Origin of the sequence: Chitinophaga alhagiae (assembly GCF_003568665.1) — a bacterium.
GTDB classification, from domain to species: Bacteria; Bacteroidota; Bacteroidia; order Chitinophagales; family Chitinophagaceae; genus Chitinophaga; species Chitinophaga alhagiae.
Genome location: NZ_QXMH01000002.1, coordinates 403701 through 519043 on the forward strand (window position 1 = coordinate 403701; position 115343 = coordinate 519043).

The following is a 115343-nucleotide window of genomic DNA, read 5'->3' on the forward strand; positions in this document are numbered from 1 at the left end:
TGTTTGCCTGCGCTGGTGAAACTGAGTGAAGACACGGTGCCACTGGTAGCCTTTCAGGCCACACTAAGCCTGGGCCAGTTCCCTGAAAGCAAAACAGCGGAAGCGCTGGTGGCCGTATTGGAAAAACATGCAAAAGACAGATGGTTCCAGTCTGCCATACTCAGTTCCCCTGCCGGCATCTCCATGCAGTTCCTGACCCGCCTGCAGGCTTCCGGCGCGCTGAACAAAGAGGGCCGTTCAGATAAAGGCGGGTATCTCACCACTTTTGCGCATGCCGTTGCCGCGCGCAACACGGCAGGGGAGGTGAGCCGTTTGTTGGGAATAGCGCTGCAATTGAGTGAAAAATACCAGGTAGCCATTTTGGGCGGTGTAACTACCGGCTTGAAAGCCGGCAAAAGCAAAACCGCTCCCGATGCGGCGTTTGGCCCCGCGCTGGCGGCACTGGAGAAAAGTACGGACGGTAAGGTGAAGGCGGCCGCGGAGAAATTGTCCGCGTCATTGAAAGAAACAGGAAAATAAAACGCCGGCCGTAAAACTGCCGGGAAAAATATTCGCATAAAAAAGGGAAAGTGCAAAAACACTGCATGATGGAAAAACAGCATTATTCGCGCCGTTCGTTTCTGAGCAATACTTTTTCATCCGGTCTGCTACTGCTCACAGGCGGCCTGCTGGCCGCAGGCTGCGGTGGCGGCAAAAAAGAAAATAAAGCGGAAGAAGAGCTGACCTCCTGCCAGGACTATAGTCACCTGATGGAAGAAGACCTGGCGGCGAGGAAGAAACTGGGATATACAGATGCTTCTCCCGATCCCGAAAAATACTGCAGGCTGTGCAACCTCTACAAGCCCCCCAGGGAAGGGGCCAAATGCGGAGGGTGCCTGCTGTTCAAGGGGCCGGTAGAAGCAGAGGGCACCTGTACGTACTGGGCGCCCCAGACCTGACAAATGTACCAATAAATCATACCGTCATGATGAAACGCTTGTCAACACTTGTGGTACTGGCTTTGCTGTGCCAATACCTTCTCTTTGCCGGTAACGGCCCGGGCAACGGGCCAGGGCAGCAGCCTGTACGGGGCACCTACAGCGGCTTGCCGCGCCTCGCTAATGACCGGGCAGACCTGCCCCGCCTGCTGGCCGAGCTGAAAGACATTCACGCCAATACGTACAACTGGCTGATATGGACGCGGGCAACGGATTGGGAAGACCTGCAGGCCTTTCTGCCCATGGCCCGCAAAGCCGGTATCACAGTATGGGTAACGTTGGTGCCGCACTCCGAATCTCCTCCTCATGCAAAATATTTTTCAGAACCCTTCCGGCTCGATTTTGAACGCTGGGCCAAAGAGCTGGCCGCGCTCAGCCTGAAAGAGCCTGCCCTCACCACCTGGAGCATAGATGATTTTGTACACAACCTGCAGGCGTTCACCCCTGAATATGTTGGCAGGTTCATCGCGGCGGCCAGGGCTATTAATCCCAAACTGGCCTTCATTCCCTGCTGTTATTACCGGCAGATCAATGCGGCCTTTTCATCTGCCTACGCGCCTTTCCTCAGCGGTGTGCTGTTCCCCTACCGCGCAGAATCCGTAAAGGCCAGTCTTGCAGACGCCACACAGGTAAAAGCGGAAATAGATACCATCAAACAATTGTTCGGGGCCTCGTTCCCCGTAGTACTGGATATATACGCCACTGCGCACAGCCGCCTGGGCGCGTCTACGCCCGGGTACGTGAAAGAAGTGCTGAAGGCGGGCATGCGGCATGCAGACGGCGTGTTTATCTATTGCCATCAAGACCCCGCAACGCAACAGGAGAAGTACGCCGTGATCAGGGAAGGATTTGCGCGGGGAGAGAAAGGCAAACGCATTCCATAAAGCAACAACAGGAACATACGGCCGGTGAATGGCCTGCGTGCAACAGGAAAGACCAGGAAAATAAACAGACACTCACCTCAAACAAAAGACGCTCAGCCAGGGATTTACTATTCGAAAAACCGTTTAATTATTCGCTTACACGGGTACGCGCCCGAAAACTCAACCAAAAGTATTACATATGATTACGCAAAAACCTTCGTGGTGCATCCCATTACGGATGGGAGGTGTCATGCTCATGCTGTTCCTTTTAACAGCGCCCGGGCAATTATGGGCGCAGCAACAAAAAACGGTAACCGGCACCGTGCGTGAGCAGCCGGGAGGCACGCCCATGCCGGGTGTGCGGGTAATGGTAAAAGGCACCGCCCGGGGCGCCAATACCAACGAGCAGGGAAAATATACCCTTTCCGTGCAGGAGGGGGCCGTGCTGGAATTTTCCTTTATAGGCTACCGCAAAGAGGAACGCCCGGTGGCTGGTAAAACCATTGTAGACGTGAGCCTGGAGAAAGAAGATGTAACGCTGAGCAATGTAGTGGTAATAGGCTATGGCGCTGTAAAGAAACAAGACCTCACCGGTTCCGTGAGCCAGGTAAAAATGAAGGAACTGACCAAAGCCCCGGTTGCTTCCTTTACAGATGCGCTGGCCGGCCGCGTGGCCGGGGTACAGGTATCTTCTAACGACGGCCAGCCCGGCGGCGTGCCCAACATTGTGATACGCGGCGCCAACTCCCTTACGCAAAGCAATGCGCCGCTGTATGTGATAGACGGATTCCCGGTAGAGAACCCTGAAAATGCGGCCATCAACCCGGAGGAGATAGAGTCTATGAATATTCTGAAAGACGCTTCCGCTACCGCCATCTATGGCTCCAGGGCGGCCAACGGCGTAGTGGTGATCGAAACCAAAAGAGGTAAGACCGGTAAACCCGCTATTACATTCAACACATCCTACGGTTTCCAGGAAGTGCCCAAAACCATGGAGATGATGAGCCCGTACGAGTTTATCAAATACCAGTACGAGCGGCGCCCGGATATTACGGCGGAAAAATATTTCACAGATGGTAAAACGCTGGAATCTTACCGCAACACACCGGCCATCAACTGGCAGAACGAAGTGCTGCGCAAAGGCCCCATGAGCATCAGCAACATTGCTATCCGGGGGGGCAGCGATGTTACCCGGTATGCTATCAGCGGATCGTTGTACGATCAGAAAGGGGTAGTGATCAATACTGATTTCAAACGCTACCAGGCACGTTTTACGCTAGACCAGGACATTGGCAAAAAGCTGAAAGTAGGCCTTACCGCCAACTACAGCCGCCTCAAAACGTTCGGGCAGCCCGTGGCGTCCAACCCCGGCTCCAGTTCTATTTCCACGTACCTCTGGTTCAGGGTATGGGCTTACCGCCCGCTTTCGGGAGATGAGGTGAGCCTTACTGATGAAATAGCCGATCCGGAAAACATCACCCCGTCAGACATCCGCATGAACCCCCTGATCACCGTGCAGAACGACTTCACAAGAGACCTGTCTACCGTCTTTTCCGGCAACGCATACCTCAGCTACAGCATTACAGATAACCTGGTACTGCGCCTGAGCGGTATTGCCAACGGGGAGTTCAGGAAGTCAGAACGGTATTACAACAGCAAGACCCCGCAAGGCAGCCCCCTGAACCCCAACAACCTGCGGGGCGTTAACGGCAGCGTGGGCAATTCGGAGATCAATATCTGGAGCAGCGAAAATACGCTCACCTATAACAAGACCTTTAACGAACATCACAGCCTCACGGCCGTAGGTGGTTTTTCCGCACAGGAAACAAGGGTGGCCACCAACGGCTACGCCGCGCAAAACCTGCCTAATGAAAACCTGGGCATCAGCGGCATGGACGAAGGGGTGCCTTACACCGGCACGGCCACGTCCGAAGGCAACACGCTCATGTCTTTTTTTGGCCGTATTAACTATAACTACCGCTCCAGGTACCTGCTTACCGCCACCTTCCGGGGAGACGGCTCATCCAAGTTTGCGCCGGAGCGCCGCTGGGGGTATTTCCCTTCCGCCGCTATTGCCTGGAACATGCAGGAAGAAAGTTTCCTGCAGCCGCTGAAAGCGGTGTCAAACGCCAAGCTCCGCCTCAGCTATGGTATTACGGGCAACAACCGGGTGGGCAACTTTGAATGGTTTGACCGCCTTACGCAAAGCATACAAGGGTATTCTTTCAACAACGGCACGCCTTCTTCCACCATTAACCCGGCCAACATTGCCAATAAAGACCTGCGCTGGGAACGTACGGCGCAGTTGAACCTGGGGTATGACCTGGGCCTGTTCCGCAACCGGATAGAATTTACGGTAGACCTCTACCGCAAAATCACCAACGACCTCCTGCTGCGGGCAGACCTGCCGCCCAGCACCGGTTTTGGTACGGCTTTCAAGAACATTGGCCGCCTGAAGAACGAGGGCATTGAGCTGAGCCTGAACACCGTCAACATTTCGAAAGGTGATTTTACATGGCAAAGCAATTTCAACATCAGCTTCAATAAAAACACCATTCTTGAATTGACGGAAGGGCAGCAGTTCCTGCAAAACGCCGTGTCATTTGAATCACAATTTTCTTCCCCGCTATACCTGTCTGCCATAGGCCAGCCTGCCGGCATGTTTTTCGGGTACCTGTTTGATGGCGTGTACCAGTACGCGGATTTTGACAGCCCGGCGCCGGGTGTATATGTATTGAAAAAAGAACTGCCGGCCAACGGCACAGGCAGAACGGCCATTCAGCCGGGAGATGTCAAGTATAAAGACATCAACGGGGACGGGCTGGTGAACAGTCTTGACATGGTAGTGATGGGCCGCGGGCAGCCTATTCATGCCGGCGGTTTTATGAACAACTTTTCGTACAAGGGCATAACGCTGAGCGCATTTTTGCAATGGTCTTACGGCAACCAGATCTATAACGCCAACCGCCTTACGTTTGAAGGCAACAGCAACGGCCGGCATGAAATGAACCAGTTTGCCAGTTATGTGAACCGCTGGTCGCCGGAAAACCAGACCAATGCAAATTACCGTACCAACGGTCACGGGCCCATAGGGTACCACTCTTCCCGCGTGCTGGAAGATGGGTCTTACCTGCGGTTGAAAACGGTGTCTCTTTCATACAGCCTGCCGGCACGGTACATCCGGAGGCTGAGCATGAGCAACCTGACCTTCAGCATATCCGCGCAGAATTTATTGACCTGGACGAAGTATTCCGGCATGGACCCCGAGGTATCTGCCCGCAACTCCGTGCTCACACCGGGTTTTGACTTCTCCGCCTATCCGCGGGCCCGTACCCTGATGTTTGGACTGAACGCCAATTTCTAAACCATTAAACTGAACCGGCATGAAAAAGTTATGTAGTTTGCTGGCCATAATAGCCGTAACGGCCGGCGCCTGTAAAGATTTCCTGGACGTAAAGCCGTCTGACTTTCTTTCTTCTTCCAATTATTACACTACTCCCGCCGAGCTGGAAACGGCTCTTACCGGGGTGTACAACATACTCTCGCACTCCGCGCTCTACCGGGGCGGCGTGGTTTATCTCAACGGTTTTGAGGGAGATGAGGCTTACATCAACCGTTCCACCCTCATCAACTATCCCTTCACGTTCGATTACACGGCCACCAATCCCACCATCGAAAATTTCTGGTTTGCCTGCTACACCGGCATTAACCGGGCCAATACGCTGTTGCAGAACGTAGATAAAAATACGGCGCTGGACCAGGCCCTCCGGGACAAGGTGCGTGGGCAGGCCCTTTTCCTGAGAGGCTATTACCTGTTTTTGCTGGCGCAGAACTTTGGCGGGGTGCCCATTTTCGTAGCGCCAACCGCCTCTGTGGAAAGTACGGACGCCAAACGGGCCACGCTCAAGGAAACCTATGACCAGGTGCTGGCAGACATGGAAAAGGCCGAGCCGCTGGTAGAAGAGGTTACCATTGCCAAAAGCAGCAGGGTCAACAAATCTGCCGTAAGAGGCCTGCTGGCGCGGGTGTGCCTGAATATGGCAGGGCAGCCGCTGAATGATCAAAGCAAATATGAAGCCGCCAGGAAGTGGGCAAAGATGGTGATAGACGATGGTTCCCACTCGCTGAACCCTTCCTATGCGGACATATTCATCAAAATAGCACGGGACGAGTATGATATTAGGGAATGCATCTGGGAGGCCGAGTTTTGGGGCAACGGGATGGACGCGTACTCCATGGCGGGCAATAACGCACGCATCAACGGGCCGGCTTCCTCCAATCCCAATACCGGTACCTGCCCGGCGTACATCAACATTACCGGCAAATTCTATAATGCTTTTGAAGCGGGAGACCTGCGCAAGCCGTGGAGCATTCCCAACTTCAAATACCTGGCCACCGGCCCCCGCGGTGCCAAAACCTACGAAGCGCCGCCTACGCCTACCAACGTTTACCTGGTAAACACCGGCAAGTACCGGCGGGAATATGAAACGCTGACGCCGCAGAACATCAACAGCAGCCCGCAGAACTGGCCGCTGCTTCGTTTTGCCGACGTGCTGCTGATGTATGCCGAAGCGGTGAACGCCATCAGCGGCCCTACTGCGGAGGCGGTAGGCGCCGTTAACCTGGTGCGGCGCAGGGCCTGGTCCAAGGGGATCAAGGCAGTGACCATTACCAGTGGCGGCGCGGGTTACACCAGCGCGCCCACGGTGAGCTTCAGCGCGGGCAGTGATGCGCAGGCTACCGCCGTGATCGCGGCCGGGAAAGTGACCGGTATCACCTTTGCGCCGGATGCGGTGGTAGGGGCTTTGACGGGCAGCTATACATCGGCGCCCGCCATTACCTTCAGCGGCGGGGGAGGCAGCGGCGCCGCGGCTACCGCTGCTATTTACACCGAGGCAGATGCGGATGTGCCCGCCGCGGCCACAGCTACCAAAGAAAGTTTTTTGCAGTTCATTCAACAGGAGCGGCTGAGAGAGCTGAATACGGAAGGGCTGCGGAAGCACGACCTTATCCGCTGGGGCATATTTGTGCCCGCCATGCATGAAGTGGCTAACATGATACAGCAAGACGTAGGCGCCCCGTCTTACCTGCAGCGCTTCCTGAGCGTAGCGGAACGGCACAACCTCTGGCCCATTCCAGCAAAGGAAATGACGTTGAACAGGCAAATGGTGCAAAACCCGGGATGGGAATAAACCAGTTGCTCACGCTTAAAAAAATTATGTATGAAACTCAGTCATCTTGTTATTCTCGGCGGCTTACTGCTGCATATGGCCTGCAAAAAAGACCTTGACCTCAATGGCGGCACGCCTGACTTTGAGGTAGTATCAACTACCGGCACTTTTAAACGCGGTGAGCCGGTAGTGTTCAAATTTGCGGGGAATGCGGATAATATTTCCTTTTACTCCGGTGAGCCGCAGAAAGATTATGCTTTCCGCAGCGGCAGAACAGAAGCGGCTACCGGCGGCCTGCTGGCCTTCACGTCTGCCGTAACAGGCGGCGCGCAGGCAGGCCAGTTCTCCGTACTGGCCTCTTCAGACTTCAGTGGTAACTATACAGACCTTACCGCGGTAAAAGCCGCTACGTGGACGGATATTACCGCCCGTTTCAAGCTCGGCTCCACCGCCACCTTTGCCGCTTCAGGCAACAAAGACGTAACAGACCTGCTGGCAGCCGGAAAGCCCCTGTACGTGGCCTTCCGGTACATCACCCAACCGCAGCAGCAAAACGGCGCGGCCCGTACCTGGATGGTGCAGGGATATGCTTTCCAGGGCATTACCGCGCTGGGCAATTTAACAGGCGCCGATATGTTTACAGGCGCTTTCCGGCTGGTCACCTCCAACCCGGCCACCGCACCCGCCCGCTCTGCCGTAAGCACCAGCCGCCTCACCCTGCTGGCTAACGAGTTCACGGCAGATAACGACCCGCTTACAGAAAACTGGGCCATCAGCGCGCCGGTAACCTGGGAGCAGCTAAACCTGGGGCCTGACAGGCCCGTGGGCATCAAAGGCGGTACGGCCGCGCGGCTGGAGAGTTATGCGCACACCTACGCAAACCCTGGTACCTACAAGGCTACCTTTGTAGCATCTAACGTGAATATAGACCAGCGCAGCGAAGTAGTGAGGGAAGTAACAGTTACGGTCCAGTAGCAATAATAGCAGGTGCATGCCTGCCCGTTTAACCTGGCTGTATACCAGCTGAAAAGGGCTGGCCATAGTTTGGCCAGCCCTTTTTACAGCAACAGGTGATGTGTTAGAATGTTTGGTAAATGAAGTTGTAATAAGGGAATGTTCCCCCGGTAATGCCGTTCTGGTAAATGGAAGTGATCTGGAACTTTACGATGGTAGTGCCGCTTTTCAGCAACAGTGTTCTGCCGCTTACGGGTTCTACCGTATGGCCTATCCAGTGGTAGATATACCAGCCCTTGCCGTTGGCATAGGCCGCCACGGGGCCGGGTGCGGGGCCGGTTACCTGGTCCATGCCAATGATATTGGGTACGCCGCTGGGGTGCGTACCGGGGTTGGTGGCCGTAGCCCAGTCTGCCGCAGTTACCGAAGCAAAGCTCTTGTTGATGAATTTCAGGGAATCGGCGGAAGTGATGTCGCCGGTGGCAACGCCGGTCATTTTTATTTCGTACGTGGCGGGCGTACCGGCGTTGTTTTCGGAAAAGCGCCAGTAAAAGTTGCCGTCTGCCGGTTGCCCGCTGCCGGGGCTATAGGCCTGTTTGAAATTTTTTACGGTATATACGTTGCCGTTCCGGTATACTTTGCCGCCGGCCACTACGCCGGGGCCGGTAATGTCCGAACTGTCCCCGTCGGCAATAATAACGGACAGGCGGGCGCTGTTGTCTCTCAACAGGGGGCTTTCAGGGGATGCAACGTCGTGTTGCTTGGAGCAGGCTGCCAGCAGCAGGGTGGCCAGCGCAAATGCGGATAGTGTTTTTGTGATATGTTTCATAAAAAACGGGTTAAATAAATGAAGGGTTATATACCTGTTGCGGTAATATTTTCAGGATCATTCTGTAATAGTGATTTTTGCCGATCCGCTCACCGGCACATATACTTTTTGTGGTTTGCTCCATGACCAGAACCCCATAAAATCAGTGGTGCGCAGGTTAATGAACATGCCGTCTGCCTCATAACCGTCCAGCTGGTACACGCCGGCGGGAAAGCTGGCAGGTACGCGGTAGGTGGCCGTGGTGGCGGTAAAGCTCACCAGCTCAAGAGTGCCTATTTCCCGCTCCGCCCATTCCGGCGTATAGCCGTACACCCGCGCTTCTTTCATTTCAAGAAAGCCGGTACCGGTAAACGTAATGGTATTGCCGCGCTTTACGGTAAGGGGCGTGTTCAGCGGGTCTGCCTCCGGCCTTTTATCGCTGGGGTACAGTATCGCAAAGCGGTATTCTTCGGAAATAAAACTTTGTGTGCCGCTGGTTATTTTGATGCGGTAGGCGCCCTGTTTTACATCGTCCGTATCCGGCACCTTGATCTCCATGATATTTCCTTTGTACGGGTTGGTACTGAAGCTGAGAGAAAGGTCTTTTTCCCTGCCGCTGCTGTCAATAATGTAAAATTTGGTAAGGGCCGCGTCCCGCGCCAGGTAGAGAATGCCATTGTCAGTAGACACCTCTATGGTACCGCCTTTCGTTGTTGACAGGTTGATATTCCGCACTATGATGGGAGGCTGGTTGACCGCTACTTTCAGGAAGTAGGTTTTGGCAGAGCCGTTTTGCGCTTTTACGGTAAAGCTGGTACCGGTTTTGAAATCTACCGCGGTGCCCGGCGCAGGGGTTACTTCCGCGTTTTCCGAAATGGTAATGGCCGGTGTAACGGTGGCAGGCATAGGGATGTAGGACGGCCAGTACACAATGATACTGTCTCCGCTGATGGCGCCGTTAATTGTTTCCGCCGCAGTTGTTTCAATGCTGAAACTTTGGATGCTGTTGTAAGGGAAAGGGGCCGTTTCCGTTTCTTTTTTACAGGCAACGGTCATCGCCAGCAGGCATAGTACTACGAATGTTTTATGGTTGAGCATATTATCTTGAATTACTGAAGTTTGGTAATACGGATGGGATACTGCATGGTAGCAGATTTCCCGTAAACATATACCCGCACTTTATACAGGCCCGCAGCGGGCAGTGCGGTAACTATCGGGGGGTAAGGCTCGTTGAATTTTGCGATGGAAATATTCAGCTTGGTAAGGTCATTGTTGGTAGAAAGACCAACGGCCAGCGGGGGATATTCCTTGCCCGCTTCATCTACCAGCACCACCTCCATCAGGTCATGGTTTTCATGAAATCCCGTGCCTCTGACGGTAAAGCTGATGCTGGAAAAACCCGGCTTCATGTCAAGCGTGTACTCACTGATGTCTGTTGCGCTGGCGCTCAGCTCTTCCAGTGTAACAGGGGGCTGCTGTACTTCTAATTTCAGTGTGTAGGTACGGGTTTTCCCGTTGGCTGCCGTAACGATATATTTTATAGGCTCCTTTTTCCGGAATACGCTCAGGAGGTCTTCAATGAGTGTGCCGCTGGCAGGCTGTATGGTAGCGCCCGCGGTTACTTTTATTTCAGGCTCCAGCGTTACCAGCTGCCGGTAAACGGGCAGGTATACGGTGATGGTGCTGTCTTTTTCATTGATCGCCCCCTGAATGGGATCTCCCTGCACGTTCACGATCTTGTATTCCAGTATCTGCGCCGGGTATTCTTCCGGCGGTGCTACAATTTCTGTTTTGGTACAGGCTGAAAAAGCGAGGGCCGATGCACAACAGGCTATGGCGGCTGCAAGTCGTAGATATTGTTTCATTGTTTTATTGGCTGACTTATTTGATATCAAGGTTTTTACTGCCATCCATCTGTATGGCGTAGGAGAAGGTGACAAAGCCGGGCTTGTCATCGCGGGTGGGATTGGCCGGCCCGTTTTTGTACAGGCTTTCTATGATCACTTTGGCGTAGTGCCCTTTGTGTGTTTTGACAATCATCACCCTTGGCATGGAATACACAATGTGCGCTTTCTTGGGATTGCCGGGAAAGAGGCTGCCATAAAAATCATAGTGCCCCCAGCCGTCAAATTCGCTCTGGAAATGGTCTAGCGCAATATCCCTGGTGAGGAAACGGTTGTCTTCCACGGGTACTGTTTTTACCGCGTCAAACGCGGATTGCCAGAGAGGTTGGGGAATGGGCAGGGTGTGCGGTTTGAAGTTGAGCGTATCATAATACTGCGCGTCAAACTTCCTGTCTACCACCAGGTAGAGCAGGGCCTTACCCGGGCCGCCAAAGGCGGGGGAGCCGGCGGCGGCGCCGTTGTTGGGATATACGCTGCTGTTGTAAATACCATAGAACACAATGTCCCAGTTGCCGGTTTGCCGCTGTGAGGCGGGTACTACGCGGTTTTCTTCAAGGCTGTAGTAAAGGGATACGGCATCACCTGCAGAAGTGGCGTTGGTATCCGCCACCAGGTTTACAATACGGTACACGCCCGTTTTAACGCTGTTGCCGTTGCCCGGCTCCGGTTCCGGGGCGGGATCATTGTCTTTTGAACAGGCGGCCAGCAGCACTGCTCCGCAAACCAGCAGCCAGGCCCTGCGCCATTCTTTTTGCATATACATCATTGTTAATTGGTTTTTAGATCGCGGCTGCCGTTCTCCTGCACAAAGTATTTGAACGTGAGGTAAGGGGCGGGCCAGAAAAGATCGGTCACTACCGGCGGGTTGCCTTTATAAATGTTCAGCAACGCCAGTTTGGCAAAGCGGCCGTTGGCTGTTTTTACAATAAATGTTCTGTTTTTGACGGGCACGGCAATGTGGTTGTTCAGGGAGTAGAAATACCAGCCATAACCGCTGCCGCTGTCCCAGCCCACACCGGCCACGCCTTTTTGCTCAAATTCTTCGTCTGATGGAGCGGTATGCACCTGGTCATACGGTGCTTCCACTATCAATATTCTGCCCACGCCGGGCCCGCCATAACCGGGCGTACCGGCTACGCTGCCGTTGTTGGTCACTACGTAGGAATTGTATTCTTTGGTGAAGGCTAGGTCCCAGTCTGTATTCTTCAGGTACTGTGCGGAGTCTGCCGCCGTTTTGATAATGCGGGTTTGCCGGGTGCTGAAGCTGAAGGTAACGCCATAAAAAGGCCGCTTTTCTTTACCGTCAACACCGGTGCCCATGGAGGCCAGCGTATCTCCCGGCATATCTGAAATAGTGGTACTTTTAGTATCCTGCGGGGCGGGCGGCGCATCGTCTTTACTGCAGGCCGCAAAAGTAGCGGCACTTAAAAGATATATGAATGCACGTTTTATCATGGTGCAAAGTTGCGCACATGAGTCAACCAGTTAGGGAAAAGAAGCTACCTGTGAGGGAATTTTCAAACAGGAATTTTCCGTTTGGGTAAACAGAATTTCCGGAATAGGCAAATGACATTTGTATGACAGTAGTAATTTTGAGCTGCAAATTAAAACAGATCACTTATGAACAAACATTTTGTAGCCATTAACTACATTCAATGCAATGCGGATTACCAGGAAAGGTTTGAGCAATTGTTTGCGAGCCGCGCCGGGGCCATAGATAAAATGCCGGGTTTTGTGAACATGCATGTGCTGCGCCCGGCAAAGCAGGGAGATGCCTACCTGATTGTCAGCTATTGGGAAAACGAACAGTCCTTTAAAGACTGGACCCGCTCGGAGGCTTTTATGGCCGGGCACAAGCGCGGGTTTGAAGATATAGCGAAAGCCAAGGCGGAGGGAAAACCTGCACCCATGAGCAGTGATTTCAAAATATACCAGATAATCAGCGAATGATGGAAACAACTACCAGGCAAAAAGTAGTCAAATGGCTCAAAAAACTGGGCTTTTGGGGATTCATATTCTTCCTGGTGAAAGGGCTGTTGTGGCTGGCCGCCATTTACTGGCTGGCAAAATAATATCCGGAACGGTAAGGCGATATTCGCTTTACCGTTTCATAATGCCCGGCGCAAAGCCGAAATGTTTTTTGAACGCCCTGGTGAAATGGGCGGTGTGTTTGTAACCCGAGAGGTAAGCTACTTCTGATACGTTTTTTCCCTGTGCCAGCAATTCCCGCGCGTGCGTCATTTTTATTCCCTGCAGGTACCCGTATACGGTAGTGCCGAACACCAGCTTGAAATGGCTTTTCAGGTACGCGTCGTTAGTGCCTACCTGGTGGGCCAGGTCTATGAGCGTACAGGGGCTGTTCATGTTGCTGATAATAATATCGCGTGCCAGGTACATGCGTTCCACATCTCCTTTTTTTAAAGTACGCGCGTTGGCATCCTGCCGTATGCCCAGTATCTGCTCATATTGTTTTAGCTGGATGGCCAGCAGCTCCATGGTTTTAGCCTTGAGGTAGAGCTGCTTGTAACGGCCGTCTAGCGGGCAGTTCAGCATGTCGTATAAAATAGTGCTGATGCCGGCCTGCAAAGGAAGGTGATCTTTGCTGAGAGAGGCCGGCGCATTGTGGGCCATGCTCTGGTGGAACATGGCATACAAGGGGTGCTCCTCCGGCAGAAAGTTGAGCGTCAGCTCCGGGCTGATGCCCAGCTCAAAGGTTTCCAGCGGCTCATTGGCATGCCAGTTCAGGTGTATTTCCTGCTGCGGGAAAAACAGGTAATTGTATTGCTGCTTTTCGAATGATACCAGCATTTTATGCCCTGCGTCTATATGGTAGCTCTTGTTGCCGCTGATGGTATAGCTTAATTGCAGGAAAGGCTGCTGGTTGGCGATCACCACCTTGCCGTCCTGGCTGGAACGTACATTGTAGTAACCCATGTGTATGCCTTCCGGGCTGGATACTTCATATAAATACCCCTGGTGCCCCTGTGAGGCGAGCGTCTTTTTCTTTTCTCTAAGACTGCTCCATCCGTGAATATCAAATGCACAGGATTCGTATAGCCGGGCTTGATCTGGTGGGAGTGCAGACAAGGGTAATGAAGTTTTAGCGATTAATGCAACAATATTAAATGATTTAACCTGTTAACGATACTGCCGGGCGTATTGTAAAAATAGTGTCACGCTGCAAACCCTTTGTCATGCTGCATTTGACAGTACTTTTTTTCCGTATATGGTAAATAATTTTCCCTCATCGATCATTGGAAGGGCATGTGGCGGCGGTATTTTTTCTCCATTTCTGGTAACTGATTTTCCCGGGCAGCACTGTTTATTGCCGCAATTTTGTAGCCGCATGAAAATAGTGACACGTATCTCTCTATACCTGCTTGGCCTTTTTGCCGTGCATGCCGCACAGGCGCAACATGTGCTGAGGGGTGTGGTGCAAAGCAGGGGGGCGGGCGTGGCGGCTGCTACCGTAACGGCGTACAATGGGCAGTACCGCCATACGGTGCAAACCAGTTTGTCTGGACATTTTGTGATGCGCCTGCCTGCCGGCAGTTTCACCGTAACAGTCAGCTGCATCGGTTTTGCTGCCGCAGACAGCAGCGTACATATCGGCCAGTCCCCGCCGCCCCTGCTTTCTATAGAGCTGCGGGCAGTAGAACAGGGCCTTGCCGGAATAACGGTAACGGGCACACGTTACGCTAAGGAAGATGACCTGGTAGACATTAAGAAAATAGCCAGCCCGGTAGCCGTCATAGATAAAAAGCAGATCAGCGCCATGGGCAGCAGGCGGCTGGATGAGGTGCTGCGCGAACAAACCGGCATGGCCGTGGTCAATGACCTTGGAGCGGGCAACCGGAGCATTGGCCTGCAGATGCAGGGCTTTGGCTCGGAGCATATACTGATACTGCTCAACGGCCAGCCTATGACCGGGCGCTTCAACGGCAACTTTGACCTTTCCCGCATCAGCGTGTCGGATATTGAAAGGATAGAGATCATCAAAGGCGCCAGCAGCAGCCTGTATGGCAGTGAGGCATTGGGCGGGGTGGTGAATATCATTACCCGGCAGCGTTTTACCGCTACCCGTGGCGCCGCCAGCCTGTTGTACGGCACTTACAATACGCTGGATGCGGGTGTTGAAGGAGAAACAGGTTTCCGGCGGGAGCGGGGAGGCGCCTATGTGGCGGCCAACATGTACCGTACAGATGGTTTTAATGCCAACACCGCCTACCTGAAGAACGGCCAAACATCACCACCCTATCACAGTTACAATTTGCAAGGCCGGTTAGTGCATAGTGTGGGCAGGGCCAGCACACTTCATACCAGCCTGCGTTTTGGCAACCGCAATTCCGTGATGACCAGGTCTTACGGCGCGCAGCCATTCCGTGACAAGCTGCGGGAAACAGACCTGAACGGTTCCCTGGTGTTGAACAGCCGCTTCAGCAGCGGCTGGCAGCTGCTATTGCGCTACTATTTCACGCAGTATGCCACAGATCAGGCCGTACGGGTGGTAGAGACCGGGCATACCTTGCAGCATAACGAGTTTTCCCAGTTCATTCACCGCCTGGAGGCGCAAACGGAAAAGAAATATTTCAGTGACCGCCTTACGCTTACCGGCGGCGCGGGCGGTGAATACCAGCAGATGAGCAATACGCTGGCCGAAGGCCGCAACAGCATGACCAATTATTTTATCTACGCGCAGGCCAACTACACGCCCGTACAACCGCTGACAATCATTGCCGGCGGGCGGTACGATGGGAATACCGTATATGGCGGGCGCCTCAACCCCAGTTTGGGGCTGCGGTACAGGGCGCTGCCATGGCTGGCCCTCAATGCCTCGCTGGGGCAGGGGTACAAGGCGCCCACCTATGCGCAGCTGTACCAGGTATTCACTAATATCACGCAAGGGTATACGGTCATCGGCGCCAACAATTTTGCGGAAAAGGCCGCGGCCATGCAGCATGCGGGGCTGATCCAGCAAATATGGCCCAACGCCGGGCAGCTGGGAAACCTGCGGCCGGAGGTCTCCACATCTTATAATGCAGGCATTCAGGTTACCGCTGCCGGCCGTATAACAATAGGCGTTAATGGCTTTTACAACAGTATTTCCGATCTCATCAATACGGAACAGGTAGGCATTATGAAGAACGGCCAGCAGCTTTTTTCCTATTTCAATATTGCCCGTACTTACACCCGTGGTGTGGAAACCAGTCTGAAGTACCATATTTTCAAGGGCCTTCAGCTTACCGCCGGTTACCAGTACCTGCAAGCTAAAAGCCGGGATGTGGAAGATGCCATTAAAACCGGCAGCGGCGCCTACGGGCTGGTACGTACGGAAAGCGGCATCCGCCCCGCCCGCCCGTCAGACTACTTCGGGTTGCCCAACCGCAGCCGCCATATGGCCAACCTGCAGCTGTTGTATGAACATGCGCCCTGGGGGCTTACCGTGTCTGCCCGCGGCAGCTACCGCGGCAAATATGGCTTTCTGGACATGGATAATAACGGGTATATTGATACCTACGATGTATTTGTCAAAGCCTATACGCTGGTGAACATTGCGGTACAGAAGGAACTGCTGGCGCGGAAACTGCTGCTGCGGCTTTCTGTAGACAACATCGGGAACTACACGGATTATCTCATGCCCTCCCAGCCGGGCCGCGTATTGATGGCCGGCTTTACCTGGCGGTTTGCCAAAAAGGAAAAATTGCCACAGTAACTTGTTTTTCACGGTATTTAACATAACTTTGCGCTCTCAAATGATTTGGAAAATTCAGGAAAACACTGGATTTTTACCATGAAAATTGAGTGTAACTGATTTATAATCAGTGAATATTGCCTGATAGTATAACGGTAGTACGACAGACTCTGACTCTGTTTGTCTTGGTTCGAATCCAGGTCAGGCAACCCCGGTAAAACGCTGCAATGCTGAATTGCAGCGTTTTTTTATTCGATAGGGCCAGCGGTAAGTTGGTAACTTAACGTGTTGATAATCATAGTTATAATAATGGTTTTAATTTGGCATGGAACTGGCCGGCCGCCTGCTTGTCGCCTTGTTATCGGCTTGGTACCTGGGGCTTATCGGCTTCTTATCGCCTTGTTATCGGCTTGAAACCGGCTTCTCCGGTGTCTTGAACACCGGTTCATTTTACAACCCACCCCAACCACCCCGCAAACCTCATTTCCCAAATCTTTTGTACTTTTCTTGGCATGGTCCCTGTAAAAAGAGCACTCCTGGCACTCTGTTTTGTCCTTTCCTGCCCGCTGGCAAAAGCAGCGGATGGCCCGCTGTGGCTGCGTTATCCCTCCATTTCGCCAGACGGCAGGAGCATCGCCTTCACCTACCGGGGAAACCTCTACAAGGTATCTTCCTCCGGCGGCACGGCCGTACCCCTTACCATGAATGGCGCCAATAACAGCATGCCCGTGTGGAGTGACAACGGGCGGTCTATCGCCTTTGCGGGCAACCAGGCCGGTAATTTCGATGTATACATCATACCCGCCGAGGGAGGGGAGGCCAAACGGCTCACCTGGCATTCTGCAGATGAATTTCCGTATGATTTTTCGCCCGGCGGCGGCAACGTGATATTTGGCGCCGTCCGGCTGGATGACCCCGCCAACCGCCAGTTCCCTTCGGATGCCTTACAGGAATTGTACGAAGTGCCGGCAGCAGGCGGCCGGGTGCGCCAACTGCTTACCACGCCCGCGGAAGATGCTAAAGTGAGTGCTGATGGGCGTTTTATTGTTTATCACGACCGCAAGGGACGGGAGAACATCTGGCGCAAGCACCAGGTATCTGCCATTGCCCGGGATATATGGATCTATGACAGTCATAACAAGACCCACCGCAAGGTCAGCGCTTTTGGCGGTGAAGACAGAAGTCCCGTTTGGGCCGGTCCCGGTCACATCTTTTATCTCAGCGAACAGGCCGGCAGCTTTAACGTTTTCCGTACGTCCACCCGGGAAAACAGCATCCCGGAGCAGGTTACTTTCATGAAGGAGCACCCGGTCCGTTTTCTGAGCATGGCGGGTAACGGCATGCTCTGTTTCGGCTACAACGGGGAAATTTATGTGAAACCGCAGCACGGGGAGGCCGTTAAGGTAACCGTAAACATTGCCGCGGCGGCAAAACAGGAGGAGGAAAAACGTTTCCCTTTCCCGGACGTTACTGAACTGGCGCTTTCTCCTTCCGGGAAAGAAATAGCCTTTATTATGCGCGGAGAAGTATTTGCCGGCAGTGTGGAGGGGAATATGATCAAACGTATTACCCAAACACCGGGTGCGGAAGCGGGGTTGAGTTTTTCGCCAGACGGGCAGGCGCTGCTGTACGCCGGTGAACGCAATGGCCGCTGGAACATCTACCGCTCCGCGCTGGTAAACCGTGCAGAACGCTTTTTCTTCAATGCCACCGCCCTGGAAGAAACACCGGTGATGGCCAATGAGCATGAAAATTACCAGCCCCGGTTTTCTCCTGACGGCAAAGAGATCGCTTTTGTGGAAAACAGGGCCACGCTGAAAATATTCAACATGGCCAGCCGGCAAACCCGCACCGTTATAGGCCCGGACCAGTTGTACAGCCGTAACGACCACGATCAGTATTTTGAATGGAGCCCTGACGGGCGCTGGCTGCTGGTGAAATACAATGAACAGGGCAGCGGTAACGATGAAGTAGGCATCATTGCCGCATCGGGAAAAGAGAAACTGGTAAACCTCACGCGCAGTGGTTACAGCGATGTTAATCCGCGCTGGATGATGAACGGCAGGATGATGATCTGGCAAACCGACCGCAACGGGCTGCACAGCTATGCCAACAGCAGCACCCGGCAGAATGATGTTTACGCGCTGTTCTTTGACCGCGGGCTCTGGCAATATTTTAACCTGGACAAGCAGGAGGCGGCCCTGCAAAAAGAGCTGCGGAAAAATGATCACGAAGAAGAAAGTGGTATAGACTGGGATGGCCTGGAGCTGCGCAAGGCAAGGCTTACCACGCACCCGGCGCTCCTGGGCAGCGCGCTCATCAGCAAAGACGGGGAAACGCTCTATTACCTGGCCCGTTTTGAAAAAAAATACGATCTCTGGGCCTGCCACCTGCGTACCAGGGAAACGAAGCTCCTGCTGGCGCTCAATATAGATGATGCTTTTATGCAGTGGGACAAGGAGAAAAAATACATGTATGCGCTGGCAGACGGCAAGGTGCTCCGCATAGACCCCGCCGCTGGAAAAAAAGAATACCTGGCCTTTAGCGGAAACATCACCATCAACACCGCCCTGGAAAGAAAGGAAATGTTTGAGCATGTATGGCGCAGAACAAAGGAAACCTTCTATACCGCCGGTATGCACGGCGCCAGGTGGGACGCGCTGAAAACGAACTATGAGCAATTTCTGCCGGATATAAACAACAACTATGATTTTGCCGAAATGCTGAACGAGCTGCTGGGCGAGCTGAACGTAAGCCATACGGGAGCCAGCTTTAACGGTAATGATAAGGATGGGGATGTTACCGCGTCACTGGGAGCCTTCTACGATCTTTCCTTTAAAGGCCCGGGCATGGCGGTGAAAGAAGTAATGCAGGGCGGCCCGCTGGATGACCCTGCTTTCGGCATCCGCCCCAGTACCATCATTGAAGCGGTAGACGGGGAGCCCGTAACCCCTGATAAAGATTTTGCCTTTTACCTGAACAGGAAGGCCGGCAAAAAGATCTCCCTCCTGCTCCGCACCGGTAAAGAGGCCCGGCAGGTGCAGGTGAAGCCCGTAACGCCTGAGAAAGAATTTGACCTGCTGTATGAACGCTGGGTGAAACGGAACGAAGCGGAAACAGAGAAATTGAGCAACGGGGAATTGGGCTATGTTCACCTGTACCGTATGAATGACGGCGCCTACCGCCATACTTACGAAGAAGCGCTGGGCAAGTTCCCCGGCCGCAAGGGGTTGGTAGTAGACACGCGGTTCAACAGGGGAGGAGACCTGGCTTCGGAGCTGATCATGTTCCTGAGCGGTACCAGGGTCCGCAATAATACAACAGACCGGTTCCTGGTGTCTAGCGAACCGGCCTTCCGCTGGACGAAGCCTTCCATTGTGCTGGCCTGTGAGGCGAATTACAGCGATGGCCACTGTTTTGTGCATGATTACCAGGTACTCAAAATGGGCAAGCTGGTCGGCATGCCGGTGCCGGGCAGCTGCACGTGGATGACAGGCCACTCCCTGCAAGACAACACCCTGCGCTTCAGCGTGCCTACGCTGGGCGTAAAAGACCTGGCAGGCCGTTACCTCGAAAATTCCGAAACGCAGCCGGATGTGCAGGTAATGAACAGCTACGATAAAGTGGCCACCGGCCGCGACCAGCAGCTGGAAACCGCCATACAGACATTGATGAAAGATCTGCAACATTGACAGGGGACGAAAACAATATCACCTATTGGGAAGGGATGCGGAAAGGGAACAAACAGGCCCTTTTTGATCTCTATAACAGCACCTATTTCCACCTGGTGCGCTTTGGCCTGAAGCTCACCGCGAATGATGAACTGGTGAAAGACTCCGTTACCCAGTTGTTTCTCCAGTTGTGGGAAAAACGCCATCGTCTCCAGCCTGTTACCCAGGTAAGGGCTTACCTTTTTACGTCCCTCCGCAGAATGCTGGCAGACCAGCTGGAATATCACGCCAAAATAGAGAACGCCATAGAGCGCATGGGCCGGCAGGAAACGGCCAGCGAGCTGCCTTATGAAGAGATCATTGTGCGGGTGCAGCAGGACGAGGAGTTGAAGCGCAGGCTGTACCATGCCATGCAGCAGCTTACCCCGCGGCAAAAAGAACTGATAGACCTCATGTTCTTTGAAGGGTATACCTACCAGCAAATTGCGGCCCACACCTCCCAGAGCGTGAAAACCGTGTACAATACCATGTACAATGCCATCAAGCTGCTGCGGGAGCTGCTGAAATGAACAGGTTTACAGCTTTGCTATCTTAATATTAGTGATATATATTCCCAGGTGCTTACTGCTATGGTTTGTGATGTTTTCAAAGTAGAACGATGTAAGCACGGCGCCATCGGGCAGTTCATTAAATCCTGGAATTGCTTTGCCGTACTTGTCCAGCGCCTCGATCTCTTTACCATCTATAAATGCTCTTACTTTCTTCCCTTCTTTGGTGATGGTGAAATGTACCTTGCTTTTTTTGTTGCTGAAGTCGTTGTTGTACTGAAGCATGTCGGCATTCCGCACAGCGCTGTTCATGCCTGTATAGGTAGTTTTAAGGCGGGTGTAGCCTGTGGGGTTCTGGCTGAATTTCGTATTCCCGGCTTTAACATCCAGGTCTATAAATATTTGTTTTTGTGCATCTTTATAGTCGCCGCCGGGCGTCAGGATTTTATTATGGATCCGTAACAAAAGGGCGCCTCCGGTATTTTCCGTAAAATCTTTGTTAGTAGCCGCATCAAATTCCATGCTGAAATTTTGGGGCAGAGGTTTGTTCTTGTAATCCGGCATTGCCCTGAACTGCTCCAGCTTTAGCCATTTGCCGGATTCTCCCGGTGGTACGGCAACAACAGAGGGCGCTCCCACACTGGATACATACCATTCTTGTGGTTTTTCGCCTATGCTATTACCGGAGAAATCCTCAAAAAAATAGATATTGGCAGCAAGCTGTTTAGTAACTGCCGGTTTGCTTTCTTTCTTCTTTTTGTAAGCAGCCAGATGCGTTTTTTGCAGGTCTTCATGTAGAATAGCGTAAGGCTGGTTCTTGATACTTTCAGGCCTGAAAAAATAATCGAACACATAATCAAAGTTGAAATGGGTGGTCATGCTGCGGTGTATTTCCCTTTCGTAAGGCATGTAATTCAAGTCAGTCGGCTTCCAGCTGATGCAGACCCACAATGGCTGGTCCTGTTTGCTTTTTTGCAGTATGCCATCTTCATAGGTATATATGCCGTAGATGTTTCTGTGAAGCCGTTTTGCATCTTCCGTATCAAAAATATCATTGTACGTTTTGAAGGTACTCACCCAAATGCCATTCGGGTCCCTTAATTCAGCGGGTATGTTTAATGCTCCACGGTATTTGTTTCTCAATTTCTGGATATTTGCTATACAGTGCAGCAAGGTCTCGCTATCAACACGGTTCCCCATTTTTTGCTGATGCTCTGCCGTCATGGCCTGCTCACACATATCCAGCACCTCGCCCCGGGTGAGTTGGCGGATAGGCAGTTTGTTATTGGGCGCCAGGTAAACCGCTACCCGTGGCTGGCAACCATCACCGTCACAGCCATAATATTGAATGATGTATTTCCCGATCTGCGGATGGTTTTCCAGTTTGAGCTGCCTTACCAGTTGGTTCCTGCGTTCGCTGCTGCCCGCAAATGCCTTTTCAATATCAGGAGAACGCCTTGTGAACACGGCCCTGCCGGGGATGGTAAGCATGGGAACAGGCTCGGCATCTATGATGTAATTGGTAAGCAGATAGATAGGGTTTTCAGAGTGAGGCTGCTTTATTGCTTTAGTGCCTGCGTTGTCCCACATAGCACGCCACATGGCTGCATTAATGCCCGTACCGTAAGGCTGTGTTTCATCTTTTTTGTTAGGTTCGGCCACGGCATACGAAAAATCCAGGGCCCCCACGGGGATATAGCTTTTTTGCAGCCACTGGGCAAACAGCTCGGGATGCTTTAGCTGTGCCGGCGTGAAAGCCCTTGTGTAGCTGGAAACTTTCAATGCAGGAACAGCCTTCCAGGAAAAGATACTGTCCTCTAACTGGGCATCTTTGCTGCGTTGGGCAACGGTGCTCGTTGCCGCAAGCAGCAGGCAGAATATGGTTGTTGTTTTTTTCATTGCATAAGGATTTTATGAATATCAACCGGTTGTTAATACACAAATATGCCCCAGGCATAAGTGCCGCTGTTGTTGGTATGGCTTACCCCGTTTTTCCAGTACCTGGCCTGAATGCCGGAATTGACATTTCCGCTGTACCCTGCCACATACACATCCTCCTGGTCAGTTACAAAAAGGGAGGAGGTCTGCTCATCAATGCTGCCGTTCGAAAGAGTGGTCAGTATTGTATTGTTTTTCCATATCCTGGCTACATTAATGCCTTGCACGTTTTCGTATGCAGCCACATAAACATGGCCGTTTTTAACCGCTACCCCGGTAGCGTAACTATTGTTGGTTGATGGGCCCAATAGTGTTGCGGCCCCGTTTTTCCATACGGTAGCTATATACTTGCCACCACTTGCCGCATCGAACTGCTGGTAGCCCGCTACATATACATCGTTGCCTGATACAGAAATTGAATTGGCCACAGACCGTATTGTACCGCCCGTCTGTGATAATATTACCTCGCTGCCGTTTTTCCAATACCTGGCCCTTTCCATTGGCTCGTTCATATTGCCGGAAACATACACATCATTGCCGGAAACAAAAATGGCGCTGGCGGTTGCGTACCTGGCGCCATCTGTAAGGTGATGCGCGGCGCCGTTTACCCAGTACTTTGCCTGCCGCTGCCCGGTTGTTTCCTGAGAACCGGAAACGTACACATTATTGCCGGCAATCACTATACCGCTGGCAAAGGCATGTTTTGTTCCGTCTGACAGGTTAACGGCTTGCCCGTCTTTCCAGTACTTTGCCACATACACACCACTTGCATTGTGTTCTTCTCCGGCTATATATACTCCGGTCTCATTTACAAAAACACTTTTGGCAAACGCATGCCGGCCGCTGGCCGACAAGTACGCAATGTCCGAGTTTTTCCAGTACAAAGCCCTATTTGGATTGCCCTGCAACTGCACGGCCACATATACATCGGGCGTCAAAGGAGTAGTAGCGGTTGTGAAGGTTCTTTCATCGCCATATGCTGTTCCTGCACTGTTGGTGGCATACGCCCGAACGTAGTAGCGCTTGCCGGGAGTTAAGCCTGTTATTGTGCTGCTGAACTGCCCGGTGCCGGCGCCGTCATTGGTTTTGGTGGTTAAGTTTGTTGCGGGGCTTGCGGCGGTGCTCCATACAATTCCTCTGGCAGTAATGGCGGTTCCTCCATCAGTGGTGATACTGCCGCCCGAAACAGCGTTATTTTCAGTGACCCGGGAAATGGCTGCTGTAGAAACGCCCTGTGGAATTTTTGGAGGGGTTGGCGCTACGTCACCATCCGGACGGCAACATGTCAGCCATACAAGGAAAGGTATAAGAGATAAAAGCAGTTTTTTCATTTCATAAGATTTAAAGAAGCATGTTGATTCAATGATTATAGAACGGATTGCCGCCAATGAAAACCAGTTCGCTGGTGGCGGTAACCTTCTCGTCAAACACGCCGGTAAAGGCTTTGGTAACTTTTCTGCCGCCGGAATAGTTGAGTGTCAGCGTAAAGTCTTTTATTTCATAGGTACCACTGCCGGGTGCTCTTTGAGGGTCCTGGTAGGGCATGGAAAAATTGGTAACAAATATGCCCATATCATTAAACGTACCGGTAGCGGTAAATTCGATCATGGGTTGAGGATCGTTGGGGCCGTAAGGATAGTTGGCAATGGTGGACCAGTTGAGTATGGTATTGTATTTTCCCGAGAGTTTTACGCCATCTACCGGGGAGCACTTATACAGATGGTTCGTATAACCAACTTTTTCCAGTTTCGTTTCACTTACTTTTTTTACCTGGATAGTTTCATACTGATTGGTAAACGTTCCTGCGTTGCCGTTCATAGTGAATGTTCCCCAGGTACCTCCGGTTTGGTCCCTGGAAAAATTCAGGAACCTTTCGCTTGGAAGCTGATTGAAATAGTCTTTGCTGGGCAATACGATCTTCCAATCCAGATTTGCCCAGTTGCCGGTAGCGCCGGTCTTTAACCCCATCCATATTTCAAAAGGTGGCTTATGGCTGTCAGTATTGTCTGGTGCAGGATCGGTTTTGTAACATGAAACAAGCGAGATGAACAAAATGGCGGCTAACATTAAATAATTTTTCATTTTTTAGTTTTAAAGATTAAGAACAGAGTGGCAGTTGTTTTTAACTGTTTTGCAGTATAATGCTGAAGTATAGCTCCTTACTTGCTGAAGCAGGGCTTTTGTCCCATCGCTTCGGCATTTCATAGGTTGCAATGTCAAATGATCGCTTTTGCTGTGCCTCAACAGTACGGCTTACAAGCATTGTCCCGAATAAAAGTTGCATCGGAATGGTTTTCATATCTTCCAGTTTTAAAATGATGTGATCTCTACGCCACTCAGTATCCCTGTTCCGGAAACGCTGCCCTGTCCGCTGATAATACTGATGCGCCCTTCCACGCCAATGGACACGCTTTTTTCAATATTGCCTTTTCCGGGTGCGCCTTTATCGACTACATCCGTGCCCACACTCACGTTTGCTCCTCCTGTAAGCGTTACTTCTTTGGTCCCCTTCCGGTCTATCTCTACTTCAACACTTACGCCGGCCGAAGCGCCTACTTTCACCGGGCCTACCGTTCTGCTTGTTCCCACCTTTCCGGTTACTTTCACTGTACTGGAGATATAAGTATCGCCCTCGGCCCGTTCAAAATCATCCTTGCGGGCATACTTGAAAAAATCCACGTCAATTTCGGTGGTCATGCGGCTGCAATCATTCGAAATTTTGAAAACTTTCCAGTTCAGCTCACTATGGTATTCGCAATGCACATCATCGAAATTTTGCAGTTTGGTGAGCGCCGGCTCTTCTTTGGGATCACTGTTGCATGAATATTCGTTGAGCGTGATAGAAACAAAAGGAAAGCCCGAGCCGTAGGCCGGTGCGCCAAAACCTTTTTTCAGGAAATTGAGCCATTCTATCTGGTAATCCAGTTTAGCTACCTGAAATTCATCGGGCCACATCATGTACATGGTATAGTGGGCCGATTCATTGATCATTTCTTTTTTAAGTGTTAGTGCATCCAGGTACAGCGCCTGCAATTTTCCATTGATGTCTTTCAGGTATTTATCCGTGGCAGTCCTGTATTTAGGGCAATAGGCTTCATTGGCTCTTTGAGACCCGGTTTGGGCTTCGTCTTCTCTGCGCAGTTTTTTCATTTCCTCGTCGTAAGCCTTCTTCAGCTGCAGAGATTCCTGCGCATAAAGGGTCATGCGGGAATTGTAGGCTTCCATTTTCCGTTGCATCAGGCTCATGGTTGCGTTCAATTTTTTTGCGGCCCTGGTGGCGTACGTGGGCACTGCAAGCATTTGCCCGTTCTTGCCCGGGTTTGCCTGGGCTGATCTTATGTATGCCACATTTTCATTCATCCGCCGTTGCGATCCTTTCATGGCGGCATCCTCCGCATCTCTTCTCAGCTTTGACAGGCTATTTATTTTTTCATCTATTTGTTGATAAAATGCCTTCCATTCTATTTCCGCGTTTATACAGCCCAGGGAACTCATGGGAAAATAGGGAGAGCGGAATCCATCCAGGTTCAGGACATCGGTTTTACGGCGTGGCGGCAGCAGGTATTGGGTATGCGACAACTTTTCACCCAGCCTGGCCAGTTTTTCCTCCTTTTCCGGCGTATAAGCATGTTGTATAGATTTTTTGACCGCTTCTTTTGCTTTTTCGTTGTTTCCCTTGCTTTCCGCAATGGCGGCTTTTGCCATATTGGCTTGCGGATGGAAAGAATACAGCACAAGGGCCCTGTCTATATATTTTTCTGCTTTCAGCAGTTCGCCCAGCCCCAGCCATGCCTGCCCCAGGTTATTGAGTATGGTGCCGTTGTCCGGGAACTTTGCATTTAGATTGTCAAGGATCGGAATAGCCAGGTGCTGCGCTCCCTGCATGGAAAGCATAGCGGCATAGTTACTGAGGTTATCGGTATTGGATGGGTCATTGTTATTGACTTTTCCCAGTACATATACCGCCATTTGAGGCTTGCCGGCCACCCAGAGAGCAGTGGCCATATTGCCTGCTTCATCACTGTTTTTACTGTTGGATTGGATGTAGGTGTAGAGCTTGTCTCCCATTTTTATCAGATCAGCATCCAGCGTTGCAATTATTTTCTTTTGAATGGCGGCAAGGTAGGTTTCCATGCGGGCATCACTGACCGCTTTGGGGATGGCGGCAATTCTTGCGGCATCCCGCTTTGGCACTACCCGGTTTTCGTCTTCCCAGGCCTGGGCCAGTTGCTTGCCGGAAACGTTGGGTACGTTTGTAAAGTCCGGCATTTTGATCCCGAGGCTGTCCATCATTCTTTTGTCTTCCGCACTCAGCTCACCCGCCATTTTCTGCGCTTCTTTCATCATCTCCTGCATTTCTTTTTGAGTAGGGGGCTTTTCTTTGGGCCTGGTTTGCGCCATAGAAAAAAAAGGGGAAAAGCAAACTATGATCACAGGTAACAACTGTTTCATTTTTGTTATTTTTGATATGCAAATTTCAATGCCCGGCGGCAATCTTTCCATCGTTAAAAAAGATGATTTTTAGGCAATGGAAATCATTAAAAAGAATGAGTTGATTAATAAGGGATTATCTGTTTTTTTGTACAATGAATAGAACGAGCATAGTTTATGAGAAAATGGTTTGCTATAATGGTTTTATGCTGCCTGTGGTTTCTTGCAGGAGCGCAGTCACCGAAAACGAACGGCGGCTTGCTGTCTGGCCTACCGGAGTTGGACCGGAAAATTAAGCAAATCAGAAAGAGCCCCCTTGATACCGCTCATGTAAGCCAACTGAAAGACCTGGGTTATGATCTCCTGGAGACTGACAGTGCAGTATCTCGTCAACTGCTCGAGGAGGCGCTGGCAAAAAGCCTGCAAGTAAAAGAAAATAATACCATTGCCAGCTGTTACCGGTTGCTGGGTCTATGGCATCACTTTTTTAGTGAGCCAGACAAAACGTTGCACAATTATTACTTGTCCATGAAATATGCAGCGGCCAGTAAAAACCTTTACCTGTATGGCGGGATTTGTTACAACATCGGCAACGTAAAATATTATTTGGGCGAATATGATAGCTGCATTTATTACTATACAAAGGCCAGGGACGCTTTTGATGACCCGCGCGTACTGGCTGCGCCAGCTGTTACTGAAAAGTTGCTGGACAGGAGAAAGTCGGACCTCTATTCTAATTTCAGCGCAGTATTTAATTCTCTCGGAAACTTGCCCAAAGCGGAAGAATATATAGACAAGGCCATTGCGATAAACAAAAAATACGATAGCCCGGCGGCGGCTGATGCCCTGGCGTATTACATGCAGCAAAAAGCCGACAATTTTCATGAACAGGGATTTATAGAAAAAGCCCTTCGGGTAAGATTGGCTTTTTTGCCTCAGATGGAAAAAGGAAAAGGGACCAGGGAATCTGTACAGAATAGTTATCAGAACATTTCGAAAGAATATTTTCTGCTGCAAAAAATAGACTCCGCAAAAGTTTTTGCTCATAAAAGCTTGCAACTGGCTGCGGGAATAAATTCTGTTTCAGGTACCGCGCATGCCAACAAGCAACTGGGAGTTATAAGCATGCATCAACAGCACTATGACGAAGCGGAAAAGTATATGAAGATAGCCAAGCCTTATTATGAGAACAGTAAGGATATTTTGGAGAAAAGGAGCTTTTATGAAGTGATGTATCAGCTTAATGATAAATTGGGATCATATAAAGACGCATTGGCTTATGCGGAAAAATTGATTGCAGTGAACGATTCCGTATTGGTTGGAGAAAAGGCCAAACAATTTGCTGAACTGGAAGCGAGGTATGAAAGCCAAAAAAAGCAGTCCCAAATAGAATTGCAGCAAGAGCAGATCAAACAGAAAAATGCGGTTAACTATATACTTATTGGCGGAACCGCTGCTTTAGCCATTATTTTCTTATTGGGTTTCCGCAACTACCGCCAGCAACAAAAACTGCAACAAAAGATAATAGAAGAGCTGGAAACCGAAAAACAACTCGCCACCGCTCAATCCATCCTCAAAGGTGAAGAGCAGGAGCGTACCCGTTTGGCCAAAGACCTGCACGATGGATTGGGCGGCATGTTAAGCGGTATTAAATACTCATTTCAGAATATGAAAGAAAATCTTATTCTCACACCGGAAAATGCACAGGCATTTGAACGCAGTATAGATATGCTTGACAGTTCTATCAAGGAAATGCGCCGTGTGGCACATAATATGATGCCCGAAATGTTGGTGAGGTATGGACTTGACGTGGCATTGAAGGAGTTTTGTAATGAAATAGACCGTAGCGGGGCGGTGAAAGCTACTTACCAATCCATGGGCGTGGGAAATATGGCCGTTGAACAAACTGTTGCTGTAACCGTATATCGCATTATACAAGAGCTTGTACACAATGCCGTTAAACATGCCAATGCGCAAAACTTGCTTGTGCAGGTACATGCGTCTGAGCAGGGGAAAATGCTGTCTGTAACTGTTGAGGACGATGGCAAAGGTTTTGATACCGCCCTGCTGCAAAACGTTCAGGGAATGGGCTGGAGCAATATCCAAAACCGTGTAGACTTCCTGAAGGGAAAAATTGACGTGCATTCAGCACCGCTTAAAGGCACTTCTGTTCTAATGGAAATACCCCTGTCATGAAAACAAAACTCTTCATTGTTGATGATCACTACATGGTGATAGAAGGCATCCGTTCATTGTTGCAGAACGAAAAAGATATAGAATGGGCAGGGCATGCCATGAACGCTTCTTCCTGTCTCGCTTTTCTGAAACAACACCAGCCTGATGTGATACTGATGGACATCAACCTCCCCGATATGAGCGGCGTGGACCTGTGCAAGGAAGTAACACAGCATTACCCGTTGATCAACATATTGGGGCTGAGCACTTTTAACCAGCAACCGGTTATCCGCAGCATGATGGACAATGGGGCATCGGGCTATGTATTGAAAAGCGCTACCAAGCAGGAACTCCTTATGGCCATTACCAGGGTGAGGCAGGGTAAAACCTTCCTGAGTTTTGAAGCGGTGCAGTCGCTCCGCGAAACGTCAGCAGGGGCTCCCGTCATTACCCGCCGCGAGAAGGAAGTGCTGCAACTGATTGCCGAAGGCTTCACTAACGCTGAAATAGCCGCCAGGCTTTTTATCAGCATCCCAACGGTAAATACGCATCGGAAAAGCCTGATCGAAAAATTTGACGCGGCTAATACAGCTGTGCTGATAGGCAAAGCCATAAAAAATGGGATAATATAGCACCAGAATGACCTCAATCAATTCGCAAATCGTTCCAGCTTCCTGTCAATCTTATCAATTTCGTTTTTATACTTGATTTCCTTCTGAAAAAGTTCGAGTTGTGAACGCGCATTCAGAAGGGTCATTTTCGCCGCCTGCCTGTTTCCCATGCGCTGGAAAATATCTGCCTTCAAAGACATCATCCGAGACTTTACAATATCGTCTATACATAGAAAAACCGCGCGTTCAATCAAAGAAATGGCCAAGTCAAAATCAGGTTGTTTTAAAGCTGCTGACTGGCTAATGATTTCCCTTGTCATATAGTAAAGGATAGGCTCGCTATCTTTCAATGGCCCTACAGACATCTGTTTTGCAAACAAGTAGGCTTCCTGTTCATTTTCTCGAAGCAACATTTTGAATTTTTTCAGAGGCGAAATTGTATCCGAAGAGGCCTGCACTGCATGACCGGATGCTGCCGCTAACCTTGTAAAAACCGGATCTATGGATAGCAGTTGTTTCTCTATATGATCCGGATGCCCGATCCAATTTATCCTGCCGGTGCGGTCTACGATAAATGCCACCGGGATCCCATAGCGCCCGGCCGCTAATACCCAATCCCGGAAAATGGACTGTTTAGGGTTATCAACGGCTACCTCGTAGCGGATCTTATCCCCCATGTTGTGGATAAATCGTTCTACGCGCTGCACGTAAGAAGTGTTGTTCGTATCCTTAGGAGGATACGCCCCGTTTTCGAGCACATAGATACTTGCCACTTTGAGGATGGAGCGGTATGTTTGTGCCATTTCTGAAAGGTGGGGTATGCTTGCCCGGCAAGGAGCGCAGGCAACACCGCTAAACTCCACGATGTAATAGTACTCCGGGTTAAACCCGTTAACAGCTTCTCCCTTTATCCACTTTCCAACTTCTAATGGCGGGGCCATGCTACCTACCTTCAATGAGTCTTTCTGAGGGGTGTCAGATATTGCAAGCAGGTTATGACCTGTCAGCTGTATCAATATGGCAAATAAAACGATTGCGAAATGCTTCATGAGATTAAGATTTTTCTGATTCAAACTGCTGGTAAGTAAACCCGGGCATCTCAGCCCAGGATGCTGTTAGGACCGTACGTAACAGTCTCCTGTTACACGGCTCCGGTCCGTATTTTCGTCTCGCCCCGGTTCCAGCACACTTAGTAACCCTCATTTTGGCTTAGGTGAGGGTTCTTGTCCATTTCATTTAATGGGATAGGATAAAGGTGTTTAATTGCCGGCCGGTCCGGGCTTTTGGGAAGTACCTCCCCGGTCCGTTTGACATCTAGCCATCTGTGCCCCCATTCAGCCAAAAATTCTGCTTTCCTTTCGATAGCAATCCATTCCAGCACCTGGTTTGCATCTTCGGATGCAAGCGGTGTTAAACCCGCCCTCAACCTGATCATATTCAGGTCGGATAAAGCAGCATGTGTCTGCCGCAAACGGGCTTTGGCTTCCGAGCAGATCAGGTAGGCTTCGGCCAGTCTTATGACCATTGAGTATTCGATCAGGGGAGTACCTCCGGTTTTAATCGTGTACTTAGAGGGATAGTATTGTCCCTGCGCGCTTTTGATCCAGTATCTTTTCCTTTGATCGATATCGGCTAACTCATCCACCAGGCGGCCGTCTAGTTGGGATACCGTACCGGTCCCTGAATTAATAAAAACATTGCCTTCCCAGGTATTGACCGTTGTAGCGACCGGTGCCAGTTGCCAGATGGCTTCGGGGCTATTTTTAAGGAAAATACTGTCCGCTCTTCCGGCAAGCCGGTAAATGGCAAATTGCCCCAGGACCTGCTCAGAATACTGAACAGCCGGTTGCCAGTTTTCCAGGTAGAGGTGTACTCTTGCCAGCATCAGGGCCGCTGCCCATTTACCGGGGCGACTCCGTTCTCCACTATAGCTCAGGTAGTCGGGCGGCAACACACTGTAAGCTGCCTGTAGATCTTTCAAAATGAATCGGTATACTTCGTCTTTAGGAGCTCTTGGCAGCAGTGCATTCTTTCGGTAGTCAGTTGTTACCGCCAGCGGTACATCACCAAAAAGGTTCACCAGGTAGAAATAGCAAAAGGCTCTTAAGAAAAATGCCTGCGCTGTTATTTGTTCTTCAGCCTGCTTTGAGAGGGCATCGGAAGCGGATACACCTTCTAGCAAGGCATTTGTCTGGTAGATGATCTTATAGGCCGATTGCCAAATACCAGAGGTGCCGCTTGAGCTGGCAGATAAGCCATGTGTGTAAAACTCCAGAAGGCTGGCGTTGGTACCGGAAGTCGGGATAAGTTCCCCGGCTGAAAGCCCGGCAAGCAAGCTCATGCCCGATGTTCCTCCGCTTGCAAACGAGGCCCCCGGCCCCTCGATCATCTGGCTGTAGACACCAGACAATGCAGCATAGGCGGTTTGATCGTTTTCAAACACAGTTGATCTGATCAAGATGGTTGAAGGTGAGGGAACGCTTAAGAAGTCGCTACAGCCTGCTATCCCCACCAGGAGCACTAACCCAACCGTAATGCTATAGACCCTGATCCCAAAAAATTGTTTTCTCATGACGTTTCTTTTAAAGGTTGAATTGAATGCCAAGGGTAAACCGGCGCAAGGGAGGAAGCCCCTGAGAGTTCCTGGTTTCCGGATCCAGCCCACGATAGCCCGTCCAGGTCCAGAGATTTTGTCCCTGGCCGAAAAGCTTGATAACTCCTCCTCCCTTGTGAGGAAACCTGAAGGTTTTGTAGAGGGAAACGTTCTGGAGCCGGATAAAGGAGGCATCTTCTATGACCAGGTCAGATTGGCTCACGTAGAGATTATAGGCCCGGCCGGCAGCACTAGCGCCCGATTGGGTAAATTGCTGAACGGGTGCCAGGTCTCCCGGTCTTTGCCAGCGGTCCAGCACCCAATCCGGCTGATTGCTAAACCTGCTTCCAGGATAACCAGAGAATGAACTCATATAGCCCAGCCCATTCTGGCTTACAAATCGGACAAAGAAGTCAAGCTGCCAACTCCGGTAACTCACGGTATTTCTGATACCTCCGAATGCGCGTGCCGCTATGCCCGGCGCAAAGTACCGGTCGTCTGCACTTAATTTTCCATCGCCATTTAAGTCTTCAAACAGGTACGCTCCTGTATCCGGGTCTACTTCCTTGAATTTGTAACGCTTGCTGACAGAAATCGGGCTTCCTACCTGGTAACTATTCACATACGACGTCGTTTCGATGCCGGGGAAGCTCACCAATTTATTTCTTGGAAGTGAGAGGTTAGCGCTCATCGACCATTCCCAGCCCTTTTTCTTTAGTATCCTGGTATCAACCGTCAATTCAATACCCGTGTTTTCTACCACAGCAGGCATATTGTATTGTACCGAGCTAAAGCCGGTCGTAAACGGAAGCGGGTAACCTACCAGCTGGTTGGAAGACCTGTTTTTGTAGGCGCTTATTTCAAGTTCGATCAGGTTATCAAACAAGCTGAGTTCCATCCCTGCTTCCAGTTTTCTGTTCACTTCCCAGGCAAATTCAGGATTGACCAGCCTGACAGGATAAAGCCCGGGCTGTCCCTGATAAGGGTAAGTGGTGGTGCTGTAGGTATCCAGGTATTGATAGTCCCCGATTTGATCACTGCCAGCGGTGCCATAGCTGGCACGTAACTTTCCAAGTGTCAGCCACCTGTTAGTCGAACTCATAAAAGGTTCGGTTGAGAAAAACCACGCTCCGCCGACAGAAAAAAAGTTTCCGAAGAGCCTCTCGGGGCCAAATCGTGAAGAACCGTCTCTTCTGCCTGTTATATTAAGAAGGTATTTTTCAGCATGCGCGTAGTGAATCCGGCCGTAGACAGAAGCATATCGATAAATGGTTTCATCGAATGCGCTTACCCGGACCTCGGTAGCGGCGGAGATGTTTTTCATCAATGCATCGGAACTAAACCCGCGGCCCCGCAAGGCCTGTGAGCGGTTGGTGCTTTGTTGAATAGTTACGCCTGTCAAAAATGAAATACGGGACCGCTTAAGGGAGCGTTGGTATTCCAGCTTCGGTTCGGCTATCCAGGTGGTCGATTTATGCTGGGAGAAATAGGATTCGGCGATAACGGTGCCCGATGGATTTTGCGAGTTAATGGGGCTAAGAGAAGACTCGTTCATGGCCAGGCTATTGTAACCCAGGTTTGCACTAAGTGTAATATCTTTTAGCAGCTTGTAGGAAATAACCGTATTGGCTACCAGGTTACTGGTAACCCCCTCATACGGTTTTCTCAAAACCGCATAAGGATTATTCCAGGTAGCATTACTCCAGTTTAGCGTTCCGTCAGCATGAAATGGCTCCGGTGCATTAGGCGGCAGGCCCATCGCTTTGGAGGTAAGATCTTCTCTTGGCTGATCATTTTGATCGGCCGTATAGGAGGTGGAAACCTCTATCTTGAATTTACCGGATGGAGTTTGGTGGCCGGCATTAAGCTGGACCGATCCTCTTTTGTAACCAAAGTCTCCCGGGTAGACAGTGGTTTCCTTATAGTAACCGCTGCGTAGATAAAAACGGGTTTGTTCATTGCCTCCGGCAATAGCGCCCTGCCAGTTAAACTGCTGGGCAGATCCACCGATCAGTTCCTTTTGCCAGTTGACCGAGCGGGTGGTATCCCAGAGAACAAGGTCCGGGGCGTTGGACGAATTGATGGCAACTCCATCGTTGGCAAAGGCTTCTCTGCGCATCTGGAGCCATTGGGTTGTATTAAGTAATGACAGGCGAGCCGGATTGTAGGCAATGCCCCTGGTAGCGCTCAGATCTATTTTAAGTCCCTTGCCCTTGTGTTTTTTTGTCTTGATCAGGATAACCCCGTTGGCGCCTCTTGATCCGTAAATAGCGGTGGCGTCGGCATCCTTGAGCACTTCAACACTCTCGATATCGGAGGGATTGATGCTGTTAAGCGGATGGGCCCCCAGGTTGGCATTGACCACAAAACTTGAGTGCAGGGTAGAAGTCGGGAACGGAACGCCATCAACCACCAGTAATGGGAAGTTCCCGTTACTTCGAAGGCTGTTTGTTCCACGGATCCTGATGGCAAAATTACTCCCGGGAAGGCCGTTTGCTTCCTGGATTTCTACCCCGGGCATTCGTCCTTGGAGCGCCTGCAAAACATTGGTTACCGGCTGCTTCTCAATAGTTTCGGCCGTTACCTTGCTGATATTCCCGGTACTTAAACGTTTAGAGGTCTCCCAATACCCGGTTGACACGGTTACCCCTTCCAGAACATTTACGTCCTGACTAAGCAGGATCAACAGCTCCCGGTTTAGTGGAACTGCCAGAACAGTATCTACCGGCATGTAGCCGATAAAGGAAACGCGCAGGGCAATTCGGCTACCGGAGACACTAAACGTAAACGAGCCGTTTGCATCTGTGATGGTGCCCTGGTTACTTCCGCGCACTTGAACAGAGGCTCCGGGGATCGCCTGTCCGGCTTCATCGGTCACTTTTCCCGTAAATACCGGGTAGATAGAATCCTTTCTAATATTATCCTTGGCGGAAGGAGAAGGTCCCACCGGTCCGAACGCGGCGGGTGAGTTTTCAATCCGGATGAATTTTCCCCGGATGCTCCATTGGAGGGATAAATCTTTCAACAGCAGGTCCATCACCTCCGCTAGCGGCATGTCGGAAACGGAGATACTTACTTTTTTATCCTTGATCACCGCGGTCTTTTCATACATAATAATGACATCGGCTTTCTTTTCAATGGCGCTAAATACTTTTTCAATGGGTGTATGGGTATAGCGTAGGGAAATCAACTTTTGTTCCCTATCCTGGCCATATCCCGGTGCGGCTGCTAGTATTTGTATGGTACAGATCATTGCCATCAAGCCGAAGGAGCTTGTTCGTACCATAAATACCAGTGGTTTACCGTTGAAAATTTTTCGCAATAAATTTCCCGTACAGAACGTACCATTTTTTCGCATAAATTTGCTTGTTTGAAATGTTTAAATTGCGTTTCGACAAAACCCCTCAAAGCTTCCCAAGGCGGAGGGGTTTTATTTGCTAATGTCTTCGAACTAATCACGCATGTCTTTAGAGTTTTGGTTTAGAAATTGATCTCATGCTCTATAGAGACAGCATTTTATTGTTTTCTCACCGGTCGTTTTTGAAGTTTTTTATATTTTCCCGGTCATCCGTACAATCATCCATTTATACCAGCCTGCCTTGCAATACATATGGATGGTATTAACCCGCAGATGATCGGATCGGACCAACGCAGCCGAAAAGGAAGTATGTGATTATCAGTAATTTTATCGCAACCTTTAATAGATCGCCGTCTTTATGCAGGAGGACTTTACAGACATTGACGCATTACTTTCCAGGTTGAAGATGCACGACCTGGAAGCATTTACCCGCCTGTATAAACAGGCGAGGGAACGGTTGTACATCCTTGCCAGTTCTATTATTCAGGATTCAGCTGCAGCCCAGGACCTGGTTCAGGAATTATTTATGGAGTTCTGGGAACGCCGGATCTACCTGGATGTTGAATCCTCGCTGAAGGCTTACCTGATCCGTGCTGTCCGTAACAAGGCCTACAATTATTTGGAGAAACAGGGCACCAAGCGGCGTTTAAGCCGCGAATACGAGCGTATTGAACGATACGAGGCCTCCCCGTTGGAAAAGCTGGAATTGGCGGCATTGGGGCAAGACATAGAACGGGCTATTTCGAAGCTTCCGCCGATGGCGGCAAAGGTATTTCGGCTGCATTATATCGAGAAAATGAGCCATGTTGCCATTGCGCAACAACTGCAGATCAGCAAGTTTACTGTTAGCGGCCATATTGACCGGGCACTGAAACAGTTAAGGGAAGATTTAAAAACAGCAAAAAAAAATTAATGGCCGACCGGTGAGGACACTAAAAAAAACTGTCTATTAAGTATTATGACACATTTAACAGAAGAACAGGAGTATCTCTTATTAGGTAAGATCGGAGGTTTGTTAAATGAAGCGGAAGAAAAAGCCTGGGAAGCCTTATTTGAAGAAAACCCTGCAGTGCAAAAGGCATATGATGAGATGATCCAGGCACTGCCCGCCGATGAAGTGGCAAATTCTTTTCAGCGAATCAAGCAGAACGCCACCTGGGTTGACCTTGCGGCCCTATATAAAGTAGATACACCAGTACCGAAAACTCGTCGGCTTGTATATAGATCACTCGCAGCTGCCTGCGTGATCTTACTCCTCTCTGCCGGCGGGTGGTTGTTTTATCACTACAATGCCGGTCAACTTGCAGTTTATACTGATACAAAACAGAGCGGCATCCAGTTAACGCTGGCAAACGGACAGCACATTGATCTTTCCAGCGAAGAAGGCGTTCTTCAAACCGCAGATGTTCAGCTTACCAATAACAAAAAGATACTTACATATGCTTTGACGGATGAAACATCCGGTCGGGCAGGGATGAACCGGTTAACAGTTCCCGTAGGCATGGACTATAAGATCGCATTGAGTGATGGCACAGAGGTGTGGCTGAACGCAGCTACCCGTTTGGAGTTCCCTTTTGCGTTCGCTGGCAATACCCGTGAAATTACCATCAGTGGCGAAGCCTACCTGAAAGTAGCAAAGAATGCGGCTAAACCTTTTTTGGTACATCTGCCACACAGTACCGTGCGGGTGCTTGGAACGGAGTTTAATGTCAATACTTATGATTCGGGGGTGGTGAAGGTCGCGCTGGTGGAGGGATCGGTCAACATGCAAGCACCTACCGGGGAAAGCATGCTTTCTCCCGGTAAAGAAGCGGTTTATCATGCTGGAAATCCCATACAGCAGCAGCCCTTTGATCCCAAGCTGGTGTTAAGCTGGCGGGAAGGACTATTTTACTTTAATGGCGCTACGCTTGCGGAGATCAATAAAATAGTGCCGCGCTGGTTTGGTATAAACACTGTTATTGATAACCCAAACATCCGCAGCCGGGAATTTGTAGGTGCGTTGGATAGAAACCAGCCCATCCAGGTCTTTTTAAATGACCTGAAGGCCATTTCTGGTATCGATTCTTATATAGATGCGGAGGAGGTGTTACATTTTAAGTAAGCACCAGTCATTTTTAACCTGTGATTTGCAAGAGCAAGTCTCCAATTCGTTGCCGCTGCGGCCAGGTAAAGGAGCCTTTCTATTCCGATACAGTTCTTTTACGTATGGCCTGGGTATAGGCAATCCGGCTCTGAAGGCCAGGATTTTATTGCCACATAGGTTGATATATTGAATTGATTGATGTTCTTTTTTCCTTCTATGACGATTTAGATTTTCACCAATGAAGGCTGTATCTACAGCTTTCCAGCTTTTAATTAATATTGGCTTCCTTTCTAGGGTGCTCATCTCCCACCCGCTACACCTTCCCATCAGAAAAGCTGCACAACGGCTGAAAGCTCAAAGCCCTGCATTCAGACAAAAGACCCTGCTTCCTTCATAAAGAATTGACAGTCAATTTTTCTCCCCAGTTTTTCTAGGGTTTATTTTTTTTCTGCTTTTTTTAAAAAAAACCAGGATTTTTTTTGGGTAAAAACGCATTTCCCGCCGTCAGTTATTAAAAGGTGTATGTAGTATGAGCAATCGTTACCGCGGCGTGGAAGATTTTGTCTGTGACGAATCCTTTCAGCGATACTGTCTTGGGACCGCCCCGTCAGCTATTGATTTCTGGGAAAACTGGATCAGGGAGCATCCGCATGCCTCCGGTGAAATAGCCGAAGCAAAACAATTGTTTGCCCTGCTGAATGCCAACCAGGGCAATCTCCGGGAGCAGGTGCGCGAGCTGAAAGACGGTATGGAGCGGTCTATGCTGCTGAAGGAAGAGTTCGGCCAGCGGGAGGCCACTACGGTCAGGAAGTCATGGAAGGCCCTGTACATAGGTCTGGCAGCGTCTGTGCTGCTGGCGGCGGGCATTTTTTATACGTGGCAACAGCAAGGCAACACGGTTGCGCTGCCCGTGGCCTCCACCGTACAGTCAGGCGCGGAACCGCGTAAAACCGTCATGCTGGCAGACGGGTCTGTACTTACCCTGCGCAACAACAGCGCTATTTCCCTTTCTGAAGGCTTCAGCAAAACCAACCGGGTGCTTTCCCTCTCCGGGGAGGCCTTTTTTGATGTAAAGCACGACCCCCAACATCCTTTCATCGTACACACCAAAGATGCCAGCATAGAAGTGCTGGGTACCGTTTTTAACGTCAGCGCGTACCCGGAGAACTCCTATACGGAAACCGCCCTGTTCCGGGGAAAGGTGCAGGTCACCTCAAAAGAGGACCCTGCCCGTAAAACCGTGCTGATGCCCAGCCAGAAGCTGGTAATACAGTCCGGCGGCAAAAGGGATACCGCCTTTTCCGTTCGCTCGCTGGCGGTAGACCCGGTAGATCACAAGGCAAAAGAGATTGCATGGGTGAGGAGCCGGCTGAAGATACAGGACGAGACCCTGGAGCAGATTGCGGGGCGGCTGCAGCAGTGGTATGGCATACCGATCATAATTACAGATGAGGAAGTAAAAAAATACAGCTATTCAGGAACGTTCGAGAGCGAAACGGTGATCAAGGCGCTGGAGGCCCTGCAATTATCTTATCCCTTCAACTTCGAGGTAAAGCAAGACAGGGTTGTGATCAGCAAATAAAATTGTTCAATATAAAAAGGAAGCGTTGGCGCGCTTTCCTGTCAACCAAAATAAACCATATGAAATAAAAATGGGAAGTGTTGGCGCACTTCCCGGAGTTTAGAAAATGTATAAGGCTATTCACTCACTAAACCATAACAAAGTTATGAAACTCCCGCTATTGTTAGCTATGAAACTATTTACGCTATTGCTTCTCCTGGGTTTCCAGGTGTATGCCGCTACCGGGGCAGGGCAGGACAGGATCAGCCTGGACCTGCACAAAAGCAGTATACGCAAAGTGCTCAACGAAGTAGAAAAACAGACCAGCTACCGCTTTGTTTATCACAGCGGTACCCTTCCTGAAAGCCAGCGTGTAAGCATTTCCGTGCAAAATGCGGAGCTGGCGCTGGTACTGTCTCGCGCGTTTGCCGGGCTGCCGCTGGAATATGTGGTAAAGGAAGATAACCTGGTGGTGATCGTGTCTGCCGCGCAGCCGGCCGCGTTGCAGGAAAAAGTGATCAAAGGCCGGGTAACAGGGGCTTCCGGGGAAGCATTGCCCGGCGTGGCCGTGCGCATTACCGGTACCAGCACCGGCGCCGCCACAGATGAAGACGGGCGCTTTGCCATTACGGTGGGCGAAGGAGCAAAAACGCTGGATTTCAGCCTGCTGGGCTTCACGCCGCAGCAGGTGGTCATTGGCGCGCAAACGGAGATCAACGTGGTGATGCAGCCCTCTACCACCAGCCTGGGAGAAGTGGTGGTAACGGGGTACACCGGGTATAACAGGAGCAAATCGGTTTCAGCGGCTACAACGGTAGGTGGCGATGTGATCAACGAAGTGCCGGCCGCCACGTTTGAACAGGCCCTCCAGGGGCGCGTGCCGGGCCTGAGCGTGAATGCTGTGTCCGGCCAGCCGGGTACCAGCGCGCAGGTAACGCTGCGGGGCGTGGGCACCATAGCGGGCAATACGAACGTACTGTACGTGATGGACGGGGTGCCCATTGAGGCCAATGCCTTCCAGGCCATCAACCCCGGAGATATTGAATCGGTGACCGTATTTAAAGATGCGTCCGCAAAGGCCTTGTACGGCTCCCGCGGCTCCAATGGCGTGATCGTGATCACCACCAAAAAAGGCAAATCAGGAAAAGTAGCGGTGGAGTACCGCTCCCAATACGGCCTTTCCACGCTCACCTCACCAAAGTTCAATATGATGAACTCCCCGCAGCGGAAGGAGTTTGAAGAAGGCATAGGGCTGGAAACCGGCGCGGAAGCCGGCCCCTTCTGGACCTATTCCCGGCAGAACCCGGAATACGCCGGTAAAAGCGCGGCGGAAAAAGCGGCGGCAGACCGCATTGTAGACAGCCTGCTGCAGATGGACACAGACTGGCGGGACCTTTTTATGCGCAACGGCCGGTACATGGAGCAGCAGGTTAGCGCCAGCGGCGGCAATGAAAATATCAAGTTCTATTCGTCCCTCAATTATTTTGACCAGCAGGGGCTGGTGCGGGTATCAGGCCTCAAACGTTACACCGTCAGGAACAACCTGGACTTCACGGCGGGCAAATTCACCGCCAACCTGAACGCCAACCTGGGGTATTCCAAAAGCAGCCTGATACAGAGCGAAGGCAGCACTGCCGCCAACAACCCGCTGTCTGCCGTATACTACGCGCTGCCCTATGAATATCCTTTTGCGCCAGACGGCAAGCTGGTCACCACCGGAGACGGTGCTGACTACCCCGTGCTGGACCTGCGCGAAGGCAGCGACTCTTACGAAAGGATGCTGAATACTTCCAGGCTGCAGAACCAGCTGAAGATGATCATCAGCACCTCGCTCAACTACGAGATCATAAAAGGGCTGGTTGCCAAAACAAGATTGGGTGTGGATTACAGGGACCAGACCAACCAAGAATGGATCAACCCGGACTCCTATGCCGGGCGCAGGGTATCTAACGGCCGGCAGGGCAGCTATGCAGAGGGCGTTAATCGCCGGTCTTCCATCATTTCCACCTCGGGCCTTACCTACAGTAATATTTTCAACAGCAGGCATGACCTGGAAGTGTCTGCTTATTTCGAATACCTCGAAAATTCTGTCCGTTCTTTCGGCTATACAGGCTACGGCCTGGACCCGCGCCTGCCGCAAACGCCGGCCGGTGTTGGTGATCCTGGCACCTTTGTGCCGCTGCTGAACGGCGGCAAGTCCAAGAACGCCACCGCCTCCTACATTGGCCTGCTGCGTTATACCTACAACAATAAATACACTTTCAACGGCAGCTACCGCTACGATGGTTCTTCCATGGTGCCTGAAAGCAACCGCTGGCATGGTTTCTACTCCCTGGGCGTTAGCTGGGAAGCTAAACGCGAAGCATTCCTGCAGAACATAGACTTTGTTCCCATGCTGCGTGTAAGGGCCAGCTACGGTACCACGGCCAGCCAGTTCATCAACGACTTTGCTTACCTGGCTACCTTTACCAGGGGCAGCTACGGCGGCAACCCGGCCATTGTGCCCAGCCAGCCCGGTAATGCGGACTATGACTGGGAGTATGCCAAAGAGATGAATATCGGTTTCGACCTGGGCCTTACCCCGTCCAACCGCATCCGCCTTACCGCGGAATACTACAACCGTGTAACGAGCAACCTGTTCATAGACCAGCGGCTGTCTTTCACCGCCGGCGTACCCGATGAAACGCTGCCCATCAGCTCCGGGAAAATGCGCAACCGCGGCGTTGAGCTGGACCTGCAGGGAGACATCATCCGCAGAAAAGACTTTACCTGGACGCTGGGTGCAAACATGGCCTATAACAAAAACAAGGTGCTGGACCTTGGCGGCGCTGACGAGTTCGAATACGGGTACACCGGCATTATCCGCGTTGGGTTGCCCTTCGGCTCCCACTACGCGCCCAAGTGGGCCGGCGTAGACCCCGCCAACGGAGACCCGCTGTATTACGATACAGAGGGCAAGATCACTACCGAGTATGACGCTGCCACCATGAGCGTGGCGGAGTTCGGTACCTACATCCCGGAGATCACCGGGGGGATCAATACCGGCATCACCTGGAAGAATTTTTATGTCAATGCGCTCCTGAGCTTCAACACCCGTGTGATGCGGTACAACAACGAAGATTATTTCAACGAGAACCCCAGCTTCATCACCAGCAACCAAAGCATCCGGCTGTTGTATGACCGCTGGAAGAAACCGGGAGACCAGGCCCTGTTGCCACGGATCAGCGCGGACCGCAACTACACATCAAGAGACATCCAGAACGCGTCTTTCCTGCGCCTGCGCAACGCCAACATCGGGTACAACCTGCCAAAGCATGTGCTCAGCGGCCTGCGTTTCATCAACGGTGCGCAGATCTACCTGCAGGGCCAGAACCTGCTGACCTGGACAAAGTGGAGGGGCTTTGACCCTGAAAACGGCAACGAATACGCCCGCTTCAGCTATCCCACCCCCAGGACCTATGTGGTAGGTTTAAACGTTAACTTTTAATCTTCTTCCGGCATGAAAAAGTATTTTCTCTTCATAATCGCTATCACTTTTGCTGCTGCCGCGTGCAACAAGCAGCTGGACCTCCGCCCGTCGGATTATATAGACCCGGAAGGCGCTTACCGGAACGTGGACGATATTGGCCAGGGGCTATTGGGCGCCTATTCCGTACTGAGTTATTATTCCAGCGTCCGTTACACGTCCCTGATAACGGACGAGAACATGCTGCCTTCCGAAAACAGCACCGGCTCCGGCGTTGCCACACACCGCTGGCAGTACGACGGCAGCTTTCTGCATGATGCCTGGAAAGACAATTACATTGCCATAGACCGCGTGAACCGCGCGCTCAGCGCTTCCCGCGGGGTGCCCGTGAAACAGTCTGAAGAAGAAACACTGGCCCAGTACCAGGGAGAGCTGCTGGCGCTGCGGGCATACTGCCACCTGGAACTGGTGCGCAACTTTGCCGAAAAATATGAGGCGTCGGCCATGGGCGTGCCGTATATGGACAGCTCCTACATCGGTAAACCGGCCAGGCTGTCATTTGCCGCTACCATGCAGAAGATCAATGAAGACCTTGTGGCCGCCAAAGCATTGATCCCCGCGGGTTTTGATGACCGTACAAGGCTTACCAAAGCCGCGGTGTCTGCCCTGCAGGCACGTGTGGCCCTGTATGAAAAGAACTGGGCCAATGCCATCACCTATGCCACAGAAGCGATCAATGCATTGCCGCTGGCCACCCGCGCCCAGTTCCCGCAGATATGGAAAGACAACAGCACCGCCGAAGTGTTCTGGAAACTCAAAAGGGTAGCGGGAGACGAAGAGGTAGGTGGATTTTATACGCAGGCCGGCTTCCTTGACAATCCCGCCGGCAGCAGGCTTTACTACGCCGCGTCTTTCAAGCTCACCAACCTGTTCGACAAAACGAACGACATCCGCTTTTCCTCCTACATCAAAATAGACCCGGGCCGCCAGGCCGCCGGCCAGGTGCCGAACGCTGTCATAAAATATATCAGCGCAAATCCCTCCATGGCCAACCTGGTAGACCTCAAACTGCTGCGTACCGGTGAAATGTACCTGATACGCGCGGAGGCCTATGCGGAAGAAGATGAGCCGGGGCTTGCCGCGGCAGACATCAACAACTTGCGCGCCGCGCGTATTGCGGGCTACACGCCGGTAACCTTTGCAGACAAGAACGCGCTGATCAGCGCCGTGATCACAGAACGGTTCAAGGAGCTGGCATTTGAAGGCCACCGGCATTTTGACCTGCGGAGGAGGGACCTCAATATTTCCCGTAATCCTGAAGACGCCGTGAACGCGCTGGGCGCCGTGCTGCTCACCCCGGAAGATCCGGAATATGTATTCCCCATTCCCAACAGCGAGCTGCGCGCCAACCCGAACATCAAACAGAACCCTGGCTACGTGAACAAATAAAGCATGAAACAACTACTGACAGTTATTTTTACAACAGCCTGCCTGTATGCGCAGGCGCAAACCATCAGGGAGGCCAGGCAGGTCAGCGGCCGGGTAGCCTCCCTGGGCGTTACCGGAGATACGGCAGACGTAGTGACACACACACGGGGCGGCGTAGCCCTTGTAGGCGGCGGCGGGGACGTGCCGGGCGCATTCCGGTGGATGATAGACCGCAGCGGGGGCGGGAACGTAGTAGTGATACGCGCTTCCAGCAACTACCTCTATAACCGTACTATTGACAGCCTGGGCAAGGTGGCTTCTGTGGAAACGCTCCTGATAGATTCACGCGAGGTGGCGGATAACCCTGCGGTAGCGCGCGTGATCCGCAACGCGGAGATGCTCTTTATTTCAGGCGGGGACCAGTCCAATTACATGAACTTCTGGCGCGGTACCGCCACGGCTGAAGCCATCAACTACCTGCTGAACGAAAAGAAAGTGCCGGTAGGCGGTACCAGCGCGGGATGCGCTGTGCTCACCGGCATGTACTACAGCGGGGAGAATGGCAGCGCCACGGCGGAGGCGCTGCAAAACCCCTACACCGATCTGGTAACGCTGTACAACAACGATTTTCTCCGCCCGCCCTTCCTGCACAATGTGATCAGCGACCAGCACTACGTAGCCCGTAAACGCCAGGGAAGGCACATGGCATTCCTGGCCCGCATTATCACAGACTGGAAAGTATTTCCCAGGGGCATTGCGCCGGATGAAAGAACGGCGGTATGTATAGATGAAAAGGGCGCCGCGCGGGTATTCGGGGAGGGGAAGGCCTACTTCCTCATCACAGGTCCCCGGCATGCGCCGGAACAATGCGCCCCCGGCAAACCCGTGCAATGGTCAGGTAACAGGATGGCGGTAAGCGTATACGAACTGCAGGGCGCCGCCGGCGGGAACGGGTATTTTTCCGTAGCCGATTTTAACCCCGCTAAAGCGAAAGGAGGAAAATGGTATTACTGGTGGGTAGAAAATGGTAACTTAAAGGAAAGAGCAAAATAATATGTATAGACATCTTTTAATGCTGCTGGCCGCGGCCGTCACCACAACGTTCAGCGGCTGCATGCAGCAGGCGCCGGCAACAAAAGCCGGCAACTATGTACTGGTGGTGCATGGCGGGGCGGGCACCATCCTCAGAAAGAGCATGACGCCCGAAAAGGAAGCGCAATACCGCGCCGGGCTTGAAGCCGCATTGAAAAAAGGATATGAAGTGCTGCAGGCAGGCGGCTCTAGTATAGACGCGGTGGAAGGCACTATCAGGATACTGGAAGACAACCCCCTGTTTAATGCCGGCAAAGGCGCCGTATTTACGCACGACGGGCGTAATGAACTGGATGCCTCCATCATGAACGGGAACGGGCTGGCTGCGGGTGCTGTTGCGGGCGTACGTACCATCAAAAACCCCATCTCCCTGGCAAGGGCGGTGATGGAAAAGTCTGGTCATGTAATGATGGCCGGCCGTGGCGCGGAACAATTTGCCGCGGAGGCGGGCATAGAGATCGTAGATACTGCTTACTTCCGGACGGAAGCGCGCTGGCAGGGCCTGCAAAAGGCGCTGGAAGAGGATTCCATAAAAGCCAAGCTGGACCATAGCTATGTGCCGCAGCAAGACCCCGGCATCCGCCACAACGATAACAAGTTCGGAACGGTAGGCTGCGTGGCCCTGGATAACAAAGGGAACCTTGCGGCCGGCACTTCCACCGGCGGCATGACCAACAAAAAATATGGCCGCATTGGCGATTCTCCCGTCATAGGCGCGGGCACTTATGCCAACAACCGCACCGTGGCCGTATCCTGCACAGGCTGGGGCGAGTTTTACATCCGCAACGTGGTGGCGCATGACCTTTCCGCCATGATGGAATACAAAGGGATGCCCGTGGAAGAAGCGGGCAAGGCCGTGATCAAAAAAGTGGGAGACCTTGGCGGAGATGGAGGGCTGATTGCGCTGGACAAAGACGGGAACATGGCCATGCCCTTCAATACGGAAGGCATGTACCGCGGTGCGGTAACGAAAGACGGAAAAATAGAGATACTGATCTATAAAGATTAAACCTGCAAGTGGATATCACGAAGCCGCTTTCCGGTAGGAGAGCGGCTTTTGTATTGCCAGTACGGCGGCAATACCGCGGCCGCGTGCCGGCCTGTCAAAAAAATGGTTGAATAAGTGAATATTGTTCCGTACTTTTTAAAACATGTACAGAAGAGACTTTATCAGGGCCGCGGGCATTATGGCCATGCCTGCTCCTCATCTGGCGCCCGCCGCCGCCCCGCCCCGCATCCGCGTTGTGAAAGCCGCCGCCCGCTTTGAGCGGGAACCGCTGCTGAGACCGTTCGGCTTTAAAGGCAACTATCTTACAGAATTGTGGCAGGTGGCCACGCGCCTCACCGCAGCCTCGGGTAACAGCGGTATTGGACTGGCTACGCAAAGCGTGCTGTATGGCGATGCGGAACTGTTTGCCGCGCATACCGAACTGAAAGGCAATGCCATGATGTTTGCGCTCGTGCAGGAAACGCTTGACATTGTGAAGGCCACGCCGTTTACCACGCCCATAGACCTGCAGGAAAAAATATTGCCCCGTGTAATTGCCGCAGGTAAGGAAATTACAGGGCGGCAGCAACTGCATTATAACTTTGTGCTGAACGCGCTGGTGAGCATAGATAACGCTGCCTGGCTGCTGTACGCGGCGGAAAACAACTGCCGCACCTTTGATGAAATGATACCCGCCCCTTACCGCGCGGCTTTGGGCTACCGCAATAAACAGATCGCCGTGCTCTTCCAGGTATCTTACAATATGCCGGTAGCGGATATTGTAAAAGCCGTAAAAGACGGGTATTTTATCATCAAGATAAAAACCGGCTCCCCCGGCAGCCAGGAAGAGATGCTGGCATTTGATATGGCGCGCCTCACAGAGATCCACAACGCGCTGAAAGACCTCCCTCAGCCGCATACTGCGCATGGAAATATCTGGTACACGATGGACGCCAACGGCAGGTATGCGGAAAAAGATACGCTTCGCCGTTACCTGGACCATGCAAAGAGCATCGGCGCGTTTGACCGCATACTGGTGTATGAAGAGCCTTTCCGTGAAGACATGCGGGAACCGGTGGGAGACCTGGGCGTTCGCCTGGGCGCCGATGAAAGCGTGCATTCCGAGCGGGACGCCCTGCAGCGCCTGCAGCAGGGTTACAGCGTGCTGGTACTGAAAGGCATTGCCAAAACCCTGAGCCTGAGCATGCGCATAGCCAAACTGGCGGAAGAAAAGAAAGTGCCCTGCCTCTGTGCGGACCTCACCGTAAATCCTGTGCTGGTAGACTGGCATAAGAACCTCGCCGCCCGCCTGGCGCCTTTCCCCGGCGTAGGCATGGGCCTTATGGAAACCAACGGGGATATGAATTACCGGCACTGGGCGGAGATGAAAGGGTACCTTCCCGCTGAAGGCGCATCGTGGACGGACGCGCAACAAGGCGTATTCAACCTTGGTGCGGATTTTTATGCCGGCAGCGGGGGAATTTTCAAGCCTTCCCGGCACTACGAAGATCTGTTCAAATAGGCAGCTTTTACAACAGTATTACGCGCAGTATATATACCACGGCCATGGTTACGAGGCCCATCAGCACGGTGGCGCCGGAATATACTTTGAGCATGGGTTTCATTTCCAGCCCGGAAAATTTGCTGATCACCCAGAAGTAGGCGTCGTTGGCATGCGAGATCATCATGGAGCCGCCGCCCAGGGCCAGCATGCAAAGCAGCCTGCCCATATCACTGTCCAGCCCCAATACAGGCAACAGCGGCTGAATAATGGAGGCCGCCGTGATGATGGCCACGGTAGAGGAACCTTGCGCTGTTTTCAGCAGAAAGGCCAGCAGGAAGGGGAAAATGATCCCCAGGTTCCCCAATTGCAGCGAGGTGTTGAGATGGTCCCCGATCCTGGTGGTGGCCAGCACCGCGCCAAATGCCCCACCCGCGCCAATGATCACGAGTATGCTGCCCGCCTTTTCAGCGGCTTCCTGCATGAGGTGGCTCACAGCCTCACGTTTCCAGTTGCTGCCGGTGAAAAAAGCCAGGATGACCCCAATGAAGAGCGCCACCACAGGGTCTCCGAGAATGTGCAGCAGGCTCCCGCCTTTTTGCAGATCGCTGAAGGCGCCTGCCGCAATGAGCAGGATGGGGACCAGTATGGGCAGAAAGGCTTTCCAGGCAGGGAGGTTGGGCAGTACTTCCTCATCAGTAACCGCTTCCTGTTGGGTCTGCGGTATTTTTTTGCCCATCCGCGCCGCCCACCAGCAACCGGCCACCGTTGCCGGTATGGCCACAAAGGCGCCTGTTAATATCAGTTTGCCGATGTCTGCGCCAATAATGCCGGCGGCCGCCGTAGCGCCGGGGTGCGGCGGCACCAGGCAGTGAACGGCGTACAGCCCGGAAGCCAGGGATACAGACATCACAAGTATGGATACGCCGCTGCGCCGCGCTACAGACTGGTTAAGCCCGCTCAGCACAATATAACCGGAGTCGCAGAAAATGGGTAACCCAACAATAAAGCCGGTAATGCCCATGGCCGCCGCCGCATTTTTTTCTCCCACCATTTTCAGGATGGCCGCGGCCATCACCCGGGTGCTGCCGGTATGCTCCAGCACCACGCCCAGCATGGTACCCAGCATGATCACAAAGCCGAGGTTTTTCAGGATGTGCCCAAAACCCTCTTTCATGGCGGTAATAATGTCCGCCACCGGCAACTGTACGCCCAGGCCCACTACAAAGCAGGCCAGGAACAGCGCAAAAAACGCATGTACCCTGAATTTTACCGTCAGCAATACAATAAGGCCGATGCCGGCCGCCAGAGACAGCAGTACTTGAAGGAAAGCCGTGGACATAACGTGCATTTGTTGTATGCACAATATAACAAATGATTTTTTCAGATCAGGTCAAAGGCGAGGGCAAACCTTGTAATGTCGTAATTGGACTGTACGTTCAGCTTGTGCTTGATGTTGCGGCGGTGGGTAGATACCGTTTTCCCTGAAATGTTCAGGATGGCGGCCATTTCAGCGGAGTTGTGGCCCAGCGCCGTCAGGCGCAGTATCTCTTTTTCGCGGCCGGTGAGGCCGGCAAATATGTGTTTGTGGCGGTGCAGGAAGTTATTTTCATCCAGCAGCCGGTTCACTTTGGTGGTGATATGATGGTGGGGATCGATGGGCAGTGCAAAGGTGATCACGTGGGAGGGGTGGCCGTTTTCATCGCGCAGGTAAACAGTGGTGGCGCTGAGGTACCAGCTCCAGTCTTCCGCCGCTGAAGCGCGCACCTGCTGGAAGAAAGAAACAAACCCGTTTTGCCGGTCGTTTTGCAGGAGCCCTAATATTTTGGGCACATATTCCGCGGATTCCTGCGGGTTGAAGAAACGGGTAAAATATTCCGGCCCCATGGCTTTCAGCTCTGCCAGTGTGGTATTGAGCCGCTGCTGCCCTGCAGGCGACATGTACTCTACAGACTGTGTCTGGAGGTTATGGATGATCACTACCGCGGGCAGATCGTCTCCAATGCGCCGGATGGCCTCCAGTTTGCGGGATAATTGCTCATGACTGCTCATAGATATTGTAGGATTCCTTACAATATACGGAACAATATACGGAGCAAAAACATTTAAAGGTGCAAAATTCCTTCCATCACTATCACAGATGAACCGCTCACCCAGATGCCTTCCGGCGTGGCCCTGAACCGCAGAATGGAGGGTTGTCCCATTTTGACGCCCTGCAGCAGGGAATACTCCCGGTTTTGATGAACATACCCTTTTTGAAAGAGGAAACCGCCCAAAGGCCCGGCAGCACTGCCGGTAGCGGCCTCTTCCACGGCGCCGGCGGCGGAGTTGAAAAAGCGCGCCTGTACGGTTTGAGGGGTGTCTTTGTCAGTAAGCGTAAAACAATAACAGCCCTGAAAGCCGTAACCGGTGGCCAGGTTGTGAAGGGCGGAAGGCCGTGGCTCCGCGCGGTTGAGGGCTTCTACATTGCTGAGGGGTACCATCAGGTGGGCTACTTCTGTTTGCATGACCGTGGGCTGCCACTCATGCAGTTGCAGGTCTTCAGACTGCAGCCCCAGCGCAGCGGCCATATCGTTCACCGGTACGGTGTTGCCCGCGGCGGCCGGTTTTTGCAGCATGCCAATGAAAGGAACGTCTTGCCCGGTGTTTGTTACGGAGAGCGCAATGCGCCGGTCTTTCATGATCACAAAAGGCCCGTTCTCCTGTATGCGGAAAACGTTCATGTCTTTTAACACCGCCAGGCATACGGCGCCCAGCAGGTTATGGCCTGCCCCGTCCGTCTCTTTGCCCGAGGGCGTGAAGGAACGTACCCGCAGCGATTTTTCGCTTTTGGAATAATGCATGAAAGAAGTGCCGGAGTAGCCGAACTCCCGGGCAATCTGCTGGTACAGGGTTGTTTCAAGCTCTTTGCCGGTTACCACCACTGGTAACGGATGGCCCTTGAACCTTTCGCTGGTAAATACGTCCAGCACGTAATATTGCATGGTTTTCATAGATAGCGGACGTTGTCTTAATTGGGCATTAAAAATACAGGTCAGGGTGCTATCCACCAAAAAAACAGGCGGTAAATATTACATATTCGTACTGCCATCATGCCAGAGACAGCAGCTTGTTACGCACCAGCAGGCACGCCCCAATGATGCCCGCTTTTTCGCCGAGGCGTGAAAGGATCAGCTGGGTATCGTTGTTCACCAGGCTCAGGGAATATTTATTGATAGCGCTCTTGATAGGAAGCCGGATGTAATCTCCCGTAGTGGAAAGGCTGCCGCCAAGGATCACCAGCTCGGGGTTGTACAGGTTGATGAGCACGGCAATGCCCTTGCCCAGCTTTTCCCCGATCTCCGCCACCAGTTCAATGGCCAGTACGTCATCATTATTGGCGGCATGTATAATGTCTGAAAGTGTTATCTGGTCCGCCTGTTTGTGTTTGCGCATCACCACGGTAGAAAAGCCCGCCTTGAGCTTTTCCTGGAACTTGCGTACCAGCGCCTGCCCGGAAGCCTCCGTTTCAAGGCAGCCCTTTTTACCGCAGTGGCAGATCAGTTCGTTATTGAAAAAGGGGATGTGGCCAAACTCGCCCGCAAACCCTGATTTGCCGTAATAAAGCTGGCCGTTGATAAGGATGCCCAGACCAATGCCGTGGTCAAGGTTCACGAACAGCACGTTCTTTTCATTGTTAACGGTGCCGCTGCTGAACTCCCCATAGGCCATGGCGCGGGAGTCATTTTCCAGGAAGGTGCGGATGCCGATGCGGGATTCCAGTACCTTGCTCAGCGGCTCCTCATCAAAATGGAAAAAGCTGTAGCTATAACCCGTAGCGTAATTGATACGCCCTGTAAGGTTAACGCCCACGCCCAGCACCTTTTCCCGGCCTACAGGCAATTCTTCTATGAACCGTTGTATGATCTTGCACAATTCATTGAGCGAAGCGGCGGTATTCTGCAGGTCGTACGGTATTTTTTCCGTGAACTTCACCAGGTTCTTCTTGAAATCCAGCATGCCCAGGTTCACATGGTGGCGCTTTACCTCCACGCCAACAAAAAAACCGGCATCGGGCGCCATGCCATATACGTTGGGCCGCCGGCCGCCGGTACTGTCTACCTTCCCGTAGTCATGCACCAGCCCTTCCTGCAGCAGCTCGTTGAGCAGATGGGTCACCTTGGGCGTGCTGGCATTCAGTTCCTTGGCAAGGTCAGCAATAGTGGCGTTGTTGATGTTGGCAAAATAAGCGATGATCTTCTTCTTCAGGTTCAGGTTCTTATACGCTACACCGCCCAGGTTTTCATTATTCAATTCTTCAAAAAAAGTGGGATGCTCCATATTATCTGTGTGGGGAATGATTCCTTTAAAAAGTTTTATGCCTGGTTGCGCTTTCCTCATTTTACATCTTCCCGTAAAGATAATCTTTTTAAAAAAAATTAAAAACATTTTGGAAAAAAGATCCTCCTTATCCTGTGAAACCCATTCTACGCTCGTTCTTGTACTATTTTAAGCTCATTTCATACTTCTGTTCAAGTAGAGGTTAATTACGATATAGTTAATAAAATTTGTTAAAAAGTATTTGTGTTTTAGTAAAATTTATTCTTATTTAGAGCATTCATTTTAACAATTAGGGTTCAATACCTATGTACCGGCCATAAAAATGCCGGTGAACACGCCAACGGATACAACTGGAATTGCCAGGCCTTATGAAAGGCAGGCCTGGTATACATATTACGGACAGAGACTTTTGAGGAACACGTTAAGACAGTAAGCATGCGCAATTGCAGGAGACTATTATTATTGTTATTTGGATTCATCTACACTACGGCCGCTGCCCAGCAACAAACGGACCTGCTGGTTATCGGGGGAGGGGCCAGCGGCACCATGGCGGGCATACAGGCCGCACGGATGGGTGTCAATACCACCATTATTGAAGAAACCGGCTGGCTGGGCGGTATGCTCACTGCAGCCGGCGTATCCGCTATAGATGGCAATCACCGGTTGCCTTCCGGCTTGTGGGGCGAGTTCCGGTCACATCTATATAAATATTACGGTGGGCCTGATGCCGTATTTACGGGCTGGGTGAGCAATTGCCTGTTTGAGCCGCACGTAGGCAATAACATCCTGAAAGAGATGGCCGGCGCGGAAAAACAATTGCAGATATTGTACAACACCCGCTGGCAGGCCATTCGCAAAGAAAATGGCGGCTGGCTCGTTACGGTGCGGCAGGGCAGCAAAACCTTCGGGATCGCTGCAAAACTGGTGATTGATGCTACAGAGCTGGGAGATGTGATGGCCGCCGCCGGCGCCAGGTACGATATCGGGATGGACAGCCGGAGCGAGACCGGTGAGGAGCAGGCGCCGGAGAAAGCCAATGATATTATCCAGGACCTTACCTATGTGGTGGTGCTGAAAGATTATGGCAAGGGAAAGAATAAAACGGTCAAAAAGCCGGAAGGGTATGATCCCGCGGAGTTTGCAGGCAGTTGTGATGTGTCTGACCCCGCTTCTTTCGATTCCCCGAACAACAACTGCCACCAGATGATGCAGTACGGCCGTCTTCCCAACAACAAGTACATGATCAACTGGCCGAAATCCGGCAACGACTACTACCTTAATATTATTGAAAAAACGCCCGCGGAGCGGGAACAGGCGCTGAAAGCGGCCAGGCTGCACAGCCTTCGTTTTATTTATTACCTGCAGACCGCGCTGGGTTATAAACACCTGGGCATTGCAGATGATGAGTTCCCTACGGCAGACAGGCTGCCCATGATCCCCTACCACCGCGAGTCCCGCCGTGTAAAAGCCGAAGCCCTGCTCACGCTGAACCACGTAGCCCGCCCTTATGAACAGCCGCAACCGCTGTACCGTACCGGTATTGCCGTGGGAGATTACACCATTGACCACCATCACGAAAAAAATACGGATGCGCCGAAGATAGATTTTGTGAAGATCAGGGTGCCCTCTTACAACGTGCCCCTCGGCAGCCTGGTACCCAAAGAGGTAGACGGGCTGATCGTGGCGGAAAAGAGCATTGGCGTTACCAACATCGTGAACGGCGCTACCCGCCTGCAGCCGGTAGTATTGGGCATTGGCCAGGCCTCCGGCGCGCTGGCCGCTGTGGCGCTGCGCCAGCAGGTACAGCCCCGCCAGGTCAACATCCGCGCGGTGCAGCAGGCCCTGCTGGATGCCAAAGCCTACATCATGCCTTTTATAGACGTACCGGCGGAGCATCCGCATTTTGCCGCCATCCAGCGTATAGGCGCCACCGGTATCCTGAAAGGAGAGGGCCTGCCTTATAAATGGGCCAACCAGACCTGGTTTTACCCGGAGCGGGAAATTTCCTGCTACGCGCTCACCGAAGGCCTGCGCCCGTACTATGATTCCCTGCGCACCTATTGGGACGCCTCCGGAGATCCGCTTACAGTGGAGTTCCTGCTGGAGCTGTTCAAAAAAGCAGGTAAAGCAACAACGCTCAAGGAACTGGCCGCCGGCTGGGCCGCCCTGCAACTGCCGGGCACGCCGGGTTTAAAAACGCAATTGAACAGGGCCGCGGCCGCGGTGCTTGTTGATAAATACTTAGAACCGTTCCAGCGCAACGTGGACTTTCAAGGACAATTTAAAACGATTCATCAATAAACCTAATCAAGACTTATGGAAGTGTTATCAGCCAAAAAAAGTATGTTGAGGTGGATGCTATGCCTGGCAATGCTCATTGCCCCCACCATCTTCACGTACGCTCAAACAGGTACCGTGAGCGGTACGGTAACGGACGACAAGGGAGGCCCGCTGCCCGGTGTAACCGTGCAGATCAAGGGTACCACCCAGGGTACACGCTCTGATGTAGAAGGAAAATTCTCTATCCCTCTCAAAACGCCTTCGGCCGTGCTGATATTCAGCTACCTGGGCTTCGAAACAAAAGAAATTACCACCGGCCCCGCCGCTAACCTGGCCATTAAGCTGGCAGAATCTGCCAAAGGGCTGAATGAAGTGATCATAGTGGGTTACGGCCAGCAGAAACGGCAGAATGTGGTGGGCTCTGTAGTGCAGATCAATGCAGATCAGCTGAAACAGGCGCCGGCCATGAACATCACCAATGCGCTGGCGGGCCGCCTGCCGGGTTTGACCACCCTGCAGCAATCTGGCCGCCCCGGTGCGGACGATGCTTCGCTCCGCATTCGCGGCGTAGGTACCACCGGTCCTAACCAGGCGCCCCTCATCGTTATTGACGGTGTTCCCCGCAGTCATATGTCCAGCCTGGACCCCAGTGAAATTGAGACCATCACCTTGCTGAAAGATGCTGTGTCTACTGCGGTGTATGGCTTGCAGGGCGCTAATGGTATCATATTGATCACTACCAAACGCGGCAAGAACCAGAAGCCAGTAGTGACTTATGACGGTAGCGTGCAGCTGACGCAGAACACCCGTTTCCCCAAGTTCCTCAATGGCCCCGATTATATGGAGTGGTACAACAGGGGAACGGACATGGACAATGATTACAACGAGCAGGTGGGCGCCAACCTGGTGCCGCACATCTACTCCCAGCAACAGATAGATGACCTGCGCAACGGTACCAACACCAACCCGCTGCTGGGCAATACAGACTGGGTAGGAAAGCTGGCCGGCCGTAACGCTTTTGCCCAAAGCCATAACGTTTCTGTAAGGGGCGGTACTGAAAAAGTGAAATACTTTACCAGCGCCGGCCTTTTTGACCAGGACGGTATCATCGAAAATACCGGCTTCAAACGCTATAACGTTCGCAGCAACCTGGACGCACAGCTGAACGACATTTTCTCTGTTTCCGTAAACCTGGCTTTACGGCAGACCAATACGCGCACACCCGGCATCTCTCCTGACAACACCGCCTACCTCAACCCGTGGTACCAGGCCGTGAGAATGTTGCCTAACCTGCCGGAGTATGCGCCCAACGGCTTGCCGGTTGCGTATAACAGTAATGCCGGTTGGGTAAACCCCATTGCTTCCGTTCAGCAATCCGGTTATCAGAACTCCCAATCCAACATCTTTCAGGGTAATATTGCCATGAAGGCCCGTATTCCCTGGGTAAAAGGGCTGGAGGTGAAACTGATGGCGGCTTACGACAAAACCGGTACGGAAAACAAAAGCTGGCTCACACCATATTCCCTCATGGGCCGCGCAAGAGACCAGATCACCGGAGATTTTGTGCCGTTGACCACTGTGCCCGGCATTACGAGAACAACCCTCCGCCAGTCATACAGCCAGGCCTGGCGTAAAACGTTCCAGCCCAGCATCAGCTACAACGCTACCTTTGGTGATCACGAGATCACGGCGCTGGCGTTGTACGAGTTCAGCCAGGGCAATAACAACGTATTCTCCACCGGCGCCAGCAACTTCCCGCTGATAGATATTCACGAAATTGATTTTGGCGGCCAGGACCCGCTGGACGTGATCAAGCCCACCGGCAACAGTTCAAATGATTCCAGGGCCGGTTATGTGGGCCGTATCAATTACGCGTACAAGGGCAAATACCTCGTTGAGGTGTCTAACCGGTACGATGCCTCCATTTTCTTCCATCCCGACTACCGCTGGCAGAGCTTCCCGGCAGTTGGTCTGGGCTGGATAGTGAGCAAGGAATCTTTCTTTGAAGGCATGAGAGGCACTGTAGACTTCCTGAAACTGAAGGGCTCTATGGGTAAAATGGGGAATGACAGAATTTCCGGCGGGCTCTACCAGTACTATCAGACTTACAAGCTGACAGACGATCCGGTAATGGTGATAGGCGGTAAACCTGTTTCCGCTATCTACACCAGCGCTCCGCCTTTCCCCACTATTACATGGGAAACTTCTACCATGACCAGCGTCGGGTTTGAGTCACTTTTGCTCAATGGCAAACTGGGCGTAGACTTTGACTGGTTCTATAAAGTAACGGAAGATATTCTGCAGGGCCAGGGCGGTTTGTACCCGGCCACCATTGGCGGCTACTACCCGGCTAACGTAAACTCCGGCATTGTGGATAACCGCGGCTTCGATCTGCAGATCCGTCACAACAACACCATTGGCAAACTGGAATACAGCCTTACCGGTAACTTCAACTGGGCAAGGAACAAGATCATCAGGCTGGATGAAGTAGGCTCAACACCGGAATGGATGCGCCGTGTAGGCAAACCGATGGGCACCAAATTCGGTTTTGTGGCAGACGGTTTCTATCAGGACTGGGATGAGGCCGCCAATGCACCTTCACCAAGCGCAGGTGTAGTAGCCCCCGGCTTCTTTAAATACAGGGATATTAACGGAGACGGTCGTATTACCCGCGCCGAAGACTTTGCCGTGATAGGCCGCAGCAACCTTCCCCAGATCATGTACGGTCTCAACATCTACCTGAAATATGGCAGCTTCGATTTCTCTACCCTCCTCCAGGGCGCCGCATTGAGCAGCGTATCGCTGGCAGGTACGTACGAAGGTTCCAGCGGTACTTCCGGTGTGGATGACAATACGCCTTTTACCCGCACTTTCTACGGATACGGCAACTCTCCGTACTTCCTGGTGGAAAATGCCTGGCGGCCGGATAACCCGAATGCGGAGTTCCCCCGTCTTTCCGCATACAAAGCCCAGTTAACGGCTCACAACGCCCACATCAACTCCGGCTGGATCAGGGACAATGGCTACCTGCGCGTGAAAGCCATGCAACTAGGTTACACCGTACCTAAAAAAGTACTGGAGCGCGCCAAGATCCAGCAACTGAGAATATATGTTTCCGGCTCCAACCTCTTCACGTTTGACAAACTGAAGTACCTGGACCCTGAAATGCCGAACGTGAATAACGGATTTTATCCCCAGCAACGTATGATGGCCGCTGGTGTGAACCTTTCATTCTAAAAAGTACAACGATGAGTAAAGCAACTTCAATTATAAAAAGATCAATAGTGCTCGCCGGCATCGTGGTGGCCGCACATGGTTGTAAGATAGATGTTACGCCAACAGACAAGTATACGGAAGAGGCCATTTTCAGGAACCCGGAAAACATGGAACTGTATGTGGCCGGCCTGTATGCCGAGTTCCAGACCTTCAAGTTCGGGCAATTCCCCATTGGCTACAGCAATGCCACCGATGCGCTGACCGATATTGAAAAATATACTTCCAGCGCTTCCGGCAACGGTACGGTAAACGTGCTGGCGGTAGATGCCGGCCGTGTAAATGCCGCCGGCCCCCAGCTGAATTACTGGAGCGCGGGCTATGCCCGCATCCGCCGCATCAATGAGTTCCTCTTCGGCTTGTACAAATACGCCAAGCTGTCTGATACAGAGAAGGAACTGTATGAAGCGGAAGCCCGTTTTGTACGTGGTTATACCTACTTCTGGCTGGTAAAGCTCCACGGCAGCGTGGTGCTGATGCCCGGCCTTGAGGAATACAATAATAACAGCCGCCAGCGGTCCAGCGAAGAAGATTGCTGGAAATACATAGCGGCGGATTTTGAGTACGCTGCTGAAAAGCTGTCCATCACACAAACCGCGTCCCGCACCGGCCGCGCTACCAAAGGCGCTGCCTATGGCATGCTGGCCCGCACCTGGTTGTACGCTGCTTCTATTGCGGAGTATGACCGGAAACAGTTTAACCAGGACCCGCTTACAGGCGTGAACGCCGCCAATGCAACGGCTTACTATGAAAAAGCCGCCGCCGCCGCTACAGAGGTGATCAAGCTGGGAGAAGAAGGTTATTATGGCCTGGAAACAAAATTTGCGGATGTTTTCCTGAAAAAAGACAGCAAAGAAGCCATTTTCAAGCTGGATTACATAGCGCCCCAGTTCACGCACCAGTATGACTTCGGCTTTACGCCTCCGGGCGATATTCCCGGCCAGGGCATGGTATACGGTGTGCCTACCGCGGAACTGGTGAACGAGTTCCAGATGGCAGACGGTTCCAAATTCAGCTGGAGCAACCCGGCACAGGCCGCCGAGCCTTACAAAGACCGCGAGCCGCGTTTCTACGCTTCCATCCTGTATAACGGGGCTACGTGGAAAGGCCGCACCATTGATTCCAAAGAAGGTTCAGGCATAGAGAACTTTGCTGAATACGGGGTATCTACAGAACCTAAGCGTACAGTTACCGGCTATTACATCAAAAAAATGTTGGATTCCACCAATATCAACTTTGTACAGAACAAGAGCGCACAAAGCTGGCTGGAACTGAGGTATGCGGAAATATTGCTGATTGCGGCAGAAGCCCGCGCCAAATCTAACAACATACCCGGCGCGCAGGATGCCCTGAACACCTTGCGTAAGGCACGCTACATGCCTGAAGATGCTCCGGCAGACGTGCCCAACCTCATGAAAGCCATTGAGCATGAACGTATAGTGGAGCTGGCTTTTGAAGGCCATCGCTACTGGGACCTGCGCCGCTGGCGCAAGGCGCATACTGTGCTGAACGGCGTGCGTTTTACCGGCCACAAAATAGCGGCTGAAGGCGCCGGCTGGAAATACACCGTAGTATCTGCGGATAATGCTGACCGCCAGTTCACGCCGGCGCTGTATTATATACCCATCCCGCAAGACGAGATCATGAGGAACAGCGCCATCACCCAGATCCAGGGCTGGTAAACCTGTATTCACCAAAATCAGCAACAAAAACATTAACGGATGAAACGTAACTCATTTATCATATTATCCCTGGCAGCCGGCGCCTTTCTGGCCTCCTGCCGCAAAGCGGACGTGATCCAGCGTAACACGGCCAACCTCCTGAGCGATATCTTTGCCACCAATGACGGCAACGGGGGCAAACGCTTGTTCGAACCCAGGTACAGCAACGATACCATCTACTTCGACATTCCATATTTCTACCCGGAAGATTCTGATGATGAAACAGATCTCTCCCGCATCATTCTCCGCGGTACCATTCCGTCTGATGCCAAGCTGACGCCGGCCATTGGCGGTTTCACAGACCTCAACCAGCCCTTCCATTTCTCCGTGCTGTCCGGTACAGGTGAAAAAAAGGACTATGTGGTAATGGGCAAGAAAGTAGGGAATGTGACCATTGAGAAGATCGCGGTTACCTTTACTGACGCAGACAATACCGAACAGGTAATAGACGGCGTGGTGCAGCCATCCGGCGAAGTGTTCTTCTACGTAATGCCCGGCACCGTTATGAACGGTACAACGCTCACGTACGAGATCAACAAACACACCACCGCTTCCATAGCGCAGAACGCCGCCATAGACCTGGCGCAGCCGCAGTCTTTCACACTTACCGGGAAAGACGGCGTATCCAAAACCTACACCCTCAAAACCGCCGAGCCCGTGAAGCTGGACTACGGCTTCGGTATCAACCGCAAACTGTGGAGCAAAACCGATGCGGATATGGGCTTTACGGCCAATAATGAAGTGAGCCTGGCGGTAAGTGGAGATCACCTGGTGCTCACCCGCAGAACATCGCCCTCCAAGTACAGCGTATACAACCGCTTTACAGGCGCATTTGTACGCGAGATGGTGAACCCCACCAACGGTGTTTCCTTCCAGATGATAAACGATAACCAGGGCAACCTGCTGAGTGCTTCCTGGGCGCCGAAAAACGCCAAGTTCATCCTCTACAAATTCAGGAACGCGCTAGACGATGCCCCGGTGAAACTCATTGAGTGGACCAACAACAACCCCACCGGCAGCACCGCGGACGCCGGCGTGGGCAGAAGGGTGAACGTGTACGGAGACCTGAATGGGGACGCCGTGATCATGGCGCCTGCCGGTTTCACCAATGTCATTTATCGCTGGTACATCAGGGGCGGTGTGGCCGCCAGCCAAACGCCGGAAGTGATCAGCTATCCTTCCCTGGCCAACGGCGCCACGCACCTCGGGTATTATGCGGAAGTGCAGCCCGTGTCTGCAGAAACCAATGCAGACTACTGGATCAACTACCAGCAAGATATTGCACTGGTGAACGGCTCCTCTCACCAGCGGGTGGCGGCGTTTACGAGCGATACGCGCATCTATGGCATCTTCCACATGCCTACCGCTTACGTAACGTTTAACAATGCTACCTACCTGGCTATCCTCAAATATGTAAATACGTACAACCTGAACCAGGTACACATGTCCATATTTGACGTAACCAGCAGCTCAAAGATCAGTTTGCCTTTCACCGATCCCGCGTACGGCACTTTCAACGTGTTCAACTCCGAACAGATGACGGCGCCTAACAATGGCAACGGTACCGGCGATGTGGCCATTGGCTTCTCTGACAACAACGAGAGAATGCAGGTATACTATCTCCTCACCAACGGCGGTGTAAGGGCGCATGAATTTACCACTTACGCTCCGTAACAAAACCCAGCATACAGATGAAACGCAACATTCTTTCCATATGTGCCATACTGGCGGCTGTTATGACAGCTACCGTGGCCTGTAAAAAAGACACTGCACCAAAGCCGCCGGTTAACCCCGGCGGCAATGATACCACGCCCACGCCGAAGCGCGATGTGATTGCCTGGGTAGACGCCCGGTCCAACGTGTTCGGCACTTACGGCCGCTTGAGCGATACCGCCGAGCTGAAAAAAGTGCTGGACACCCTCAAACTGGTAGGGGTGAACGGCCTGGTGGTAGACGTGAAAGGCAGCAGCGGGTATACCATGTACCCCAGCAGCATTGCCAAACAGATCACCTCGCTGGATGGCAAGTCACTGCCCGCCAATGTGGATTATGCGGCGTACATGCTTAAAGAGGCCCGCGCACGGGGCTTCAAAGTGTACGCTTCCATTGTTACTATGGTGGAGGGAGACGGTGGCCGCAGAATAGGCACCATCTTCGATGACCCGAACATGGCGCAGTATGAGACCATTGTGTGCGACATCAACGGCAACCGCAAGAAGGTAACGGAAACCGGCCGCAACGCCTTTGTGAATCCCGCGCAGCCTGCCGTTCAGGAACGCGCGCTGAATATCATCAAAGAGATTGCTACCAAATACGACTTTGACGGCCTGATACTGGACTATTGCCGGTATACGGACATTGACGCGGACTTCTCGGATTTCTCAAAGAACGAGTTCATCAAGTACCTGGAAACGAACTTTGATGATGACAAGGCCAAAAGCATGAAATTCCCGCAGGATGTAGTAACCACCTGGCGGAGCAATGCAGGGCAAACACTGCCTGCTACCACTGGCAAGTACTACAACAAATGGCTCATGTACCGCTGCTCCGTTATCCAGCAGTTTTTCATCAAAGCGCGGGAAGCCGTGAAAACCGCCCGGCCGGGTATGAAGTTCGGTACTTATGTGGGCGCCTGGTACACCACCTACTATCAGGTGGGCGTAAACTGGGCCAGCAACGAGTATGATCCTTTCAACGACCAGGAAGTACGGTTTGACTGGGCCTATCCCAATTACGGCAAAACCGGTTACGGGGAACAACTGGACCTGTTGATGACCGGTAACTATTTCACCCAGATACGCCTGGCAGACAACCCCGCCACCGCTCACCTCAAATACCACTGGTGGAGCGTGGAAGGTTCGCTGAACGGCGGTATGTACATCACCCGTAACAAAATGCCGCTGTACGGCAGCATAGACATGGGGAATGTAGACTGGAAAGATACGGGAGAGATCACCAAGGCCATTCAATACATACTGGGCAAAGCCAGCGGCGGCATTATGCTGTTTGACGTGGTGCATGTGTACGCACCGCAGTACAACCGCCTCAAACAACCGCTGTGGGACGCTGTGAAGAACGGGTTAAAGAACTAAGCATGCATACAGTGAAAATGATAACGGGGCTCCTGCTGATGGCAGCCGGCTGGCAAACGGCCGCTGCCCAGCACCCCCGGAAAAACATCCTCTGGTTTGACGCTACGGCCAATTTCCAGCGCTTCGGGCAGAAAGATTCTATCGTCTATTACCTGCAACGCTCCAAAGACGCCGGTATTACAGATGTGGTGGTGGATGTAAAGCCCATCACCGGGGAAGTATTGTACCCCAGCCGCATTGCCCCGGTAATGACGGAGTGGGAGGGGAAGACCAGGGATGTAAGCTGGGACATGCTGGGTTACTTCCTGCAGGAAAGCCACCGTCTGGGCATGAAAGTACATGCCTCTGCCAATGTGTTCGTGGCAGGGCATAACTTTTTTGACCGCGGCGTGGTATATGAGGATGCGTTCAAAAAAAGCTGGCAAACCATCAGCTACCTGCCGGAAACCGGCATGACGCCCATCACGCAGCAAAAGAAAAAATACTCCGCCATGCTTAACCCCGCCAACCGGGAGGTACAGCGGTATGAGCTGTCTATTCTCAAAGAGCTGGTGGGCAAATACCCTCAGCTGGACGGGATCATCCTTGACAGGGTACGCTACGATGCGCTGGCAACAGACTTTTCAGCTGTTTCCCGCAAGGCCTTTGAGCGGCACCTGAAACGCAAGGTTGCCCGTTTTCCGGAAGATATCATGTCTTACAGTGGCAAACAGGTGGTGAAAGGCCCCCTGTTCAACCAGTGGATAGAATGGCGCGCCAAAGTAGTGCACGATTTTATTTACGAGGCCAGGGCCGCCATTAAAAAGATCAACCCGGCCATCAGTTTCGGGGATTATACCGGCTCCTGGTACCCTACCTATTACGAACTGGGGGTGAACTGGGCCAGTAAGGAATATGATCCCGCCACAGAATTTGCATGGGCTACGCCAGGTTATAAAAAGTACGCCTATGCGGAAGCGCTGGACCTTTTTACCACCGGCAACTATTACTTTGAAGTAGACAAGGCGGAGAAGAACAAGATAGATACGGCCAGCGTGAACCGCACGGAAGCCGCGCAAACCAGGGCGGCGGAAGAGTGGTACACGGTAGAAGGGTCTGCGGAGCTGGTAAACCGGCTCACGCTCGGCAAAATACCCGTATACGCGGGCCTGTATGTAGAACAATACAAAGGCCACCCAGGCCAGTTCGTGCGCGCCCTGAAGATGTGCCGCCAGAAGTCGGACGGGGCCATGGTCTTCGATATTGTGCATATTATTAATTATGGGTGGTGGCGTGAATTGAAGGAAGGATTAACGGATTAAAAGACAGGCATTACCCGGGGCCGGCAGCTGCCGGCCCCTTATTAAAAAAAACATGAACCGTAGTAACAGTCTGGATGCGCTTCGCGGCTTTGCCATATTGGCCATGGTGCTTTCTAGCAGCATTGCTTTCGGCATTTTACCTGACTGGATGTACCACGCGCAAACACCGCCGCCGTACCACAAATTCAACCCGGAACTGCCGGGCATTACATGGGTAGACCTGGTGTTCCCCTTCTTCCTTTTCAGCATGGGGGCGGCCATTCCGCTGGCGCTGCAAAGGAAAATACGGGAGAAAGCCCCGGCTGCCCGGTTGCTCTGGCAGGTGGCACAACGGTTTGCGCTGCTCATCTTTTTTGCCATCTTCACCCTGCATGCCAGGGCGTGGGTACAGGCCAAACCGGCCGGTGTGCAAGAGTACCTGGTGTCCATCGGCTGTTTTGTATTGCTGTGTTGCATGTTTATCAGGATGAAGGCGCGCTGGCCTAAAATAGCCGCTTTTGCATTGGGCGCCGGGTTTCTTTTTTACCAGCGGGTGGATGTATATCAAAGTGATGTAATCATCATTGTATTGGCCAACATGGCCTTTTTTGGCACCATTATCTGGTACCTGACCCGCAACAAATCGTTGTGGCGCATAGGTGTGCTGCCGTTGGTGGCCGCTGTGTTCATGGCCGGGCAAACGCCGGGCACCTGGGCGGAGGCGGTATACAACTGGTCTCCCCTGCCGTGGATGTACAAGTTCTACTATCTCAAATACCTGTTTATCATCATTCCCGGTACCTTTGCCGGAGAATGGCTGCAGCAGCCGGTTGCCGCCCCTGCCGCAACAGACAGGCGCAACTGGCTGTTCATAGCGGCCGGCACCTTGGCACTGGTGCTGATCAACGTAATTTGTTTATTCAACCGGCAGGTGGTGCTGAACCTGGTGCTGTCGGCCGGGGCAGGCGCCGCCATGCTGGTGCTGTGCGGCAGAATGAAAGTAGCCGTACTACCCTGGAAAAATTATCTGCAGGCCGGTTTATACCTGCTTTGGCTGGGCCTTTTCTTTGATGCCGCGGAAGGTGGTATCAAAAAGGACCCTTCCAACTATAGTTATTATTTTGTAACAGGGGGCCTTGCCTTTCTGGTGATACTGGGTTTTTGCGTGCTGGAATATTACGGGTATGCCGCCCGCATCATCGGCTTCTTTGCTAAAAACGGCAGAAACCCCATGGTGGCGTATGTGGCTGGTAACCTGTTGCTGTTGCCCGTGCTGCACCTTACCGGCGCCATCAAACTATTCAGCGCCATGGAAAAAGACGTATGGCCGGGTGTGTTGAGAGGGTTGTTGTTTACGGGTATTGTATCCCTGATCACTATATTTTTTGTGAACAGGAAATGGTTTTGGAAAACATAAAAAAATATAAATGTCATTAAGCGTTCTCGACATCGGGATAATCATCGGGTATATTATCGCCATTTTGTTCCTTGGTTTTTACATTGCCAGAAAGGCGTCTAAAGACCTGCAGAGCTATTTCCTCGGCGGCAATAAAATGAAATGGTACATGCTGGGGCTGAGCAACGCATCGGGGATGTTTGACATTTCCGGCACTATGTGGACGGTGAGCATCCTTTTTATTTACGGCCTTAAAAGCGCCTTCATCCCCTGGTTGTGGCCGGTATGGAACCAGGTGTTCGTATTTGTGTACCTGGCCATCTGGATGCGGCGCTCCAATGTAATGACCGGGGCGCAATGGATCACCTTCCGCTTTGGGGACGGCAAGGGTGCGCGCCTTTCCCATATTATCATCGTAATTTTTGCCGTGGTGAGCGTAATAGGGTTTATTGCCTACTTCTTTGAAGGCATTGGCAAGTTCTGTACTTCCATTCTGCCCTGGGACCTGGCCGTGAACATCGGCCGCTTCCACCTTTCTTCCGAGAGAAGCTACGCCCTCATCCTCTGCATTGCCACCACCCTTTATACCATCAAGGGGGGCATGTACAGCGTGGTGGCCACGGAGGTGATGCAGTTCCTCATTATGACCATTTCCTGCTTTGTGATCGGCTACATTGCCTATACGTCCGTAACGGCTGAACAGGTGCAGGCCGCTATTCCTCCCGGTTGGGGAGACCTTTCCTTTGGTTGGGACCTGGGGCTGGACTGGGCCAATACGCCCTTTCCCGCTGTGAACGACAAAATAGCCGCAGACGGTTTCGGCCTGTTCGGCATCCTCATCATGATGATGCTGTTCAAAGGCATCTTTGCTTCCATAGCGGGTCCGGTGCCCAGCTATGACATGCAGCGCGTGCTGTCTACCCGCACGCCCGGAGACGCGGCCAAAATGAGCTTCACCACCATCTGGGTGATGTACATTCCCCGTTACCTCATGGTGTCTGCCTTTGCGGTGCTGGCGCTGGTGTACATGCATTCTGAACTGGGTGCGCAGGGCAGCAGCATAGATTTTGAAAAGATAGCCCCGCTCGCCATTGCCAAATTTGTACCGGCCGGCTTTAAAGGTTTGCTGCTGGCCGGCCTGCTGGCCTCTTTCATGGGCACCTTCTCCGCCTTTGTGAACTCCGCGCCGGCTTACATTGTGAACGACATCTACAAAAAATACATCAACCCCAACGGTACCAACGAAAAATACATCCGCATGAGCATCATTGCCTCCTGCGTGCTGGTGTTTGTCGGTATCCTGTTCGGGTTCATGGGCGCTTCGCTGAACAAGCTCACGCTCTGGATCACCTCGGCCCTGTACGGTGGTTATGCCGCCGCCAACTTCCTGAAATGGATCTGGTGGCGCTTCACCGGCTACGGCTATTTCTACGGCATGCTGTTCGGGCTCATAGCCTCTACCATCAAGCTGTTCGTATTCCCTGATATTGTAGACATCTACGTATTCCCGCTTATCCTCGTATTCTCCTTCATTGGCTGCATTGTGGGCACCTATATGTCTCCGCTGGTGAACAGGGAAGCGGTGAAAGCGTTTTATAAACAGACCAATCCCTGGGGTTTCTGGGGGCCCATCCGCAAGGAGGTGCTGGCAGAAGACCCGGGCTTCAAACCGAACAAGGATTTTAAACGGGACATGTTCAACATTGTGATCGGCATCATCTGGCAGATGGCCCAGGTAGTGATACCCATCTACTTCATGATCCGTGAGAACTACCAGATGCTGGGTTGGGTGATCATCTTCATTGCCACCACATGGCTGCTGAAGAAAAACTGGTGGAACCGGCTTGGACAGGCAGACGAGAACTTTCAAAAACAGCACACATGATAAAACAGGTGACCATGGCTGCGCTATTGCTTGCCACCGGCTTTACGGCGGCGGCGCAGGCTATAGACAGTACTTATGATAACAATCACTACAAGGAGCGGCAGGCGCTGTTCGCCAAAATGCCGAAGCAGAAAAAAGCCATCGTGTTCCTGGGCAACAGTATTACGGAAGCAGGCAAATGGAACGATATATTGCCCGGTCTGCCGGTACAGAACCGCGGCATTAGCGGCGATAATTCCTTTGGCGTAATTGCCCGCCTGCCGGAAATAGTAGCGCAGAAGCCTGCCCGCATATTCCTGATGATAGGCGTGAACGACCTGAAGCGCGAAGTGCCCGTACCGGTCATCGTCAACAATTACAGGCGCATGGCCGGCATTATCAAGCAAGGCTCTCCCAAAACCAGGGTAGTGCTGCAAAGCGTACTGCCGGTCAATGATACTATTCTCATAGAGGCATTTAAAAAAGTGACCAACACCAACGTGGCCCTGTTAAACAATGCGCTGGAACAGATAGCGCGGGAGAACGGTTTCACTTATGTAAACCTGCACCAGGCGTTTGCGGATGAAAAAGGGCAGCTGAAAAGGAAAGAAACGCCTGACGGGCTGCACCTCAAGGTCAGCTCCTATCCGCAATGGGTTGAATTTCTGCGCAGCAAAAAATTGTTATGATGAAAAGGATGATACTACTGGCCGCCTGCACCATGCCGGCATTCGCCTTTGCACAAACTGCTCCGAAGATAGACAGCAGCTACGCCAACTGGTACTACGAGGGGCGCATGGAGCTGTATGACCAGCTGAACAACAAACCGGCGGATATCCTTTTCCTGGGCAACAGCATCACGGAAAGAGGAGAGTGGCACGAGCTGCTGCCCGGTAAAAAGATCGCCAACCGCGGCATTGGCGGAGATAACACCTTTGGCGTGCTGGCGCGGCTGGACGGCGTGATACAGCAGCAGCCGAAAAAGCTCTTCCTGCTCATCGGCATCAATGACATCGGGCGCGGCCTGCCCGTGGAGGTGATCCTGCATAACTACAGGCGCATACTCACCCAACTCACGCAGGGCCTGCCCAAGACGAAGATCATTGTGCAGAGCGTGCTGCCCATGAATGAGGCCAAACTGCCGTACGCCTACCTGAAGAACAAGGCGGATAAAATAAAGGCGCTGAACGAAGGCATTGTTCCCCTTGCCAGGGAATTTAATCTCACCTATCTCAACCTGCACGAGCTGTTTGCGGACGAAAAGGGAGAACTGAAAGCGGATTATACAAAAGACGGCATTCACCTGGAGCCTGCGGCTTATGTAGACTGGGTGAACTGGCTGAAAAAGCATAAACAGTTGTAGTATGAAGATCACAGGCACTTTCCTTGACGAGATCAGTCACGACATACCCCACCAGAACTGGGGCCGCGAAGAATGGGACCGTGACTTCGCTTACATGAAAGCCGTGGGTATAGACACGGTAATACTCATCCGCAGCGGTTACCGCCGCTTCATCACCTATCCGTCTGCCTACCTGCAAAAACAGTTTGGCTGCTACGCACCGCCGGTAGACCTGGTAAAAATGTACCTGGAGCTGGCAGACAAGCATGGCATGCAGTTTTACTTCGGGCTGTATGACAGCGGTCATTACTGGGACACGGGCAACATGCAGGCTGAAATAGACGCCAACCGTTATGTGATAGATGAGGTGTGGCAGCAATACGGCCACTATAAGAGTTTCAAAGGCTGGTACCTGAGCATGGAGATCAGCCGCCGTACAAAGGGCGCCGTAGAAGCCTTTTCCACGCTGGGCAACCAGTGCAAGGGCGTGAGCAACGGCCAGCCCACCTTCATTTCTCCCTGGATAGACGGGAAGAAGGCCGTGATGGCCGCTTCCGCCGGCCTCACCAAAGAAGACGCCGTGTCTATACAGGAACATGAAAGAGAATGGAGCGAAATATTTGACGGCGTAAGAGGCGCCGTAGATGCCATTGCCTTCCAGGACGGCCATATAGATTACCACGAACTGCCGGAGTTTTTTGCAGTGAACAAAAAAATGGCGGACAAATTCGGGATGCAGTGCTGGACCAACGCCGAATCTTTTGACCGGGACATGCCCATCAAATTCCTGCCCATCAAGTTCGAGAAACTGCGCCTCAAGCTGGAGGCCGCCCGGCTGGCTGGTTACGACAAAGCCCTGACGTTCGAGTTCTCACATTTCATGAGCCCGCAATCTGCCTACCTGCAGGCAGGGCATTTATATAACCGTTACAAAGAGTACATCGGAGCGCTCAAATAACTCCTTGCCAATTTTTAAAGAACAAACCTGATGAAACAAATAGCTGCTTTATACAAGCAAGAACTGCTGGAAAACGTGTTGCCTTTCTGGATCCAAAATTCTAAAGACGAGAAGAACGGAGGTTTTTTTACCTGCCTGGACCGCGAGGGAAAAGTATTTGATACAGATAAGTTTATGTGGCTGCAAGGCCGGGAGGTGTGGATGTTTTCCATGCTGTACCACAAAGTAGCGCCTAACGAACAATGGAAAGAAATGGCCCTGCATGGCGCCGCATTTATGCAAAAATATGGCCGTGACGCGCAGGGTAACTGGTACTTTTCCCTGACGCAGGAGGGCAAACCCCTGGTGCAGCCTTACAATATATTCTCTGACTGTTTTGCGGCCATGGGTTTTGGCGCGTTGTACCGGATAGACCCGAAGCAGGAATATCACGATATTGCCAAAACCACTTTTGAAAATATTCTCCACCGCCGCAACAATCCCAAGGGCCAGTACACCAAACAGATACCCGGCGCCCGCAACCTGAAGAACTTTGCGCTGCCCATGATCCTCTGCAACCTTTCCCTGGAGCTGGAACACATCCTCGGCAGTGACAAGGTGAACGAGTTCATACCGGGGGTGCTGGAAGAAGTGATGGACGTGTTTTACCTGCAGCAGCAGGGGCTTATTCTGGAGAACGTATTGCAAGACGGCAGCTTTTCAGACTCGTTTGAAGGCCGCCTCATCAACCCCGGCCATGCCATTGAGGCCATGTGGTTCATTATGGACCTGGCCGTGCGCCTCAACGACCCCGCGCTGGCGCAAAAGGCCACGGACATTGGCCTGCGCATGCTGGAATATGGGTGGGATAAAAAGCACGGCGGCATCTTTTATTTCATGGATATTTACAACCATCCGCCCCAGCAGCTGGAGTGGGACCAGAAACTCTGGTGGGTACATCTGGAAACGCTGGTGTTCCTGGCCAAGGGCTGGCAATTGACGGGCAGTGAAGCCTGCAAGGCCTGGTTTGAAAAGGTACATGAATATACCTGGAAACATTTCAAGGATGCAGAATATCCGGAATGGTTTGGTTATCTTAACCGCCAGGGCGAGCCGCTGCTGCAACTAAAGGGCGGTAAATGGAAAGGTTGTTTCCACGTGCCGCGCGCCTTGTTCCAGGTATGGCAAACGCTTGAAAAGGCGCCTGCCTTTAGCGGAACGCCCAGCGTTGTTTAAAAAACGGAACGTATGAAGAGACTACTGTTATTATGCTGCCTTTTTTGCTGCGGTCTGGCGCATGCCCAAACCCGGTTCTACTATAAGGACTCCCTGTACGCAGACCATTACGCGCCGCAGGGCAGGCCCAACGGTATATCCGTTATGTTCATCCACGGCGGCGGCTTCTCCAGCGGAAATCCCGCCAACCAGAAGCCCTTTGCCGAAGGCATGAGCAAACGGGGGTATAATGTATTTGTGATCTCTTACCGGCTTTATATGAAAGGCCGTACCTACAATTGCAGCACGGTAACGCATGAAAAACTGAAGGCCTTTGAAGTGGCCGCCGAAGACGGTACTGACGCCGCAAAGTTCATTCTTGACAGGGCCGATTCTCTGCAGGTAGACCCGCAGAAATTCTTCCTGGCCGGCAGCAGCGCCGGGGCCGAAGCCGCATTGCAGATGCTCTACAACCCTTTTTCCGCCGCGGGTAAAGGCCGCTATGCCTATTTTGCGCAGCAACCCCGTTTTGCCGGCGCCCTGCTGTTTGCAGGAGCACTGGTAGATATCAACGCCATGCGGCCGGATAACTGGGTGCCCATGTTCCTCATGCATGGCACCAAAGACGCTACGGTGCCCTATGGCACTTCCGCACATCATTCCTGCAAGGCAGACGCGCCGGGCTGGCTGATACTCTTTGGCTCCAAAACCCTGTATGAAAAAGGGAAGGAGTGGAACAAGCCGGTGGTGCTGTACAGCTATAAAGACCGGCAGCACGAGGTGGCCAATTACATGTTCCGCGAATTTGACAAGATGGATAAGTTTATGCGGGATGTGGCGGGTAAGAAGAAGATAGGGGCGAAGGAGGAAGTGATTACAAAATAATAATTGTCAGGAATTTAAGTAATATATAAAAAGCAATGTGCAAAAAAGTGCATATTGCTTTTTATATATTATATTTTATTTTACAGTGATGGAATGAACGTTTTATTATTAGATGATATAGTTGTTATGCTAGTTAAACGCATTAATCAGGTTTACCACTACTTTGGTCATTATTTCTTTTTCTTCGGGCTTGCTTTCCGCTATCATTAATGTAAGCGCCACTAGAGCATTATCTGCAATACGCTTGCTCCCGTCCTCCCGGTATAGCAGGCGGTTTTTTTCGAGAAACCACACAAACGGGAATGCGGCAATGCGTTTGTTGCCATCGGAAAAAGAATGGTTCTTTACAACGAAATACAGTAGGTGAGCTGCTTTCTCTTCCACACTTGGGTAAAGCTCTTTTTCGTCAAATGTTTAATAAATAACAGCCAATGAACTTTTGAAAGAATCGTCTTTCTCGTTGCCAAACAGATCGCCTCCGCCGAATTTTTGTCTTAATTCCTGTATAACGCTTATTGCTTCCGGATAATTGATCTGGTAAACAGCCTTCGCTGTAGTAGATTGAATGCTTAGTTGCTGATGATCATATTTGTCTAGTATATCGAGAGCATAGGTATAGTCTGAAAGTACTTTCAGCAAGCCGGCCGTCTCATTGTCTGAAAGCTGGTTATTTTCTATGATGTTGCTCATTAACCGCACTGTTTGTTTCAGTGAAGTTAGCTGTTCTTCCTGTTCTTTCAAACGGGCTTCGTTGATGGCATATCCTTGAACAAGATACTCACGCAATACATTATTTGCCCACATGCGGAATTGGGTGCCTCTTTGGGATTTTACACGGTAACCGATTGATATGATTACATCCAGGCTATAAAGGTGGGTTGTCCTACCCGGTCGCTCGGTAGGCAAAACTTGCAGATGGCCTTCTTTCTGGAGTTCCTTTTCTTTGAATATATTATTGATATGTTTACTTACAACCGTCCTGTCACGGTCAAATAACTCGGAGATCTGCTCTACGTCCAACCATACAGAGTTTTGGCCCAGGATGACATTGATAGATGTTTTGTCATCATTTGTTTTATAAATAATCAGGCTTCCCTTACTCATATTCTGAAGCTACGAGCAAAAGAAAGCCTGAACTATTTTTTAAGGTTGAAATATTAGTACTGGGAGTACCAAATTTTTTCTATGTAATTACAACTAATTTATTATTAATCAACTATATATTTTGCCAATAATTAAGTGCAAAATTTGCACTTAATTATTTCCCTTAATATGAATCCCCGCTCACCCTTTCTTCACCTCCACCTTCAACTCACCCTTCACACCATTGCCCAATCCTTTCAAGGCGATCCTGTTCAGTCCCCCGGGCCAGCTTCTTTCCAGCCGGGGATCATTATTGTCAATATGTTCCACGCCGGCCTCCAGTTTCTTTGCATCGTAATGCAGCGTCAGCGTAAACCCGTCGCCTTCCAGTTTTATTTGTCCGGGGCGGGTTATGGTGGCTTTGCAGGCGGTGAGGAAGTGCAGTTGCGGCGGCGCCTGGAGCGCTTCCAGGGCGTAGTTGTCCGTGATCACAAAGCTGCCGCCGCGGTTCATGCGGTAGCCCCTTTTCCATGACTTCACCTGAGCAGCCTCGGGGTAGGCGGAGGCAATGTCTGCACTGAAGGTAACGGCTTTAGACGTGCTGGAGAAGGTTGCCGCGGTGGCCTTGAAGTTGCGGCCGGCCTTTTGCGCCGTACCGTTGATCTCGGGCAGGTTGTGGTAGGAAGACTGCATGGTCCAGATCTTGTAGCGGTCAGGGCTGAAGGTCTGGCGGGTGTAGGTGCCTACACCGGCATCTACCAGGCAGGGCTTGCCATCGTAATAAAGAATGAAGGTGCCTACGTCGTTGTGATTGTGAGATTCCGCATTGTGCCCGCCCTTTGCCGCAAAATAGAAACCGCGCTGGCTGCCGGGATATTCCCGGGCAATGGCTACTTCCGTTTGCGGGTACCAATGGGAGTTGATCAGCGGCTCGCGGGGCGTATAGGCCATGATCTCTTTCAGGTTCACCAGGTCTGCTATCACGGCCTCAATAGTGCCGGAGGGGGGATGGGTGTCCATACTGTCCAGGTGGGCGTACCAGGAGCCGAAGCCCATCATCACATCATCCCCGATGGCCTTGCCGTAGCGGTATACCATGCCTTCATTCACGCCGCCTTTGGCGCTGGCGTCTGCAAAGTTTACATAGTAGGGGGCGTTGATGTATACATTGCTGATGTAGTTGCCCATGTTCTTGATCAGCGGGTGGCTGAACACGTTCAGCTTGCCGCCGGTGGCGTGGTGCAGCAGTTCCAGGCATTCAAAGTATTTGCCGCCGGCATGGCTCCAGTAGGAGGGGCCTTCATCGCAGGCGCCGTCTGCATAATAGGAGTTCGTGAATTTGTCTATGGAGGTAATGGCCTTATAAATGTATTTGCTGCGCTGGGCGGCGTCTTCTTCCAGCAGCAGGATGCACTGCATCACGTTGTAGTTCACCCAGGGGTTCCAGTTGTTCATGGGCCTGTCACTGAAGCCCATCCACCAGAAGTCGTTGCGGGTATAGTACGGTTCCAGTATGTTTTTCCGCACTTCGTGGCGGATGCGGGCGGATACCAGCGGGTTCACCTTGTCCAGCAACGGCCTGAAGTAATAATGTACCCAGGCCATGAGGGCGCCGGCATCGGCGGAGCCGAGGTCTATCACCGGCCGGGTAATGTCTGGCAGCAGGTCTGCATTTTTGGTAACGGGCAGGTGGGCGGAAAGGGCCCAGCTGCTTTGTTCGCTGATGGCCCATATGCCGTTGATCAGCTGGTCTGTGAAGCGGCCTTTGCCTTCCGCCAGTTCCGCCAGCGCCAGGTTTTGCAGGGCTTTTTTGCGGGCGCCGTTGGGCCCCTGCATCACATCGCGGTTGCCGGTGCGGGTAAAGGCCATAAAGTCTGTGGCCTTTACTACGTCCCAGTTGAAACGCAGCGCTTCTTCCCCCCGCTGTATAAAGGCCGTACGGATGGCGGGCGGCAGGTTGTTCCAGAAATTGCGGTCATTGTAGGCGGGCAGGCTTACCCATGACTGGTCTTTAATGAGCATGGCATCTACCTGCTGCGGCGTGTAGCGGCTGGTGAGCAGGTTTTTGTGGTCTTGCGCCAGCACGTGGAATGATAACTGGACGAGCAAGGTCAGTGTAATGAAAATAGTTTTCACGGTATAAATGTTTTCTTAAAAATAACATCTATTCCGTTGGGATCAAACCGGTTTTATTTCTGCTTCAGTTTGTTGAGGTTGATCTTGAAGGTTTGGCCTACGGGCAGGCTTTCATCCAGTATCACTACATGCCGCGGGCCCCATTCTTCCACTTTGTCTGCTGCAATGATGTAGGATTTATGGATGCGCACAAAGCAGCTGGCGGGCAGCAGCTTTTCCATTTCCGCGGTGGTGGCGTTCACAACCAGGCATTTGTTTTCGAGGTATACTTTCACGTAGTTGCCCATGCTTTGTACGTAGTAGATGTCTGCCGGGTCTACCGCGGTTTGCGTGCTGCCGGTCTTGAGCAGCAGCGGTTCTTCCGGCGGGGCGCTTATCGGGGCCTCCTGCTGCAGTATTTTGTTCACGGCTTTCAGGAAGCGGGGAAAGCTGATGGGCTTCAGGATGTAGTCTACCACGTCATATTCATAACTTTCGAGCGCAAACTCGCTGTAGGCGCTGCAGAGAATGATGCGGGGGTGGTTGTTGTTGAGGGTCTTCAACAGGTCAAGGCCGCTCAGTTCCGGCATGTTGATGTCCAGGAACACCACGTCTACCTTTTCCCGGTGCAGGAAGTTGGCGGTTTCCATGGCATTGTAGCAATGCCCTACTATCTGCAGGGCCTGTACTTTTTCAATATGAGCTTCCAGCACATAATGCGCCCCGGGTTCATCATCTACGATCAGGCAGCGGAGTACTTGCATGGCGGTCTAAGGTTAAGATCAGTTCTGTATAATAAATATTGTTCTCTTCGTTGGTGATGAGGGTATGCCGTTTGGCATACGCCAGTGCCAGGCGCTGTTTTACGTTATTCAGGCCAACGCCCGTCGAAGATACGGATTGTTTATTGTCCGGCACCGTATTGCGGATTTTCATATGCAGCACTTCGCCCTTGATCTCCAGCTCCACTTTGATGTAGGAGGCAGACATGCTGGAGGGTGCGTATTTAAAGGCGTTTTCCACAAAGGCGATCAGTATCAGCGGGGTGATCATCAGGTCTTTTTCGTGCCCTTTTTTCTTGAAGTTCACCTGGCAGCGCTGCCGCACCCGGGCCCGTTCCAGGTGTACGTAGTTGCGGATGAACTGCAGCTCATCTTCCAGCGGCACCAGCTGTTTGCGGGAGCTTTCCAGCTGGTAGCGCATCAGCTCGGAGATGCTCAGGATCAGCTCCGGTGTTTTATTGGGGTAGCGGAGGCTGACCCCGTACAGGTTGTTGAGGGTATTGAAAAAGAAATGGGGGTTGAGCTGGCTTTGCAGGTATTGCAGCTCCTTTTCCCGCAGCAGCAGCGAGTTGCGCAGCTCATGTGTTTGAAAGGTGGCGCCCCGGTATAGGAACCAGAGGCCGATGCCTATCAGCAGGGAAGCGGCGGCAAATACCAGGTCTCCCACCCATATTACATTACGGTCAGACTGGAATACGAGTATCCGCAATACGTACGTTACCGCGGTGTTGATGGCCAGCCAGCCGGCCAGCAGCGAAAAATAGCGCCAGTACCGGCCATGCATCAGTACCTGGAGCATAAATTTGTTGTGTAGCGCGCACATCACGTAAACAAAAACCAGTGATACGCTCTGGCAAAGGTACAGGCGGGTATTGGTGATAGGTTCATATTGCAGGTTGATCAATACGTTCACGGTGATCAGCACTATCAGTAACAGGATGTTCACCACCCAACTGTTATTGAATATGTTCTTCAGGCTCATACGCCCGGCAATTTAAGACGATCCGCCCGGAAAGGGCCTGTTTTTGTGATATCCCGCATTCATCAGGGGATAAAATATGGCTCCATTAGAAAATTTCAAAAAACAGGCCCCGTTTACGGTTTTTTTGCAATAAAATGGGGTTTAGGCAAAAATTAGTTTGATTATCCGGATTAGTTCCTAAATTTGCACTCGAAAATTATGAACATTCACGTACATACACATCATCACCATACTTGCCAGCGCGGTAAGCAGGGAATGCTGTAGTATGCACACAACAGATATTCACCATAGAAGGCTTACCGCATCCCGGTAGGCCTTTTTTGTTTCAAACCGCTGAAAAAACATATTAAGTACAGATGAGACGTAAGCCTCTTCTGACCCGCAAAGACATAAACGATAACAAATGAAACTGCGTATTGCCATTCAAAAGTCCGGCCGCCTGCACGAAGATTCTATCAAGCTCCTGAAAGAATGCGGGATAGACATCAACAACGGCGTGAACAAACTCAAGACCGAAGCCTCCAACTTCCCGCTGGAAGTGTTTTTCCTCCGCGATGACGATATTCCGCAGTACGTGGAAGACGGCGTGGCAGACATTGGCATTGTTGGCGAGAACGTGGTGCTGGAAAAGAACCGCCCCCTGCGCACTGTGGAAAAGCTGGGCTTCGGCAAATGCCGCCTGGCCATGGCCGTGCCCAAGGGCATGGAATACAACTCCATCCGTGATCTGAACGGGCAGCGTATTGCCACCAGCTACCCCGTTATTTTGCAGGACTTCCTCAAAAAAATGGACATCACCGCTGAAATACACGAGATCAGCGGCTCCGTGGAAATAGCGCCCGGCATAGGGCTGGCAGACGCCATCTGCGATCTGGTGAGCAGCGGTTCCACCCTGTTCATGAACGGCCTGAAAGAAGTGGAGACCATCCTCCGCTCGGAGGCCGTACTGGTGAGCCACGACCGCCTGACTCCCGCGCAGCAGCAGTTGCTGGACAAGCTGCTGTTCCGCATACAGGCCGTGAAAAAAGCCAAGAACAATAAATACGTGCTGCTGAACGCCCCTAACGATAAGCTGCCCGAGATCATAGGCCTGCTGCCCGGTATGAAAAGCCCCACCGTGCTGCCCCTGGCGGAAGCCGGCTGGAGCTCTGTACACTCCGTGCTGAACGAAAACGATTTCTGGGACATCATTGAAAGCCTCAAAGCCGCCGGCGCACAAGGCATACTGGTGGTGCCCATCGAAAAAATGGTGGTGTAACTCAAAAAACGTTCGTTATGCAAGTGATCCGATACCCGGAAAAAAATACATGGAACACACTGCTGCGGCGCCCCGCGCTGGACACGCGGCAGCTGGAGGCCACCGTGTCCGCCATTCTTGACGATGTGAAGGCCAATGGAGACGCGGCCGTGCTGCAATACACCGCCCGGTTCGATAAAGTGGAGCTGACCGGCCTGCTGGTAGACGCGGAAGAGTTTGCCGCGGCAGATGAGGCGCTGGAAGAACCGCTGAAAGACGCCATCCGCCAGGCAGCCGCCAATATTGAGGCCTTTCACCGGGCGCAGGTGGAAGAAGTGACGATGATAGAGACCATGCCCGGCGTGCAGTGCTGGCGCAAACCGGTAGGCATAGAAAAAGTAGGCCTCTACATCCCCGGCGGCACCGCCCCGCTGTTCTCCACCATTTTGATGCTGGCCATTCCCGCCCGGCTGGCCGGCTGCAGCGAAATAGTGTTGTGTACCCCTCCCGGCCGCAATGGCCGCGTACACCCTGCCGTGCTCTGGGCCGCACAATACACCGGCATTACCCGGGTGTTCAAGACCGGCGGGGTACAGGCCATTGGCGCCATGGCCTTTGGTACGGAAAGCATTCCCAAAGTGTACAAGATATTCGGCCCCGGCAACCAGTACGTAACCTGTGCCAAACAGCTGGTGAACAGCGCCGGCACGGCCATAGACATGCCCGCCGGGCCGTCTGAAGTAGCCGTGTTCGCGGATGAGGCTTGCGTGCCCGCTTTTGTGGCGGCAGACCTGCTCTCGCAGGCGGAGCATGGGCCAGACAGCCAGGTGCTGCTGGTCAGCACGTCAGCAACCGTTATTGCCGCCGTGCAGGCGGAAGTGGAAGCCCAGCTGGAGCTGCTGCCCCGCAAAGACATGGCCGTACAGGCCCTGGGCAACAGCCGCCTGGTGCTGGTCAAAGACCGGGACGAGGCCATGGACCTGCTGAACGAGTACGCGCCCGAACACCTCATCATGGCCTGCGGGAACGATGAGGCGCTGGCCACCCGCGTGGTGAACGCAGGCTCTGTGTTCCTCGGCAACTATTCCCCGGAAAGCGCGGGAGACTATGCTTCCGGCACTAATCACACGCTGCCTACCAACGGCTATGCCACTGCGTACAGCGGCGTAAGTGTAGACAGTTTCGTGAAAAAGATCACCTTTCAGCGCCTCACACGGGAAGGCCTGCAAAGCCTGGGCCCCACCATTGAGGCCATGGCCGCCGCAGAAGGGCTGGAAGCGCATAAAAATGCCGTGAGCATCCGGTTAAGCCACCTCGCTTAGGGGCATGGCGCCTGGAAACACCCGGTATTTTTTTGTCATTCATCATTCGTAATTCGTAATTGACCGTCATGTTCGACCTGAATAATATTTTAAGAGACAACATCAAACGCCTGGTGCCTTACTCCTCCGCCCGGGACGAGTTCAAAGGCGAAGCCTCCGTATTCCTGGACGCCAACGAGAACAGCTTCGGCTCTCCCTTGCCCGTTGCCTATCATCGTTACCCTGACCCGATGCAGTGGAAAGTGAAATACCGCATAGCGGATATCAAAGGCGTACCGCCGCAGAACATTTTTCTCGGAAATGGCAGCGATGAGGCCATTGACGTACTGTTCAGGGCTTTTTGCCGCCCGGGTGTGGATAACGTGGTGCTGTGCCCCCCCACGTATGGCATGTACGAAGTGAGCGCCAACATCAATGATGTCACCATCCGCAAAGCCACGCTCACGGAAGATTTCCAGCTGGACCTGGAAGCTATAGAAGCCGCCATAGACGAGAACACCAAACTCATTTTTATCTGTTCCCCCAACAACCCCACCGCCAACGCCATCCGCAAGGAAGATATTGAAATGGTGCTGAACAACTTTGACGGTATTGTGGTGGTAGATGAGGCCTACATCAACTTCTCCAAACAGAAAACCCTCATACAGGAGCTGATGGAGTACCCCAACCTGGTGATCCTGCAAACGCTGTCCAAAGCCTGGGGCCTGGCCGCCCTGCGCGTGGGCATGGCCTTTGCCAGCGAGGATATCATCAACGTGTTCAACAAGGTGAAACCGCCGTACAACATCAACCAGGCCTCTCAGGAGCTGGCGCTGGAAGCCCTGAACAACATCAACCAGGTAAACGCCTGGATTAAAGAGACCGTTCAGGAGCGGGGCAAGCTGGAAGAAGCGCTGCCGCTGCTGCCCATTGTTGAAAAAGTGTATCCCAGCGATGCCAACTTTCTGTTGGTGAAAACCAAGGATGCCAACGGCATTTACGGCCAACTGGTGGAACAGGGCATTATTGTGCGCAACCGCTCCAAGGTAGAGCTGTGCGCCGGCTGCCTCCGCATTACCGTGGGTACGCCGGAAGAAAATATTGAATTGCTCAACGCTTTAAAATCCATTGCCGCAAAATGAAACGCGTATTATTCATAGACAGGGACGGTACCATGATCAAAGAAGTACCGCCCACGTACCAGATAGACAGTTTGGAGAAAGTGGAATTTTACCCGAAGGTATTCACCTACCTCGGCAAAATAGCGCGGGAGCTGAATTACGAGCTGGTAATGGTCACCAACCAGGACGGGCTGGGCACCGCCTCTTTCCCTGAAGCCACCTTTGTAGCTCCCCACCAGCACATTATGACCGCCTTTGCCAATGAAGGCGTGCATTTTGCCGCCGTACACATAGACAAAAGTTTCCCTGACGAGAACAAGCCCACCCGCAAGCCGGGCACGGGCATGCTCACGCAATACTTTTCGAAAGACTATGACCTTGCCAATTCCTTTGTGATCGGGGACCGCATCACAGATGTGAAGCTGGCGCAGAACCTGGGCGCAAAGGCCATCTGGCTGAATGAAGGCACCTCCCTGGGAGCGGCTGAAGTATCGGACGATGGGGAGCTGAAAGACGTGGTGGCCCTGGAAACTACAGACTGGGCAAAGATCTACGAGTTCCTGAAAATAGGCCTGCGTACGGTGAGCCATACCCGCGCCACCAAGGAAACAGACATCCGCATTGACCTCAACCTGGACGGTACCGGCAAGGCGGACATCCACACCGGCCTGGCCTTTTTTGACCACATGCTAGACCAGATTGCCCGCCATGGCAGTATAGACCTCAGCATACAGGCCAAAGGAGACCTGCATATAGACGAGCACCACACCATAGAAGATACCGGTATTGCCCTGGGCGAAGCCTTTGCCATGGCCCTGGCGGATAAAAAAGGCACCGAGCGGTACGGTTTCTGCCTGCCCATGGACGATTGCCTGGCGCAGGTGGCCATTGACTTCGGCGGCCGCAACTGGATAGTGTGGGAGGTGGAGTTCAAACGGGAAAAGATAGGGGAGATGCCTACGGAAATGTTCTTTCACTTCTTCAAATCCTTTTCAGACGCCGCTAAATGCAACCTGAACATCAAGGCGGAAGGGCAGAACGAGCATCACAAGATAGAGGCCATCTTCAAGGCCTTTGCCAAAGCGGTGAAAATGGCCGTAAAACGCAATCCGGACAACATGCAGTTGCCCAGTACCAAAGGAGTGCTGTAAACATTTCAATAATATGATCAAAATAAAATTTGCATTTTCGGAGAAATCGCCCCATATTTGCGATCACAATGCAAATGATCAATACATACAAACTTTGGTGGCACGCAGAAGGTCTTCCCGCTGTGTAGCAGTGCCGCGTTTGTATTTGAAATACTTGAAGAAGGCTCGCTGTACACAGCGGGCCTTCTTCTTTTTATGCTTTTAACTGATTAATATAGTATTACAGTGATGAAACGCATCCAGGTAAAAACAAGATCGAAACAGATGCTGGCAGACGTGTTCACCCCGGTGAGCATCTACCTCCGCATCCGGGACAGGTTTCCCGGCTCCATACTGCTGGAAAGCACAGACTCCCATGCCAGCGAGAACAGTTTCTCCTTCATTGGCATCAAGCCGGTAGCGGGCATTGAGGTTACCTCTACAGATGTTTTTGAGTTCAAGTACCCCGGCCAGCCGGTGGAGCGCAAGCAGCTCAAAAGTCGCCAGGAGGTGCTCCGGGAAATGGATGCTTTCCTGAAAAGTTTCTCCTTCAGCGAAAAATCCCCCCTGCCTTTTGCGGAAGGCCTGTTCGGCTACAGCACCTATGATTCCGTGCAGTTCTTTGAAAAGATCGCTTTTCAGAAAAGGGGTACCGCAGGCAACACCATTCCGCTGATGCGTTACCGTTTTTACCAGTACGTGATCGCCATCAACCATTTTAAAGATGAGATGTACCTCATTGAGAACCAGGTAGACGGGCTGGAGAGCGAGTTTGACTATGTGGAGTCACTCATCCGCAACAAGGATTTCCCCAGCTACTCCTTCCAGGCCAAAGGCGAAGAAGAAAGCAACCAGACAGACCAGCAGTATATGGACATGGTGGAAAAAGGCCGCCAGCACTGCTTCCGGGGAGATGTGTTCCAGATCGTACTGTCACGCGCCTTCAACCGCGGTTTTTCGGGAGACGAGTTTAACGTGTACCGCGCCCTCCGCTCTATCAATCCTTCCCCTTATCTCTTTTACTTTGACTATGGCGATTATAAACTGATGGGCTCCTCCCCGGAGGCGCAGCTCATCATCAACAACCGCAAGGCCGTGATTCACCCCATAGCCGGCACGTTCAGGCGTACGGGCAACGATGAGCAAGACAAGGAACTGGCCGCCCGCTTGCTGGAAGACCCCAAGGAAAATGCCGAGCACGTGATGCTGGTAGACCTGGCCCGTAACGACCTCAGCCGCCATGCCACCAACGTGGAAGTAGAAACCTACCGGCAGATCAAGTACTACTCCCATGTGATCCACCTGGTGAGCGAAGTAACCGGGCAACTGGAACCGGGCAGCAGCCCCTTTGACATACTGGCCGCCACTTTCCCCGCCGGCACCCTTTCCGGCGCGCCCAAGTACAAGGCCATGGAGCTGATAGATGCCTATGAGCCTACGGCCCGCGGCTTCTATGGCGGCTGCGTGGGTTTTGTAGGTTTCAACGGCAACTTCAACCACGCCATCATGATCCGCTCCATCCTGAGCAAGAACAATACGCTGTACTACCAGGCCGGCGCGGGCGTTGTGGCTCAGTCCGTAGCCAGCTCCGAGCTGCAGGAGGTGAACAATAAACTCAATGCATTAAAACAGGCCATAGAACTGGCTCAAAATATATGATATGAAGATTCTGGTGTTTGATAATTACGATTCATTTACCTACAACCTCGTACACCTGGTGGAAAAGATCATCGGGGAGAAAGTGACCGTGGTGCGTAACGACGAGATCAGCCTGGACGAGGTAGACGCCTATGACAAGATCATTCTTTCCCCCGGCCCCGGCATCCCCGAAGAAGCGGGCCTGCTGCTGCCGCTCATCAAACGGTATGCGCCTTCCAAATCCATCTTTGGCGTATGCCTGGGCCAGCAGGCCATTGGCGAGGCGCTGGGCGCAAAGCTCGTCAACCTGTCTGAAGTATACCATGGCGTGGCCACGCCGGTAACCGTTGTATCGCGCAGCAGCCGCCTGTTCAGCCACCTGCCGGACAGCCTCGAAGTAGGCCGCTACCACTCCTGGGTGATAGACGAAAAAACGCTGCCCGCGGAGCTGGAAGTGACCGCCCGGGACGGGCATGGCTACATCATGGCGCTGCAGCATAAACAGTACGATGTAAGCGGTGTGCAGTTCCACCCGGAAAGCGTGCTCACGCCGCAGGGAGAACAGATCATGCGCAACTGGTTAGGTCTTTAAAAAATAACGAGATGAAAAAGATATTAAACTACCTGTTTGAACATAAAACTTTCAGCCGCCAGGCCGCCCGGGAAATACTGACCAGCATTTCCAAAGGGGTATACAACGAAAGTGAGCTGGCCGCCTTTATGACGGTGTTCCTGATGCGCAGCATCACCATTGAGGAACTGCTGGGCTTCCGCGACGCGTTGCTGGAACTGTGCGTGCCGGTAGACCTCAACGGCCATAACGTGCTGGACATTGTGGGCACCGGCGGGGACGGCAAGAACACTTTCAACGTGTCTACGCTCTCCTGTTTCATTGTGGCCGGCGCGGGCGGCAAGGTGGCCAAACACGGCAACTATGGCGTATCTTCGATCAGCGGCGCTTCTAACGTAATGGAGTCTGTAGGGTACAAGTTCAAGAGCGATAACGCTAAACTGAAACAGGAAATTGAAGAAGCGGGCCTTTGCTTTCTGCATGCACCGCTCTTTCACCCGGCCCTGAAAAACGTGGCCGGCGTGCGCAGGCAGCTGGGCGTGCGCACTTTCTTTAACATGCTGGGGCCGCTGGTGAATCCCGCTTTTGCGCAGCACCAGCTTATAGGCGTGTACAGCCTTGAAATGGCCCGCATTTACAACTACCTGTTCCAGCAAACAGACAAACGTTTTGCTATTGTACACGGGCTGGACGGTTATGATGAAATTTCCCTCACGGGAGATACCCGCATCATCACCAATGAAGGAGAACAGGACTGGACGCCCGAAGCCCTCGGCAAACGCCAGGTACACGCGCAGGATATCTACGGCGGCAACACGCCGGATGAAGCGGCAAAGATATTTATGAAAGTGCTGAAGGGAGAAGGTAGTTGGGCGCAGCATTCCGTGGTAATGGCCAACGCCGCCATGGGGCTGTATTGCCTGGAGAAATATCCCACTTACGACGAGTGTTTCCAGGCCGCCGTAGCATCCCTGGAGTCTGGCGCCGCCTATAAAGTATACCAGAAACTGATTGCGCTGCAATAGTACCCTTAAACGGTGCAGGCGCGCAGGGCACAGGTTGTCCCTACGGCGTGGTAAGTGCAATAGCACAGTTTTAAAAAGAGGAAAATAAGACCATGAAAGACATACTGGCTGAAATAACGGCCCATAAAGTAAAAGAGGTAGCGGAAAGAAAAAAGGTGCGCAGCGTGGAAGAACTGCAGCGCAGCGCCGCGTTCAGCCGCGATGCGCTTTCTCTCCGCAGCTTTCTCAAACAACCCCACCGCACCGGCATTATTGCCGAGTTCAAAAGGAAGTCGCCCTCCAAAGGCATCATTAACGATACGGCCGCCGTACAGGAGGTAACCGCCGCCTATGCCCGCAACGGCGCCTCCGGCCTGAGCGTGCTCACAGACCAGCAGTTCTTCGGCGGGTCTATGGACGATCTGCAGCAGGCGCGCGCCGTGAACAACATCCCCATTCTGCGGAAAGACTTTGTAATAGATGAATACCAGATAGTGGAAGCTAAAGCCATTGGCGCAGACGTAGTACTGCTCATTGCGGAATGCCTCACGGCGGAAGAGGTTAAACACCTGGCCGCCTTTGCCCATCACCTGGGGCTGGAAGTATTGCTGGAAGTGCACAGCGGAGATCAGTTAGAGAAGATCACCCCGCACACCCATCTTATCGGCATCAACAACCGCAACCTGAAAACGTTCCAGGTAGACATTCACCGTTCCATGGAGCTGCTGAAGCAGATACCCGCGGAGTACAGTAAAGTGGCGGAAAGCGGCATGGACGATCCGGCTACCATCGTAACGCTCAAACAGGCCGGCTTTGACGGTTTCCTGATAGGCGAGCACTTCATGAAAGCGGCAGACCCTGGCAATGCGTTCGAGCAATTTTCCCGTTCCCTGAAAGAAAAACTGGCACAGCTATGAACCTGAAAGTATGCGGTATTACCCGGCAGGCGGACCTGGACGCACTGGTACAACTGGGCGTGGATTACGCCGGTTTTATCTTTTACAACAGGTCCCCCCGCTTTGCCGGCAACAAACTGGCCGGCCGCAGCGTGCGGGAAACGAAGAACATTGCCAAGGTAGGCGTGTTCGTGAATGCAGACCCTGCGCAGGTGGTGCAAACCGTGAAAGATTACGGTCTTGACCTGGTGCAGCTGCATGGAGAAGAATCCACAGCAGTGTGTGAGCAGATCCGTGTAACCGTACCGGTTATCAAAGTATTTCATGTGGGCAGTACCGAAGCTCACCTGCAGGCCGCTCCCTTCATGGCCGTGAGCGATTATTTCCTGTTCGATACCGCTGCAAAAGAATACGGTGGCACCGGCAGGCAGTTTGACTGGGAGCTGCTGAACAGCTACGCGCTGGAGCAGCCTTTCTTTCTCAGCGGCGGCATTGGCCCGGCAGATGTGGACGCACTGGCCCGCTGGCGCCACCGCTCCCTGTTTGCGCTGGATGTGAACAGCCGTTTTGAAATTTCTCCCGGCATCAAAGACATGGACAAAGTAGCCGGTTTTCTACAATCAATAAAAAAATGAACAGATCATGGATATAGCGGTGAATACTTCGCAATCTAAGTATCATGTAAACGAAAAAGGATATTTCGGCAATTTCGGGGGCGCATACATCCCTGAAATGCTGTACCCCAACGTGGAAGAGCTGCGGGAGCAGTACCTGCAGATCATGGCGGACCCCGCTTTCCAGCAGGAGTTTGAGCAGTTGCTGAAAGATTACGTGGGCAGGCCGTCTCCCCTGTATTTTGCCAGCCGCCTCTCGCAGAAGTATGGCGCGCAGATCTACCTCAAGCGGGAAGACCTGAACCATACCGGCGCGCACAAGATCAACAACACCATTGGCCAGATACTGCTGGCCAAACGCCTCGGCAAAAAACGCATCATTGCGGAAACCGGCGCGGGCCAGCATGGCGTGGCCACCGCTACCGTTTGCGCCCTGATGGGGCTGGAGTGCGTGGTGTACATGGGCAGCGTAGACATTCAGCGGCAGGCCCCCAACGTGGCCCGCATGCAGATGCTGGGCGCTACCGTGGTGCCCGCCACCAGCGGCAGTAAAACGCTGAAAGACGCCACCAACGAAGCTATTCGTGACTGGATCAACAACCCTGTAGATACGCATTACATCATCGGTTCCGTAGTAGGCCCGCACCCGTACCCTGATATGGTGGCCCGCTTCCAGTCTGTGATCAGCGAAGAGGTCCGCAAGCAGCTGCTGGAAAAAACGGGGAAAGAAACGCCCACCTACGTGATAGCCTGCGTAGGCGGCGGCAGCAATGCGGCCGGCGCTTTTTTCCATTTTACGGACGAAGATGAAGTGGAGCTGATAGCCGTGGAAGCCGCCGGTAAAGGCGTACACAGCGGTTTCTCCGCCGCCACCTCCCAACTGGGCCGCCCCGGCGTGATACACGCCAGCAAAACCCTGCTGATGCAAACGGAAGACGGGCAGATCGTGGAGCCGCATTCCATTTCCGCCGGGCTGGATTATCCCGGCGTAGGCCCCTTCCATGCCCACCTCTATGAAAGCGGCCGCGCCGTGTTCCTCAATTCAACAGACAATGAGGCGCTGGCCGCGGGCTATGAGCTGAGCCTGCTGGAAGGCATCATTCCCGCCCTGGAATCCGCACACGCGCTGGCCAAGCTGGCAGACCTGCCGCTGAAAAAAGATGAAGTAGTGGTGGTATGCCTCAGCGGCCGCGGAGATAAAGATCTTGAAACCTATATCAAACACTTAAAGTAAGGAGACCATGAACCGCATAGATCAATTATTCAGCACCAAGGGTCAGAACATCCTCAACATATATTGCACCGCGGGCTACCCTGCCCTGCATGATACCGTTACTATTGTGGAAGCGCTGCAGCAGAGCGGGGCAGACATGGTGGAGCTGGGCATGCCTTTTTCAGACCCGCTGGCAGACGGCCCCGTGATACAAGACAGCAGCACCCGCGCCATTGCCAACGGCATGCGCATCAGCGTGCTGTTTGAACAGTTGAAAGACTTCCGGAGCAAGGTGACCATCCCCGTGGTACTCATGGGCTACCTCAACCCCGTACTGCAGTTCGGCGTGGAGAACTTCTGCCGGGCCTGCGCCGAAGTAGGCGTAGACGGCCTCATTCTGCCAGACCTGCCTATGGACGAGTACGAGAACGAGTACCGCCCGCTGTTTGAGCAATACGGCCTGCACCTCATCTTCCTCGTAACGCCCGAAACCACTGAAGCCCGCATCCGCAAAATAGACAGCCTGAGCAAAGGGTTTGTATACGCGGTATCCTCTTCCTCCACCACCGGTAAAAACAAAGACATGACGGGCCAGGAAGCGTATTTTGCGCGGCTGAAGGCCATGGGCCTGAAAAATCCCGTGCTGGTGGGCTTCGGCATACGCGATAAGGGCACCTTCCAGGCCGCCTGCGCCAGCAGCAACGGCGCAATTATAGGTACCGCTTTTGTGAAAGCCATCGAAAACAGTACTAACTTGCAGGCTGATATTGCAGGGTTTGTAAAAGGCATTCTTGCGTAAGCAGGCAAAAGACAGCAACAACATGAAAACAGCCATTCTCAAATACAACGCCGGTAACATCCGTTCCGTGCTCTTTGCCCTGGAAAGACTGGGCGTAGAGGCCACCGTAACGGATGATCCGGAGGAGCTGCGCAGCGCGGACAAAGTGATATTTCCCGGGGTGGGAGAGGCCAGCACGGCCATGAACTATCTGAAAGAACGCCGGCTGGACGAGTTGATCAAAGACCTGCAGCAGCCCGTGCTGGGCATTTGCCTGGGCATGCAGCTTATGTGCAAACATTCGGAAGAAAATGACACTGCCTGCATGGGCATCTTTGACCTGCCGGTGAAAAAGTTCGAATCTCCCGTCAAGAACCTGCTGAAGATCCCGCAGATAGGCTGGAACAATGTGGCCGGCCTGCACAGTGTTATTTTCGAGCACGTGCCGGAAAACTCCTACATGTATTTTGTGCACAGCTATTACGTGGCCCTGGGCCCTGAAACCACGGCCATTGCCAATTATATCATCAATTACAGCGCTGCATTGCAGAAAGACAACTTTTATGCAGTGCAGTTTCACCCTGAAAAATCGGCAGATGCCGGCCAGCAACTCATTGAGAGCTTTTTGAAACTGTAAGCGTGGAAATTAAACAGATCACTACAGACGAGACCCTGCGCCTGCGCAGGGATGTAATGTACCCGCACTGGAGCCTTGACCAGGTTAAGATGCCGCACGATGCGGAGGGGCTTCACTACGGCCTGTTCATGGAAGGAGAAATGGTATCCGTGGTATCGCTTTTCATCAGCGGCAGCTCCGCGCAGTTCCGTAAACTGGCCACCGCGGCCCATCACCAGGGCAAAGGCTTTGGCAAGGCGCTCATGCAGCACCTTACAGACGTATGCCGGCAACACGGCGTGGCCACCCTCTGGTGCAACGCCCGCGCCAGCGCGGAAACCTTTTACCTGCGGCTGGGCTTCAAACGCATCAGCGAATTATTTTACAAAGACAATATTCCCTTCTATAAAATGGACATCAGCCTGGACGCGCCGCCCGCGCAGCGCTTCACCATCATTCCCGCCATAGATATCATTGGCGGTAAATGCGTGCGCCTCACACAGGGAGACTATGCGCAAAAAACGGTGTATAACGAGCAGCCGCTGGAGGTAGCTAAGGAATTTGAGGACGCCGGCGTGAAACGCCTGCACCTGGTAGATCTGGACGGGGCAAAGGCCGGCGCCTTGGTGAACTGGAAAGTGCTGGAGGCCATAGCCGGTAAAACCTCGCTGGTGGTAGATTTTGGCGGAGGTATCAAAAAAGACGCCGATCTGCGCATTGTGTTCGAGTCCGGCGCCGCCCTGGCCACCATTGGCAGCATGGCGGTAAAAGAGCCTGCCCGGTTCTTCCGCTGGCTGGCCACCTACGGCGCAGACCGCATATTCCTGGGCGCGGACGTAAAGGGGGAGCAACTGGCCGTTGGCGGCTGGCTGGAAACCACAGATACCAGCATTTACGACTTCCTGCGCACCAACCTGGAAAAAGGCGTGAAAGAAGTGTTCTGCACAGACATTGCGAAAGACGGTCTTCTGCAAGGCCCCTCCACGGAACTGTATAAAAAGATCATTGCCGCCGTGCCCGGCATCCAGCTCACCGCCAGCGGCGGCGTCAGCAATATGGCAGACGTAGAAGAGCTGCAGCAGGCGGGCCTGGCCGGCGTTATCATAGGCAAGGCCATTTACGAAGGAAAGATCACCATGGCCGAACTGAAAAAATTCTTGTAACGTATGCTCACAAAACGCATCATACCCTGCCTGGACATCAAAGACGGCCGCACCGTAAAAGGCGTGAACTTCGAGAACATCCGCGATGCGGGAGACCCCATTGAGCTGGGCGCCCTGTATGCCGCGCAAGGAGCGGACGAACTGGTGTTCCTGGACATTACCGCCACCAACGAGCGGCGGAAAACCCTCTCCGAACTGGTAACCCGCATAGCCCGCCATGTGAACATCCCGTTCACCGTAGGCGGCGGCATTGCCTCCGTAGAAGATGTAAGCGTGCTGCTCAACGCCGGGGCAGACAAGGTGTCTGTTAACACCGCCGCGTTCCGCAACCCGCCGCTGCTTAACGAGCTGGCCCGCGAGTTTGGCAGCCAGTGTATTGTGTTGGCCATAGATACGCGTTTTGAAGACGGGGACTGGTTTGTGTACCTCAACGGCGGCCGTGTAAAAACAGACACCAGAACGGAAGACTGGGCCAAAGAGGCCGTAGACCGCGGCGCCGGGGAAATACTGCTCACCTCCATGAATAACGACGGTACCAAACAGGGCTTTGCGCTGGATATTACCGGCCGCCTCTCGCAAAACCTCAACGTGCCCGTAATAGCCTCCGGCGGAGCAGGCACCATGGAGCACTTTGCGGACGTGTTCGAAAAAGCGCAGGCAGACGCCGCCCTGGCCGCCAGCATTTTCCATTACAAGGAAATGGAAATCCCCGCGCTTAAAAATTATCTTTACCAGAAAGGGATACAGATCCGATTCTGATTAATATATATTTATTATATTTAAAGTGTTTTTGCCGATGCAGGTCAATTTTTCAAAGTCGCCAGACGGGCTGGTGCCCGCCATCATACAGGATGCCATTACGTCAAAAGTGCTGATGCTGGGCTATATGGACCAGGCAGCGCTGGAGAAGACGCTGGCGGAGAAGAAGGTGACGTTTTACAGCCGTTCCAAACAACGGTTGTGGACAAAAGGGGAGGAGAGCGGCAATTTTCTCCACCTCGTAAGCGCGGCGCTGGATTGTGACCAGGATACCCTGCTGCTGAAAGTACATCCTGCGGGCCCTGTTTGCCACACCGGCGCAGATACCTGCTGGAACGAAGAGAACAAAGACCAGCAGGCGTTTTTGAACCGGCTGGAGCAGGTGATCCGTGACAGGAAGGCCAATCCCACGGAAAAGTCCTACACCGCGTCTCTCTTTGCCAAAGGCATCAACAAAATTGCCCAGAAGGTAGGGGAAGAAGCTGTGGAAGTGGTGATTGAGGCGAAAGACAACAACAAGGAGCTGTTCCTCAATGAGTCCGCGGACCTGTTGTTCCACTACCTGATTTTGCTCCAGGCAAAAGATTTTACCCTGGAAGACGTTATAAACGTATTGAAAGAACGGCATAAATAACTGTATTCAAATGAGAACTCTTGCGTGCATGGCGCTTTGCATGGCGGCCGGTTTGGCCGCGCAGGCCCAGTTAAAGGTGAACGGGAAAATTACATCGGCCGCGGAAGGGCAGAAGGTGTACTTTATGAGTGAAGACGGCAATACCAGGGATTCTGCGGCGCTGGGCGCGGGCGGCCGGTTCTCATTCGCTACCAGCCACAAACCGGCTTCGGAAGATATGTTTGCCCTTTTCCTGGAAAATAAGCCTTACCCCCTGCTGCTGGTGGCAGACAAGCCGGAAATTAACGTGCAGACCAGCGCGGAAGACTTTCCGGTGGCCAGCGCTGTAAAAGGCGGCCAGCAAACGCTCTGGATGCAGGAGTACCACAAGGCCTTCAAGCCTGTACTGAGTACGCTTGACCAGCTCAACGCGGAAGCGCGCACCATCAATACGGATGATGAAAGCGCGAAGGCGGCGTTCCGGCAGAAAGCCCAGCATTTTGACGAAATGGTGATAGACGCCGGTACCAATTACATTCAGCACTACCCCGCCGCCCAGGCCAGCCTGTTCATTCTCAGCGGAGACCTGCGGGAGCGCCTTCCCGTGGAGAAGCTGGAAGAGATATACAAAAGCCTTGCCCCCGCTGTGAAAAACACCCGTTTCGGCAAAAGCCTGGGGAACGATATTGCCGCCGCCAAAAAAGAAAAAGCGGAAGCCGGCATGGCGAAAGACTTTGAGCAGAAAGACCCCGCCGGCAAGCTGGTGAAGCTCTCCTCCTTCAGGGGCAAATACGTGCTCATAGACTTCTGGGCCAGCTGGTGCGGCCCCTGCCGGGCCGAGAACCCCACCGTGGTACGCGCGTACAACAAGTTCAGGAACAAGAACTTCACCATACTCGGCGTGTCTCTTGACAAAAGCCGGGCCGCCTGGCTGGAAGCCATCAAGCAAGACAACCTCACCTGGACGCAGGTATCTGACCTCAAAGGCTGGGCCAACGAAGCCGCGCAGCTCTACCGCGTACAAGGCATTCCCCAGAACTTCCTGGTAGACCCGGAAGGCAGGATAGTGGCTGCCAACCTGCGGGGCCGCGCGCTGGAGCAAAAGCTGGCGGAAATATTGCAGTAGCCGACCGCCTATCAAAATGGGCTTGCTTTTCCCGGTGGGAATGGGCAAATTTGCCGGAGACTAGAAAAACAGTAACCAAGCATGAAGAAATTGTTGATGGCAGCGGTGCTTTTAAGCCCCGGTGCACTGTTTGCGCAAGGAAAAGTGAAGGAAATTCCCTACCAGGTGGTGGGAAGCATCGCGCAGCAGGAGAAACCGACCAAATTATATTTCAGGGTCCGCAAAGACGGGAAATGGGCCACAGACAGTGTGACCACCCCAGACGGCAGGTTCTTCTTCACCGGCACCGTTCCGGAACCTATGACCGCCCAGCTTTTTGCCTCCATCCCCTCCACGCCTGATAATCCCGCCGGCAGAAAAGAACTGGCCGTATTATTCCTCGGCCCCGGTAAAACCACCGTTAAGCTGGATAACCTGGCAGACAAGCCGGAAGCCGATGGCACCAAATACCAGGAGGCCTTTAACCGGTTGAACGGTCTTACAGATAACGTGGTGCGCCAGAGCATGGAGCTGAGCAAACAGTACCGGGTGCTCTACAAGGCCAAAGACGAAACCGGCATGAAGAAGCTGGAAACCCGTTTTGATGAGCTGGAGGCCAGCCGCAAGGCCATTATGCGCAAATACCTGGCAGACAATCCCCAATCGCCCATTGGCATGTACGTGCTCACGCAGGTGGCCGGGTACGAGCTGGATGCGGACGAAGTGGAGCCCATCTTCCAGTCGCTCGCCAAAGAGGCCCGCAAAACGCCCTCCGGCAAACAATTCGCCTACCGGCTTGAATTGGCCAAGAAACTGGCCCCCGGCCAGCCGGCTATAGACTTCAGCCAGAATAACCCTGACGGTAAACCCGTTACCCTGGCCTCTTTCCGCGGCAAATACGTGCTTGTGGACTTCTGGGCCAGCTGGTGCGGCCCCTGCCGCGCAGAAAATCCCAACGTGGTCAGCGCATTCAACAAGTATAAAGACAAAGGTTTTACCGTACTTGGCGTTTCTTTTGACGAAAACAAGGAGAAATGGGTGGAAGCCATTGCCAAAGACGAACTGGACTGGACACAGGTATCAGATCTCAAAGGCTGGGCCAATGAGGTGGGCAAGCTCTACGGCATCCGTGCCATTCCCCAGAACCTGCTGCTGGACCCGCAGGGTAAGATCGTAGCCAAGAACCTCCGTGGCGAAGCGCTGGAAAGCAAGCTGGCGGAGCTTTTTCAATAGTACCGTTGCATTTTAAGATACAAGGCCGGGGGCAATGCTCCCGGCCTTTTTTGATGCCGCATAAGGCCTGTTATGCGCTATAACTCGCAGGACTGTAAAGCAAATTCTGTCATTACATTAACGTACCCTGTAAGGTTTTTCAGTATAGACACCTAGTTCCCACCTATATCACACCTATGTTAGACCTAGTTCCCACCTATATCACACCTATGTTAGACCTAGTTCCCACCTATATCACACCTATGTTAGACCTATATCCCACCTATATCACACCTATGTTAGCCCCACCTCATTCCCCTGCAATCCCCCCCTTCCCCAAAATTTATTTCCCGAATTATTTTGTATTACTACGAAACGTTCGTAGATTTACGACAGACTCGTAATTATGAGATGCGTAACAGGATGTTTGGTGTGGCTGCTGGTTACTTGTACCGCGGCAGCACAGTACAGGATCACAGGCTCGGTAAAAGATGAAAAAGGCAAACCCTTGCCCTTTGCCAGCGCCTTCCTGAACCAGACCACCCTGGGAGACCGCACGGCGGAAAACGGGCAGTTCAGCATCAGCAACGTGCCGCCGGGTAAATACGAGCTGATCGTGTCTTACCTCGGGTACGAGCCGCAGTTGTTGCCTGTGGAGGTGAAAGCGGACCTGGCAGGCATTGCCGTTACGCTGAAACCAAAACCGGATGTGCTGAAAGAGTTTGTGGTGAGGCGGAACGTGGAACGGGAGCGCTGGCTGAAAGTATTTGCGGACCTGTTTGTAGGTGAAAGCAGTTTTGCCCGGCAGTGCAAGCTGCTGAACAGCGAAGTGATAGACCTGCAATACGATGCTTCACAGCGGCTGCTCACCGCCAGCGCTGATGATTTTGTGGTATTGGAGAACAGGGCGCTGGGGTACCGGGTGAAGTTTTTGCTGATCAGTTTTGCTTACAATATGAAGTCCGGTTACTCCCTATACTACGGCAACCCCCTGTTTAAGCCCATGAAAGCAAAGAACGCCCGGCAGCAGCGGCAATGGGAGAAGAACAGGGAAGCGGCCTACCACGGTTCCACCATGCATTTTTACCGGAGCATGGCGGGCAGGCAGCTGGCGCAAGACGGGTTCAGCGTGCAGAAGATGGTGAGGAAACCGCGGGTAAGGGATTTTGTGCCACCGTCGCTGCCAGACAGTGTGGGGGTAAAGGTGCAGCAGCCGCGCTTTTTTGACAAGGAGGTGAGTTACCTCTATACGGCGCAGCTGCCGTATGACAGCCTGATCAAACCCAATGGGGACGGCTACTCCCTCATATTCAGGGATTACCTGTACGTGGTGTATTCCAAAGAGAAGGAAGACCGGCTGTACCTGGAAAAGCACAAGCCGGCGCAGAAAGCGCGGCCAAGGGAGCAGGTATCCGTGATGCACATGCTGGCGCCTGAAGTGCCGCTGGACGGGAACGGCAACATCGGCTCACCGGTAGATATTGTGGTAGAGCAGTACTGGGGATGGGAAAAAATGGCGGAGATGCTGCCGCTTGACTATAAACTATAAACAATTCCTTAATTTAATGATATGGAAAAGCTCACCAAACAAGAAGAAGCGGCCATGCAGGCCATCTGGAAAACCGGGAACGGGTTTGTGAAAGATTTCCTGGAAGCGCATGCCGCGCCCAAACCTCCCTATACCACGCTGGCGTCTACTATCAAGAACCTCGAAAAAAAGGGGTACCTGGAAGCCCGCAAGATCGGCAACGTATATGAATATACCGCGTCTATTGAAGAAGGGGAGTACAAGAAAAAATTCATGAACGGCTTTGTGAAAGACTACTTCGAAAATTCCTACAAGGAACTGGTCACCTTTTTTGCCCGGGACAAAAAGATCAGTCCCGATGAGCTGAAAGAGATCATCAGAATGATAGAGAAAAAGTAACAACGCCTATTTGTTCACGACCTTAATGCTTGCAGCATGCCTGAATTAATAATATACCTGATCAAAGCCAATATTGCGCTCTGCCTTTTTTACCTGGCCTACCGGCTGGGGCTGCGCCGGCTTACGTTCTATACGCTCAACCGTTTTTTCCTCATATCCGGTATCGTTTTCTCGTCACTCTTTCCGCTGGTGGATGTGAACGGTTTCTTTTCCCGGAATGAAGCGCTGGCCCAGCAGGTGATCACCTACGTGCCGGACCTCAATGCATGGCAGGCCGCCCCCGCGGACGCTTTCTCTCCCTGGGCCCTGCTGGAATGGGTTTTTTGGGCCGGGGTGGGCGTGATGTTCCTGCGGCTGATGGTGCAACTGGCCTCCCTGTTGCTCCTGCACCGCAAAACTGCGCCGGGAACGATGTTGCGCCACAACGTTCGTCTCATGGGAAAGCCTATGAACCCCTTTTCATTTTTCCGGAACATATATATCAACCCGTCCCTGCATACAGACAAAGAGCTGCGGGCCATCCTCGATCATGAGGCCGTGCACGTGAAGGAGTGGCATTCCGCAGACGTGATGCTGGGAGAGCTGAACAATGTGTTCTACTGGTTCAACCCCGGCGCCTGGCTGATGAAAACAGCTATCAGGGAGAACCTGGAGTTCCTGACAGACCGCTCCATCCTGCGCTCCGGCATGGACCCCAAGGCGTACCAATACAGCCTCATCCAGGTCAATACCTCACAATACGCCGCGGGCGTGGCCAACAATTTCAACTTTTCACACCTGAAGAACCGTATCAGGATGATGAACAAAAGACGGTCGTCCCGCCTGCATATTTACCGCTATGCCGTGCTGGCCTGCCTGGTTTGCGGGGTGTTGCTCTCCCTGAACTTTACCAAACCCGGCGCCGTGGTGAACAACGTGGTAACAGACATGAGAACGGCTATCACCGGCTCCGGCGCGGCCGTGAACGAAATGGTAACGGGCGTTGTAACAGAAGTGAGGACCGCCATCAACGGCCCGCAAAGAGATACCACGCCGGCCAAAAAAGAATTGCTGGAAATAAAGGTGGTGAAAGACACGGTGAAGAAAGTAATGAATACCACCATTATAGAACGCCGTGCAGACGGGAAAAGAGATACCGTGTATGTAACATCGTCCGGCGCGGATGTAAACCTGAAAGATCAGAACATCGTGATAATAGGCAGGGATACCGGTGTTGCCGTGTTCAGCGGCAAACCCGTCCGGCTCACCGGCAAGGCGGCTGGTGTTACCATGACCGGGCATCCCGGCAAAGTATCTGAAGTGACCGTTACCGGGAAGCCTGCCAAAGCAGATGCGGTACAGGTAACCGGCTATGGAGCTAAAACAGTTACCGAGAAAGCCTCCGCCGGCACTGTGCAGGGCCGGCACATGGGAGTGCGCACCAGGCCGAACGGTATTTCCCTTCGCGGTGTTGCAGGTGAAAACAAGCCCCTGATAGTACTGGATGGAGAGATCTATGAAGCAGACATGAGCAATATCAAACCAGATAATATAGAGTCCATTTCCGTGCTGAAAGACAATTCCGCTACCGCCCTCTACGGCAACGCCGGCACCAACGGGGTGATCCTGATCACTACCAAAACAGGCCGGCGGGGCGCAGACGCTAACGAGCCGGTGGTGGTAGAAGGCAAGCCGCTTGTACTGAAGCTGAACACTACTACCGTAACGGCAGATTCTGTTAGAACGGTAGTGGGCAAACCGGCCCCGGAGGGGCATGGCGCGGAATCTGTTTCGGCCGTTTACCCCAATCCCACTAACGGGCTGGTGAACGTATCTTTCTATGTGCCGAAAGAAGGGAACGGTTTTATGGAAGTGCAGGACATGAAGGGGAAACGGGTATACTATAAATCCCTGCAGGGGTTCTCCGGTACCTACCGGGGCAGTATAGACCTCAAGAGCCAGCCTGCCGGTACTTACATCCTTAATATTTCTCTGCCCGGCAGTACGCGTTTGACATCGAAGATCGTGAAGCAATAAATTCCGGGAAACAGATGGTTACGCCCGCCAGGTAATACATCTTCCTCCGTATTGAAAAAGGCTGCTCCTGCAAAGGGGCGGCCTTTTTTATTGATATCCGAACGGATGGCGCCTGATAGTGCCGCTCCCGCCTTTGTTCTTACAAGGCCTGATCCGGGGCCGCGTATTATTGCTGCGTTTTTGAAACGCTGCGCGCGCAGCGGAAGCCCAGGTTAGACAGCCCGGAGGTGGGGCTGGTCTTCATCCTGGCAGACACGCGGTAGCCCCTGCAATACTCATCGCTGCACATAAAGGAGCCGCCGCGGATCACTCTTTTGGGCTCGGGGTCAAGCGGGTCTTGCGGCGTGCTGGCGCCCTGCGGGTTGAGGCTGCCCGGTTTTTCCTGTGCGTAATAGTCGCTGTTGTACCAGTCTGCCGTCCATTCCCACACGTTGCCGGCCATGTCATACAGCTGATAGCCGTTGGGTGCAAAGGACTTAACGGGCGCGGTACCTTCAAAGCCGTCTTTTTTTGTGTTCTCATAAGGGAAATGCCCGCTCCAGATGTTGGCTTTGGCCTTACCCTGCTGCGGAATTTCCGTACCCCAGGGAAAGGGTTGCCCCTTGAGCGCTCCCCTGGCCGCAAATTCCCATTCCGCTTCGGTGGGCAGGCGTTTGCCGGCCCAGGAGGCGTAGGCCTGGGCATCGTTCCAGGAAACATGCACTACCGGGTAATTGTCTTTTCCTTCAATATGGCTGTTAGGGCCGTAGGGGTGCCGCCAGTCTGCGCCGCGTACAAAGCTCCACCACTGGCTCACATCGTTCAGGTCTACCGCGCCCTGCGTGGGCACAAACACCAGCGAGCCGGGCAACAGCATGGCGCTGTCCGGCTCGGGGGAGCCGGGGGGAAGGGTTTGCATCAGCTCGGCCTTTGAAATAGGCTGTTCCGCTGTGGTCACATACCCCGTGGCCGCCACAAAAGCGCCGAACTCGGCGTTGGTCACTTCGTGCCCGTCTATCCAGAAAGAATCCAGTTGTACAAGGTGTTGGGGGTATTCATCAGGCATGCCGGTATCATCATCCGCCCCCATGTCAAATGCGCCCCCTGGTATGAGCACCATGGGGTTGAGCCGGTCCACTACGGGAGGAATGTCTTTTTCGCTGCTGTGGTCACCGCCCGGCTGGCAGGCGGTGAAAATAACTGTAAGGGATATTGCAAAAAGAGCAGAAACCTGTTTCATACGCCGCAAAGGTACAACGCCGGTTGTTAAATTGTTAAATTCCCGCCGGAAGTTCGGCCATGTCGGTTACATGTTACATCTTACAGGAAGAAAACATCAAAAAGGGCATCTGTATTGGACCAGTTCAGCAGCAGCGATTTTGGGGCGGCGTTTAAATGGGGTGTGGCCATTTCCGCCTTTCAGAATGAAGGGGCGCACGATGCGCAGGGGAAAGGCATGTCTGTCTGGGACGCTTTCACGGCCCGTAAAGGCAAGATCAAAGACGGCACCCATGCCCGCCATGCCTGCAATTTTTTTGAGCTGTATGCGGAAGATATTGCGCTGGCCAAACAGATGGGTTTTACGGTGTTCCGTTTCTCCCTTTCCTGGTGCCGCATTATACCGAACGGTACGGGCGCCGTTAACCAGGCCGGCATAGACTTTTACCACCGTGTGATAGACGCCTGCCTGGCCGCTGGCCTGGAGCCGTACGTGACCCTTTACCATTGGGACCTTCCCCAGGCGCTGGAGCAGAAAGGCGGCTGGTGCCACCGGGGCACTGTTTTCGCGTTTGAGGCTTTTGCCGCGCTCTGTGCCCGCGCCTACGGCCATAAGGTGAAGAACTGGCTGGTGCTCAACGAGCCTTTCGGGTTCACGTCACTGGGGTATATGCTGGGCGTGCATGCGCCCGGCAAGTTCGGCCTTTCTTATTTTCTGCCGGCCGTACACCATGTGGCGCTGGCCCAGGCGGAAGGCGGGCGCGCCCTCCGTGCGGAAGCGCCGGGGGCCAGGGTGGGCACTACCTATTCCTGTTCACAGATCATCCCCTACACCACCAACAATAATGACCTGCAGGCCGCCCGCCGCGCGGACGCACTGTTTAACCGCCTCTTCATAGAACCGTCTCTCGGCATGGGGTACCCCGCAGACGCTTTCCCGCTGCTGAAACGGATAGAACGCCGCTATGCGCTTTGGCGGGACTGGGAGAAGCTGCCTTTCCATTTTGATTTTATCGGCCTGCAGAACTATTTCCCGCTTGTGGTGCGGTACAACGCTTTTATGCCGTACGTGCAGGCGTCCGAAGTGAAAGCACGGTACCGCCAGGTGCCGCTTACCGGCCTGGGCTGGGAGATCAGCGGGCAGGGCATGTACAGCATCCTGCAACAGTTTGCCGCCTACAAAGGTGTAAAGGAGATCATGGTAACCGAAAGCGGCGCTGCCTTTGACGATGTGTTGCGGAATGGGGAAGTGAAAGATGATGAGCGTATCCGGTATTTCCAGGAATATCTGTCCGCCGTGCTGCTGGCAAAACGTTCAGGCGTGCCTGTTAGCGGTTATTTTGCCTGGACGCTGACAGACAATTTTGAATGGGCGGAAGGGTACAAGGCCCGCTTCGGGCTGGTGCATGTAGACTTTGACACGCAGCGCAGAACAATGAAAGACTCGGGCAAGTGGTTCCGTGAGCTGCTGGCGCAGCCCGCGCCGCAAAGCGCAAAAAGACGCGGCCCGGAGGCGGCGTCCCGGTAAACATGGCGGTCATCACCGCATGGCGCCACATCGTAGAAACAGACCGGCGGGTAAAGGGAAACCGTTTTTGGGGGAGAATGTATAAAGGTTTTGCAAAGCCCCGGTCTCCCGTTTACCCGCCGGCCTGTTACAGTTCTTTCCGTTTGAAGAACCAGTTGTCACGCAGGGAAAGGTGCAGCACCACGTTCAGGTAATTTTCCTTCACCAGTCCTTTTACGGCGCGGCCGCGCTGCCCGCCTTCCAGGCCAATGTAATACCGCAGGTGCCCCGTTCTGCTGGGCAGGGAAGCGCCGGCGGTAACGCCGAAGTCGCTCAGCGGCTCGCCCTTTACCCGCAGGTAACCGGTGGAGTAGTTCACGCCGGCCTGCAGGATCAGCCCCTCCATGCGCACGTTGAAATAATCCCGGTAAAAAGTGTACTCCATGCCGCCCGCGTATCTTTTGGCGGTGATGTATTGATAGTCTGATCTGTTCGGGTTCAGCCCCTGCCAGTTTTGCTGCCGGTAGTCCATGAGCCAGGCCAACTGCCCGTTGGAAATATGGATGCCCGCGCCCAGCTGTTCCGGCAGGGTATAATCCACCGCCTTCCGTGTTTCTGTGTACAGTACGGTGCCGTCTGCCGCTTTCAGGGAAAAATCCTGCGAGTTGACCAGCTGGCTTTTCAGGCGGTAGGTAACGCCCGCGCCCAGCTGCCATTCTCCCACCTTGCCGTGGTATTGCAAACCGGTATTAAATTCAAAGCTGCGGTAAGCGTTGTTCACTTCCGAGTATACGTCTTCACTGCTGCTGCCGCCGCCCAGGCTGTCTGTGGTAGACACCGGGCCAAACAGCAGGGCGGAAGAAACGCCGAGCGAAAAGTTTTTGGTGAGCTGCACGGCGTTGGAAAAATACAGGCGGTTAATGCCGCCGCTGCCTTCTACCGCGTTGCGGACGGATGAGCCGGTACCGTCTATGGTGCGGGTGTTCAGCAGCTTGTAGTCTACCCGGCTGTAAGGCATCAGCCCCAGGCTCATGCCCCAGCGTTTGTGGGCTTTGAAGCCCAGCGCAAATCTTTTGAAGCTGATGTCTCCCGCGGTTTGATAGGAGGTGCTGGTATTGTATTGCACCGTTTTGCCGGCTACAGACGCTTCAAAGAAAAATGTTTCCATGGGCAGGCGGCTGTAGGAGGCGGGGTTCAGCTCGTTCAGGAAATTGTCTGAGCCGCGGGCAATGCCTGCGCTGCCCACGCCAAAACTGCGGCTGTAGTCTTTCTCTTCCAGGTCGCCGATGCCGAAGGCGGAGTAGAGGGAGTTCACGCCTTTTTGCGCCTGCGCCTGCAGGGTCAGCAAAAAAAGGCATCCGGTAATAAAAGATCGCATGGCTATTGGTATAAGAGGTAATAGATCTTTAACTGCGCGCGGTGCTGGCTGTTCTTTCCATCGCCCAGCACCAGCCGGTTGAACTGCGTGGCGTACTCGCCGGCCGGCGGGGACAGCAGCAGCCCGCGGTAGGTGTAGCTGTCCGCGTTCATCATGGATTTGCAGTAGATGGTCACATCGTACACGTAGCTGGTATTTTCAGGGTTCAGTTTGTCTGTGACCAGGCTGCCGTATTGAGACATGCCCATGGCCGTCAGCAGCGTGTCTCCGTACGCCACCTGGTTTTTGTTGTCTGCCAGGCAAAGCGCCAGCCGCGGCGGCAGCGCTTCCCGTATGTAAGTGCCGCTCACGGGCCGCAGCACCAGCTCCGCCCGCTGGATGCGGCCGTACCTGCCCAGCTCCTGCAAGGCGGAAAGGGAAGGGAAGTCCATCCGGACGAGGGCGCCGCCCGGCGCCTGCAGGAAGGCGCGGTTGCCGGTGGCGGCGCTGGCAAGGCCGTTGCCCGGTTGCAGGCCTTCCAGCGGCGTGCCGTTGCGCTCCCGCTGTATGGCATTGAATTGCAGCTCCGGCGTGGTCATCAGAAAATCCAGGTACTTCTCTTCTTTTTCATGGGTAACCACGTGGTAATGCAGGCGTATATACAGGCTGCTGTCTGCCGCCGTGAAGCCGAACACCGCCGTGTTGCCGTTCCCTTTAACATAGAGGCCTTTGAAATATTCGCGGAAATAGTCTTCGGAAGAAACTTCGGTGGCCTTGTTCTTCAGCAGGCCAAACAGTTCCTGCCCCTTGGCGTCTGCCAGCCGCAGGTGCAGCAGGTTGCCCGCCGTTGGCGTGATAAGCACGGGCTGTGAGAACAGCGGGGTGCTGTTGTAGGGGAACTGCTGGTGGCTGAACAGGGCGGTGTAATTTTCAGGCAGTACCAGCGGCTGTTGCAGCTGGTATACCTGCAGGGTCTGCAGGGGCAGCGTATCGCCATAGGCATGCCCGTTGGGCCGCATCACCAGCTCTATGGAATCATATACGGCATTGTCTTCCAGCGTGCGCTCCGAAGGCAATGCTACGCGGAAGTAACTGCCCGCGCTGATCTTCCCGAAATATGCATCTGTATACCCGCCGGCCAGCGCTATGCCGCTGCCGGAGGTGGCCATGGAATCAGGCTGCACGGTACGCATCTGTATCTCCAGCGTATCCAGCAGGGTATACTGCACATGGCCGCCGTCCGTTACGTTATCATAGGTAAAGCCCGCCTTGTCACACGCCGCCAGGCTGCACGCGGCCGCTACTCCCAGTAATATTTTCTGTACTTGCATAACGGCGCAATGATAATCAGCCTGTACGGCCCGCGTACGGGTATTATGCCAGCGTGGAATATTTATCGATGAGTGCAGCCATACAACCGGCGGTTGCCATTTTAAGGCCGTTTACGGGCATTTTGCGGCAAAAGGATAAAACCCCGGTATTGGCAGATGAAAAGACCTTATTCATCCCCGTATGCCTCCTTTCCGTCTATTTTATAATACCTGTAACAGTTCCCCCGATAATTTTGAAACCGTTAAAAAAAACAATTGTATGCACATTGCAAGAAACTATGGATGGATACTGGTGGGCCTGCTGGCAGCTTGTTCCAAAAGCGATTCTACGGACGATGAGACCGGTAACTGGGTAGAGGTGTCGGAAATGAGCGGCAAGCCGCGTTCCGAAGCGGTGGCCTTTGCCATTGGTGATACGGCTTACATCGGCACCGGGTACGACGGGGAAAAATACCTGCGGGACTTCTGGAAGTACACCCCTTCCCGCGGCTGGAGCCAGGTGAACGATCTGCCCGCGGAGGCCGCCGTACGCGGCAGCGCCGCCGCTTTTGTGATCAATAACGTGGCCTATGTGGGTACCGGCTTTGATGGCCTGAACCGCCTGAACGACCTCTGGGCGTACTCCCCGGCTACCGGCAACTGGGCGCCCAAAGCCCCGCTGGCAGGCCCCAACCCGGCTATCAGCCTGGCCCGCAGGGATGCGGTGGGCTTTGCGCTGAAAGGCATGGGCTACATTGCCACCGGTAATGACGGCGGCGCGCTGAAAGACGTATGGCAGTATGACCCCGTGAAAGACGAGTGGAACGAGCGGCAGTCTTTCGGCGGCTCAAAACGTACGGAAGCCGTGGCTTTTGTGATAGCGGACAAGGCTTACATAGTGACCGGCACCAACAACGCGGAATACAAAAGTGATTTTTACGTGTACGATGCGGACGAAGATAACTGGACAAAGAAAAGGGACGTGGCCAACCTGAGCGATGAAGACTATGACAACGACTATGATATTGTGCGCAGCAACGCCGTAGCGTTTGTAATGAACAACAAGGGCTACGTGGCCACCGGCACCAAGGGCGGCCTTTCCGCGCATACCTGGGAGTATGACCCTGTTGCCGACCAGTGGACCAAGCGGCGCGATTTTGAAGGCGTGGCCCGCACCGGCGCCTGCTCCTTTACCCTGGGCGGCAAGGGCTATGTATTGGCCGGCCGCACATCCAGCCTGCCGCTGGATGATATTTACAGGTTTGAACCGGACCAGGAGTACAATGAAAATGATTAAACGATTCCATCGCCTGGTGTTGTTCACCGTGCCGCCGGCAGCACTGTTCTTTTCCTGCCGGGAAAAAGCAGACACGCTGCGGCTGGCACCGGTGCGCACCGGCAATAGCTGGGGCTACCACATCCAGCACAACGGGCGGCCGTTCATTTACCAGGTAGAAATTCCGGCGGTAGCCGGGCATCATCCATTCAGCAGTAAAGAAGAGGCCATGCGGGTAGGCCGCCTGGTATTGCACAAGCTGCGGCACGGCCAGTCTCCCGCCGTAAGCCTGCGCGAGCTGGACAGCCTCAACGTCCGGCCCCGTTAACTTTAACACTTAGTTAAGACCCATGCCCGGTGTTTTAACACTTGCTTAAGAGTATTGTGATGTATGTTTAACGCCGATTAACACCTATGGTCAGCATCAGGAACATATTCAGGAACAGGCTTGTGATCATCTCTATGCATATTGTTGCGTGGACGTGCATTTTCCTCTTTCCTTTCTTTGCTTACCGCATACAGGTGGCAGACCGGTCTTTCTTCATCAAGGAGGCCATCAACACCTTGTTCCTGGTAGGGTTGTTCTACCTCAACGTGTACGTGCTGATACCAAAGTTCTTCACGCTCAAGCGCATCGGCATTTACATTGCATGCGTGCTGGGGCTGATCATTTTTATTGCGATACAACAGGCGGTGGTAGAGTACCGGTTCATGACCGCCATCATGGACCGGCCGCCTTTTTTTATAGCCGCCGGTGATTCTTCTTTTATGCCGGAACACCCGTTTGAAATACCGGTGCCGGAAGGAGAAGACAGTGCTGTGATGCCAACGCTGGCCGTTGGCGTTACCGGCATGGCGGCGGCTACCAATGTAATATACCGCGGAGAGGATGGCCCCGGCCCGGCCATGGCGCTCCGTACCCGCCATGGAGACGTGGTGGTGGCCGGCGGAACGCAGATGATGGCGTTCCGGGACAGCATGTTGCGGAAAAACCCGGTACACTGGCGCAAACGCCTGTTCCGCACCTGGCGCGCCCAGGGAGCGGTGATAGACAGCGGCGTACGTATAAAGGCCTTCCCGCCCGCGTTTGCGGAGACCATCCCGGCAAGGCCCTTTCATGACGGGGTGTTCATGATGCATTTTTTCTTCCCGGAAATGCTCCGCAAGTCAGGCACGTTTGCCCTGCTGATGCTGTTCATGAGCGGCTTTATAAAAATTGCCATGGAATGGTTCAAAAGCGAAAAGCAGCGGGAGGCATTGAAAGTGGCCAACCTGAACGCGGAGCTGAAGTTCCTCAAGTCTCAGATCAACCCGCACTTCCTCTTCAACAGTCTCAACACCATCTATTCCCTGGCCCACCGCCGCTCCCCTGAAACAGAGCACGCCCTTGTAAAGCTCTCTACCATTATGCGGTACATGATCTACCAGAGCAACGAAGACAAGGTGCCCCTGCAAACGGAACTGCGGTACCTGCAGGACTATATAGACATACAGCGCCTGCGCATGGCGCGCAACATACCCGTTGAAGTAACGGTAGAAGGGGAAGACGGCGCGGACCTGGAGATAGCGCCCATGCTGCTGATCCCCTTCGTGGAAAACGCTTTCAAACACGGCATCAGTTACAAGGAGCCGTCTTACATACATATACGCATGCACATCGGGAAAGATGGCATATTTCAGCTGGTGGTACGCAACCGCCTGTTCCGCCAGCGCATGGCGGAAAAAGGCGGCGTAGGCCTCAACAATGCGCTGAAACGCCTGAGCCTGCTGTATGCGGATGCACATACAATAACTGTCAGAGAGCATGGAGAAGAATTTATTGCTGACCTTAAAATTGCACTGAAACATGATGAAGTGTTTAGCGCTTGATGATGAACCGCTCGCGTTGGAGATCATCGAGGATTTTGTTGCAAAGGCGCCTTTTCCCATGCAGGTAAAAACATTCGAGAACGCCGCCCTGGCCCTACGCTACTTGCAGGAAGAACCGGTAGACCTGTTGTTCCTGGACATTAAAATGCCTGACATTACAGGCATCCAGTTCCTGAAATCACTAAAACACCCGCCGCTGGTGATATTCACCACCGCCTATGAAGAGTACGCCATGGACGGTTTCAACCTGGACGTGGTGGATTACCTGCTCAAACCCATCCCCTTTGAGCGTTTCCTGAAAGCGGTCACCAAGGCGCAGGAGTACCAGCAGGTATCCCAGCCCAAAAGCATGGAGTACGATTATATTTTTGTAAAAACAGAGTACAAGATCATCAAGATCAACCTGGAAGACATCCTGTACATAGAAGCATTGAAAGATTATATCAAGATCTATACGCACAACCAGCCCGTGCTCACCCTGAAGAGCCTGAAGGCTTTTGAAAGCCGCCTGCCGAAAGACAAGTTCATGCGCGTACACCGCTCTTACCTGGTAGCCATGAACAAGATCAATTCCGTAGAGCGCAACACCGTGATGATAGCCAACCAGAGCATTCCCATCAGCGAAGGGTACCGGGACAAGTTCTATGATGTGATCACCAAGTATTCATAAACAACAGCAGCAAGGAGTACGGAACGAAAGGATCGAAATATAACAAGGCCGGCCATTTCTTGTGGCCGGCCTTGTTTATGTAGAGGGCTATTGATCAGATCAGTTCTTTCAGCTTCGCTACCACCTTGTCTACTTCCGCTTTGGTATTATGCCGGGAGAAGGAGAAGCGTACGGCTACCTTGTTGGGATCGTTGTTGATGGCGCGGATCACGTGAGAGCCGGCGTCTGCGCCGGAGGTACACGCGCTGCCGCCGCTGGCGCAAATGCCGTTGATGTCCAGGTTGAAGAGCAGCATTTCGCTTTTTTCAGATTTCGGGAAAGAAGCGTTCAGCACGGTGTACAGGCTGCGGCCAAACAGGTCGCCATTAAAGCTCACGGCAGGGATGTGTTCCTGCAGCTGCGCGGCCATGTACATGCGCAGGTCATTGATGTAACGGCTGTGCTCCTCATGATGTTCCGTAGCCAGCTCCAGCGCTTTGGCAAAACCCACAATGCCGTAGAGGTTTTCCGTGCCGGCGCGCATGTTGCGCTCCTGGGAGCCGCCATGCACGTAAGGCGTGATCTTCACGTTCTCGTTGATGTAGAGGATGCCCACGCCTTTGGGGCCGTGGAACTTGTGGCCGGCGCCGTTGATGAAATGGACCGGCGTATTGCGGAGGTCAAAGGGATAGTGCCCTACGGTCTGTACGGTGTCTGAATGGAAAATGGCATCGTACTCCTTGCAGAGGTTGCCCACGGCAAAGAGGTCCAGCAGGTTGCCGATCTCATTGTTGGCGTGCATGAGCGATACCAGGCATCTTTCTTTGGAGCCTGCCAGCAGGGCGCGCAGGTCATCCATGTCTACATGCCCGTTGGGCAGCAGCTTTACCCAGGAGAGTTTGATCTCTTCCTTGCAATGCATGTGCTCTACGGTGTGCAGGGTGGCATGGTGCTCAATAGGGGAGCTGATGATGTGGCGGCAGCCCAGGTCACGGATGGCGGCGTGAATAGCTGTGTTGCTGCTTTCCGTGCCACCGGAGGTGAAGAAGATCTCGCCAGGGTGGGCGTTCAGTACCTTTGCCACTGTTTTGCGCGCGCTTTCTATGCCCAAACGGGATTCGCGGCCATATGAGTAAATAGAGGACGGGTTGCCGAACTTGTCGGTCAGGTAAGGCAGCATGGCGTCCAGCACTGCTTTATCAAGCGCGGTGGTGGCCGCATTGTCAAAATAGATACGTTCCAAGATCGTGGTGGTTTGGTTTTTGATATAAAAGCGGCACAAATTTACGGAAAAGCCGCAACAAAACAGGAGGCCCGCTGCGGAAGCTGATGCGCCTGCAAAAAAGGCGGCGCGGGGGGGGATCTGGTCAATGCCGGCACGGCAAATGAGTTTGCGGCAACTGCATGTCTTGCCACAGGCTGCGGTTCTTTCAACGCAGTTTTACATCATTATGGTACTATTTTAACACTTCCCATTTTTTCTTCTCCTTCGCTTCTCGTTCGCTTCACGTTCGCTTGAGGTTCGGTTGAGCATACTGTTAATATAGTATCACTAAAAAAGGCCCGGCCCCGAAGTAGGTTACTTCAGGGCCGGGCCTTTAAAAGCTGTATCGAAGTTAAATAAATTCCTTGATATCCTGCATGATTTTCCGGGCTATGTTGTCTGCCGTGGTTTCATTATGGCTTTCGGCATAGATGCGGATAATGGGCTCCGTATTGGACGTGCGCAGGTGTACCCAATCTTTGTCAAATTCGATCTTGAGGCCGTCTTCCGTGTTCTGCGGCTGCTTTTTGTACTTGCCCTTGATCTTTTCAAAAATGGTCTTCACGTCAATACCCTTGTCCAGCTCAATTTTATTCTTGGAAATAAAATAGTCGGGGTACGAGTTGCGGAGCGCTTTCATTTTCTTTTTGCTGTGGGCCAGGTGGCTGAGGAACAGGCCGATGCCGATCAGGGCATCCCGGCCATAATGCAGGTCAGGCACAATGATGCCGCCGTTGCCTTCCCCGCCTATTACGGCGTTCACGGCTTTCATTTTATTCACCACGTTCACTTCGCCCACCGCGGAGGGGTGGTACTCGCCCCCGTTGCGGAGGGTAATATCTTTCAATGCCTGGGTGGAGCTGAGGTTGGAAACGGTGTTGCCTTTGCGGTGTTTGAGCACATAGTCCGCCACGGCCACCAGGGTGTATTCTTCCCCGAACATGCTGCCGTCTTCGCATACAAAACAAAGGCGGTCCACATCAGGGTCTACGGCAATGCCGAAGTCTGCTTCAGATTTGTTCACTTCATTGGAAAGGGCGGTGAGGTTTTCAGGCAGCGGCTCCGGGTTGTGGGAGAACTTGCCGTTCACTTCCCCAAAGAGCACTTCCACTTCCTGTACGCCCAGGGCTTTCAGCAGCGCGGGCACGTAAATGGCCCCGGTAGAGTTCACGGCGTCTACCACTACCTTGAAATTGCCCGCCTTGATGGCTTTCACGTCTACCAGCGGGTAGTTCACCACCAGGTCTATGTGTTTTTGCAGGTAAGAATCATCCCGTTGGTAAGTGCCCAGCTTGTTCACGTCTGCAAATACAAAATCTTCATTGGCGGCCAGCTCCAGCACTTCCGCGCCGTCTGTGCCGGAAATGAACTCGCCTTCCGCGTTCAGCAGCTTCAGCGCGTTCCATTCCCTGGGGTTGTGGCTGGCGGTAAGAATGATGCCGCCTGCCGCCTGTTCCATTTTTACGGCTATTTCCACGGTAGGCGTGGTGCTGAGGTCAAGGTCCACCACGTCTATGCCAAGGCCGTTGAGCGTAGATACCACCAGGTCCTTCACCATTTCTCCGGATATGCGCCCGTCCCGCCCTATCACTACCTTCTTGTTGTCAGCGTTCTGCCGCAACAGCCATGTGCCATACGCGGCGGTGAACTTTACCACGTCCAGCGGGGACAAACCTTCTCCCGGCCTGCCGCCGATTGTTCCACGAATACCCGAAATTGATTTGATCAGTGCCACAATTGTTGGATTTTTTTAGGAAGGCAAAGATAATCGATTCAATCTTTAATCAACCTGTTAATTTAGCATGTTCACGCTTCAAACCGCTTGTTGCGGCAATTAGACTATATTTGCAGCTACGTATAAAATTTTAAGAGAATATAATGGGTCATATTTGGTCTCGCATTCCCAGGTACATACGGTATATATTCATGCAAACCTTATACCTGTTTTGTTTCCTGGTGGTTTTCAGGCTGATCTTCTTCCTTTTCTTTTTTTCCAGCACCATTAAAGAACCTGGCATTATTGCCCGGGCCTGGTACCTGGGCCTCAAGTTCGACATGCGGCTGGCGCTCATCATCATGATACCCGTGGGCCTGGTGGCCATTATTGCGCGAGACCGGCTCTTTGGCACCGGCGCCCTGCGGCGGCTCAACTTCTGGTATTTCTTTGTGGCATACCTGGTGCTGACATTGTTTTACGTAGTGGACCTGGGGCATTACAGCTACCTGGGCCTGCGGCTGGAGCCTTCTGTTACCCGCTTCCTGGCTTCCGGGGAAAGGGCCACCAATGCCCGCATGATGTGGGAAAGTTACCCCGTGGTGTGGGGCGGGCTGGGCATTCTATTGCTCATGGCCTTTGTACGTTTTTCGTACCGCAGCATTTACCGCCGTTATGCCGGTAAAGAAGGCAGGCCCGTGCGCCCCTGGGGCTACGCCGGCTGGGTGATACTGCTGGTACTGCTGTTTGGCGCGGGCATTTACGGCAACTTTGCGTGGTTCCCCCTGCGCTGGAGCCAGGCCATGTTCACCAGGGACAATGCGGTGACCAGCCTGGCCCTCAACCCGGTGCTGCACTTTGTGTCTAACATGGACCTGCAGGCAGACACCTTTGACGAAACGGCCACCCGCAAATACTATCCCCACATGGCGGAATACCTCGGTGTGGACAGCCCCAACGCGCAAACCCTCCACTTTGCGCGCAGCTTTCCCGGAGACAGCTCAAAACCGCGGCAGAACGTGATCATTGTGATGCTGGAAAGCGTGGGCGCCTCCATGACCAGCATGTTCGGCAACCCCATGCAGGCCACGCCCAACCTGCAGCGCCTGGCGGACAACGGGGCGCTGTACAAAAACTTTTACGTGCCCGCTATGAGCACCGCCCGTACCGTATTTGGCGTTACCACCGGCCTGCCGGACGTGGTAAAGGTCAAAACCGCCTCCCGCCACCCGGCCATTGTAGACCAGCGCGTGGTCATGGACCAGTTCAAAGGCTACGAAAAATATTACCTCCTGGGCGGCAATACCAACTGGGCCAACATCCGCGCCGTGTTCACCAACAACGTGGAAGGCCTGCAGATCTTTGAAGAAGGATATTTCAAAGCGCCCAAGGCAGACGTTTGGGGCGTGGCGGACTATGACCTGATCACGGAAGCGGACGAGATATTCAAAAAGGCGCATGACAGTAAAAAACCGTTCCTCGCCTTCCTGCAAACGGCAGACAACCACGAGCCCTACACTACCACCAGCGGGGCGGGAGACTTCAAGCGCCTCACCGCCAAAGAAATAGACATGAAACAGCTGAAGGCGTCCGGTTTTGTAAATATCGACCAGTTCAACGCCCTCCGCTACCTGGACTACAATGTAGGCCACCTCATGCAGCTGGCGGAAAGATCGGGGTACCTGAACAATACTATTTTTGTGTTCTTCGGTGACCACAGCGCCCGGCTGGACGCCTACAGCTTCATGCCTTACCCGGAGTTCGAGATGGCCACCTACGTAACGCACGTGCCCTGCATCATCTACAACCCTAAAACCGTGGCGCCCCGGCAGGTGGAAGCCGCCGGCAGCCTGCTGGACGTGTACCCCACCGTGGCGGAGATGACGGGCATGCCCTACACCAACTACACCCTGGGCAAAAGCCTGCTGGATACCGCCGGCGCCGCGCGGCGCTTTGCTTTCATCCAGTACGTGCGGGGCCTCAACGGCTATTGGGCCACCGTGAACGGGCAATACCTTTACGAAATAGATGCCAAAACCGGCGCGGCGGGACTGTATGACCTGCGGGCAGACGCCCAAAAGAACGTACAGCAGCAAAACCCTGAACTGTCACGCCAAATGGATAACTTAACGCGCGGATTTTACGAAAGCGCCCGATATTTGATGTTCAATAACAAGAAGCAATAGCGAGATGGAAGTTGCGAAACAATGGTTCAAAGACTGGTTCAATTCTCCTTATTATCACCTGCTGTACAGCAACCGTGACGAGAAGGAGGCGGCATCATTTATAGACAAGCTGGTGGATTACCTGCACCCCGCGCCCGGCGCTTCCATGCTGGACGTGGCCTGCGGCAGGGGGCGCCATGCCAGGTACCTGGCAGATAAAGGGTTTAACGTAACCGGCATAGATCTCTCTGAAGAAAGCATTGCCGCGGCCCGCAAGCTGGAGAACGATCATCTCAGCTTTTTCCAGCATGATATGCGGTTGCCCTTCCGCATCAATTATTTTGATGTGGTGTTCAACTTCTTCACCAGCTTCGGCTATTTTGAGACCCGGCATGAGAACGAGAACGCGCTGCGCACCCTGGCCAATACCCTGAAACCCGGCGGCCGGCTGGTGCTGGACTACCTCAACAGCGTGTACGTGGCGGCCCACCTGGTGGTAGATGAAGTGAAGGAAAAAGACAACGTGGTGTTCGATATCAAAAGGGAGATGAGTAAAGACAAATTCCTCAAACAGATCAATATACTGGACAAAAAGCAACTGCTGCGCAGCGAATACACGGAGAGCGTGAGCGCCTTTACCCTGGCAGATTTTGAAGAGATGTTCGCCAAACAGGGATTGCAGATCACCGATGTTTTCGGGGATTATCACTTCAACGCATTTGACGAGCAGCACTCCCCGAGGCTGGTGCTCATTGCGCAAAAACCGAAAGGCTGATGGAAAATTTGCTGACCTGGGACCTCAAGCTGTTTTTTTATATCAACGGCAAATGGAACAACGGCTTCCTTGACTTTCTGCTGCCCTGGCTGCGGGAGCCCTACCTCTGGGCGCCGCTGTACCTGTTCCTGGGCGTTTTTGTGATCTATAACTTCGGGTGGCGGGGTTTTTTCTGGATCGTGTTCTTTATTGTCACCTTTGCCATTACGGACCAGGCCAGCATGTTCTTTAAAGACGCGGTGGCCCGCCTGCGGCCCTGCCGTGACCCCCTCATTGCCCCGTACGTAAGGGTGATGGTGAACTACTGCCCCCAAAGCGGCAGCTTTACCTCCTCCCATGCCGCCAACCATTTTGGCCTTGCAATGTTTTCTTTCATAACTTTAAGCCCACGGATAGGGAAGTGGGCGTGGCTGTTTTTCCTTTGGGCGGCCGCGATCTGCTACTCCCAGGTATACGTGGGCGTGCACTACCCGCTGGATGTGGTGGGCGGTGGAGTGCTGGGCATGCTGGCCGGGTTGCTGAGCGGCGGATTTTTTCAAAGAAGGATCAGACTGGAACTGGACAAAACAACATGAACTTTACATACCTGATACTCATACTGGCCGCAACTATCGGCGGGGGCATGATTCCCATGTTAGTCAAACGGGTACATCCCAACCTGCCTATTTACCTGCTGGCCTTCACCGGCGCTTTCCTTTTCGGCATCACCATCATGCACCTGCTGCCGGAGGTGTACCACGAGCTGGGGCATTCCGCCGGCATCTATATTGTGCTGGGCTTCTTTGTGCAGGTGTTCCTGCAGCAGCTCAGCCACGGCATGGAGCACGGGCATACCCACCTGCCCGGCGGCAACCACCACCATGTGGCCGTAATGCCCCTGCTTATCGGCCTCTCCATTCACGCTTTTATGGAGGGCATCCCGCTGGGTTTCCATTATGAAGACAGGTCCGCCCTGCCATCGCTCATGCTGGGCGTAATGGCCCACAAGGTACCGGAGGCGCTTACCCTGATCACCGTGATGATGCATGCCCATCAAAGCAAATCGCAGCTGTGGCGCATCCTCCTGATCTTTTCCGTCATCACTCCTTTATCAGCTATATTGGCCGCTACGCTGGGCCAGCAATTCCATGTGGTTACCGACTCGCTGGTGTACCTGGTTGCGCTGGTGATAGGGGCCTTTCTGCACATTTCCACCACCATATTTTACGAAAGCGGTACCCGGCATCACGAGCTGAGCGGCAGAAAAGTAATGGCCATAGCCGCCGGCATCGCTTTGGCATTTGTTACGCTGATATTTGAATAATTTTTTATTTTTAGGCTTATAATTATGGAAGTCGTCATTATCCTCGTCCTTATTTTGCTCAACGGTATCTTCTCAATGGCGGAGATAGCCTTGGTGTCCGCCCGCAAAGTGCGGTTGGAGAACGCAGCCAGGCAAGGGGACGAAAAAGCCAAAGCAGCACTGAAACTGTCTAACAACCCGGATACGTTCCTTTCTACGGTACAGATCGGTATTACGCTGATCGGTATCCTGACAGGTTTGTACTCCGGGGAACAATTGAAGGAAGACGTAAAGGGGTACTTTGATACCATTCCTTTGCTGGCGCCCTACAGCAACGGCGTTGCCACCGCCCTGCTGGTCATTGTGATCACTTACCTCACCCTGGTATTGGGAGAGCTGTTCCCCAAACGCATCGGCCTGGCCAATCCCGAAAAGATAGCCAAAGCGCTGGCGCAGCCCATGCACCTCCTTTCCCGCGTCACGTTCCCGTTCGTATGGCTGTTAAGCCGCTCTACCAACGTACTGGTGGGCATAACAGGCCTGAAACGCACTTCAGACAGCAATGTAACGGAAGAAGAGATCAAGGCCATCATCAGCGAAGGCACCTCCTCCGGCGCCATAGAAGAGACCGAGCAGGAGATCATTGAGCGCGTGTTCCACCTCGGGGACCGCAACATCACCTCCCTCATGACCCACCGTACCGATATTGTATGGCTGGACGTGAGCGAGGAAGGCGAAAGCTACAAACGCAAGATCAAGGCCTCCCCGCATTCCGTATACCCCGTGTGCGAAGGGCAGATAGACCATATCAAAGGCATTCTTACCATCAAGGACCTGTACGCCGCCGGCAACCTGGCCGTGCTCAAAGACGTGATGAAGAAACCCCTCTTCATCCCTGATAACAATACCGCCTACCAGGTACTGGAAAAGTTCAAGGAAACCCAGATACACGCCGCGTTCATTGTAGACGAGTACGGCACCTTCCTGGGCATGATCACCCTGAACGATATCCTGGAAGCTATTGTGGGAGACATGCCGGAAACCGGGCAGGACGACTACAACATGGTAAAACGCGAAGACGGCAGCTACCTCATAGACGCACAGATACCGTTCTACGACTTCCTCAGCGAATTTGACATGGAAGACCTGATGGCCGAATTTGAGCAGGAATTTGATACCCTGGCCGGTTTCATCCTCCACCACCTGGAACATATTCCCCAAACAGGTGAAAAACTGGAATGGCGCAATTTTACCTTCGAAATTGTAGACATGGACGCTCACCGCATCGATAAAATATTGGTTACACCCCCTGAAAATATAGCCGAAGAGTAATACTTTTACACCGGAGAACGCTGCCTGTATGCCAACAGGTGGCGTTTTAAGGTTTTTATACTAACTTTGGGCACTTTTTTATATAAACAAATAATTTAATCTAATATAATGGTCGTACTAGGAAGTAAGATGCTTTCCCTCGAAGAAGTGCATCGGGTGCTGTTTGAAGGTGAGGAGCTGGTGCTGGACGAAGCTGCTGTGGAGCAGGTGGGCGAGAACTTCAGGTTTCTGAAACAATTTTCCGCAAAGAAGCTCATTTACGGCATTAACACCGGTTTTGGCCCGATGGCGCAGTACCGCATCCCCGAAGAAGACACGTTTCAGCTTCAATATAACCTCATTCGCAGCC

Annotated in this window: 92 protein-coding genes, 1 tRNA gene and 1 pseudogene (2 of these 94 cut by a window edge); 66 read left to right on the plus strand and 28 right to left on the minus strand. The window is 52.9% G+C overall.

From position 1 onward, the window contains the following. The 6 genes from D3A97_RS12610 to D3A97_RS12635 form a co-directional block, all read left to right on the plus strand. Positions 1–519: the 3' end of a PVC-type heme-binding CxxCH protein gene (locus tag D3A97_RS12610; protein WP_119078851.1), read on the plus strand. The gene continues 1632 nt to the left of window position 1, outside the view; 519 of the gene's 2151 nt are visible here — the last part of the coding sequence; its start codon lies beyond the left edge, outside the window; its stop codon occupies positions 517–519. A gap of 68 nt (positions 520–587) precedes the next feature. After that, complete coding sequence (locus D3A97_RS12615; protein WP_157986514.1) at positions 588–938, plus strand: high-potential iron-sulfur protein; 351 nt, start codon at positions 588–590, stop codon at positions 936–938. A gap of 26 nt (positions 939–964) precedes the next feature. Next, positions 965–1861: a hypothetical protein gene (locus D3A97_RS12620; protein WP_119078853.1), complete on the plus strand. Its 897-nt coding sequence runs from the start codon at positions 965–967 to the stop codon at positions 1859–1861. Positions 1862–2039: 178 nt separating this feature from the next. Further along, the gene (locus D3A97_RS12625; RefSeq protein WP_232825953.1) at positions 2040–5204 is read left to right on the plus strand and encodes a SusC/RagA family TonB-linked outer membrane protein; all 3165 of its coding nucleotides are present in this window, start codon (positions 2040–2042) and stop codon (positions 5202–5204) included. 19 nt (positions 5205–5223) lie between these two features. Further along, positions 5224–7032 carry a RagB/SusD family nutrient uptake outer membrane protein gene (locus tag D3A97_RS12630; RefSeq protein ID WP_119078855.1) on the plus strand — a complete coding sequence of 603 codons (1809 nt, stop codon included), beginning with the start codon at positions 5224–5226 and terminating at the stop codon, positions 7030–7032. Between the two features lie 30 nt (positions 7033–7062). Next, positions 7063–7986 carry a DUF5017 domain-containing protein gene (locus tag D3A97_RS12635; protein ID WP_119078856.1) on the plus strand — a complete coding sequence of 308 codons (924 nt, stop codon included), beginning with the start codon at positions 7063–7065 and terminating at the stop codon, positions 7984–7986. A gap of 103 nt (positions 7987–8089) precedes the next feature. Here the strand turns inward: D3A97_RS12635 and D3A97_RS12640 are convergent, their stop codons facing one another. Genes D3A97_RS12640 through D3A97_RS12660 form a run of 5 tightly spaced genes read right to left on the minus strand, consistent with a single transcriptional unit; the run spans position 8090 to position 12132 of the window. Continuing rightward, complete coding sequence (locus D3A97_RS12640; protein ID WP_119078857.1) at positions 8090–8794, minus strand: hypothetical protein; 705 nt, start codon at positions 8792–8794, stop codon at positions 8090–8092. A 57-nt stretch (positions 8795–8851) separates the two neighbouring features. Further along, positions 8852–9871 (minus strand): SGBP N-terminal domain-containing protein, encoded by a 1020-nt coding sequence (locus D3A97_RS12645; protein WP_119078858.1) that lies wholly within the window; start codon positions 9869–9871, stop codon positions 8852–8854. A gap of 11 nt (positions 9872–9882) precedes the next feature. Further along, positions 9883–10638, minus strand: a complete 756-nt coding sequence (locus D3A97_RS12650; RefSeq protein ID WP_157986515.1) for an SGBP N-terminal domain-containing protein — start codon at positions 10636–10638, stop codon at positions 9883–9885. Positions 10639–10654: 16 nt separating this feature from the next. Next, a complete protein-coding gene (locus tag D3A97_RS12655; RefSeq protein WP_198673974.1) occupies positions 10655–11434 on the minus strand; it encodes an HmuY family protein in 780 nt (259 codons plus the stop codon). Positions 11435–11445: 11 nt separating this feature from the next. Further along, a complete protein-coding gene (locus D3A97_RS12660; protein WP_119078861.1) occupies positions 11446–12132 on the minus strand; it encodes an HmuY family protein in 687 nt (228 codons plus the stop codon). Positions 12133–12297: 165 nt separating this feature from the next. Between D3A97_RS12660 and D3A97_RS12665 the strand changes: the two genes are divergently transcribed. Continuing rightward, entirely contained in the window at positions 12298–12627 is a 330-nt protein-coding gene (locus tag D3A97_RS12665; protein ID WP_119078862.1) for an antibiotic biosynthesis monooxygenase family protein, read from the plus strand. Next, complete coding sequence (locus D3A97_RS12670; protein WP_119079550.1) at positions 12627–12749, plus strand: alanyl-tRNA synthetase; 123 nt, start codon at positions 12627–12629, stop codon at positions 12747–12749. The genes D3A97_RS12665 and D3A97_RS12670 overlap by 1 nt, the downstream gene beginning before the upstream one ends. 28 nt (positions 12750–12777) lie before the next feature. Here D3A97_RS12670 and D3A97_RS12675 read toward each other — a convergent pair whose 3' ends face one another. Then, positions 12778–13764, minus strand: a complete 987-nt coding sequence (locus D3A97_RS12675; protein WP_157986516.1) for a helix-turn-helix transcriptional regulator — start codon at positions 13762–13764, stop codon at positions 12778–12780. Between the two features lie 259 nt (positions 13765–14023). Here D3A97_RS12675 and D3A97_RS12680 point away from each other — a divergent pair, with 259 nt between their 5' ends. The 4 genes from D3A97_RS12680 to D3A97_RS12695 all read left to right on the plus strand — a co-directional run bounded on the left by D3A97_RS12680 (position 14024) and on the right by D3A97_RS12695 (position 20609). Next, complete coding sequence (locus D3A97_RS12680; RefSeq protein WP_198673976.1) at positions 14024–16390, plus strand: TonB-dependent receptor; 2367 nt, start codon at positions 14024–14026, stop codon at positions 16388–16390. A 117-nt stretch (positions 16391–16507) separates the two neighbouring features. Continuing rightward, positions 16508–16578, plus strand: a tRNA-Gln gene (locus D3A97_RS12685). A 303-nt stretch (positions 16579–16881) separates the two neighbouring features. Continuing rightward, entirely contained in the window at positions 16882–20061 is a 3180-nt protein-coding gene (locus tag D3A97_RS12690) for a S41 family peptidase (protein WP_119078865.1), read from the plus strand. Then, entirely contained in the window at positions 20058–20609 is a 552-nt protein-coding gene (locus D3A97_RS12695; RefSeq protein ID WP_119078866.1) for an RNA polymerase sigma factor, read from the plus strand. Before D3A97_RS12690 ends, D3A97_RS12695 begins: the two co-directional genes overlap by 4 nt. Before the next feature lie 6 nt (positions 20610–20615). Here D3A97_RS12695 and D3A97_RS12700 read toward each other — a convergent pair whose 3' ends face one another. Genes D3A97_RS12700 through D3A97_RS12715 form a run of 5 tightly spaced genes read right to left on the minus strand, consistent with a single transcriptional unit; the run spans position 20616 to position 26978 of the window. Continuing rightward, a complete protein-coding gene (locus tag D3A97_RS12700; RefSeq protein WP_119078867.1) occupies positions 20616–22487 on the minus strand; it encodes a hypothetical protein in 1872 nt (623 codons plus the stop codon). A 32-nt stretch (positions 22488–22519) separates the two neighbouring features. Beyond that, positions 22520–23857, minus strand: coding sequence for a hypothetical protein (locus D3A97_RS12705; RefSeq protein ID WP_157986517.1), 1338 nt, complete (start codon positions 23855–23857; stop codon positions 22520–22522). 28 nt (positions 23858–23885) lie between these two features. Continuing rightward, the gene (locus D3A97_RS12710) at positions 23886–24608 is read right to left on the minus strand and encodes a hypothetical protein (RefSeq protein ID WP_157986518.1); all 723 of its coding nucleotides are present in this window, start codon (positions 24606–24608) and stop codon (positions 23886–23888) included. A gap of 40 nt (positions 24609–24648) precedes the next feature. Beyond that, on the minus strand, positions 24649–24825 hold the full coding sequence (locus D3A97_RS24835) for a hypothetical protein (RefSeq protein ID WP_157986519.1): 177 nt from the start codon (positions 24823–24825) through the stop codon (positions 24649–24651). 11 nt (positions 24826–24836) lie between these two features. Continuing rightward, positions 24837–26978: a tetratricopeptide repeat protein gene (locus D3A97_RS12715; protein ID WP_157986520.1), complete on the minus strand. Its 2142-nt coding sequence runs from the start codon at positions 26976–26978 to the stop codon at positions 24837–24839. Between the two features lie 156 nt (positions 26979–27134). Between D3A97_RS12715 and D3A97_RS12720 the strand changes: the two genes are divergently transcribed. Both D3A97_RS12720 and D3A97_RS12725 read left to right on the plus strand, forming a co-directional pair. Continuing rightward, positions 27135–29153, plus strand: a complete 2019-nt coding sequence (locus D3A97_RS12720) for a tetratricopeptide repeat-containing sensor histidine kinase (RefSeq protein WP_119078871.1) — start codon at positions 27135–27137, stop codon at positions 29151–29153. Next, entirely contained in the window at positions 29150–29764 is a 615-nt protein-coding gene (locus D3A97_RS12725) for a response regulator (RefSeq protein WP_119078872.1), read from the plus strand. The genes D3A97_RS12720 and D3A97_RS12725 overlap by 4 nt, the downstream gene beginning before the upstream one ends. Before the next feature lie 17 nt (positions 29765–29781). Here the strand turns inward: D3A97_RS12725 and D3A97_RS12730 are convergent, their stop codons facing one another. The 3 genes from D3A97_RS12730 to D3A97_RS12740 form a co-directional block, all read right to left on the minus strand. Further along, positions 29782–30792, minus strand: coding sequence for a TlpA disulfide reductase family protein (locus D3A97_RS12730; RefSeq protein ID WP_119078873.1), 1011 nt, complete (start codon positions 30790–30792; stop codon positions 29782–29784). 140 nt (positions 30793–30932) lie between these two features. Further along, entirely contained in the window at positions 30933–32315 is a 1383-nt protein-coding gene (locus tag D3A97_RS12735; RefSeq protein WP_119078874.1) for a RagB/SusD family nutrient uptake outer membrane protein, read from the minus strand. Positions 32316–32325: 10 nt separating this feature from the next. Further along, complete coding sequence (locus D3A97_RS12740; protein WP_119078875.1) at positions 32326–35694, minus strand: SusC/RagA family TonB-linked outer membrane protein; 3369 nt, start codon at positions 35692–35694, stop codon at positions 32326–32328. A gap of 358 nt (positions 35695–36052) precedes the next feature. Between D3A97_RS12740 and D3A97_RS12745 the strand changes: the two genes are divergently transcribed. From D3A97_RS12745 to D3A97_RS12780, 8 genes are all read left to right on the plus strand, one after another. Beyond that, entirely contained in the window at positions 36053–36607 is a 555-nt protein-coding gene (locus tag D3A97_RS12745) for an RNA polymerase sigma-70 factor (protein ID WP_119078876.1), read from the plus strand. A 45-nt stretch (positions 36608–36652) separates the two neighbouring features. Continuing rightward, positions 36653–37798 carry a FecR family protein gene (locus tag D3A97_RS12750; RefSeq protein ID WP_119078877.1) on the plus strand — a complete coding sequence of 382 codons (1146 nt, stop codon included), beginning with the start codon at positions 36653–36655 and terminating at the stop codon, positions 37796–37798. A gap of 511 nt (positions 37799–38309) precedes the next feature. Beyond that, the gene (locus D3A97_RS12755) at positions 38310–39362 is read left to right on the plus strand and encodes a FecR family protein (protein WP_119078878.1); all 1053 of its coding nucleotides are present in this window, start codon (positions 38310–38312) and stop codon (positions 39360–39362) included. 169 nt (positions 39363–39531) lie between these two features. Beyond that, the gene (locus D3A97_RS12760) at positions 39532–42828 is read left to right on the plus strand and encodes a SusC/RagA family TonB-linked outer membrane protein (RefSeq protein WP_198673977.1); all 3297 of its coding nucleotides are present in this window, start codon (positions 39532–39534) and stop codon (positions 42826–42828) included. Between the two features lie 12 nt (positions 42829–42840). Then, positions 42841–44256: a RagB/SusD family nutrient uptake outer membrane protein gene (locus D3A97_RS12765; protein WP_119078880.1), complete on the plus strand. Its 1416-nt coding sequence runs from the start codon at positions 42841–42843 to the stop codon at positions 44254–44256. Positions 44257–44259: 3 nt separating this feature from the next. Then, entirely contained in the window at positions 44260–45288 is a 1029-nt protein-coding gene (locus D3A97_RS12770; protein ID WP_119078881.1) for a cyanophycinase, read from the plus strand. Between the two features lies 1 nt (position 45289). Continuing rightward, positions 45290–46336 (plus strand): isoaspartyl peptidase/L-asparaginase family protein, encoded by a 1047-nt coding sequence (locus tag D3A97_RS12775; RefSeq protein WP_119078882.1) that lies wholly within the window; start codon positions 45290–45292, stop codon positions 46334–46336. Between the two features lie 142 nt (positions 46337–46478). Then, positions 46479–47837: a mandelate racemase/muconate lactonizing enzyme family protein gene (locus tag D3A97_RS12780; RefSeq protein ID WP_119078883.1), complete on the plus strand. Its 1359-nt coding sequence runs from the start codon at positions 46479–46481 to the stop codon at positions 47835–47837. Between the two features lie 7 nt (positions 47838–47844). Here the strand turns inward: D3A97_RS12780 and D3A97_RS12785 are convergent, their stop codons facing one another. From D3A97_RS12785 to D3A97_RS12800, 4 genes are all read right to left on the minus strand, one after another. Further along, positions 47845–49158: a GntP family permease gene (locus tag D3A97_RS12785; protein ID WP_119078884.1), complete on the minus strand. Its 1314-nt coding sequence runs from the start codon at positions 49156–49158 to the stop codon at positions 47845–47847. Positions 49159–49199: 41 nt separating this feature from the next. Then, complete coding sequence (locus D3A97_RS12790) at positions 49200–49868, minus strand: helix-turn-helix domain-containing protein (RefSeq protein WP_119078885.1); 669 nt, start codon at positions 49866–49868, stop codon at positions 49200–49202. A 53-nt stretch (positions 49869–49921) separates the two neighbouring features. After that, positions 49922–50809 carry a PhzF family phenazine biosynthesis protein gene (locus tag D3A97_RS12795; RefSeq protein WP_119078886.1) on the minus strand — a complete coding sequence of 296 codons (888 nt, stop codon included), beginning with the start codon at positions 50807–50809 and terminating at the stop codon, positions 49922–49924. Positions 50810–50906: 97 nt separating this feature from the next. Further along, complete coding sequence (locus tag D3A97_RS12800; protein WP_119079551.1) at positions 50907–52136, minus strand: ROK family transcriptional regulator; 1230 nt, start codon at positions 52134–52136, stop codon at positions 50907–50909. Between the two features lie 462 nt (positions 52137–52598). Here D3A97_RS12800 and D3A97_RS12805 point away from each other — a divergent pair, with 462 nt between their 5' ends. Genes D3A97_RS12805 through D3A97_RS12865 form a run of 13 tightly spaced genes read left to right on the plus strand, consistent with a single transcriptional unit; the run spans position 52599 to position 71421 of the window. Continuing rightward, positions 52599–54437, plus strand: a complete 1839-nt coding sequence (locus D3A97_RS12805) for an FAD-dependent oxidoreductase (protein ID WP_232825954.1) — start codon at positions 52599–52601, stop codon at positions 54435–54437. 15 nt (positions 54438–54452) lie between these two features. Continuing rightward, the gene (locus D3A97_RS12810) at positions 54453–57653 is read left to right on the plus strand and encodes a SusC/RagA family TonB-linked outer membrane protein (RefSeq protein WP_119078888.1); all 3201 of its coding nucleotides are present in this window, start codon (positions 54453–54455) and stop codon (positions 57651–57653) included. 11 nt (positions 57654–57664) lie between these two features. After that, the gene (locus D3A97_RS12815) at positions 57665–59371 is read left to right on the plus strand and encodes a RagB/SusD family nutrient uptake outer membrane protein (protein WP_119078889.1); all 1707 of its coding nucleotides are present in this window, start codon (positions 57665–57667) and stop codon (positions 59369–59371) included. A gap of 39 nt (positions 59372–59410) precedes the next feature. Further along, positions 59411–61084, plus strand: a complete 1674-nt coding sequence (locus D3A97_RS12820) for a DUF5018 domain-containing protein (RefSeq protein ID WP_119078890.1) — start codon at positions 59411–59413, stop codon at positions 61082–61084. Positions 61085–61101: 17 nt separating this feature from the next. Continuing rightward, positions 61102–62502, plus strand: coding sequence for an alpha amylase family protein (locus tag D3A97_RS12825; RefSeq protein WP_119078891.1), 1401 nt, complete (start codon positions 61102–61104; stop codon positions 62500–62502). A gap of 2 nt (positions 62503–62504) precedes the next feature. Next, the gene (locus D3A97_RS12830; RefSeq protein WP_198673978.1) at positions 62505–63803 is read left to right on the plus strand and encodes an alpha amylase family protein; all 1299 of its coding nucleotides are present in this window, start codon (positions 62505–62507) and stop codon (positions 63801–63803) included. A 52-nt stretch (positions 63804–63855) separates the two neighbouring features. Next, positions 63856–65199: a DUF5009 domain-containing protein gene (locus D3A97_RS12835; protein ID WP_119078892.1), complete on the plus strand. Its 1344-nt coding sequence runs from the start codon at positions 63856–63858 to the stop codon at positions 65197–65199. A gap of 10 nt (positions 65200–65209) precedes the next feature. Next, the gene (locus D3A97_RS12840; protein WP_119078893.1) at positions 65210–67063 is read left to right on the plus strand and encodes a sodium:solute symporter family protein; all 1854 of its coding nucleotides are present in this window, start codon (positions 65210–65212) and stop codon (positions 67061–67063) included. Beyond that, positions 67060–67731 (plus strand): GDSL-type esterase/lipase family protein, encoded by a 672-nt coding sequence (locus D3A97_RS12845; RefSeq protein ID WP_157986521.1) that lies wholly within the window; start codon positions 67060–67062, stop codon positions 67729–67731. The genes D3A97_RS12840 and D3A97_RS12845 overlap by 4 nt, the downstream gene beginning before the upstream one ends. Beyond that, the gene (locus D3A97_RS12850; protein WP_198673979.1) at positions 67728–68405 is read left to right on the plus strand and encodes a GDSL-type esterase/lipase family protein; all 678 of its coding nucleotides are present in this window, start codon (positions 67728–67730) and stop codon (positions 68403–68405) included. The genes D3A97_RS12845 and D3A97_RS12850 overlap by 4 nt, the downstream gene beginning before the upstream one ends. Before the next feature lies 1 nt (position 68406). Further along, positions 68407–69342, plus strand: coding sequence for a DUF4434 domain-containing protein (locus D3A97_RS12855; protein WP_119078895.1), 936 nt, complete (start codon positions 68407–68409; stop codon positions 69340–69342). Between the two features lie 30 nt (positions 69343–69372). After that, a complete protein-coding gene (locus tag D3A97_RS12860; RefSeq protein ID WP_119078896.1) occupies positions 69373–70557 on the plus strand; it encodes a n-acyl-d-glucosamine 2-epimerase in 1185 nt (394 codons plus the stop codon). A gap of 12 nt (positions 70558–70569) precedes the next feature. Then, complete coding sequence (locus D3A97_RS12865; RefSeq protein WP_119078897.1) at positions 70570–71421, plus strand: alpha/beta hydrolase; 852 nt, start codon at positions 70570–70572, stop codon at positions 71419–71421. 129 nt (positions 71422–71550) lie between these two features. Here the strand turns inward: D3A97_RS12865 and D3A97_RS25155 are convergent. The 5 genes and pseudogenes from D3A97_RS25155 to D3A97_RS12885 form a co-directional block, all read right to left on the minus strand. After that, positions 71551–71808 (minus strand): annotated as a pseudogene (locus D3A97_RS25155) (type II toxin-antitoxin system death-on-curing family toxin); the annotation flags it as partial. 27 nt (positions 71809–71835) lie between these two features. Next, positions 71836–72525, minus strand: coding sequence for a RhuM family protein (gene rhuM, locus D3A97_RS12870; RefSeq protein WP_232825956.1), 690 nt, complete (start codon positions 72523–72525; stop codon positions 71836–71838). A 180-nt stretch (positions 72526–72705) separates the two neighbouring features. After that, positions 72706–74640, minus strand: a complete 1935-nt coding sequence (locus D3A97_RS12875; protein ID WP_157986522.1) for a heparinase II/III domain-containing protein — start codon at positions 74638–74640, stop codon at positions 72706–72708. 53 nt (positions 74641–74693) lie between these two features. Next, positions 74694–75383: a LytR/AlgR family response regulator transcription factor gene (locus tag D3A97_RS12880; RefSeq protein WP_119078899.1), complete on the minus strand. Its 690-nt coding sequence runs from the start codon at positions 75381–75383 to the stop codon at positions 74694–74696. After that, complete coding sequence (locus D3A97_RS12885; protein WP_119078900.1) at positions 75352–76383, minus strand: sensor histidine kinase; 1032 nt, start codon at positions 76381–76383, stop codon at positions 75352–75354. The genes D3A97_RS12880 and D3A97_RS12885 overlap by 32 nt, the downstream gene beginning before the upstream one ends. Before the next feature lie 403 nt (positions 76384–76786). On the opposite strand from D3A97_RS12885, the gene hisG reads away from it, so the two are divergent. The 20 genes from hisG (at position 76787) to D3A97_RS12985 (ending at position 97297) form a co-directional block, all read left to right on the plus strand. Further along, positions 76787–77641, plus strand: a complete 855-nt coding sequence (gene hisG, locus D3A97_RS12890; protein WP_119078901.1) for an ATP phosphoribosyltransferase — start codon at positions 76787–76789, stop codon at positions 77639–77641. A gap of 17 nt (positions 77642–77658) precedes the next feature. Beyond that, complete coding sequence (gene hisD / locus D3A97_RS12895; protein WP_119078902.1) at positions 77659–78942, plus strand: histidinol dehydrogenase; 1284 nt, start codon at positions 77659–77661, stop codon at positions 78940–78942. A 68-nt stretch (positions 78943–79010) separates the two neighbouring features. Continuing rightward, entirely contained in the window at positions 79011–80063 is a 1053-nt protein-coding gene (gene hisC, locus D3A97_RS12900) for a histidinol-phosphate transaminase (protein WP_198673980.1), read from the plus strand. Further along, complete coding sequence (gene hisB / locus D3A97_RS12905; RefSeq protein ID WP_119078904.1) at positions 80060–81193, plus strand: bifunctional histidinol-phosphatase/imidazoleglycerol-phosphate dehydratase HisB; 1134 nt, start codon at positions 80060–80062, stop codon at positions 81191–81193. Before hisC ends, hisB begins: the two co-directional genes overlap by 4 nt. A 228-nt stretch (positions 81194–81421) precedes the next feature. Continuing rightward, on the plus strand, positions 81422–82831 hold the full coding sequence (locus D3A97_RS12910; protein ID WP_119078905.1) for an anthranilate synthase component I family protein: 1410 nt from the start codon (positions 81422–81424) through the stop codon (positions 82829–82831). Position 82832: 1 nt separating this feature from the next. After that, positions 82833–83402: an anthranilate synthase component II gene (locus D3A97_RS12915; RefSeq protein WP_119078906.1), complete on the plus strand. Its 570-nt coding sequence runs from the start codon at positions 82833–82835 to the stop codon at positions 83400–83402. An 11-nt stretch (positions 83403–83413) separates the two neighbouring features. Beyond that, positions 83414–84406 (plus strand): anthranilate phosphoribosyltransferase, encoded by a 993-nt coding sequence (trpD, locus tag D3A97_RS12920; RefSeq protein WP_119078907.1) that lies wholly within the window; start codon positions 83414–83416, stop codon positions 84404–84406. A 92-nt stretch (positions 84407–84498) separates the two neighbouring features. Further along, on the plus strand, positions 84499–85302 hold the full coding sequence (trpC, locus tag D3A97_RS12925) for an indole-3-glycerol phosphate synthase TrpC (protein ID WP_119078908.1): 804 nt from the start codon (positions 84499–84501) through the stop codon (positions 85300–85302). Continuing rightward, positions 85299–85916, plus strand: a complete 618-nt coding sequence (locus tag D3A97_RS12930) for a phosphoribosylanthranilate isomerase (protein WP_119078909.1) — start codon at positions 85299–85301, stop codon at positions 85914–85916. The genes trpC and D3A97_RS12930 overlap by 4 nt, the downstream gene beginning before the upstream one ends. A gap of 7 nt (positions 85917–85923) precedes the next feature. Beyond that, positions 85924–87129: a tryptophan synthase subunit beta gene (trpB, locus tag D3A97_RS12935; RefSeq protein ID WP_119078910.1), complete on the plus strand. Its 1206-nt coding sequence runs from the start codon at positions 85924–85926 to the stop codon at positions 87127–87129. A 7-nt stretch (positions 87130–87136) separates the two neighbouring features. Next, the gene (gene trpA, locus D3A97_RS12940) at positions 87137–87907 is read left to right on the plus strand and encodes a tryptophan synthase subunit alpha (RefSeq protein ID WP_119078911.1); all 771 of its coding nucleotides are present in this window, start codon (positions 87137–87139) and stop codon (positions 87905–87907) included. Next, positions 87900–88523, plus strand: a complete 624-nt coding sequence (gene hisH / locus D3A97_RS12945) for an imidazole glycerol phosphate synthase subunit HisH (protein WP_232825957.1) — start codon at positions 87900–87902, stop codon at positions 88521–88523. Before trpA ends, hisH begins: the two co-directional genes overlap by 8 nt. A gap of 2 nt (positions 88524–88525) precedes the next feature. Continuing rightward, entirely contained in the window at positions 88526–89665 is a 1140-nt protein-coding gene (gene hisA, locus D3A97_RS12950) for a 1-(5-phosphoribosyl)-5-[(5-phosphoribosylamino)methylideneamino]imidazole-4-carboxamide isomerase (protein ID WP_232825958.1), read from the plus strand. Positions 89666–89668: 3 nt separating this feature from the next. Further along, positions 89669–90424, plus strand: a complete 756-nt coding sequence (hisF, locus tag D3A97_RS12955) for an imidazole glycerol phosphate synthase subunit HisF (RefSeq protein ID WP_119078912.1) — start codon at positions 89669–89671, stop codon at positions 90422–90424. A gap of 37 nt (positions 90425–90461) precedes the next feature. Then, positions 90462–91058 (plus strand): bifunctional phosphoribosyl-AMP cyclohydrolase/phosphoribosyl-ATP diphosphatase HisIE, encoded by a 597-nt coding sequence (gene hisIE, locus D3A97_RS12960; RefSeq protein WP_119078913.1) that lies wholly within the window; start codon positions 90462–90464, stop codon positions 91056–91058. Positions 91059–91068: 10 nt separating this feature from the next. Then, on the plus strand, positions 91069–92163 hold the full coding sequence (locus D3A97_RS12965; protein WP_119078914.1) for a TlpA disulfide reductase family protein: 1095 nt from the start codon (positions 91069–91071) through the stop codon (positions 92161–92163). Between the two features lie 81 nt (positions 92164–92244). Further along, positions 92245–93375: a TlpA disulfide reductase family protein gene (locus D3A97_RS12970; protein WP_119078915.1), complete on the plus strand. Its 1131-nt coding sequence runs from the start codon at positions 92245–92247 to the stop codon at positions 93373–93375. Positions 93376–93760: 385 nt separating this feature from the next. Continuing rightward, complete coding sequence (locus D3A97_RS12975; protein WP_119078916.1) at positions 93761–94903, plus strand: carboxypeptidase-like regulatory domain-containing protein; 1143 nt, start codon at positions 93761–93763, stop codon at positions 94901–94903. A gap of 21 nt (positions 94904–94924) precedes the next feature. After that, entirely contained in the window at positions 94925–95281 is a 357-nt protein-coding gene (locus D3A97_RS12980; protein ID WP_119078917.1) for a BlaI/MecI/CopY family transcriptional regulator, read from the plus strand. Between the two features lie 36 nt (positions 95282–95317). Continuing rightward, positions 95318–97297 (plus strand): T9SS type A sorting domain-containing protein, encoded by a 1980-nt coding sequence (locus D3A97_RS12985; protein WP_119078918.1) that lies wholly within the window; start codon positions 95318–95320, stop codon positions 97295–97297. A gap of 166 nt (positions 97298–97463) precedes the next feature. On the opposite strand, the gene D3A97_RS12990 is transcribed toward D3A97_RS12985, so the two are convergent. Beyond that, positions 97464–98516, minus strand: coding sequence for a formylglycine-generating enzyme family protein (locus D3A97_RS12990; protein ID WP_119078919.1), 1053 nt, complete (start codon positions 98514–98516; stop codon positions 97464–97466). A 114-nt stretch (positions 98517–98630) separates the two neighbouring features. Between D3A97_RS12990 and D3A97_RS12995 the strand changes: the two genes are divergently transcribed. After that, complete coding sequence (locus D3A97_RS12995) at positions 98631–100022, plus strand: GH1 family beta-glucosidase (protein ID WP_119078920.1); 1392 nt, start codon at positions 98631–98633, stop codon at positions 100020–100022. A 127-nt stretch (positions 100023–100149) separates the two neighbouring features. Here D3A97_RS12995 and bamG read toward each other — a convergent pair whose 3' ends face one another. Next, positions 100150–101379: a BamG family beta-barrel-assembly machinery protein gene (gene bamG / locus D3A97_RS13000; protein ID WP_119078921.1), complete on the minus strand. Its 1230-nt coding sequence runs from the start codon at positions 101377–101379 to the stop codon at positions 100150–100152. A 2-nt stretch (positions 101380–101381) separates the two neighbouring features. Then, positions 101382–102689, minus strand: coding sequence for a DUF4270 family protein (locus D3A97_RS13005; protein WP_119078922.1), 1308 nt, complete (start codon positions 102687–102689; stop codon positions 101382–101384). Positions 102690–102948: 259 nt separating this feature from the next. Between D3A97_RS13005 and D3A97_RS13010 the strand changes: the two genes are divergently transcribed. From D3A97_RS13010 to D3A97_RS13025, 4 genes are all read left to right on the plus strand, one after another. Further along, entirely contained in the window at positions 102949–103965 is a 1017-nt protein-coding gene (locus D3A97_RS13010; protein ID WP_157986523.1) for a Kelch repeat-containing protein, read from the plus strand. Further along, positions 103952–104272 carry a DUF4907 domain-containing protein gene (locus D3A97_RS13015; protein ID WP_157986524.1) on the plus strand — a complete coding sequence of 107 codons (321 nt, stop codon included), beginning with the start codon at positions 103952–103954 and terminating at the stop codon, positions 104270–104272. The genes D3A97_RS13010 and D3A97_RS13015 overlap by 14 nt, the downstream gene beginning before the upstream one ends. 86 nt (positions 104273–104358) lie before the next feature. Then, positions 104359–105813 (plus strand): sensor histidine kinase, encoded by a 1455-nt coding sequence (locus D3A97_RS13020; protein WP_119078925.1) that lies wholly within the window; start codon positions 104359–104361, stop codon positions 105811–105813. Next, positions 105791–106483: a LytR/AlgR family response regulator transcription factor gene (locus D3A97_RS13025; RefSeq protein WP_119078926.1), complete on the plus strand. Its 693-nt coding sequence runs from the start codon at positions 105791–105793 to the stop codon at positions 106481–106483. The genes D3A97_RS13020 and D3A97_RS13025 overlap by 23 nt, the downstream gene beginning before the upstream one ends. A 94-nt stretch (positions 106484–106577) precedes the next feature. Here the strand turns inward: D3A97_RS13025 and D3A97_RS13030 are convergent, their stop codons facing one another. After that, positions 106578–107705, minus strand: coding sequence for a cysteine desulfurase family protein (locus D3A97_RS13030; protein WP_119079556.1), 1128 nt, complete (start codon positions 107703–107705; stop codon positions 106578–106580). 373 nt (positions 107706–108078) lie between these two features. Next, on the minus strand, positions 108079–109461 hold the full coding sequence (gene glmM, locus D3A97_RS13035) for a phosphoglucosamine mutase (protein ID WP_119078927.1): 1383 nt from the start codon (positions 109459–109461) through the stop codon (positions 108079–108081). A gap of 191 nt (positions 109462–109652) precedes the next feature. On the opposite strand from glmM, the gene D3A97_RS13040 reads away from it, so the two are divergent. From D3A97_RS13040 to flxA, 6 genes are all read left to right on the plus strand, one after another. Beyond that, a complete protein-coding gene (locus D3A97_RS13040; protein ID WP_157986525.1) occupies positions 109653–111626 on the plus strand; it encodes an LTA synthase family protein in 1974 nt (657 codons plus the stop codon). Positions 111627–111630: 4 nt separating this feature from the next. After that, the gene (locus tag D3A97_RS13045) at positions 111631–112380 is read left to right on the plus strand and encodes a class I SAM-dependent methyltransferase (RefSeq protein WP_119078929.1); all 750 of its coding nucleotides are present in this window, start codon (positions 111631–111633) and stop codon (positions 112378–112380) included. Further along, on the plus strand, positions 112380–112955 hold the full coding sequence (locus D3A97_RS13050; RefSeq protein ID WP_119078930.1) for a phosphatase PAP2 family protein: 576 nt from the start codon (positions 112380–112382) through the stop codon (positions 112953–112955). Before D3A97_RS13045 ends, D3A97_RS13050 begins: the two co-directional genes overlap by 1 nt. Beyond that, a complete protein-coding gene (locus tag D3A97_RS13055) occupies positions 112952–113683 on the plus strand; it encodes a ZIP family metal transporter (RefSeq protein WP_119078931.1) in 732 nt (243 codons plus the stop codon). Before D3A97_RS13050 ends, D3A97_RS13055 begins: the two co-directional genes overlap by 4 nt. Positions 113684–113707: 24 nt before the next feature. Next, positions 113708–114994 (plus strand): hemolysin family protein, encoded by a 1287-nt coding sequence (locus tag D3A97_RS13060; protein ID WP_119078932.1) that lies wholly within the window; start codon positions 113708–113710, stop codon positions 114992–114994. 108 nt (positions 114995–115102) lie between these two features. Next, on the plus strand, positions 115103–115343 hold the start of the coding sequence (gene flxA / locus D3A97_RS13065; RefSeq protein WP_119078933.1) for a flexirubin biosynthesis tyrosine ammonia-lyase FlxA. It continues 1337 nt past the right edge of the window; 241 of the gene's 1578 nt are visible here — the first part of the coding sequence; the start codon lies at positions 115103–115105; its stop codon lies beyond the right edge, outside the window.

Bases quoted from the DNA above. Each gene is read 5' to 3' on its own strand.
- D3A97_RS12615 (WP_157986514.1), top strand. From the start codon at position 588: ATGGAAAAACAGCATTATTCGCGCCGTTCGTTTCTGAGCAATACTTTT.
- D3A97_RS12620 (WP_119078853.1), top strand. From the start codon at position 965: ATGATGAAACGCTTGTCAACACTTGTGGTACTGGCTTTGCTGTGCCAA.
- D3A97_RS12625 (WP_232825953.1), top strand. From the start codon at position 2,040: ATGATTACGCAAAAACCTTCGTGGTGCATCCCATTACGGATGGGAGGT.
- D3A97_RS12630 (WP_119078855.1), top strand. From the start codon at position 5,224: ATGAAAAAGTTATGTAGTTTGCTGGCCATAATAGCCGTAACGGCCGGC.
- D3A97_RS12635 (WP_119078856.1), top strand. From the start codon at position 7,063: ATGAAACTCAGTCATCTTGTTATTCTCGGCGGCTTACTGCTGCATATG.
- D3A97_RS12640 (WP_119078857.1), bottom strand. From the start codon at position 8,794: ATGAAACATATCACAAAAACACTATCCGCATTTGCGCTGGCCACCCTG.
- D3A97_RS12645 (WP_119078858.1), bottom strand. From the start codon at position 9,871: ATGCTCAACCATAAAACATTCGTAGTACTATGCCTGCTGGCGATGACC.
- D3A97_RS12650 (WP_157986515.1), bottom strand. From the start codon at position 10,638: ATGAAACAATATCTACGACTTGCAGCCGCCATAGCCTGTTGTGCATCG.
- D3A97_RS12655 (WP_198673974.1), bottom strand. From the start codon at position 11,434: ATGCAAAAAGAATGGCGCAGGGCCTGGCTGCTGGTTTGCGGAGCAGTG.
- D3A97_RS12660 (WP_119078861.1), bottom strand. From the start codon at position 12,132: ATGATAAAACGTGCATTCATATATCTTTTAAGTGCCGCTACTTTTGCG.
- D3A97_RS12665 (WP_119078862.1), top strand. From the start codon at position 12,298: ATGAACAAACATTTTGTAGCCATTAACTACATTCAATGCAATGCGGAT.
- D3A97_RS12670 (WP_119079550.1), top strand. From the start codon at position 12,627: ATGGAAACAACTACCAGGCAAAAAGTAGTCAAATGGCTCAAAAAACTG.
- D3A97_RS12680 (WP_198673976.1), top strand. From the start codon at position 14,024: ATGAAAATAGTGACACGTATCTCTCTATACCTGCTTGGCCTTTTTGCC.
- D3A97_RS12690 (WP_119078865.1), top strand. From the start codon at position 16,882: ATGGTCCCTGTAAAAAGAGCACTCCTGGCACTCTGTTTTGTCCTTTCC.
- D3A97_RS12700 (WP_119078867.1), bottom strand. From the start codon at position 22,487: ATGAAAAAAACAACAACCATATTCTGCCTGCTGCTTGCGGCAACGAGC.
- D3A97_RS12705 (WP_157986517.1), bottom strand. From the start codon at position 23,857: ATGAAAAAACTGCTTTTATCTCTTATACCTTTCCTTGTATGGCTGACA.
- D3A97_RS12710 (WP_157986518.1), bottom strand. From the start codon at position 24,608: ATGAAAAATTATTTAATGTTAGCCGCCATTTTGTTCATCTCGCTTGTT.
- D3A97_RS24835 (WP_157986519.1), bottom strand. From the start codon at position 24,825: ATGAAAACCATTCCGATGCAACTTTTATTCGGGACAATGCTTGTAAGC.
- D3A97_RS12715 (WP_157986520.1), bottom strand. From the start codon at position 26,978: ATGAAACAGTTGTTACCTGTGATCATAGTTTGCTTTTCCCCTTTTTTT.
- D3A97_RS12720 (WP_119078871.1), top strand. From the start codon at position 27,135: ATGAGAAAATGGTTTGCTATAATGGTTTTATGCTGCCTGTGGTTTCTT.
- D3A97_RS12725 (WP_119078872.1), top strand. From the start codon at position 29,150: ATGAAAACAAAACTCTTCATTGTTGATGATCACTACATGGTGATAGAA.
- D3A97_RS12730 (WP_119078873.1), bottom strand. From the start codon at position 30,792: ATGAAGCATTTCGCAATCGTTTTATTTGCCATATTGATACAGCTGACA.
- D3A97_RS12735 (WP_119078874.1), bottom strand. From the start codon at position 32,315: ATGAGAAAACAATTTTTTGGGATCAGGGTCTATAGCATTACGGTTGGG.
- D3A97_RS12740 (WP_119078875.1), bottom strand. From the start codon at position 35,694: ATGCGAAAAAATGGTACGTTCTGTACGGGAAATTTATTGCGAAAAATT.
- D3A97_RS12745 (WP_119078876.1), top strand. From the start codon at position 36,053: ATGCAGGAGGACTTTACAGACATTGACGCATTACTTTCCAGGTTGAAG.
- D3A97_RS12750 (WP_119078877.1), top strand. From the start codon at position 36,653: ATGACACATTTAACAGAAGAACAGGAGTATCTCTTATTAGGTAAGATC.
- D3A97_RS12755 (WP_119078878.1), top strand. From the start codon at position 38,310: ATGAGCAATCGTTACCGCGGCGTGGAAGATTTTGTCTGTGACGAATCC.
- D3A97_RS12760 (WP_198673977.1), top strand. From the start codon at position 39,532: ATGAAACTATTTACGCTATTGCTTCTCCTGGGTTTCCAGGTGTATGCC.
- D3A97_RS12765 (WP_119078880.1), top strand. From the start codon at position 42,841: ATGAAAAAGTATTTTCTCTTCATAATCGCTATCACTTTTGCTGCTGCC.
- D3A97_RS12770 (WP_119078881.1), top strand. From the start codon at position 44,260: ATGAAACAACTACTGACAGTTATTTTTACAACAGCCTGCCTGTATGCG.
- D3A97_RS12775 (WP_119078882.1), top strand. From the start codon at position 45,290: ATGTATAGACATCTTTTAATGCTGCTGGCCGCGGCCGTCACCACAACG.
- D3A97_RS12780 (WP_119078883.1), top strand. From the start codon at position 46,479: ATGTACAGAAGAGACTTTATCAGGGCCGCGGGCATTATGGCCATGCCT.
- D3A97_RS12785 (WP_119078884.1), bottom strand. From the start codon at position 49,158: ATGTCCACGGCTTTCCTTCAAGTACTGCTGTCTCTGGCGGCCGGCATC.
- D3A97_RS12790 (WP_119078885.1), bottom strand. From the start codon at position 49,868: ATGAGCAGTCATGAGCAATTATCCCGCAAACTGGAGGCCATCCGGCGC.
- D3A97_RS12795 (WP_119078886.1), bottom strand. From the start codon at position 50,809: ATGAAAACCATGCAATATTACGTGCTGGACGTATTTACCAGCGAAAGG.
- D3A97_RS12800 (WP_119079551.1), bottom strand. From the start codon at position 52,136: ATGGAGCATCCCACTTTTTTTGAAGAATTGAATAATGAAAACCTGGGC.
- D3A97_RS12810 (WP_119078888.1), top strand. From the start codon at position 54,453: ATGGAAGTGTTATCAGCCAAAAAAAGTATGTTGAGGTGGATGCTATGC.
- D3A97_RS12815 (WP_119078889.1), top strand. From the start codon at position 57,665: ATGAGTAAAGCAACTTCAATTATAAAAAGATCAATAGTGCTCGCCGGC.
- D3A97_RS12820 (WP_119078890.1), top strand. From the start codon at position 59,411: ATGAAACGTAACTCATTTATCATATTATCCCTGGCAGCCGGCGCCTTT.
- D3A97_RS12825 (WP_119078891.1), top strand. From the start codon at position 61,102: ATGAAACGCAACATTCTTTCCATATGTGCCATACTGGCGGCTGTTATG.
- D3A97_RS12830 (WP_198673978.1), top strand. From the start codon at position 62,505: ATGCATACAGTGAAAATGATAACGGGGCTCCTGCTGATGGCAGCCGGC.
- D3A97_RS12835 (WP_119078892.1), top strand. From the start codon at position 63,856: ATGAACCGTAGTAACAGTCTGGATGCGCTTCGCGGCTTTGCCATATTG.
- D3A97_RS12840 (WP_119078893.1), top strand. From the start codon at position 65,210: ATGTCATTAAGCGTTCTCGACATCGGGATAATCATCGGGTATATTATC.
- D3A97_RS12845 (WP_157986521.1), top strand. From the start codon at position 67,060: ATGATAAAACAGGTGACCATGGCTGCGCTATTGCTTGCCACCGGCTTT.
- D3A97_RS12850 (WP_198673979.1), top strand. From the start codon at position 67,728: ATGATGAAAAGGATGATACTACTGGCCGCCTGCACCATGCCGGCATTC.
- D3A97_RS12855 (WP_119078895.1), top strand. From the start codon at position 68,407: ATGAAGATCACAGGCACTTTCCTTGACGAGATCAGTCACGACATACCC.
- D3A97_RS12860 (WP_119078896.1), top strand. From the start codon at position 69,373: ATGAAACAAATAGCTGCTTTATACAAGCAAGAACTGCTGGAAAACGTG.
- D3A97_RS12865 (WP_119078897.1), top strand. From the start codon at position 70,570: ATGAAGAGACTACTGTTATTATGCTGCCTTTTTTGCTGCGGTCTGGCG.
- rhuM (WP_232825956.1), bottom strand. From the start codon at position 72,525: ATGAGTAAGGGAAGCCTGATTATTTATAAAACAAATGATGACAAAACA.
- D3A97_RS12880 (WP_119078899.1), bottom strand. From the start codon at position 75,383: ATGCAAGTACTCCGCTGCCTGATCGTAGATGATGAACCCGGGGCGCAT.
- D3A97_RS12885 (WP_119078900.1), bottom strand. From the start codon at position 76,383: ATGAGCCTGAAGAACATATTCAATAACAGTTGGGTGGTGAACATCCTG.
- hisG (WP_119078901.1), top strand. From the start codon at position 76,787: ATGAAACTGCGTATTGCCATTCAAAAGTCCGGCCGCCTGCACGAAGAT.
- hisD (WP_119078902.1), top strand. From the start codon at position 77,659: ATGCAAGTGATCCGATACCCGGAAAAAAATACATGGAACACACTGCTG.
- hisC (WP_198673980.1), top strand. From the start codon at position 79,011: ATGTTCGACCTGAATAATATTTTAAGAGACAACATCAAACGCCTGGTG.
- hisB (WP_119078904.1), top strand. From the start codon at position 80,060: ATGAAACGCGTATTATTCATAGACAGGGACGGTACCATGATCAAAGAA.
- D3A97_RS12910 (WP_119078905.1), top strand. From the start codon at position 81,422: ATGAAACGCATCCAGGTAAAAACAAGATCGAAACAGATGCTGGCAGAC.
- D3A97_RS12915 (WP_119078906.1), top strand. From the start codon at position 82,833: ATGAAGATTCTGGTGTTTGATAATTACGATTCATTTACCTACAACCTC.
- trpD (WP_119078907.1), top strand. From the start codon at position 83,414: ATGAAAAAGATATTAAACTACCTGTTTGAACATAAAACTTTCAGCCGC.
- trpC (WP_119078908.1), top strand. From the start codon at position 84,499: ATGAAAGACATACTGGCTGAAATAACGGCCCATAAAGTAAAAGAGGTA.
- D3A97_RS12930 (WP_119078909.1), top strand. From the start codon at position 85,299: ATGAACCTGAAAGTATGCGGTATTACCCGGCAGGCGGACCTGGACGCA.
- trpB (WP_119078910.1), top strand. From the start codon at position 85,924: ATGGATATAGCGGTGAATACTTCGCAATCTAAGTATCATGTAAACGAA.
- trpA (WP_119078911.1), top strand. From the start codon at position 87,137: ATGAACCGCATAGATCAATTATTCAGCACCAAGGGTCAGAACATCCTC.
- hisF (WP_119078912.1), top strand. From the start codon at position 89,669: ATGCTCACAAAACGCATCATACCCTGCCTGGACATCAAAGACGGCCGC.
- hisIE (WP_119078913.1), top strand. From the start codon at position 90,462: ATGCAGGTCAATTTTTCAAAGTCGCCAGACGGGCTGGTGCCCGCCATC.
- D3A97_RS12965 (WP_119078914.1), top strand. From the start codon at position 91,069: ATGAGAACTCTTGCGTGCATGGCGCTTTGCATGGCGGCCGGTTTGGCC.
- D3A97_RS12970 (WP_119078915.1), top strand. From the start codon at position 92,245: ATGAAGAAATTGTTGATGGCAGCGGTGCTTTTAAGCCCCGGTGCACTG.
- D3A97_RS12975 (WP_119078916.1), top strand. From the start codon at position 93,761: ATGAGATGCGTAACAGGATGTTTGGTGTGGCTGCTGGTTACTTGTACC.
- D3A97_RS12980 (WP_119078917.1), top strand. From the start codon at position 94,925: ATGGAAAAGCTCACCAAACAAGAAGAAGCGGCCATGCAGGCCATCTGG.
- D3A97_RS12985 (WP_119078918.1), top strand. From the start codon at position 95,318: ATGCCTGAATTAATAATATACCTGATCAAAGCCAATATTGCGCTCTGC.
- D3A97_RS12990 (WP_119078919.1), bottom strand. From the start codon at position 98,516: ATGAAACAGGTTTCTGCTCTTTTTGCAATATCCCTTACAGTTATTTTC.
- bamG (WP_119078921.1), bottom strand. From the start codon at position 101,379: ATGCGATCTTTTATTACCGGATGCCTTTTTTTGCTGACCCTGCAGGCG.
- D3A97_RS13005 (WP_119078922.1), bottom strand. From the start codon at position 102,689: ATGCAAGTACAGAAAATATTACTGGGAGTAGCGGCCGCGTGCAGCCTG.
- D3A97_RS13010 (WP_157986523.1), top strand. From the start codon at position 102,949: ATGCACATTGCAAGAAACTATGGATGGATACTGGTGGGCCTGCTGGCA.
- D3A97_RS13015 (WP_157986524.1), top strand. From the start codon at position 103,952: ATGAAAATGATTAAACGATTCCATCGCCTGGTGTTGTTCACCGTGCCG.
- D3A97_RS13020 (WP_119078925.1), top strand. From the start codon at position 104,359: ATGGTCAGCATCAGGAACATATTCAGGAACAGGCTTGTGATCATCTCT.
- D3A97_RS13025 (WP_119078926.1), top strand. From the start codon at position 105,791: ATGATGAAGTGTTTAGCGCTTGATGATGAACCGCTCGCGTTGGAGATC.
- D3A97_RS13040 (WP_157986525.1), top strand. From the start codon at position 109,653: ATGCAAACCTTATACCTGTTTTGTTTCCTGGTGGTTTTCAGGCTGATC.
- D3A97_RS13045 (WP_119078929.1), top strand. From the start codon at position 111,631: ATGGAAGTTGCGAAACAATGGTTCAAAGACTGGTTCAATTCTCCTTAT.
- D3A97_RS13050 (WP_119078930.1), top strand. From the start codon at position 112,380: ATGGAAAATTTGCTGACCTGGGACCTCAAGCTGTTTTTTTATATCAAC.
- D3A97_RS13055 (WP_119078931.1), top strand. From the start codon at position 112,952: ATGAACTTTACATACCTGATACTCATACTGGCCGCAACTATCGGCGGG.
- D3A97_RS13060 (WP_119078932.1), top strand. From the start codon at position 113,708: ATGGAAGTCGTCATTATCCTCGTCCTTATTTTGCTCAACGGTATCTTC.